Origin of the sequence: Chlorobaculum thiosulfatiphilum (assembly GCF_006265165.1) — a bacterium.
In the GTDB taxonomy this organism is placed as follows: domain Bacteria; phylum Bacteroidota; class Chlorobiia; order Chlorobiales; family Chlorobiaceae; genus Chlorobaculum; species Chlorobaculum thiosulfatiphilum.
Window position 1 is genome coordinate 57672 of sequence record NZ_VDCH01000001.1, and the last position, 113382, is coordinate 171053.

Genomic DNA, 113382 nt, shown 5'->3' on the forward strand with positions numbered 1-113382 from the left:
TGCGGTTGACCGCCTCGGTCAGCTCCTCGATCGAGGCCGCGTACGAAAGGCGCAGGTTCTCCGGCGCGCCGAAAGCGTCGCCCGGCACGGTGGCCACGTAGTGATCTTTCAGCAGATACTCGGCGATGTCCGCAGAATCCTTCATCACCTTGCCGCCAAAGGTTTTACCGAGCAATCCCTTGATCGACGGGAAGATGTAGAACGCCCCCTCCGGCAGTGTGCATTCGATGCCGGGAATGGTGTTCAGCTCGCGGAACATGAAGTCGCGGCGCTTCTCGAACTCCGCGCGACGTTCTTCGACAATCGACTGGTCGCCATCGAGCGCAGCCACGGCGGCCTTCTGCGCGATGGAGTTGGCGTTGGAGGTGGTCTGCGACTGGATTTTGTCGCAGGCGTCAATGATCCACTTCGGCGCGGCCAGGTAGCCGATCCGCCAGCCGGTCATCGAGTAGCTCTTCGAGGTGCCGTTCGAGACGATCACCCACGGCTTCATCTCCAGAATCCGCGCGGGCGAGAAGGGGCGGACGCCGCCGTAGCAGATCATGTCGTACATCTCGTCGGAGAGCACGAAAATCTCCTTGCCTTCGAGCACCTTCATGAGCGCCCGAACCTCGGCCTTGTTATAGACCGCGCCGGAGGGATTCGACGGCGAGTTGAGCACGAGAATCCGCGTCTTCGGCGTGATGGCGGCGGCGAGCTGCTCCGGCGTCATCTTGTAGCCGGTCTCGATCGAGGTCTCGACAATTACCGGCGTGGCTCCGGCCAGGCGCGCCATCTCGGGGAAGCTCACCCAGTAGGGCGCGGGCACGATCACCTCGTCGCCTTCGTCGCAGAGCGCGAGGAAGGTGTTGGCGAGCGTCTGCTTGCCACCGTTGCTGACGATAATTTCGTTCTCGACGTATTCGAGGCCGTTGTCGCGCGAAAGCTTGCGGATGATCGCTTTTTTCAGCTCCGGAATTCCGCCGTTTGCCGTATAACGGGTAAAGCCGGAACGAATCGCCTCGATGCCCGCCTCGCACACATTTTCCGGCGTCGGAAAGTCCGGCTCGCCCGCCGAAAGGCTCACGATATCCTTGCCTTCCGCCTGCATCTTCTTGGCCAGTCCGGAGATCTTCATCGTCTGCGACTCCTGCATGTTCCGCACCCGGCGGCTCAGGAATCGTTCATGGCTCTCTGCGCTCATCTCTGTAGAATTGGTTGTGTTGGTTTGAAAAAATCAGTGCGCCCGCCGCTCCGCCCTTTTTTGCAAAAGCTGGTCGAGCACGTAGGGATGAACGAACTTGCTGACGTCGCCGCCAAGCATCGACACCTCGCGGATGATCGTCGAGGCGACGTAGGTGTACTTGACGTTCGGCATGAGAAACACCGTCGTCACTTCGGGGTAAAGATGGCGGTTCAACAACGACATCTGGAATTCGTACTCGAAATCCTTCACCTGCCGCACTCCCCGGACGATGGCGTTGGCCCCGGCCTGACGGGCGTAGTCGGCCAAAAGCCCGTCATGCAGCACATCGACGTTCACGTTCGGAAGGTCGCGCACCACCTCCGTGACCATTTCGAGCCGTTCATCGACCGAAAAAAGCGTCTGCTTCTGGCTGTTCTCGGCAAGCACCACATCGACCTGTTCGAAGATGTTCAGGGCGCGTTCAAGCACGTCGAGATGGCCGTTGGTGAAGGGATCGAAGGTTCCCGGATAGATGGCTTTCCTACTCATGCGCTCCTGGTTCGGGTGTAAAAAAAGAGACGCGCGTGGTGCCGTAATCCTTGTGGAAAAGGTAGCCACGCGACGGCGAAAAATCGTGGCTCGCGTGATGCTCCATGAGAAGCAGCCCTCCCGGGGCGAGCAGGCCGGTATCGAGAATCGAGCGGATCAGGTGCTCGTAATCCTCCCAGCGGTAGGGCGGATCGCAGAAAACCAGGTCGAACGGACCCTCCTGCCGCTTGAGAAACGCCGTGACGTCCGCCATGACGAAACGCGCCGATGCGCCTGCGCCAATATCCGCCGCCGTCTGTTTCATTGTTTCGAGCGCCTGGCGGTTTTGCTCGACGAAGCAGGCGCTCCGCGCACCCCGGCTCAGGGCCTCGAAGCCGAGGTTGCCAAAACCGGCGAAGAGATCGAGCACGTCAATGCCGTCGAAATCGATCCGCGCCGCAAGCGCGTCGAAGAGCGATTTCTTGACCCTGCTGCTGCACGGCCGAATGTCACGCGAGGGCAGATGCCTGATCTTGCGCCCCCGGTATCTGCCCGCCTGAACCTGCACTTCGGACGAAACCCTTAAAAGTCACCGAAAACGGTGATGCCAAGAATTTCGAGCGCTTTTACCTCATCCTCTTTCGACGGCGCCTTGCCGTGCCAGTTGGACTTGTCGGGCATCGTGCCTTCGAAGAACGGTACGCCCTTGCCCATCACCGTCGTGGCGAGCACCACCACCGGTTTGGTGCGGCTCTTGTCCTTGCGGAGATATTCGAGCGTATCGATGAAGTGCTCGATGTCGTTGCCATCGCAGGTGAGCACATCCCAGCCGAAAGCGCGCCACTTGTCGGCGAACGGCTCGACGTCCATCACGTCCGACACCTCGCCGTCGATCTGCTGGTTGTTGTAATCGACGATGCCGATGAGGTTGCCGAGCTGGTAGTGAGCGGCGCTCATGGCGGCCTCCCAGATTTGCCCCTCCTGGCACTCGCCGTCACCCATCAGGCAGAAGACCTCGCCCTTCTTGCCATCCATGCGCAGGCCGAGCGCCGCGCCGACCGCCACCGACAAGCCCTGGCCGAGCGAACCCGACGCGATGTGGATGCCCGGAAGCCCCGACTCGCAGGTCGGATGGCCCTGGAGGTAGGAATCGACTTCGCGCAGGTAGTTCAGCTCGTCGAGCGAGAAGTAGCCCGAACGGGCCAGCACGCTGTACCAGACCGGCGCGATGTGACCGTTCGAGAGGAACAACATGTCGTGATCGGCTCCCTGACGGAACTGGTGCGGATGATGCTGCAAAATCCTGAAGTAGAGCGCCGTAAAAATATCGGCCATGCCAAGCGAACCGCCGGTATGTCCCGAATTGGACTTCGCCAGCATGCGGATCACATCCCTGCGCACCTGGCGGGCCATGTCCTTGAGTTCATCGATGGTTGAAAGTTGCAGATGCTTGCCCCTCTTCTCTTGCGGATAAGGCTTCAGATGTTTTCCCATGATGGATGCGATGAATGAATGATGGCTGATGAACAATAAAAACGGAATCCGCCGCGCAGGCAATCGCCCTTCGGCGGAAAAGCTCAAAGTTACACGCGGAGGCCTAATTTACCAAGTCAAGCCCCGGCGTTACCCTGTTTTCTTTTTTTGAGATACTTCACGACGGCCCAAACCATAAGGCCCGCGAACAGCGCTGTAAACGGAATGCTGTAAAAAACGGCGTACTGGCCGATCTTGTCCCAGTTGCTGCCAAGCAGATAGCCGCCGGAGAGCAAGAGAATGTTCCAGAGAAGCGAGCTGACCAGAGAGGCCAAGAGCACCAGCGAAACTTTCAGGTGCAACATTCCGGCCACGATGCAGATAACCGCCCGCGACCCGAAAAGGAAGCGGTTCACCACGACGGCCAGATAGCCGTGGCCCGAAAACTTCTGGCGCACGACCTCCATTTCGGAAGGCGGAAACAGCTTGTGAACGCTTTGGGCGAACTTGTGGCGCGCCTCGCTCTGGCCCGCGGCGTAGAGCTTCAGCCCGAGAAAACGGCTGAGCAGAAACACCGTCATGAATCCGGCCACCGAACCTGTCGTTGACCAGAACAGGGCCGAAACAAAGGTGATGTGGTTGAAGACGAGCAGGTATCCGACAAGCGCAATGGGAACATCCCCCGGAATCGGGGGAATGACGTTCTCGAAATAGGCCGACAGGAACAGCACCGCATAGACCGACGAAGGGTCGGCCTGTTGCAGGTAAGCGACAACGGCGTCAAGCATTGAAGAGATTTCCGGCATCGATGGTTTACTGTTCCAGTACGCGCCGCTTGACCTCGGAGTAGGCGTCCTCGACGCCGCCGAGATCGAGACGGAAGCGATCCTTGTCGAGCTTCTCGCCAGACTCGGCATCCCAGAAGCGGCAGGTGTCGGGGCTGATTTCGTCGCCGAGCAGAATTTCGCCCTTGTGACGACCGAATTCGAGCTTGAAATCGACGAGCCTCAGATGCCTCTCGGCAAACCACGGCACGAGTAAAGCGTTGATCTTTTCGGCCATCTCCTTGAGCTGGGCCACCTCTTCGTAGGTGCCGAGACCAAGCGCGACGGCGTGATCCTCGTTCATGAGCGGATCGTCGAGATCGTCGTTCTTCAGGTAGAGTTCGACAATCGGTTTCGGCAGAACGGTTCCTTCGGCAAATCCGTAGCGCCTGACCAGCGAACCGGCGGCGACGTTGCGCGTGACCACCTCGATCAGGACGATGTCGAGCTTTTTGCACAGCATGTCGCGGTCGTTGAGCTTGCTGACGAAGTGGGTCGGAATGCCGTTCTCGCCGAGCATGGTAAAGAGGCGGCTGGCGATGGCGTTGTTGGTGACGCCCTTGTCGGCGATGGAGCCTTTCTTCTTGTTGTTGAAGGCGGTCGCGTCGTCCTTGAACTCTTGTATGATGAGGTCGGGGTCCTCGGTCTGCCAGACCTTCTTGGCCTTGCCCTCGTGAAGCAGTGTAATCTTGTTCATCGATGTAGAATTACTTCTGTATTGGTTTTGTATGGATAAGTACCGGTTCATACGCCCCGATACCGGTAAAAGTTTACTCCCCCGCCTGGCCGGTTGCCTGCTGCACCGCGCCGGTCAGGACGATATTGATCTGCTCTTCGGTCAGCCCGCGCTCTTTGAGGAACCACATGAAGCGGAACACGCCGAGATCGGAAAGAATCGCCTTCGGGCGCTCCGTCTCGTCGAGGCCGCGCGAGCGGGTATGCTCGTCGGCCGTACGGAGCCAGTCCTCGATGAACGCCGTCGGACGGCCATCGGTGGCGAAATAGTCGGTCACGATGCGCTGGACGTCGGCAAAAGAGGGAGTGGGATTGCTGCTGAAAATCAGCTCCATCTCCTCGGAAATCCTGCCAAGATAGATGACAGCCTCCATGTCGAGATTCTCTTCGAGGATGTCCCTCGCCTGCGCCTTAACATCGAACTTTTTGCTCATACTCCTGAAGACCGCCGGAGGCCCGGCTCAAGGTGATTGAAAATTCCCGATCAAGTTACGTATCGAACGGTGAAACCTAAAGAAAAAACTTCGCCCGGCAAGACTGCGTAGCGCTTGCGGACGATCTTGCGAGCATACGGGATCGACGAGGGACAGGAGCCGGAGTCGATTTCAATTCGGATTTAGACGAAACAACAACGCTCCGTTTACTCATGTTGCGCAACCTGCCCGGAACCTCCGTGTATCGCGCGGATCTTCTGCGCGGCCTCTGCGTTGCCTTTGGAGGCGGCCGACTGCAACCACTTCATCGCCTTGTTGAGATCGCGTTCAACGCCGAGACCATGCTGGTAAAAATTACCGATGTTCAGCTCGGCCTCCCCGTTGCCTTTGGCCGCCGATATGCGGTACCACCTCATCGCCTCGGCATAGTCCTGCTCGACCCCCTGACCGTGTTCGTAGAGAACCCCGATATTGTCTTCGGCGGCATAATTGCCTTTCGCGGCCGCCAACCGGTACCACTTCATCGCCTCGGCATAGTCGGTTTGCACTCCCCAGCCATGATGATACATGTAACCAATCTGGTTCTGGGCGTTGTCGTTGCCTTTTTCGGCGGCAAGCCGATACCAGCGCATCGCCTCGGCATAGTCCTGCGCAACTCCCTGTCCCTTCTGGTACATGAATCCTATGGCGTACGTGGCGTCAACATGACCTTTCTCGGCGGCAAGCCTAAACCATTTCAACGCCTCGGCATAGTCGCGATCCACATCGCGCCCGTAGTAATATTGCATCGCAATGACGTATTGCCGGGCGGAATCTCCGCTGTTGGCATCAACATTCATTCGGGCTGAAATTGCGGGGGACGCATCGGCCTTCTGAAAATTCTGGCAAAATCCTGGCGCGGGAACGGCAAATACAAGTACGGCAATAGTACAAAAAACTGATCGTTTCATGAATGATGTTGATTTTGAGTTCGACAAGCCCGCCCACTGAAAGACGGATAAGCTTTATATTGTGACAATAATAAATCTTACCTGTAATTCACAAGCCTTCACTCCGGGATAATGGCAAACCCTTCCCGAAAAATCACGCCCGTATTACTGCTTCTGATCTGTCTGATCGCTCCATCACATAACGGCATTTGCAAAGAGCATCCTCAGCAGATTGTCGCCATGTGGTGGAATGCAGAAAACCTGTTCGACACGCATGACGATCCGATGGTGGACGATGGAGAGTTCACTCCAGCGGGCAAGCGGCAGTGGACGGAAAAAAAGCTGCTCCTGAAACGGTTGCGCATCGCGCGCGTATTCCGGGCGATCAAGGCGGATCGCGAGTACGGGAAATATCCCGACATCGTGGCGCTGGCCGAAACCGAGAACCGGCAGGTGTTCGCCGGAACGCTGGCCTCTCTCGACGGCGCCGGTTACGCCATCGACTACCGCGAAAGTCCCGACCCACGCGGCATCGACATCGGCCTCGCGTGGAACCCCGCAACAGTGAAGTTCACCGGCTCGAAGCCCTACACGGTCAGGCTCGAAGATGGACGCGGCACCCGGTACGTCATCGCCGCCGGGTTCAGGGCTTCCGGCCATCAATTTACCGTTGTGCTGAACCACTGGCCGTCCCGGTCGTTCGACGCCCGGTGGAGCGAGCCGAACCGCATCGCCGCCGCAAGGGTCGCCCGACGCATCGCCGACAGCCTCAGAACCCGCGACCCGCGGGCGGAGATCATTGTCATGGGCGATTTCAACGACCATCCCGCAGACCGCTCGGTCTGGGAAACGCTCGGTTCATCGCTCGACAGAAAAGCGGTTCAGCGCTCCAGTGGGCGACTGCTTTACAACTGCTGGAACAGCACCGCCTCGCCCGGAAGTTACTTTTACAAGAATCATTGGGAGCGGATCGACCATATGCTGGTTTCAGCCGCTCTGCTCGATGGCAGAGGACTTTCGATCGACAACCGGGCTTTCCGGGTCTTCTCCATTCTCGAAATGTTCGACCGGCACGGAAAAGGACTCTACTCCACCTACAAACGAGGCAAATTCAAAGGCGGCTACTCCGACCACCTGCCGCTATTGCTGAAAATCAGTGCTGCTCCATAACGGAGATGCTTCTTCCCCGATTTCGATTCGGTCACGCCTGAATCAGATTCCATTCCGAATGCTTTCAAGGACGGCGCTCTCAGGGTTTGCCAGGCCCACAAAAACACCCGAAGCCGCATTGCTGCGGCTCCGGTGACGCCCTGCCGTTACCGGCGGGGGTGATGCTGTGAAACGAAGCTCAGTCCTTGTCCACGGCGATTCTCATGGAGAAGAAGGAGCGGTGTACGAAGACGAGCGAGAGCAGAAAGAAAACAACCGCCAGACCGATGGCGAGCTGGTGATCCAGCTTGATGGCCATTTCGATGGCAAGCAGACCGAACAGCGTGGTGAACTTGATGATCGGGTTGAGGGCGACCGAGGAGGTATCCTTGAAGGGATCGCCAACGGTGTCGCCGACAATCGAAGCGTCATGAAGCGGAGTGCCCTTGGCGTTCAACTCGGTTTCGACCACCTTCTTGGCGTTGTCCCATGCGCCGCCGGCGTTAGCCATGTAGATGGCCTGATAGAGACCGAAGATCGCGATGGAGATCAGGTAGCCAATAAAGAAGAACGAATCGAGGCAGGCAAAAGCGAGCGTACTGAAGAAAATGGTCAGGAAAAGGTTGATCATGCCTTTCTGCGCAAACTTGGTGCAGATTTCCACAACCTTCTTGCTGTCCTCGGTCGATGCTTTGGTCACACCATCAAGTTTGATGTTCTTCTTGATGAACTCGACGGCATAGTAGGCGCCGGTGGTCACGGCGTTCATCGACGCGCCGGTGAACCAGTAGATCACCGCGCCGCCCATCAGGAGGCCGAGCAGGAACGGAGGTGAAAGAATGGAGAGCTTGGCGATGGCCGCAGTATCGGTCAAACCACCGGTGAGAATCATAATGATCGAGAAGATCATGGTGGTCGAGCCGACCACGGCGGTACCGATCAGCACCGGTTTGGCGGTCGCCTTGAAGGTGTTGCCTGCGCCGTCGTTGGCTTCGAGATAACGCTTGGCATTGACAAAATCGGGCCGGAAGCCGAACTCGCTCTGGATGTTCTGGCTGATGTTCGGAATGTCCTCGATCAGCGAAAGCTCATAGACCGACTGCGCATTGTCCGTCACCGGGCCGTAAGAGTCAACGGCGATGGTGACCGGGCCCATGCTGAGGAAGCCGAAAGCCACGAGACCGAAAGCGAAGACCGAAGGCGCGAGCATCATCACATCAAAGCCCATCAGGCTGAATCCGTAAGCCGCTCCCATGAGAGCAATAATCGCAAGACCCATCCAGTAGGCGCTGAAGTTACCAGCAACCAGACCGGCCAGAATGTTCAGCGGCGCGCCGCCCTCTTTGGAGCACTGCACGACGTTACGCACATGGGCGCATTCGGTCGAGGTGAAGCGGTTGACCAGTTCGGGAATCAATGCTCCGGCAATCGTGCCGCAGGTGATGATCGAGGCGAGTTTCCACCACATGGTGCCGTCGCCCAGATTGGCGATAAGCAGGTAAGATGCGATATAGGTCAGGACGATCGAGACGATCGAAGTAAGCCAGACGAGGGTGATCAGCGGTTTTTCGAAGTTCATCTCGGCGGCTTTGCTGTACCTGGCTTTGGCGATAAAGTCGTTGGCCCAGTACGAAACGGCGCTGGCCAGAATCATCACAAGACGCATGGCAAATATCCAGACAAGCAGCATAACCTGAATGGTTGGATCCTTGATGGCCAGCAGGATAAAGGAGATCAGCGCCACACCGGTCACGCCGTAGGTCTCGAAGCCATCAGCCGTCGGGCCAACCGAGTCGCCAGCGTTGTCACCAGCACAGTCGGCGATGACGCCGGGGTTGCGGGCGTCGTCTTCCTTGATCTTGAAGACGATCTTCATGAGGTCGGAACCGATGTCGGCGATCTTGGTGAAGATACCACCAGCGATACGAAGCACCGAAGCGCCAAGGGATTCACCGATGGCGAAGCCGATGAAGCATGGCCCGGCATAGTCAACCGGAACAAGAAGAAGGATGCAGAGCATCACGAACAGCTCGATGCTGATGAGCAACATACCGATGCTCATACCGGCACGAAGCGGGATAGCGTAGGTCGGAAAAGGTTTGCCGCCAAGGCTGGCGAATGCGGTTCTGGAGTTGGCGAAGGTGTTGATCCTCATGCCGAACCAGGCGACGATGTAGCTGCCGCCGATACCAAGCAGGCTGCATGCAAGAATGAAGGCTACCTTGGTTGTTTCAAGTCCGCTGAGAACGCTGAAGTAATAGACGATAATGGCACCGACAAGCGCCCAGAGGACGAGAATGAATTTGCCCTGGGTGATGAGGTAGGTTTTACAGGTCTCGTAGATCAGCTCGCTGATCTCCTTCATGGCGCTGTGCACCGGAAGATTTTGAATCGCTTTGTACTGAATCAAGCCGAAAATCATGCCAAAAAGGCATACCACAAGACCATACATCAACAACGTGTGCCCCGGTATTCCCCCTAAAAAGGATACCGAGCTTAAATCCGGCAATACCAGATCGGCCTCGCTCGCATACGCTTGTGACGCTGGAAGCAAGACCCCGAGTCCCGCCAGAACCGATCCGGCCCTGACGTACCATTTAGCTTTGATTGGTTGTTTCATTGCTGCTTTTTTTTCTCTGTGTTACTTGTATTTACAGAAAGACTGCCGACAGCATAAGTATGCTGAACTGACAAAGAACAGTATTTGAGAAGGAACGGCCCTACCATAAAAAAGGCTAAGTCAAGGTAGCAACTTTTTCCGGTAAGTCAGTAAAAAAAAACGACAAGCGTTGCTTAAACCGTATGCAGAGCAACACATTTAGTACAAAACTATATATCGATTCAACTAAAAAGATATATCCTATTTCCAGATGAATGCGAATTGGAACCAGGACATCCAAAGCCCTCACCGCAACCGTACCGGGAGGGCTTTTTTTTGTGCGGGATGGGGGTAATTTTGGAGGTGACCGAGCGCCACATGCGAAGAAAAAAGCTGGCCGACCGGGATGATTTTCAGAAAATATCCGTAAGGCGGTATTGGATGGAAAGAACAGGTCTCGACTCCGGTTAGCGCACAGGCAACTTCTTCGGCTTGCAGAGATGCTTTTTCTTTTTCGACACCCTCGCGCACTTCTGGCAAATGTACTTTGGCTTTGAAACTGCCTCAGCAATAGCGGCAAGGTTTTCCTCGATCTCTTTCTTGCCAAGCTGGCAGAGTTTATGGTCTGGCTTCATGGTGGATTCAATTCACCTTTTTCTACGTTGGCCGTAAAAGACATATTTATAGTAAACCACGCAAACGTATAATGCGTACTTGTTGACAGCATTGTTATGTATTCTTCAGCTAAAACTCACGGAGCTTGATGTACTGCCGTAACACAGGGTTTACAAACTCGTAGGTTCCCTGCCGCTCAGTAATTCTTTCTAAAACCGGCCCATATTTTTTATCTACTAATCTTGGCATAAGCTGGTCTACATACTGGACGTTCAAGTCCTCAGCGTCTTGCCGCGCGGCTTTAAGAACGATCCGACCTACCTCATCGGAAAATTGAGACTGCTCGGTCGGTTGGTCCGCTAAAAAATGCAGCAACAACTGTCGATCCCTTGAATTTCCGATTGCTCGTTGATAAGCTGCTTCTAAGGTTGGAAATGCCTTACCAGATTTCAAGTCCATAATTACTTTATCAAAAACAGATTGATCAACAACTTTCGTGTTGCGCACATTTAGCTCATTGATACACTGTTTGCCTATTAACTGGACGAAATACGGGTAACCCTGCCCAAGCTCAGCGATTTGTGCGCTTATACCCGCTTCGAATTTGACCGCATCGTTAAATAGTTTTTCTGCACGTAAAATGATTTCTTCAGACTCAGGAATTGGCATGGGCTTTACAGGCAGCAAGCCTTGCTCGATTAGCCTCTCTATCGAAGCATGATCACTTACCAACTCTGTTAAATCTCTGCCGATACCACAAATTGCAAACTTTACTTCCGGTGTTGTAAGTGACTTTATAAGAGATCCAATACCATCCTTATTTGCAATGACATCGAATTCATCAAGCAGAATTAACAATCCATCACGTTTCATGCGTTTTTTAACTTGATGCGTAACTATCGCATCAACGAAGTTCCTAAATGTTTGAACGATATCCCCTGGGACAACTTTTGCATATTTTGTACTTTCAACTCCTTTCACTCCCCAATTGACAACTTTCAAATCTGCCCCGGCGGACACTCCCTTTGTACGGGTAAACTCAACGATCTCCTTTCCTTCGTCAGGAACAAGTCTGAGTAAACTATCTTCTGAACTTTGGTCGTTGCATAAACGAGAAAGAAGATCTTTTCCATCTGTAATTAGTGAATCACATGAATAATAAGCGGTTAAATAGGTGCGTGGAGTAGTTGGTATCGAATGGGAAAGACCAGCCCGTTTTGCTAAAGCATATTCCCCCAACGCCATCTGTTGTATTTGACGAAGTAACGATGACTTTCCAACCCCCCTTTTCCCATATACTGATATCAATCCGGTCGGAGCATTAATAGCCAAAATACAATCTCGAATGAGTTCAGTTCTCCCCACAAACCGGCTTGGGTCTCGGATCACATCCGCAGTAAAGCCCACTTCTGGATCAATTGGCATTATAACTTCCTAATTTGAATTATTTGATAGCATAACTTTGATTATATAGTTTCCGCATAAGATGCTTGCAAACATTTTATCCCCAGCCAAGAAAACAATCATATAAAATTGAATTTATGGATTATAACCATCCACTCCAAATCTTCTTCTCCCCCTCACCACGACAGCTCCGAAGGCGAAATCTTCTTTTCATTCCGCCGATCCTCGACCACTTCGCCGCTGCGCAACGTAATGACGCGGTCGGCCATGCCGGAGATCGAGACGTTGTGCGTGATGACGAGCGTCGTGGTGCCGAGTTCGCGGTTGACTTTTTCGATCACTTCGAGCACAAGCTTGCCCGTGCTGTAGTCGAGCGCGCCGGTCGGTTCGTCGCAAAGCAGCAACTCCGGGCGCTTGGCGACCGCGCGGGCGATGGCGACGCGCTGCTGCTCGCCGCCGGAGAGCTGGGAGGGGAAATGGTTCATCCGGTCGCCAAGACCGACCAATTCGAGCGCCTCGGCGGGCGACATCGGATTGTCAACCAGCTCCGTGACGAGCTGCACGTTCTCCAGCGCCGAGAGGCTGGAAATAAGATTGTAGAACTGGAACACGAAGCCGATCGAGCGGCGGCGGTAGTCGGTCAGGCCCGCCTCACCTTTGGCGTTGATGTTCAGCCCCTTGAACGATACCGTGCCTGAATCGGGCACATCGAGGCCGCCGACGATGTTCAGCAGCGTCGATTTTCCGCTGCCCGACGCGCCGAGCAGCACCACGAGCTGGCCCGCGCCGAAGTCGAGCGAAATGTCGTGCAGAGCCTTGACCGTCACCTCGCCCATGAGGTAGCTTTTCGACACCCCATCGACCGAGAGAACGGATTGACGCGCTTGATCGATCATCGGCACAAACCTTCAGACATGGTTAAGAAAAACCTCTCCGACTCGAACCACGCTGCCGGAGAAAACATTCCAGAACACTCCGGCATCCGCCCGATGGATTCAGCCGTGAGATTCGTATTTTCCGCTTTTCCATCGCCAGCCGGAATCACATGACACCAGCTCTCTTTTTTGCCGCGACCATCATCTTCGCCGCCGGTGTCGCCGCCGGAACTCTCGCCACCGTTTTCATGCGCAAAAAAACGCCAAAAGTCAGCCGTGGCGCGGTTCTTATCGACTCGTCAAAAGTTGCCGGACGCGGCGCTTTCGCGCTCAAGGCGATCAAGAAGGGCGACATCGTCGAACGCTGCCCGGCGCTCGAAGTGACCGACAAGGACATTGGCGGCGAACTGCTCAACTACGTCTTTTACGGCAGCGCCGAAGACCGCCGACTCATTGCGATGGGCTACGGCATGATGTTCAACCACTCCTCGACACCCAACGTCGCCTATTACCGCGAAGACGGCCCCACCGGCGCGGAACTGGTCATCTACGCCCTGCGCAACATCGCCGAAGGCGAGGAGATGTACTACAACTACGGCGACGACTGGTGGACGACAAGGGGAGAAACTGGCGAATGATGAATTATGAATGCTGAATTATGAATTGAAGAATCGTCTTCAACTCTTCCCTCCTATCCGACCTATAAGACCTATCCGACCTATTCTTCACATTCACACCCGCGCTACCAAAATCCGCCGCATCGCGGCTTCGTCGAGCGGAACGGCGTTGGTTTTGCTTCTTGTGGCGGGGATGATGGCGTCGAAATCGCTCTCGCTGACGCCGAACTCGCCGAGGCGGGGGAAGGCGTAGCGGGCTTGCCACTCTTCGAGCAGCTCGACGAGGCGGCCGCAATCATTCGCGACGTTGCCGGTCGAAGCACCGGTGAGAATGCGGCTGGCGTTGGCGAACTTGCGCAAGCCCGACTCGCCGCCCTCAGAGGCGAGGAGCTGGCGGATGTTCTCCCGCGTCGCCTCGGCCAGCAGCGTCGCGCAGAGGGTGCCGTGCGGAATGTCGAACAGCCCGCCGACCGACGAGGCGAAGCCGTGCACGATGCCGAGGCCCGCGTTGGAGAGCGCGATGCCCGACATGAGCGCCGCGTAGGCCATGTCGGCCCGGACGGCCACGTCGCCCGCGCCACTGCCGCAGGCCAGCTCGAACGAGCGGCTGAAGCGCACGAGGCCGCTGCATGAAATAGCGTCGGTAAACGGGCTGGCGAAGGGCGAGAGGTAAGCTTCGAGAAGCTGGGTGAAGGCGTCCATGCCCGACGAGGCGGTCAGCTCCGGCGGCGCGCTCGTCATGAGTTCGGGATCGATGATCGCCTCGTTCGGCACGAAGGCCGCGTGGCGCAGCGAGCGCTTGTAGCCGCCCGGCCCGACGCGGCTGATGACGGCGTTGCTCGTCGCCTCGGTGCCCGTGCCGGAGGTGGTCGGCACGGCGATAAACGGAATCTTGCGACCGTCGTGCGGCGTGAAGCCGGGCTGTCCCTCGATGAAGCGCTCGACCGGATCGCGCTGAAGCAGCATCGCCGAAATCGCCTTTCCGGCATCCACGGCGCTGCCGCCGCCGATGGCCACGACGACCTCGAACGGCGTTTCGCGACCCAGCGCCGCCGCCTCGTCGATCAGCTCCGGCGACGGCTCGCGATCGACCTCGAGGCAGGCGACCTCCATGCCGGCGCGGCTGAGTTCATCGAGCATTCCCGACGCAACCGGCGAACGCCGCAACGTCTGGCGCCCCGTGACGAGCAGCATCTTCCGCCCATACGCGGCGGCGATGGCGGGGAGCTTCGAGAGGGTTCCCGCGCCAAAGTGGATGCGCGGCGTCGGCAGCACCGTAAATTCCAATATCCGTTCAATCGACACGGCTGTGCCTCCCCTTGCGAATCAGCATTTTGCCGCAGTGCGGGCAGTTCGCCGTCCGGCAGGGTACGCCGGGCACGTGCGGCTGTTCGTAGCCGCAGTGCAGGCAGATGCAGACGGCAGGCTCCTCCGACTCGCCGGGCAAGCAGCTCCCCTCGATTTTACCCCCCTCGATGCAGATGGTCTTGCCGCCAACCAAAGCGTCGGCCACCTTTTTGCGGGCCGACTTGATGATGCGGCCAAAGGTCTGCCGCGAGACCTTCATTTTTTCGGCGGCATCGGCGTGGTACAGCCCGTCGAGATCGGCCAGGCGCAACGCCTCGACCTCATCGACCGAGAGCACGACGTTCCGGAGCCGGGAGGGCGGAACGCCTTCGGGCAAAAAGCAGGTAACGCCTGGAAGCTCTTCGACAGAACGGCTGTGAAGCGGTCTGCCGACGCGAGGATTTTTCATAACGGCGGTGTCGTTTGAGGCGAGAACCCGCTCCCGGCGGGAAAACCGGAAGCAGGTTCCAGCGGGAAAAAATCGATAAACGTCAGAACGATCAGGCCTCGACGGTTTCGGTTTTCACCTCGAAGGCCGGAGGCTCCATGAGGTGCTTCTTGACAGCGCAGAGATTGGCTGCGTTGATGACCGCATCCTTGTACTTTTCCGGGAAGCTCGGCGGCAGCTCGATGGTGATGGTGATTTTACCGATGCCTCGCCCGTCGGGTTTCGGCTCGTGGCTCTGCACAACCCGGATGCCGTCGGTCGGAATATCGCGGCTCTGGCAGAAAGAGAGGACGTAAATGCCCGCGCAAGTGCCTATGGATGCGAGGAAAAGAGTGAAGGGTTCAGGCGCGGAACCTTCGCCGCCAGCCATCACCGACTGGTCGGTCTTGATGGTGAATCCCCTGAAATCGGCATTGACCTTCTTGCCACCGCCAAACGTCACGATCAAATCGCTGCTCATAAAAATATCTTATTACGGATTGTGGGTATCTTAATTTTGTGCGCCCCAATAATAACCATCTGACGACTGAGAAGCAACGCCCGCCGGAGAGGAGAGTTCCGAAATCGAAATCACATCAGGCTCAGGAACGGAAACCGCAACGACATCACGGCGGCGAACCAGACGAACGTTTCGGTCAGCTCGCTGCATGCGCCGAGCACGTCGCCAGTGACGCCGCCGATCTTGCGGCGGCTCAACAGGCCGAGGGCGAGCGTTGACGCAGCGGCGCTCGCCATGAGGAAGAGCGCTCGCGGCCAGCCGAAGCCGACCGGATAGAGAAGAAAGACGAATACCGAAGCGACGGCGACAACGAAATGCGGCCACCCCGCGCCTTCGACGAAGGCGGTCGCCGTGCCGCCCTCGGCTCGCGCGTACGGCAACCGCGCGGCGAGCACCACCTGCCCCATGCGGGCGAGCATCACGCCGGCGATCATCGTGCCGAACGCGCCGTACCGCACGAGTTCGAGCAGGCAGACAAATTTGAAAAGCATCACGAGGATCAGCGCCAGCGAGCCGAACGAGCCGACGTTGGGATCTTTCATGATCCGTAGCGCCGCCTCGCGGTTGCGCCCGCCGAAAAAGCCGTCGGCGAGATCGGCGAGGCCATCGGCGTGAATCCCCCGCGTCAGCACGATGCCGCCGCCAAGCGCGAGGAGCGCGGCCATCTCGAACCATCCGGCAAACACGCCGACGCGAGCGAGCAGCACTTCGAGCGTACCGATGACGAGGCCGACGAGCGGAAACCAGTAGAGCGAGTCGCTGAAACGCTCGGCATCCCGGCCCGGCACCGGCAGCGCCGTCAGCGTACGAAGCGCCGTCACGAGGCCGCCCGCCATCAGGCGAGCCTCCCGACGAAAGCCCGGACGCCTTCGACGAACTCGCGCGGCTTCTCCTCCTGCGGCAGGTGGGCGCAATCGGGAATCACGAGCAGCTCCGACTTCGGCAGCTCTTTCGCCAAACGGAAACTCTCCTCCGTCTTGACGGTGAGGTCGTGCTCGCCCGTCACGACGAGCGAGGGCGTCGAGACCGATGACACGCGCTTGTCGAAATGGAGGCGATGCGTTTCGAGGAACAGCTCCCAGAATCCCCGCGACCAGTCCCCCACCATCAGGTCGCTCCTGAACGCGGCAAGCGTCTCGCCGGACAGGCGCGACTTGACATGCCAGAATCCCCGGATGTTCTTGTCGTAGAGCTTGGTGATAATCGCCTTCATGAGCCGCGAAAAAACCGGCGTCATCGCCCTCATGAAGGGCTTCATAACCGCCGGAACCTCGCTGTTGGCGTAGCCGCTGTAGATCATCGCGCCGACGAGCACGAGGCCCTGTACGCGCCGTGGATGGCGCAACGCCGTCAGGAGCGCCAGCGTACCGCCGGTGGAGTTGCCGACGAGCACGGCGCGATCCATGCCGAGCTTGCCCATCAGCGCCACAACGAGGTCACACTGCGCTTCGGGGCTGTAGCGCGCTTCGTTGGATCGGGACGGCACGGGGCGCGAGGTGAGGCCGAAGGCCGGGCGGTCGAACAAGAGAACGGTCGCGTTTTCGGACAACGGAACCGCCACGTCGCGCCACGAGCGGATGCTCAGGAAGCTGCCATGCAAGAGCACGATGAAGGGCGGCCTGCCGCTGCCGTAGAGTTTGTAGTGCACCCGGAAGCCGTTGCAATCGATGAACTTGCTGTCGCTGTCGGCCCGCTGGCGCTGTATGTCGAGAAAAGAGTCCATGTTGTTCAGTCGTGTTTGCCGGAAACTCCCGCCGAACTGAAGGTAGCCATTTCGTTGCAGATTTTCACCGACGCTTCGATCACCTGCATCGCCATCGCCGCGCCGGTGCCTTCGCCGAGCCGCAGGTCGAGGTCGAGGATCGGCCTTGCGCCGAGCTTTTGCATCACCGCGCGGTGCCCCTGCTCGTTGGAGAGGTGGCTGAAGAAAAGGTAGTCGCTCACCTTGCACGAGAGCTTGATGGCGCAAACAGCCGCCGAACTCGAGATGAAGCCATCCACCACCACCGGCACTCCGACCGACGCCGCGCCGAGAATCAGGCCGCAGATGCCCGCGATCTCAAAGCCGCCAAGCGCGGCGAGCACTTCGAGCGGGGTGGCGAGCCGGACGCGATTGACCTCGATTGACCGCTCGATCACCGCAATTTTGTGGCGCAGCCGCTCGTCGTCGATACCCGTGCCGCGCCCGGTGATCGACTCGACCGGCAGATCGAGCAAGGTGGCATAGAGCGCCGTGGCAGGCGTGGTGTTGGCGATGCCCATTTCGCCGGTAGCGAGGAGATCGTACCCCTGCGCGCGCGCCTCGATGGCAAGCTCCGCGCCCGCCATGATCGCATGCAAGGTCTCGTCGAGGCTCATCGCCGGGCCGTGCGCCATGTTCGCCGAGCCGTGCTTCACCTTGCAGCGGCGCAGCATTGGATGCTCCGCGAAATCGTGATTCACCCCCATATCGACCACTTCGAGATCGGCCCCGGCATGGCGCGACAAGACGTCGATGGCCGCGCCGCCACCGAGCATGTTATAGACCATCTGCGGCGTCACCTCGGCGGGATAGGCCGACACACCCTCGGCAGCCACGCCATGATCGCCCGCAAAGCAGAAGACTTTCTTTTTCGACAGCGACGGCTTGACGGTGCCGGTCGCGATGCAATATTTCATGGCGATCTCTTCGAGCCGCCCAAGGCTCCCCTGCGGTTTGGTCAGATCGTCAAGATGCGCCTGAACTGCACCCGTGAGGGACATATCGACAGGCTTGACGGAGGCAAGAAGCTGCTGGAATCGGTCGGTCATGGATGGTACTGATGTTAAATTCGGTGACGAAAAATATGGATAGTTGGATGCTGTACCGAGTGCATTTATAATTGATGATCCAAGCCCTCTCGCCTGTCATTCTGAACTGAGCAACGCGAAGTGAAGAATCCAGTTCTTTTCATATTGCAGGATAAGTGACTCAATCATAAAGCGTTACAAAAAACTCTTGATTCTTCACTTCGTTCAGAATGACAGTGGCGACGAACGGATCAACGCTATTTTTTAAGGACAAGCGGCAAGCCGCTGCACAGCAAATACGCCTGCGTGGCGCGTTCGGCGACTTTGCGGTTGAGCGTTCCGGCCAGGTCGCGGAACTCGCGGGCCATCGCGTTTTCCGGCACGATGCCCATGCCGACTTCGTTTGAGACGAGAATGATGTCGCAGGGCGGCGTTTCGAGCACGGCAAGCAGGGCGGCGATCCGTTCGGAGATCGCCGCTTCGGTGCCGAGATGGTGCATCAGGTTGCCCAGCCACACGGTCAGGCAATCGAGCAGCACCACTCCCGATCCTTCGGGAAGATTCCGCAAAGCCCGATCGATGAACACCGGCTCCTCGACGGTCACGAACTGCCCCTCGCGCTCCTCGCGATGCTTGTCGATGCGCCGCTGCATCTCGCCATCGAACGCCTCGGCGGTAGCGAGAAAGACCCGCTGATCGTAAGGTTCCGCAAGCCGAAGCGCGTAACTGCTCTTGCCGCTCCGCGCTCCGCCGGTTACATAGATTACTTCAGGCATGGTAATACAAATTGATAATCGATCTTACATTCAGAAGGGTTTTAACCCTTCTGACATTCAAAACTCTTACATTCAAATTGCCCCGGCTTTCAAGCCGGGGAACAGATTTCGCCGCCCCTGCTCTTCCCCTTCCCCCCAGAAAGAGATTGGGCTAAAGCCCATATTTATTGGGTGTTATCCCTTTACCCCGGACTAAAGTCCGGGGCAATTGGACAAGAATTATAATCTCCAAAATCATAACGAATCCTGTCATCCCCGAAACCGCTCCAGCGCCTCGCACGACGACAGAAAGTCGGCCTCCGAGAATATCTCCAGCGTGAACACCTTCGGCTCCCCTTCCGCTTTTCGCAATGCTTCGACCACCATGTCGAGCGCTTCGGGGCGCATGTAGGCGAGCGAGTTGTGGTCGCGCCCCTCGGTTGTGCCGTGCATGTGCAGTACTTTCGTGCGCGAGAGGTAGCGCTGAAGATACTCGGCGGTCGGGAAGCCGTAGTATTCGAGATGGCCCACGTCGAGCGTCACCGAAAAGCCGAACTTTTCGACCACCGGCCAGACGATCTCGAAGGGGTAGTTCAGGTTCTCGGCGCAGAACATCTCCGGCGGATGACCGCAGCCGTCGAGCAGCATCCGCGCCGAGTCACCGAGGCTCTCCACGAAGAGCTGCCGCTCCTCGTCGGAAAATGCGTTGATGTCCACGCCTTTGCCCGCCTCGAAGTGCATCACGAAGACCGATTTCGGCAGCGCCTCGGTAAGCTCGATGATCCTGCGGCACTTGCCGACCGAGCGCTCGCGCTCCTGCCGGTCGGGGCTGCCGAGATAGACGTCGAGCGGCAGGTGCACCGAGTAGGTGAGGCCGTGCTCTCCGGCCAGCGCGACCAGCTCCCGGATTACCTCCGGCGAGGGCAGGTTGCTGAACTCGTCGGACTCGAAGAGCACCAGCTCGATGTCTTCGACCTTGCCCGCGAGGTAGCGCACGTTGGGCAGAATGTCGTCCGGGATGATGTAGGAGGAGGTGCCGAGCCTGAAAGGATAACGGTTCATATCAATGCTGCGTCTCTGGTTGCGGCCAGGTCTGTTCGATCCGGGCCATGAGTTCATGAATGTTCGACCACTCCACGGCCCCGCCGTCGCAGAGTTCGCGAGCCTTTGCCGCCGCCGCTTTGCCGGGGGTGTAGTCGCGCGAGGCGATGCCCGCCGCCAGCCACACCGGCTTGCCCGCTTTCAGCGCCAGTTCGGCAAGATCGAGGTTGACGAGGTTGCCGGGGCCGAAGGGCACGAGTCCGGCGACGAGGCCGTCCGCCGCTTCGACCATGCGACGCGCCTGCGAGAGCGCCTCGCCGCCGACCGGCGAAAAGGGCTGTTCGAGCACGGCGGGAATGTCGAGGGCGCGAGCCGCCTCCGAATCGGAGTCGAGCCGGTTGAGCACCCCGGCGGTCAGGTCGAACCCCTCGATGAGCAGCCGCCGGAACAGCTCGATGCCCGATCCGCCGCCGCTGATGACGTGCAGCCGCTTCCGCGCAGGCGGTCGGCGCAGGGCCGCGTCGAGCACGCCGCTCACCACCGGATTGCCGCTGAAAGGATCGCGCCGTACGCGCAGATCGCAGTCATAGACGCGCCGCAGCAGCTCCTCCTCCATCACCTCGCCCGGCGAGCCGTTGCGCACGAGCCGCCCCTTGTCGATGAGCATCAGGCGGTCGGCGATCTGCGCGGCGAGGTTGAGGTCGTGGCTCACGAGCAGCACCGTGATCTTCTCTTCGCGGTTGATGTTCATCAGGATGCGCAGCACCTCTTGGCTGTGGTTGATGTCGAGGTGCGCAATCGACTCGTCGAGCATGATGATGCGCGGCTCCTGAGCGAGCGCCATCGCGAGCGCCGTGCGCTGCTGCTCGCCCGCGCTGAGCTGGTTGAAGAGGCGATCCTTCAGGTCGAGCACGTTGGTGTAGATCATCGCCCGCTCGGCGCTGTCGTGATCGGCGGCGTCCGGCCCGCCCCAGCGCCCGCGCACGCTGCGCCCGATCATGACGATCTCGGCAACCGTGAAGGCCATCGGCGATTCGAGCTTCTGCGGCACCACGCCGATGAGCGAGGCCCGCTCGCGCGGTTTCAGCGACGAAACCTCGCGCCCGAACAACTCCACCCGCCCTTCGAGCGGCTTCAAGAGGCCCGTCGCCGTCTTGAGCATGGTGCTCTTGCCGGAGCCGTTCGGGCCGATCACCGAGACGAACTCCCCCTCGGCGATCTCGAAGCCGACCTCGCGCAGCACCGTGCGCCCCTTGTATCCGGCGGTGACGCCCCGGAAGGCGAGGGCCGGTTTCAGGCGGTCAGTCGATCCAGGCATACTTCATTTTTTTGCGGAGCACGATGAGGAAAAAGGGGCCGCCCGCCAGCGCCGTGACGACGCCGACCGGAATTTCGACCGGGGCCATGAGCGTTCGGGCAAGCGCGTCGCAGAGCACGAGAAACGCGCCGCCGCCGATGGCCGAGGCGGGAATCAGCCAGCGGTGGTCGGGGCCAAAAATCGAGCGCATGACGTGCGGCACGATCAGGCCGACAAAGCCGATCATGCCGCCCATCGAGACCGCCGTAGCCGCGAGCAGCGTCGAGAGCAGCAGGCTCGAAATAGTGACAACCCCGGCGTCGAGGCCCTGGTAGTGCGCCATTTCGCGTCCGAGCGTCAGCACGTTCAGCGCCGGAGCGAAGAGCCACAGGCCAACAATCGCCGCCAGAATGAAGGCGAGCGACACGAACTGCTCCGCCCAGGAAGCTGGCTGAAGGTTGCCGAGCATCCACCAGACCACGGTGTGCATCCCCTCGATGTCGGCGGTCGAAACGAGGAACATGATGACGCTCGAACAGATGGCGCTGACGATCACGCCGCTGAGGATCAGGCTGTAAACCGACGGCACGCCCCCCTGATTGGCGATGGCGTAAACCAGCAGCAGCGTCAGCAAGGCGAAGGCGAACGCCGTCAGCGGCAGGCCAATCGCGCCGATGAACGCGCCGCCGATGAGAATGCTCAACGCCGCGCCGAGTCCCGCGCCGCCGCTCACGCCAAGCACGTAGGGTTCGGCGAGCGGATTGCGCAGGATAGCCTGGAACACCGTGCCGGAGGTCGAGAGGGCCGCGCCGACGAGCATTCCCATGAAGAAGCGCCCAAGCCGCAGGTCGAGAATGGCGCGGCCCGAAACGCTCGCCGTGTCGGGCAGGCCGACGCCCGACGGGCCGAGCATCGCCGACACCGCGAAGAGCACCGGCACGGCGGCGGCGAGCAGGAGCGCCCGGCGACGGTTCTTCGGCGAACCGTTGAACGGAGCGGGTCGGCAGCCGTCGCCGCATTTGGATGTGGAGCCTCCCTTCGCCAGACTCACTCCTCCACTCCGGCCTGCGAGAGCAAGCCCTGCTCGTAGCCATGCTTGACCATGCGCATCTCGGTCACAGTGTCGGCCAGATCGATGAGCGCATGCGGCGCGTTGCGCCCGGTGAGCACGATGATCTTGTCGCTGGCATCGACAAGCGCCTCGAGGAGCGGCTGGAGCGGAATGATATTTTTGGACAGGGCGAAGCACACCTCGTCGAGCAGCACGAAATCGTACTCGTCCGAAGCCAGCGCGTCGAGCGCCTCCTCGAAGCCGTACTCCGCCGCCTGTTTGTGCTTCTCCATCATCGGGCTGTCGGGACTGGTCGGCAGGAACCCCTTGCCGTAGTGATCCCACTCGACCTCCTCGAAGCGCGTGAAGAAGAGCACCTCGCCAACCCCCTCCTGCGCCTTGACGAACTGGATGACCCGAGTCTTCATGCCGTGGCCGAGGGCGCGGGCGAGCATTCCGAACGCCGCCGTGCTTTTGCCTTTGCCGTTGCCGGTAAAGAGGAGAACCCTTTTCTGCTGTTTCATAATATCGTGCTTATCGTGATGTAATGTATAAAGATAAGGATGATGACCCCCGCCGCGAGAAAAAGCGTCGTCGTGGCGTACATCAGACGCATGGCGCGGCTGATCGTGGCGGCCTCCATCGCGCCCTCGCGGATGCCGAGCGTCGGCACGGTTTTGGTGACGCCGCCGTAGCTCCGCTCTCCTCCGAGCGTCACGCCGAGCGCTCCGGCGAAGGCCGATTCGGGATAGCCCGCATTCGGACTCTCGTGCCGACGAGCGCCTTCCGTGACCGAGCGGAACATCGCCGCCGGATCGAGCCGTAAAATAAACGCCGCGCCCGCAACCGCCAAAACCGTCAGCCTCGCCGGAAGCCAGTTCATCAGATCGTCGAACCGCGCCGAGGCCCAGCCAAATTCGCGGTAACGCTCGTTGCGGTAGCCGAACATCGAGTCGAGCGTGTTCGAAGCCTTGTAGAGCCACGCCCCCGCCGGGCCGTAGAGTATGCCGTAAAAAAGCGGCGCTATCACGCCATCAGACGTATTTTCTGCCACGCTCTCCACGGCGGCCCGCGCCACCCCCTCCTCGTCGAGCAACGCCGTGTCGCGCCCGACCATCATCGCCACCCTCCGGCGGGCAAGTTCGAGATCGCCCGCGAGCAACGCATCGCGCACGGCAGCGGCGTGATCGGCGAGGTCACGCGGCGCAATCGCGAAATAGAGCAAGAGTATAGACACCGCGACGCCCGCGAGCGGATGCAGCCGCGACGCCTGCCAGACAAGCGACTGCACGACGGCGACAGTCGAGGCGATCACCGTCGCCGCCGTCAAAATGCCCGCCAGTCGAAGCGGCAGAAAGCGCATCGCACGGAACAACGCCTCCGCGCCGGTCGCAAGCTTGCCGACCAGCCGCACCGGATGCGGAAACCACTGCGGATCGCCGAGGAGGAGATCGAGCAGGAACGCCGCTGGCATGAGCAACAAGGTCACGACACCGCCTCCTCGACGGCGGCTTTCGCGATCCAGGACGCTTCGGCAAAGTCGTTCAACGCCGACACGAGGTGGCGGTTCTCGTCGGACGTGCGAATGCAGAAACGAAAAGACACCGGCGCAATTCCCTCGAAATTCCGGCAGTCCCGGACGAGAATCCCGCGCTCGGCGAAAAATCCGAGCAGCGCGTCGAGCATGTGGCCGTCGGCAACGGAGGCGAAAAAAAAGTTCGCCGCTCCGCCATGCAACGTAATCGCGGAGTTACCGGCCAGTCCGTCGGCAATCTGGCGGCGTCCCTCGCGGACGATGGAACGCACCTCCTCTTCGTACTCGCCGCATTGCAGCAGAAGCCCGGCGGTGTGCTCCGCGACGGTGTTGACCGTCCACGGCTCCTTGTGGCCGTAGAGCCGCTCGATCATCGCCGGATGCGCCACGATTGCGCCAAGCCGCAATCCGGCAATGGCGTAAAACTTGGTGAGCGAATGGATCACCACGATGTTCCGGAACGCGCGGATTTCTGTCATCAGCGAGTTCGACGGAAACGCCTCCGTGAACTGGATGAACGCCTCATCGACGATGAACTGCTTCTCCGGAAAGCGGCAAGCGAGCGCAAGCAGCAACTCCTTGGGAATCAGCGTACCGGTCGGGTTGTTCGGGCTTCCGGCGATCATCGCGTCGCATCCGGCGAGAGCTTCGGCGAGCTCGTCGATGCCGGGAAAGGCGAAGCTCTCCCGCTCGCTCAGTGAAAGCGGGACGACCTCCGCACCGGCGAGTCGGCAGGCGCGTCCGTAATCGAAAAACGATGGCTGCGGCACGAGCACGCGCTTCAGGCCAAGCGCTCTCGGCAGGAGATAGACGCCCTCGATGGCCCCGTTCGTGGCGAGTACGCACTCGGGATCGAGACCGAAACGGGCGACGTAAAAATCGCGGACGCCGCGCCCGTCCATCGAGGGATAGGCGGCAAGCTGAATTGACGGAGACAAGAGCGACTCCAGCGGCGGAGCAATGGGCGCGAGATTGACGCTGAAATCGAGCACAGCGCCGCCGCCCACCAGCTCACCCGTGCGGTCGCCGTGGCAATGTGCAAGAAGATGGTCGCCGCTCACGACGCGCTCCCCTTCGTGACGGAAATACCGGCAATCTCGAAAAGCGCGTCGAGATCGAGATTGGCCGCGAAGTGCGCGGCAAGCAGCTCGAACGGATCGGCGGTGAAGGCGGCAGATTGCTCATACTCGCTGTCGAGCAAACGCAGGAACCAGCTCCGAACGCCGGGTTCGTCGAAAAAGCCGTGGAAGTAGGTTCCCATCACCCGCCCATCCGCGCTGCGTACGCCGTCGAAATCTTCAGAGCGGACGCCGTTGCGCTCCTTCACCTCGATGAGCGGCGACGCACCCCCGGCGAGCGTCGTGCGGCCCATGTGAATCTCGTAACCGCTGACGGCGCATGACGTTCCGGCGAGTTTTCCGACGCTGTTAGAGAGCGCCTTTTCGCGTTCGAGCACCGTTTCGACCGGCAACATGCCGAGCGCCGCGCTCGCGCCCGGAACGCCCTCGACGCCGTGCGGATCGGCGATGCTCTCGCCGAGCATCTGGTAGCCGCCGCAGAGGCCGACGATCACGCCGCCCTGCGCCCGGAACGCCTCGATCTCTTTGCGCCACCCCATCCGTTCGAGCCATTCGAAGTCGCCGCGCACGTTTTTCGACCCCGGCAGCACCAGCGCCTTGTAAGCGTCAAGCGGCCTCGGATGGTGCAGGTAGTGCAGCTCGACTGCCGCGTCCGCTTCCAGCGGCGAGAGGTCGGTGAAGTTGGAGATGTGCGGGAAGTAGATCGCCGCAATGCCGATTTTTTCAGCGGACGGATCGCGCTTCGGATCGACCACCGAGGAGAGCGGCACGGCGTCCTCGGCGTCGATGGTGAAGCCCCGGAAATACGGAATCACGCCAAGCACCGGTACGCCGGTCATCGATTCGAGCATTTTTACGCCATCCTCGAACAGTGATTTGTCGCCCCGGAAACGGTTCACGATCACCCCTTTGACCAGCGCCCGGTCTTCGGGCGGAATCACCGCGAGCGTACCCGCCACCTGCGCAAAGACGCCGCCACGATCGATGTCGGCAACGAGAATCACCGCCGCCCCGGCCCGTCGGGCGCTGCGAAAGTTGACAAAATCGCGCTCATACAGATTCATCTCGGCGCACGATCCGGCCCCTTCGAGCACGATCATCTCGTGCCGCGCCATGAGCCTGTCGAGGCTCTCGAAGGCCGCCTCCGCCCAGCGCCGCGTGTCGCCAAAATATTCGCGGGCCGTCCTGTCCGTGCAGACGCGCCCTTGCAGCACGACCTGCGCCCCCGTGTCGGTGTTGGGCTTGAGCAGCACCGGATTCATGTCGGCGTGGGGCGCGACCCGTGCGGCCTGGGCCTGCACGATCTGCGCCCGCCCCATCTCGAAGCCGTCGGGCGTGACGCCGGAGTTGTTCGACATGTTCTGCGCCTTGTACGGAGCCACATCGACGCCCGCGTTGCGGAAGATGCGGCAGAGCGCGGTGGCCACGATGCTCTTGCCCGCGTCCGAGGCGGTGCCGAGTACGGCAATATTGATCATGGGCGTTGCCGTATTTTTCACCACTGCTCCTGATGGACGAGGTCGTCGAGCGCGAGGCGCGGCAACCAGCCCGCCTGCTCCAGCTCCGGCATGTCGTGGAAAAAGCTCACCTTGCCGATGCAGAGCCACGCCACCGGCACGATGTGCTCCGGAATGCCGAGCGCCTGGCGAACGCTGTCGTGATGGATGATGCTCACCCAGCCGACGCCGAGATTTTCCGCGCGGGCGGCGAGCCACAGATTCTGCACCGCGCAGACCGAACTGTACAAATCCATCTCGGGATTGGCCGTCCGCCCGATCACCACCTCGCCGCTGCGCGTCCGGTCGCAGGTGACACAGACGCCGACCGGCGCTTCGAGAATTCCTTCGAGCTTGAAGCCGCGATACTGCTCCCGTCGCTCCCCGTCGAACATCGCCGCCGCCTCGGCGTGGGCGACTTCGAAGCCCGCCTTGATCTGCTTGCGCACCTCGAAGTCGCGCACGACGACAAAGTCCCACGGCTGCATGAAGCCCACGCTCGGCGCGTGATGCGCCGCGTCGAGCACCCGGCGGAGCACCTCCTCCGGCACCGGGTCGGGCAGATACTGTCCGCGCACGTCGCGGCGGCTGTATATTACTTTATAGAGCGCGTCACGCTCGTCAGCATTGATGGTCATTTCGATTCATTTTTCTGATTACGGCTGCCGAACTGCCATTTCAAATCCGCAAGTCCTTCAAGAACTTTTGGCGATGGCGACACAAAATGCGGGCCATCGAGGCGCACGATCTGGTAGTTGCCTTCGGGAATCCGCACGGGGCATTCGTAGCCATCTTTCTGGAGCACAAAGACGATCTCCGGCTTTTTCTCCTCGACCAGCTCCCAGACGGTGCCGATCAGCTCCGTCGGCGCGACATGGCGGATGCCGGGATAGTCCTCGACAACCTGGAATCCCGCCGCCGTGAAAAGCTCGTGGAGATACGTATTGACGCCGAACGAGAACGGGTTGCCCTCGCAGCTCGAAAGAATCAGCGCCCGCCGTCCGCCGCCGTTGACCTGCGACGCGGCCTCGCGCCACTGCCGCTCGAAAGCCTCGGCCCTGCGCTCGCTCCCCTCGATGCCGAGCGCGTCGCAGATGGCGCGGATGTTTCCGCCGATTTCGCTCATGCTCCGGAAGCCGTGCAGCACGAAGCACTTCGCGCCTTCGGGCGTCACTCGCTTGCAGACATCCGGGCCACCCCAGTCCGAGACGAAGAGGTAATCGGGATGCAGCGCCGCGATGGCCGCCGGATCGGGATCGATCACGCCACCGGTCTTCGGCAGGTCGAGATCGTCGTAGCGGCTCACGCCCGCGATCCGGTTTTCGAGACCGAGAGAGCGCAAGGTATCGGTAATGTAGGGCGACTGGCTGACGATGCGCCCCTCCGCCCTCCCCGCCGCTCCCGCAAAAAGCAGGAGTAGCAGGGTCATGACTATTTTTTTCATGATCGGCATGAAATTACATGATTCAGATGTCTGCCTTCAGACCCAACACAAAGGTGCGGCCCGGCATGGGATAACCCGTGACATACTGATAATCCCGGTCAAAGAGGTTGTTGATCTCGGCCTTGACCGTGATTCCCGGCCCGGTTATGCCTTTGTCTCCAAATGGAAACTTCCTCGAAACGGACAAATTGGCCACGGCGAATCCGCCTTTCGGAACCACTTCGCCAGAGCCGGTTTCATAGTTCTGGACAAAGGTCTTGCCGCTGTAGGCGAGATTGAACGCGCCGTTGAAGCCGCGCCCGTCGCGCACTTTCAGCCCGGTGCTGGCGTTCCACTGCGGCGTGAAAAGCAGGTCGTCGCCGCTCGTGTTGTCACGATACTTCAAGAGATGCGTGTACCCGGCATACGGTTCGAGCGTCCACGAAGAGCCATCGAGCTTGAAAACCTTGGAGAGTTCGGCTTCGATTCCAGACACCGTGGCACTGCCAATGTTGCGATAGGTGTAAGTCGAGGCGGCAATCGCTTCGGTCTGGATCATATCCGTGTAATCGGTACTGAACCAAGTCAGCGAAGCATTGAACCCTTTCCAGGCGAGATCCATGCCGACCTCATAGGTATCGCTCGCCTCCGGCTTGAGATCGGGATTGCCGATGTAGGTTGTCCCCCAGCTCGTGATATTGGCGGCAAGCTCCCGCTCCGACGGCATCCTGAAGCCTTCGGCGAACGAACCCCTGAACTTGAGCGCATCGCTTGCCTGCCACGCGACTCCGGCCTGATGCGCGAAGTTGTCCTTGCTCCTCGACGTGCCTTCGCTTGCTTTCATTTTGACACGATAATCGTCATAACGCACGCCTGCGGTCAGAATCAGGCGCTCGTCGAACAGGCCATATTTGCCGAGAAGGAAACCGGCCGGATTTTCATACGTGGCCCAGCTCGGCGTCAAGGTGGAATCGACTTCGTATTTCAGCCAGTCAAATCCTGTCGTGAGTCTGAGCGCTCCCGGCTGCCAGGTAACCTGCGCCTGCGCCCCTTGCTGGTCAACATTTTTGGTGCTTTCGTACCCGCTGCTCGGATCGACATAGCGATACTTGTCCTCACCGGTGAAGTAGCGGGCCATCCACGAAACGTTGCGGCTGGAGGTTGCGCCGTCATACCTGAAATCGACCGAATGATTGTTCTGAACCGTATAGGCGTCCAGATCGGGCGAACTCAGATAGCTTGGCGAACCAGCCTTGTCCACATCGAAGGAGTGAACGATCATGCCTATCCGGTGGCCGTCGGCAATCTCGTATCCTACATTGAGACTCGCCATCTTCTGATCCTGATAGCCGGTATTCTGGTAGGTCTCTCCTTTGCCCGTCTTGTAGCTTCCGGAATCCGATTTCGAGATGCTGCCTGAATAGTCGAAGCGTCCGGATTTGCCCTGAATGGTGGCTTCGGTTTTCGAGAAGTCGTTGCTGCCGAGTTCCTGTTCGATCGAAGCCGAAGGCGCACCCGATCCCTTGACCGTAATCACGTTGATCACGCCGCCAATCGCCGCTGAACCATACTGCACGGCGGCTGGCCCCCTGACGATCTCGATGCGCTCGACGTTCGACGTCATGATCTTGGCGAGGTTGCCGGTTCCTGCGCGGCGGCCATCGAGCAGCACGAGCACCTTGCCCATCAGGTCGTTGCCGTGGGTTTCAGTCCTGAAGCCGCGGATGCCGACGGAGGTCGAAGTTCCGGGATATTTCTGGATGTGTCCGAGATTTTTCTCCGCGAGAAGTTCACTGAGATCGTTGGCCGACGACTCGCTGATCTCCTCTTTGGTGATGATGGTAACGTTCGAGGTCAGCTCTTTTTTCGGCTGCGGCACCCGGCTGGAGGTTACGACGATTTCGTTGCCGGCATACGCCAGCAAGGTCTCTTCGGCGTGGAGCGTGGGGCTGGCGAGCATGGCTGCCATGAGAGTGGCGAGCGTTCGTTTGTTCATGGTGTTGTCCTGTGTTGAATTGAAAAAAATCAACAGACAGGGGTTGAGGAAAAGGACTGACCCGGTTCCCGGCGGAACAGCTCGATGGTTTGACAATGCTTGAGATGCGTCAAAGCGAAATTCACGCCCTTGACGTACAAAAGAGAGTGCATTGAAAAACAGTGCTGAACAATCGGTGGTACCGGAAGCGCTTTGCCTGACTATTAACCCGTAGTCTTGTTTCTGAGCAAAGAGTAACTGGCAGGTCTCCTGACTTTAACGGCTGAACCGCTGCGGCCTTCCCGCCCCGTCCGTGGAGGACTTCGGGCAGTGACACACAGCGACTGCGAGCATCGAGGCATGTGGCCATGCCTGCTTGCGGCAGTTTTCCGTTGTACAGTTGCGGGTACAGTGTACGAATCTCACGTACTTCCCTATTCTCCGGCTTTGAAGCCGGCACCAGCTAATCATGTGAAAGAACAATCATCTTTGCGGGCGCAATTTACGATTTTCCCGCTCAATTGCAAGCGACTCACCCCTTGCCGTCGTCAGCCATGCGGATGATGGCGCGGGCCATCGACATGGCTTGATGATGCAGCGCATCGAGCGCCCGGAGCAGCTCCATGTGCAGGTCGTGCGTCCGTTCCGACTCCGGGCGGCTTTTGATGCGCCGCATGTGCGAAAAGCCGAGTTCGAGGAACATGCGGTCGAACGCCTTGCCCTCGTCGAGCACCGCCGACGCCCTGCGGAAGCTCATCTCCTCGATGGCCAGGCTCATGGCCGCAATCTCGCGGCACACCTGCTCGTGAAGCTGCGCGATCTCCCGCTTGCCCTCCCTGGTCAGTTCGTTGTCGAAACCGCCGGAGGGAAAGTCGGCAAGCAGCGTTTCGACCACATCCCCCGCCGCCTCGATCTCCTTCGCCAGCGCCATCAGGGCCGCCGCCTCCCGGATGAGCGGCTCGCCAACCGCCTCCTGCATGAGGCGAATCAGGTACGCCGTCACCTTCTTCTCCAGAAAATCGAGCTTCTCCTCGCGCATCAAAAGCCCGTCGAAAACCGGCAAGCGCGAATAGACGATGTCCCGCCCGCGCCCGTCGCCGAGAAACGGCTCCGGTAAAGCCCGCGACATGCGTCCGAGAATCTTGTTCATGCGCGAAACCTCCAGCCGGGCCAGCCCGATGGCCACCTCCGGAGTGGCGAGCGCGGAGTCGCGCAGATGCCACACGGCGGGAATCCGCCCGCTCTCTTCGGGATCGTCGGGCAGCAGCTTGACGAGCAGTCGCCCGAACTGCGGCAGGAACGGCAGAAACAGCAGCGCCATGAAAAGGTTGGAAAAAGTGTGCGCGTTGGCGATCTGCCGGGCAAGCCCTCCGGCGGCATCGGAGGGCGAAATGGCGCGGATCAGGTCGAGCCAGGGCGGCAGAAAGATGAGAAAGAGGATGACATAGGAGACATTGAAAACAAGCTGCGCCAGAAAGACCCGGCGGGCGGGCCGAACGCTTCCGGCGCTGCCGATGGCCGCCGTGATGCAGGTGCCGATGTTGGCCCCGAGCATGAGCGGCACGGCCACTTCGAGCGTGAGCGTACCTTGCTGCGCCATCGTGATCAGAATGGCGACGAAGGCTCCGCTGCTCTGGATGAGCGCCGTCATGACCGCACCGGCCAGTACGCAAAGCAGGGGATTTTCGAGCGTGGTGAGAATCGCCAGAAACTGCTCGCTCGACTGGAGCGGCGCGACCGCCACGCCCATGAGCTTGAGGCCAAAAAAAAGCAGGCCGAGGCCGGAGAGCACCTCGCCGAAGAGCGAAACAGCCCGGTTCCGGCGGAGAAGCGACAGGAAAAAGCCGAGCGCGAAGAGCGGCAAGCCGAACTCCCCCGGCGAAAAGGCGATGAGCTGCGCCATCGTGGTGGTGCCGATCTCCGCGCCAAGCACCACGCCGAGCGACTGCGAAAAGGTGAGAATCCGCGACTGCACCAGCCCGATGAGCGTGAGCATCACCATGCTGCTCGACTGCACGGCCACGGTAGCCACCGCGCCGGAGAGCAGCGCCGAGAGCGGGTTGCCGGTAATCGTGGCCAGCCACCCGGCAACTCGCCCGCTCGAAGCCTTGCGAAGCCCCGCGCTGAGCGACTTCATCCCCAGCAGAAACACCGCCAGCCCACCCGCGAAGAGCAGAAGGTTGGACAGTAACGATTGCGATTCCATGTTCTCCATGAGCAATTATTGCCGGCAATAAAAGATTCTCTTCGACAGCCTCTTCTCTTACATTCAGCAGGGTTTCAACCCTGCGGACATTCAGACCTCTTACATTCATGTTGCCCCGGCTTTCAAGCCGGGGACAGCCATTCCACAAATAACTCCGGGCTTCAGCCCAATCTCCTCTTGCCGATTCCGACAACAATCTCGATGCGGTGTCCCCCCAATTCAAAACGCTCCCAGAATCTCCGCCACCTTGCGCCGCCGGTACTCGAACACCTCGTCGAGCCGCCGCCCCACGATCAGCGCTTCGACCACCTCACCAAGCATGTCGAACGGCAGCGCGTACTCCACGATGTCGGTCATCTCCGTGCCGCCTTCGATAGCGAGGAAGCGGTGCGTGTGATGCCACAGCTCGTACGGCCCTTCAAGCTGGCGATCCTCGAAGAAGTCGGGCCGCGAGACCCGCATGATTTCGGTCGTCCACCGCACGGGAATCATCATGAAGGGATAGAGCGTGTAGCTCAGTTGCATCCCTTCGTAAATCGGTTTTCCGGAGCTGCCGCCATCGACCCGCAAAAACATCTCCGGCGGAGTGATCCGGGCCAGATTGTCCGGCTGCGAAAAAAAGTCCCAAGCTACTTCTATCGGCACAGGCAACCGCTGTACCCAGGTTTTTGTATGCAGATTCATTACTTCCAATAAAACTCAAGTTCCATTGCCGCCCTTACCTTTCCGGCCTCTTTGCTGTAACGAAACTCGCCCGTAAAAGTATCCCCTTGAGGCTTTTACCACAGATTTTTTGCCGTCGTGGTTCACCAAGCTCCGCCATCAACACGCCTGGATGCACGATGCGCTGTAGGGGCAGACCTGCGTGTCTCCCCAGGTTTTTTGTCGTGGTGAAATGCGGGATTTTGCTTATGATTTACTTGTGACGTAAACGTTTGTGGCGTCTGCTCCGAAGTCGCTCATGCGCGAGATAACCGTCTAACTATTGACAGAAAAACCGATAGGTTGTAAGCAGCGGGCTTATGCTGACGCTGATCAATAGTCAAGGGTTTTATACGGAAACTATCAACACTGTTAGAGCTAAGGAATCCTGATGAACTTGCCAAACCTATTTTTCACTCAACCTTTGTCTACGCAGATATCTATCGTCGCCGTGTGCATATCTCTGCTTGCGTTCTTTCACACAATAAAAACGTCGATTTCAAAAAGAGCATTGGAACGGGCAGCAAAAAAGACCGAAATCTATCTAAAATTGGTTGAAACCACGATAACATACAGGAATATGCTTAGCTCCCTAAGTACCATGCAGCCGTCAATGGAAAACTGTAAATCTTATGTTGAAGACCTTATAACAAACATTGAATCATCGATCGAAGCGTGCGAGAACGAAAAAAACACTATTAAGAAACTGCCATTTTTTGTTGGTGTTGTACAACTTGAGGAAATATCAAGAGATGTCCAAGAACTCTATTTAAGGGCTGAAGAACTTGTCCCTCGTACTGTGCATATCACCAAAGAATGTCACCATTATCACAATTTGTCTAAGAAGTATTGTGACAAGCTGCCAATTGCCGAACGACCGAACCAGATTACATGCACCCTATATAATAAAGAGGAGAAAACCCAATAAGCACTTAACAACAGATTGCAAGTGGATGGTCTCCAGCCTTCCGATACCGCACACTGTTAAGCTGGGAAGTTATGCGAGCATCCGCCTTTTGCAAACCTCTAACCCCCGGCGAAAAGCGCTTGCCGTGAAAAACCCTCTGCACTATCTTGCGGGTGATTTTTCGTGACTGTGCAAGATCGTCAACGACTCCACCATCCCCATGCCCAAAGCCACCGTCGCCGCAATCATTCACCCCGCCGGAGATCGCCTGAAGATCCTCTTGACACGGCGTAACGTCAATCCTTTCAATGGATTGTGGTGTCTGCCGGGCGGGCATGTCGAGGATTTTGAGCCTGCTGAAACCGCCGTGCGGCGTGAGGTGAAGGAGGAGACCGGCCTCGATTTCGCGCCGGAAAAGTTCGTCGGCTGGTTCGAGGAGATTTTCCCGGAGCACCGCTTTCACGCCGTGGCGCTTGCCTTCGCCGGAGCCGGATCGGGCGCGTTGCAACAGCAGCCTGACGAAGTGTCCGAAATGGCGTGGTTCGCGCTCGATGAAGCGCTCTCGATGCAACTTGCTTTCACCCATAACCTTGTCCTGCAACACTATGCCTGCTCGCTCGAAAAGTAACCGCCTGACTCCCCTCTTCATCCTGCTCGCGCTCTGCCTGCAAACGCTCGCCGGGTGCTCGCGCCAGCCCGCGCCTGTAGCGCCGCCCGCGACGACAGCCGCCGCCGAAGCGCCGAAGCGCATCGTCAGCCTCGCGCCGAGCCTCACCGAAATGCTCTACGCCATCGGCGCAGGTGACCAGCTCGTCGGCAGAACCAGCGCCTGCGACTGGCCCGCCGAAGCTGAAAAGGTGCCGGTGGTCGGCTCCTTCGGACGTCCTTCGCTCGAAGTGCTCGCCTCGATGAATCCCGACCTCGTGCTCGACGTCGATCTGGCCGATGAACAGGCGGCGAAAAAAATGGCCGAGATGCATCTGCGCCGCGAGCACATCCGCTGCCAGGATCCCGAAGAGCTGCCCGCCGCCCTCCGCAAGCTCGGCGCACTCACCGGCCACGCAAGGCAGGCCGACAGCCTCGCCTCGGTGATCGAGCAGGGGCTGGCGAAGTATCGCACAGAGGCCGCCGCGAAAACGCGCAAACCCTTGATTTATCTTGAGATATGGAACGATCCGCTCTGGACGGGCGGCAACAAAAGCTTCGTGTCGCGCCTGATTGGCTACGCGGGCGGGCGCAACATCGGCGACGCGGTCGAGAAGGAGTACTTCGAAGTCTCGCCCGAGTGGGTCATCCGCGAAAACCCGGAGATCATCGCCTGCATGTACATGGCCAACGAAACGCCCGCCGCCGACAACCTCAAGAAACGACCGGGATGGCAGGGCATCAGCGCCGTGCAGCGCAACCGGGTCTATGACAAGTTCGACAACCGCCTCTACCTGCGCCCCGGCCCGCGCATCCTCGAAGGGATCGCCGGAATGAAAAAGCTGATCGAGAGCAATGAACAGTAACGCGACGCACGAGAGCCGGGGATTCCTCATCGCCGCCCCGTCGAGCGGCTCCGGCAAAACGACGATCACCCTTGGCCTGTTGCGCCTGTTGGCGCGGCGCGGCATGAGCGTCCAGCCCTTCAAGTGCGGGCCGGACTACCTCGACACAATGCTCCACGCAATGGCCGCTTCGACGGGAGAGACGGCGCGACCGGGGCTGAATCTCGACACCTTCATGGCCTCGAAAGCGCACGTTCGCTCGCTTTTCGCCCGCCACGCCTCGACGGCGGAGATTTCGGTGGTCGAGGGGGTGATGGGTCTGTTCGACGGGGCTGAAAAATCGGACGGCAGCAGCGCCGAGATCGCCGCGCTGCTTGGGCTGCCGGTCATCATGGTGATCGACGGCTCGAAGATGGCCTACTCCGCCGCGCCGATGCTCTACGGCTACAAGAACTTCGACCCCTCGGTCAACGTCGCGGGGGTGATCTTCAACCGCGTCGGCAGCGCCTCGCACTACCGCTACCTCGAAGCCGCCGCGCATGACGTGGGCGTGGAGCCGCTCGGCTACCTGCCGCGCAACAGCGCTATTACGATCGACGAGCGCCACCTCGGCCTCAACACCTCGGCGGAGTACGACCGGCAGGGCATCATCGACGCGATGGCCGACCACATCGAAAAAACGGTGAACATCGAGCGCCTGCTCGAAGTGGCGGCAATCGAGCTGCCGGAAGCCGAACCAGCCCGGACAGCTATGCGACCATCGGACAAGGTGATCGCCGTGGCGCGGGACGAAGCCTTCAACTTCATCTACCACGCCAACATAGAAGCGCTGGCGCGGTACGGCGAGGTGCGCTATTTCAGCCCGCTGCACGATGAGACGCTTCCCGAAGCCGACCTCGTTTACCTCGCCGGAGGCTACCCGGAGCTTCACGCCGAAGCACTTGCGGAGAACACCGCGATGCGCCACGCCATCGCCGAATGGTGCCGCAACGGCGGGGCGACTTACGCCGAATGCGGTGGTCTGATGTATCTCGGTCAGACGCTCACCCTCGCCGACGGCACGACCCACCAGATGTGCGGCGCGCTCGACCTCGACACCTCCATGCAGGAGGCCCGCTTAACGCTTGGCTACCGCAAGGTGTATCCGGCGGGTGCGAACGGCGTCGAACTGCGCGGCCACGAGTTCCACTACTCCCGCATCTCGCGGCAAGGCGAAATCGACACCATCGCCGACGTGCGCAACACCCGCGACCAGCCGGTCGAAACGAAGCTCTTCCGCGTCGGCAATACCATCGCCTCGTACCTGCACCTCTACTGGGGCGAGCGCGACAACCTCGCCAACTGGTTCTTCTGAATGCACTTATGGGCGAATCATCATGACAGCCGCTCTCAACGGTTCGTTCGCCGGAAGGTGAACCAGGCGAACTCCTGCGTGAAACCTGCGGGGGTAAGATGTTGGGAATCGACGGTTGAGACAAGTTCGAAGCGCGGGACGAACACGCTCGAAATCAACTTTTCATCGTAGCGTTGCACGGAGAGACCGCTGCAACGTTCCGGGCCGTTCAGGGCAAAGACGCCGATGATCGCCACGCCATCGGCGTCGAGGCAGGCATCGAGGCTCTCCAGATAGCGGCGGCGGTCATCCTCGCTCGTCATGAAGTGAAACACCGCGCGGTCATGCCACAGGCTGAATTTTTTCGCCGACCGGAAGGTGCGAATGTCGCGTTGCACCCAGGAGACGGTCGAGGCTGACGCACCCATCCGGTTGCGAGCTTCGCCGAGCGCTGCCGGAGAGCAATCCACAACCGTGACGTCCGTATAACCGAGCTGCACCAGCGTTTCGGCAAGCATCGACGCGCCGCCGCCCGCGTCGATAACCGGCGCGTCGCGGGCGATGCCTGCCGCCTCGACGAGGCTCAGCGACTCCTGCGGGTGGCGCTGATACCAGCTCAGGCCCTCGAATGGCGTGGCGTGATATTTTGCGTCCCAGTGATGGCGTAGTTCATCCGGCTCTTGCGTGTTGTCTCTGGACATGGCGGTTACTGATTAACTGTTCAAACAGAACGATTTGCCGATTTCAACCGTATCGGGAATCGTCTCCTCGATCTCCTCTTTCGTGCCGATGACGTAATCGCTGACCGGCCAGCCGAGGGCTTCGCGCTTGCGGTCGAGCATCCGCAGAATGTCTTCGGCGGTCTGGTACGGGTCGGGATTCCAGTTCATCGCCGCGCCAACCATCGGGCGCAGCCGGTTGCTGACGTAGTCGATAAAGCGGTCGGAGGCGAGCGTGTTGTCCTGCACGCACGAGTAGGTTTCGATGCCGTTGAGGATGAAGGCGTACCGCGCGCCCATCGTCTTTTCGGCGGCGGGATCGGCGGCCACCATTGCGAAAGGCATCGCCGGATTGGGCTGGCCCGCCGCGTTGGCCGTGTAGGCCATCACCTGGCTGGCTCGTGTGCTGTCGGTACACGCGCCGACGTGCAGCACAGGAGGAATCTGCAAGGCTTCGACCACCTCGCGCAGTCCGGGGCCGCAGAGCTTCGAGGCGTCGGGATGCGCCAGACCGGCAAAGAGCAGCCCCATGCCCGAACAGCCGTGGGCGGTCACCAGCACGTCGTTCTTGATGAGCTGGCGGGCGATGACCACCTGGTTGCGCTCGAACACCGCGCCGCGAATATTTCCACAGGAGCCGAAGTTCGCGATGCCACGGATTTTGCCCTCCTCCAGCAGGCGGGCAAGGCCGTGAATCTTCTTGTCGGGCATCGAGCCGTCGAAAAGCCGGGCGATCTCCTCGACGCTGAAGCCCAGCTCCACCTTGGCGCGGATGTCGGGAATATGGATTTTTTCGCTGTCGCGGTTGCGGTAGTTTTCGATGGCGATGTCGAGAATCTGTTCGGCAAGCTCGTAAATGCGGTCGAGATTCTTGAGATAGTAGTCGAGTTCGAGCACAATCGCGCCTTCCTTGCGGCCCGAAGGCGAGGTGGTGATCACCTTGGTGTGGAAGCGCCGGGCGACCGGCATCATGCCGGGCAGCACGTCCTGCTGATCGACCACGATCGCCTCGAACGCGCCGGTGGCGACGGCCATTTCGGCGGAGGAGGCCATCGCGACGAGCGGAATGCCGAGGTCGCGCTCGACGAACTCGCCGCCGGTGCAGCACATGCCGTAGAGCCTGATGTCGTCCGCACCAACAGCTTTGACCTTCTCCATGATCTTCGGCGTACCGACAATGTCGCAGATGGCGAAAGCGACCATAGGCGCGTGGCCGTTGATGCCGATGTTGATGCAGTTGTCCTTGCGGATGCTGCCGAGGTTGACGTTGAGCTTCGAGCGCCGGGGCAGGCCGTAAACGATGTCGGTGGCGAGCGACGTCGAGACCACGGTGGTGTAGGCGTAGGCGAGCACCGTGCGCAGGAAGGCCTGCATGTGGCTCTCGAAATCGGAGTCGGTGCCGTGGCTGGTGAGGTTGTTCGACTCGAAACACTCGTGGTAAGCGCTGATCGGAATGATGCCGAGCCTCTCCCAGAGTCCGGAGCGCTCTTTCGGCGCGAGCGCAAAAAGCGTGTCGTGATGCTTCGGCAGCGCTCGCTGCAAGTCGTCGATGAAGCGGTCGGCGATCTCGACGCAAATCTGTTCGACGCTCTTGCCCTCGGCGTCGAGGCCGAGCGCCCCAGCGACCGCCCACGCCTTTTCGGGGCACTTGATCGGAATCGGCGCGGAGCCGTCGCCCGCCGCTTTCAGGGCGATGAAGACCTCGCGGGCGTGTGCGCCATGCGCCGACATGCCCGAAGCGAGCCGCCGCAGCGCGTTCCCGGCCACGATCAGATCGACATCTTTACCACAGATCGAATGGGGATGCTTTTCGTTCACCCGGCACGGGCCGTAGGAGCAGAAGGCGCAGCACGCGCCGGTCAGGCCGAAGCCGCACTGCGGATGCTGCTGCATGAAGCGGTCGAAGGTGTTGCCGATCCCCTCTTTTTCCATGTGACTGACCATCTCCGCCACCGCCTTGTTGGCCGTGTGGGCAATGACCTCATCCTTGCTGTAATTGAGCTTGTGAACAAGCTTTATCCGCTCGTTCAGCGACATTCCCGAACGATATTCCGGAGCCTGCCGCGAGCTGGTCAGCTCGTCCTGGTACTGGTACTTTTTTTTCTCGTCCATAACTTCTCCCTCACTGATTTGAGACCGCCCATTCTCCCCCGGAGGTCCCGCATTTCCTGATGTCATTATTGCTTCAGCCTTTAAAACTCTTAAACAATTGCCCTGGACTTTAGTCCGGGGTTTATGGATAAGACATAATTAATAAGGGCTTTAGCCCAATCTCTTTTTTAGCGAAGATTGCGTTTTTTGTCGCCAGAGCAAGAATGTCTCTGCTGTCCTTGCCGCCCTTCTCTTACTTCTTCAGCGACCGGACGTAGCGCACCAGCTCGTCGATCTGCTCGCCGGTGAGGCTCTCCTTCCAGCGAGGCATGTACCAGGCGTTGGGCCGGGCCGGATCGGCGATTCCTTCCGAGATGATCGTTCTGAGATCATCGTCGCTCATGGATTGCGCTTCGCTTCCGCCGAGCGGCCTGATGGCGATGCCGAGCTTACGGGCGACCTCTCCGTCACCTTCGCCCGACTTGCCGTGGCACATGATGCACGACATGCCGTAGATATCCGACGCAGTGTAGCCGCTCTTTTTTTCCAGCTCGACCGGTACGCCCCGGTTCAGCACCCGGATGTAGGCCACGATATCCTCGATCTGGCCGTAGCTGAGCTGCATCCCGAGCGGACGCATGTGGATCGACTTGCCGTGAGAAACGCCGCCCTTGCTGATGACGTCGTGAATCTCCTTGTCGGTTTTTCCGGCGAAATAGTCGCGATCGGCCAGATTCGCGGGCTTCACCGAGAGCGTCCGGGCATACGGCCCGTCGCCGCGCCCGCTCTGCCCGTGGCAGATGAAGCAGTAGCCGAGGTAGAGCTTGAGACCGTTGACCGCGCGTTCATTGGTCGTGGGGTCTTTTTCGCTTGCGGATTCCGGTTCCGCCACCGCTGCAACCGGCGCTTTTTCTTCGACTTTTCCCGGCTTTTCGCCCGGCTCGCTCTTGCACGCGCCAAGCAGTCCCGCCGTCAAGAGGAGGCATGTTGCGACTCCCGTATATCTCTTCGTTGCCATGATGCGAAAGGGTTATCTGTTATTGCTCAAGCCATGAAAATTCTATAACAATTGCCCCGGACTTTAGTCCGGGGTTTATCGATAACACAAAATAAATCAGGGCTTTAGCCCAATATCTTTTTTGGAAGCGATTGCGACGTTTATTACCGTGGAAATAATTGTTCACCGCTAAAAAACCAGGTCGAGTTCATCATCCTTCAACGACGAGTAGAGCTGGATGATCTGGTCGCGCAGTTCGCCGAACTCCACGTCCGTGCGGCACACCTTTTCGTGCCGTGGCCGGGGAAGGCGGTTCTCGATGATCTTTTTCACCCTGCCGGGATTGATGTCCATCACGCAGATTTTGTCGGAGAGGAAAATCGCCTCATCGACGTCGTGCGTCACGAAAAAGATGGTCGTCTTCGTTTTTTCCCAGGCCTTCAGAATCTGGATCTGCATCTCCTCCTTGGTGAGGGCGTCGAGCGCCTCGAATGGCTCGTCCATGAGCAGGATTTTCGGGTGGTTCGCCAACGCCCGCGCAATCGCCGCCCGCTGGCGCATACCGCCGGAAATTTCATGCACCATGCTCTCCTCCGACCCCTTCAGGCCGACGATGTCGAGGTACTCCTGAGCGATCCTGCGCCGCTCCTTTTTCGACACGCCCTTGAGTTCGAGGCCTATCTCGACGTTCTCGATCACGTTGCGCCACGGCAGAAGCGCGTACTCCTGGAACACCATTCCCTTGTGCGGGCCGGGACCGTACTCCTCCTTGCCGTCGAGAATCACGCTGCCCGAGGACTGCTCCAGCAGCCCGGCGACGATTTGCAGCGTGACCGATTTGCCGCACCCGGTCGGGCCGAGGATGCAGACGAACTCCCCTTCGTCGATCCTGAGGTTCACCCCTTCGAGCACCCTGAATTCAGCGCCATCCTTCACGAATGTCTTGCTGACCTCCTTGAGTTCGAGCAGGAGTTTTCCGCTTGTAGTCGTCTCGTTCATGCTTTTCAGATTTAATTCTTTGGGCGCCGGAGCCTCAGGCCACGCGGCAGGTTCGAAGACCGGCATCCTGCTTGATGACATTCATCACCGTCTCGCGGAATGCCACGAAGCGGTGGTGAAACTCCGGATCGCGGGCCGCGCTGCCAAGCCGCGGCCTCGGCAGTTCGTTACGGAGCACCGCGTCGATCTCGCCGTTCCGGCCAAGCACGATGATCCGGTCGGAGAGCTTGACCGCTTCGTCGAGGTCAGAGGTGACGAACACCACCGTGTTCTTTTCCGACGCCCATATGTTGGTGATCTCCTGATGCATGGTCATCTTCGTTTTTGAATCGAGCGCGTTGAATGCGCCGTCCATGAGCAGGATTTTCGGGCGGATGGCGAGGATCATCGCCAAGGACGCGCGGCGCTTCATGCCGCCGGAGAGTTCGACGGGGTGCTTGTTGGCGGCGTAACCAAGCCCGACCATGTCGAGGTAGCGCATCGCCTCGGCCTTGCGCTGCCCGGCATCCATCTCGCGGTTCTGGAACTCGAAGCCGAGCTCGACGTTCTTCAGCACGGTGCGCCAAGGCAGCAGCGCGTACTCCTGAAAAATCATCCCCCGGTCCGCGCCGGGGCCTGTAACCGGCTCGCCGTCGAGCAGGATCGAGCCGGAAGTGGGAAAATCGAGGCCCGCGATCAGGTTCAGCAACGTTGACTTGCCGCATCCGGTCGGGCCGACGATCACCAGAAATTCGTTTTTCATCACCTCGAAAGTGCAATCCCGAAGCACCTGAATCGCGCCCCGCTCTCTCTGATAGCTTTTCGAGACATGCTGCACGCTGATGAGAATCTGTTCTTGCTTCATCGGTTCTCCCGTCAAAGTTTCCACGCAAATTTTTTGATCAGCCACCGGTTGGCGGAATCGAGCAGATAGCCGATCGCGCCGATCACCATGATGGTGGCCATGAGCTGGTCGTAGCGGAAGCGGTCGCGGGTGTCGAGAATGAAGTAGCCGAGGCCGTCCGGCACACCCAGCATCTCCGCCGGAACGAGGATGATCCAGCTCACGCCCACGGCGAGCCGGAGGCCGGTGAGCATGTCCGGCACGGCGGCGGGAATGATCACCTTGCGCAGAATGCCGACGTCCTTTGCGCCCATCGTTCGGGACATGTTCACCCAGAGCGGACTGACCCGGCCCGCGCCATGCGAGGTGTTCAGGATCAGCGGCCAGATGGCGACCAGCCAGAGCAGAAAGGTCACCGAAACATCGCCCACGCCGAACATGATGATGGCGATGGGCATCCAGGCAAGCGGCGAAATCATGCGCATGAACTGGAACGCCACGTAGGTAAGTTGCTCGACCCGCTTGAAATAGCCCACGAGCACGCCGACGGGAAGCGCGACGACAACGGCGAGCGAAAGGCTGGTGAGCACCCGGCGGATGCTCGGAATCGCGTGATGAACCAGCTCCCCGCTTTGTATCATTTCCAACAGGGCGGAAAAGGCCGCGACCGGCGAGAACGATTCGCTGAAATCAGCGCCGAAAAGCTTGAAGCTGCTGGCCGCCTGCCAGACGGCGAGGAAGAGCAGCACACCGGTCACATAAAAGACCCGGTCGAGCAGCTTCCCCTGAAATCCTGCGGCATTGCCGCCATTCTGATTTGCCATAAGAGCTTGTACAATAGCTGGTTACCAAAATTCTCCGGCCACGCGCGACCCCACATCCGGCACGGCATGAGCCGGCCGGAAAAGGTCGAACAGCGATGGGGCGAAGGGAGTGAACGGTTCCGTGACGCTCTCAGATGCTGATGATCTCTTCGCGCACGGTGGGTTGCTTCGGATCGACTCCGGCGAACTGCGCCAGGCCGCCGAGGGCTGAGGCCGCCGCCTCGACACCCGCCGTGTACATCAGCTCGCTGTGTACGCGGCCAGGATCGAGTGTCTGGAGAAAGCTGGTGTCGCCATCCATTTTGGTGAGCTTCAACATTTCAACCATTTTTCTGGTCGCCGATTCAAACTGGTAGGGTTCGTAGGAGAGGCGTTGCGTGTGCCAATCCGGATGCTGGATCGCGCCCGTGCCGGAGGGGCCGTAGGTTTCGAGATCGTACTTCATCATCGCCCGCTTCACGATCTTTTCGGGCAGCGGCAGGTACTTCGCGCCGTCCTTGGAGAGGATATGCGCGGCCTGTTCGGGGTTGTTCAGCGACCAGAGTTCCGCCTTGACCAGCGCCTGGATCACCTTGTGCGACCACGCCTGATCGGCCAGATCCTTCTCGTTCATGACCGCCACGCAGCAGGGGTGGTTCTTCCACACGTCGCCCGTGAAGCGGACGATCCGCCCGCCCGCCAGCACCTCACCAGCGGCGTTGAACGGCTCTGCGACGATGTAGCCGTCGATGGCGTTCGAGGCGATGGCCGTCGGCATGTCGGGCGGCGCCATGACGAACAGATTCACCTGCTTGCTGCTGAGCGGCGCGCTCTTGCTCTGGATCACCGGCTCGATGCCGTGCTCGCGGGCGATCATCTGCAAAATGATGTTGTGCATCGAATACCAGTACGGAATGGCGATCTGCTTGCCGCCGAGGTCGGCGTAGGATTTGATGCCGCTCTCTTTGCCAACGGTGATGGCCGAGCCGTTGATGTGATCCCAGGCGACCACCTTGACCGGAAAGTTCTTGCCGTAGCGCATGTAGAGCGGAATGGGAGCGAGCAGATGAGTGAGGTTGAATCGGCCCGCCATGAAGGCCTCGGCCATTGGCGCCCAGCCGCGGATCAGCACCGGCCGTTCGGAGTCGATGCCCAGCTCCTTGTAAAAGCCCAGCTCGTGAGCGAGGATGATCGGCGTGGCGTCGGTAATCGGCAGGTAGCAGCTCGAAACCTTCTTGCCGCCCTTCACCGAAGCGGAACCGCCCTGCTCGGACTTCGGCCCGCACGCCGCCAGCAATGAACTGCCGCCAAGAACAGCGCCGAGACCGATGGCCGACTGCCTGAGAAAATCCCTGCGTGAGACGCCATTGTTTCCTTGACTCATGAGAGCCTCCTTTATGCTTGATGAATGGAGATTTGAAACGACTCTTTTCCGGAAATCCGCGAACCTTTCAGGCCTCGCGTTTTTACTGACGCATATTCCTCTGCCGCAAAGCAGAAAACAAAGCAATAACAATTGTTAATACCAATTACCAAAAAAGACTTCCGATTGCTGGAAGTGAACGAAAACCTGATGTGCTGCTTGCATTGAGCGCGTTCCCGATTTCAGGTAACGCTGAAGTCCGTACTCGACGGTGAGAGAATAGGTTACAGCTATATCGGCATCTGGATGAAAGTTAACAATTGTTTACAATATTCCAAGAAAGCGACCATCCTGTCAGATAATTTTCTCGCTTTCAGTCATGGATTCGAGGCGATCGACAAGGCTCCGGATTTTTGCGACGAGCTGCGGGCAAGCCTCATACGGCATCGCTCCGGAAAGATCGGCGCTGACCGCCTGCATGTCGAACGGCATCCGCTCGATGACCAGCTCCGCGCCGAGCTTTTCGGCAACGGCAAGAGCCTGCTCTTCGCCGTGCAGCTTATTGAGCACCAGCCGCGTCTCCGGAATGCCGGTGTGTTCAGCGAGTTCGATCAGCTTCCGGGCCGTGCCGATCGAGCGTTCGCCCGGCTCGACGACCACCAGCAAGAGATCGACCGACTGCGCGGTGCCGCGCGTCATGTGCTCGAAACCCGCTTCCATGTCGAGCACGACCCATTCGTCGCGTTCGACCATGAGGTGCCGCAGGAACGAGCGGAGCAGCGCATTTTCGGAACAGTAACAGCCCGACAGCGCCTCCTTCAGAGCGCCCATGACAATGGTCGGCACACCGTTCACATCGACGGAATAGCGGGAAACGAAATCGTCAACCTTCGGATTCAGCACGAAATAGCCGCCCGACTCGCCCGGCTTCGCGCCGGTACGCCCCTCGATCAGCGCCTTGCGTTCCACCAGCGGAACGATTGCGCCCATCCGCTGGCGATCGTAACCGAGCGCATCGGCAAGCCCGGCATTGGGATCGGCGTCGATGGCGAGCACATTCCGGCCCCTCGAGGCAAGCTCCCGGACGATCATCGAGCTGATCGTCGTTTTACCGACGCCCCCTTTGCCGCTGATAGCAATTTTCATAACTCCCTCCGTTTACTTGTACTTAACCATTATTAACGATTGTTACTTTAAAAAACAACAAAACGGTCATTTTTTTCGAGAATCCGGCACGGCGGCATCAAGCCGGTCACAAAATTTTTATGCGAAACGGGTGAATACTTTTTCCACAGAATCTGATATTTTGCGCCACGATGGCGTAATAGCTTTTTTCGATGAGTGCTGCCGTCCGGCTGACTGGCGTATTCGAGAATGATGCCACGCAACATGGAGAAAGAACTACAAGTATTTATCTTGAAGTCATTTATGCGGCTTTTCGATAACAGATTTGAGCGTAAGTGCTCAAGCGTAGAAAATGCAACAACCAGGCCAACTTGTATCCAAAGCTGACGCGGGCATGATCGCGACCGAAGCAAAAGCGACGCGCCGCTACATCATCACCGGCGGGCCGGGAAGCGGGAAGAGCACACTCATCGAAGCGCTCGAAACGCGCGGCTGCCGCTGCTACCCGGAGGTCTCACGCGAGCTGATCCGGCGCGAAGCGAGGCGACCCGGTGGCGTGATGCCCTGGAACGACCTCGAAGCCTTCGCCCGCCTCGCCTTCACGGAAATGCTGCTCCAGCACGACCACGCCGAAGAGGCTGGCGAACGCTGCTTTTTCGACCGCGCCCTCCCCGACATCTTCGGCTACCTGCACGAGCGCGGCCACGGCATCCCGGAAAGCTGGCTCGACGCTCATAGCCGATGCCGCTACGAGCGCACGGTCTTCATCCTCCCGCCGTGGCCCGAAATCTACGTCAACGACCCCGAACGCCCCCAAACCCTCGCCGAAGCCGAAGCGCTCCACGCCGCCATCCGCGAAGTGTACGAATCGCTCGGCTACGAGTTGATCGAAGTGCCGAAGCTGCCGGTCGAAGCGAGATGCGAGTTCGTGTTGGGGAGGTTGTGAGGGAGAAAGGAGGGTGGAATCGAGTATGCCCGCAGCTTTTGACTTCACTTCGGAAGAGCGAGCAAATTTTTGACCTGGGCTGTCCTTAAAAGAACTTCCTTGAGCGTTTCGTGCCGGATGCCGAAATTTTCGTTTTCGGCTGACGGATTCACGGCACGGCAAAACCCTGGTCAGACCTCGACCTCGCCATCAAACCCAAATCACCGCTCGACTGGAAACTGCTCGCCGAAATCAAAGAGGCTTTTCAGGAATCCGAACTGCCTTTCAGAGTCGATCTCCTCAACAGGAACGACATAACACCCGCATTTCGCAAAGCGATAGAAACAAACGGCTACGAGATATTGCCGCGAATTCGCCTCTATCTCCGATTCAAAACCATCAGCGAGCAATGAGCCTTATGCCAAAGACATGACAAATGTATTTTCAGCTAAGTATCAACGCCCCCTACCTACCTGGTGATTTTATTCACCGATACTTTGAAGCAAAGCTGCATATTGGTCAGGGTCTTTTTCTCGGATTTTCCTGAGAATAAAGCTTGCAACAGTTTTCATTTCCGGAACATCTATTGGTTGAATGCTCCGCTCAAATACCCCTGCTAAGTGTGAATACTCATTATTAACCCTATCTGTTAGCGATGCGGCTAATGCATCATCTCCGAAAAACCGCGTTAACTTGTTATCGTTCTCCACGGCATTTGGGTATTTGTAGTACAAGAATGCCTCAAGAAACTTACGGGCATTGTTCCCAAAGTTGTAGTAGCAATCATAATTTTCATCACTCCCTACTTGTGCATGTGCGCATCTGTAGATTTGATGGAACAGGAAATTGAATTCTGTGATATAATCTTTCATGTATCGAGGCATCAATGCTATATCACTGACTTGATCTGTTCGGGTAATGATGAAGAATTGAGACTTATTGTTGCTCCGAGCACCCGGTAGCTTCTTCAAGTACTTCAAAAAGTCCAAGTTGTGAGTCGAAATAAACAGCTGCTTAAAGCGGTCACGTTCTTTTAACTCCCCGCCATCTTCATATTTCTCAGGCGTTACAATTTCGGAATGGATGAGACTGTAAACAAAAAAGATATGGTTTGTATCTAAACTGGAAATAGGATCGTCAATCCAGATGATCGGCTTGTTGCCTTTGGTTTCTATATCTTCAAGCTTTGCCATGAAGTAACAAAAAGCTATCAGGCTGCATTCTCCCACACTAAGGTGAAATGCTTTTTTCCCCTTCCGAGTAACTTCAAACCGGTACCCAGATGATGCATCTCCCGGGGTATTTTCAATGGCTTTGAGTGAAAGAGACTGGTGACCGAAGAAATTATTCAAATAGTTGTTTACCCGGTCAGCACCCTTGCTTTCATCTTTTAGCTGGGCCTTTAGTTCAGCGATCTTTGCTCGTTTTGTATCAACCTTGCCCTTTGAAGTGTTTCTATCTTCCTTCGCTTTGCCCATTGTCTTACTCAAGGCATCAATGACTGCGCATTCATTTTCATATTTTATGTCGTTAATGAATGTATGAACTTCATAGAGACGGAGAGCAGCGCGAGCTATTGCTTGATCGGTACTCAGCGAAGCGGTCAACTGATTTGATTTTTTTCTGAGTTGTTCAAACGAATCCCTAACTGCATTCAAAGCATCCTCAATTGACTCAGATTCATCAAATATGAAAGGGGTGAAGATTTCTTTTTTTCGTTTTTCGACCTGTTCTTTAATAGAATCCAGACTTGCACAATATGAGGCTGATTGGGCTGATAACTGCTCTGCAAGCGAATCTAAATCCGTGGTATAGTTGGAATAGAAATCAGAATTCTTGACTTTAAGGGCATCTCTAAAAAGTCGAATACTCCTCTGAAAATCACCTAAAAAACTTTATTAATACATCTGTAAAATCGCTTACACACTGCAATTCTCACTAATTCAGCTACCTCATAAGACTTTTTAGAGATGCCCTTAAGTAGATTGGGAACTCGTGACCGCTCGCATTCAATCGATTCAAGCAGGTTATCCAGTTCTTTCCGAAGCTCTTCAGATTCCTGATTAAAATGCATGTCCAGCTTATCCCACAAACTTTGAGGAAGTTCACTGCCACAAAATGCACATTTTTCTCTTTTTCCTTTGTGATGTTCTCGACCATTCCACACCCACATAGACAACACCGCATCGTTTAGCAATTCCTGAATTGGGTCAGATGCCTGAATCTTTTTTTCAATTAGCTTTTTAGCCTTTGATGCAATCGCAGAGTATTGAAGATTGAAGGATAATGATTCTGGGATATCCGACTTGGGTTCTTCTCTGAGGAGGTCATAATACTTGCTTATCTGTTCATTAGTAAGCGGGGAATAACTATCTTTAACAACAGTAGCTATATCTGTTTTTATTTTTGCCAAATTGTAATTAGCATCTCCAAACGATTTATTGTGCTTAATTCCAGAGCCTGCCTTGTTAGCTTTATCACGTAACTTCCCTTCTAATTCTAAAAATTTACCGTCATGAGCTTTTTTGGTTTCTTTAAATTTACCACCAATCCTGAGAAGTTCCCCAAGCAGTCCTGACTCGTCCTCTTCGTTTCCGAGTTCAGCTTCATGCTTTTCGATCTCTTTCTCAAGCTTGGTATTATCTTCCCCCAAAATGGCAAACGAGTTGATAGCCTGCTCTTCATCAACAATGAAACGCAGATTATCCTTGACAAAATCTTCATTGAAAACACGAACCAATTGGCCATGGCTATTTAAGGAATTTTGCGTAGCACTGCTACCGCCCTCAAAGGAAATATGAAATTCAGGTGAGCTGTATTTTTCTGAAATAAAACCGGTTTCAAGAGCTCTATAAATTCGTGATAGAGTTGTTTTTCCTGAATAGTTGCGACCATAAATAATGTTGATCTTTTTAAACTCAGCGATGTTATTTTCTTTATCCTTTACGGATGAAGACCATCGAAAGTCCAGAAAGACCGCAATGTTTTTAATCGAATCAATTTTTTTTATCTCGCCGCTCATGTAAGCTCTTGTTTAATTACGCCCAACGCAGAAGTTTAAGACTGCTTGTTAGAGCAATTTCCTCTTGTAGTAATCAATATTGAGAAATTCCTCATAGAAATAGTTCGCGCTGAATTTTCCCACTAACGGCTCGAAATAGCTGTCCGGTATACCCGCAATTGCCTTGTGAAAGTTTATCAAGTGCCCGCCAAAATCTTTCCTTTGTGAATCTTCCATTTTTTCATACGTTCGAAGATACATAATAACTTTCTGAACCTTTTTCTTTCTGAAAATCAAAGGACTGGAACTTGGTAGCCATAAGTTCAGCTTTCGAAGTTCAGGCCTTATCATATCGGCGTATTTAGGTAATATTCCGTTTATTTCTGGGAAAAAATAGAAATAGCGTTCAAACTCATCCACCAAACCATATGCCCATGGAAGCACCTTATCTGACATCTTAAAGAATTCCATTTGTCTTGAGTCTTCAATCTTGCTTGGGTGAAATACTGAATTTCGGAATCTTTTCAGCAAATTTACGTTCTCCATAAACTCTTGACCAAGCATGAAATCGATTCGCTGATCAGAAAAACCAAAGTCTCTAAAAGTTTCCAATGACACATACAGAAGTCCAAGAAAAACTGTGGACATTTCATTCGGAAATATCTCACCATCAAGACGATATTTATACCCCAATTCCTTCTCGTAGATCTTCTCTATTCGACAGGCGCGATAAAGGTACCGACTCCACTGCATAAGCTTCTTGTACTCAGTCCCCGACCAAAATGGATCACTCTTCATTCTGCATTACCTCGTGCGATGCGTCGTCCTATCAATATTTAGACTGATTTGCCTGATACAGTAAAAGGCAAATAGCCTCTTCCTGCATCAAACAACCCCAAAATCATAATCACAGACCAGCCAATTGATTTCTCATTCGGCAATCCGTCTCGGGAGAGGGACTGCATAAGCTCGACGGCGAGGCTTACGACTTTTATGTACGAAGAATCGCGGTATTTATCAAGTCCCGGCCTTTTTGATTTATAGCGATCATGGACAAAGTCTCAACGCCTCTCCCGTCACCGTTCGCCTACCTGACGCTGCGGATCGGGTCGCGTCCAGCCTGAAAAACGCCTTTTCATTATGGATTCACAATTATGTCACATAGAATCAGCATATTTTTTCTATATTCGCTCGCAGTAAAAAGTTGATGTTTTGGCGGAATTTTACCATGCGGCAGACCATGCCGCCAGAAGCTCCGGCATAACAATAGATGAACACAATGCCTTTTCGATCCCGCTTTACATCCCTCGACTTCCGGTCGGGAACCATTTTTGGTTCGCCGGAGCCATCCCATCCGGAACTCCTAATTCACCTCACAACCATTCATGGAACCAAGAATCATTGATATTACTGAGCTTGCCCTGCGCGATGCCCATCAGAGCCTCATCGCGACGAGGCTCGGCATCGACGACATGACCGGAGCTTGTGCCGACCTCGACGAGGCGGGCTACTGGTCGATCGAGTGCTGGGGCGGGGCGACCTACGACGCCTGCATCCGCTACCTGAACGAAGACCCCTGGGAGCGGCTGCGCACCTTCAAAAAGCTTATGCCGAAAACCCCGCTGCAGATGCTCCTGCGCGGCCAGAACCTGCTTGGCTACCGCCACTACCAGGACGAGGTGGTCGAGCGCTTCTGCCAGAAATCCGCCGAGAACGGCATCGGCGTGTTCCGCATCTTCGACGCGCTCAACGACCTGCGCAACATCGAAACCTCGGTGCGGGCGGTCAAAAACGTTGGCGGTCACGCGCAGGGGACGATCTCCTACACGGTCAGCCCGATTCACACCACGGCGCTCTTCGTCGATCAGGCGCGGCGATTGCAGGAGATGGGGGTCGATTCCATCTGCATCAAGGACATGGCGGCGCTCATCAAGCCGCAGGCGGCATACGAGCTGGTACGCGGCATCAAGGAGGCGTGCGGCGCTGATCTGCGCGTTCACCTGCACGTGCACGCCACCACCGGCGTCACCCTCGTGAGCCTCATGAAGGCGGTCGAGGCGGGCGTGGATTGCGTCGATACCGCCGTCAGCTCGATGAGCCTCGGCCCCGGCCACAACCCGACGGAGAGCTTCATCGAGATGCTCGAAGGCACCGGCTTCGCGACCCGCGTCGATATGGAGCGGGTGCAGCGCGTCAAGCGCCACTTCATGAACGTGCTGGAGCGCTACAGCGAGTTCCAGTCGAAAGTTACCGGCGTGGAGACCGAACTGTTCAAGAGCCAGATTCCCGGCGGGATGCTCTCCAACATGGAGAACCAGCTTCGTCAGCAGGGGGCGGGCGACCGGATGCAGGAGGTGCTCGACGAAATTCCGCTCGTGCGCCGCGACACCGGTTACGTGCCGCTCGTCACGCCGAGCAGCCAGATCGTGGGCACCCAGGCGGTGCTGAACGTGCTGATGGGGCGGTACGCCGTCCTGACCGGCGAATTCGCCGATCTCATGCTTGGATATTACGGCAAAGGGCCGGGTGAAAAGAACCCGGAGGTGGTCGAGATGGCCCACCGTCACGCCGGAAAGCAGCCGGTCACCTGCCGTCCCGCCGATCTGCTCCAGCCCGAATGGCAGAAGCTGCGCTCCGAAGCGCTCGCGCTCGAAGGGTGCAACGGCTCCGACGAGGATGTGCTGACCTATGCGATGTTTCCGCAGATCGCGCCAAAATTTTTCGCCACCCGCCACGAAGGGCCGCGCAACCTTGGCTGCGACCCGCATACCGGCGTCTCCGAGACCCATCCAGCGGAGGGGCACCAGGGCGCCATTACCGGCCCAATCACCTATGCCGTGACCCTGAGCGGACGGCAGCACAAGGTGACTGTGGCCCCATATCAGTAATTATAATAATCGAGTGATGCAGGAACATATCAAGAGCATTGAAGAAAAAATAGAGGAACTGAACCAGAAGCGGGAGAGAATTCAGCTCGGCGGCGGGCAGGAGCGCATCGACAAGCAACATGCAGGCGGCAGCCTGACGGCTCGCGAGAGGATCACGGCGCTGGTCGATCAGGACAGCTTTCTGGAGAGCGGCCTCTTTGCCGAGCACCGCTGCACCAACTTCGGGATGCAGGGCAAGCCGATGCCCGCCGATGGCGTGGTGACGGGCGCGGGCAGCGTGGATGGCCGCCTCGTGCATCTGGCGTGTCAGGATTTCACCGTCGGCGGAGGCTCGGCGGGAGAGGTGCACTGCCGCAAGATCGTGCAGATGATGCAGGCTTCGCTGAAAACCGGCTCGCCCTTCATTGTCGTCAACGACTCCGGCGGCGCGCGCATTCAGGAGGGGATCGAAAGCCTCTCCGGCTACGGGCAGGTGTTTTACAACAACGTCATGCTGTCGGGCGTGGTACCGCAGATTTCGCTGATCTGCGGCCCGTGCGCGGGCGGCGCGGCCTACAGCCCGGCCTTGACGGACTTCATCATCCAGACCAGATCGGCCTGCATGTTCATCACCGGCCCCTCGGTCATCAAGGCCGTCACCGGCGAAGAGGTGACTGCCGAACAGATCGGCGGCCCGGCAGCGCAGATGAACATCTCCGGCGTGGTGCACTTCGTGGCCGAGGATGATCGCGACGCGATGGCCATCTGCCGCCGCCTGCTCTCCTTTTTGCCATCGAACAACCTCGAAGACCCGCCGCAGTGGGAAGCCGAGGAGGTGATCTTGCCGGACAAGTACCTGAACTCGATCATCCCGGTTGACTCTCGCCAGAGCTACGATGTGCGCGACGTCGTCTCGCGGCTTGTGGATCGGGCGGACTTCATGGAGGTTCAGGAGCACTTCGCCCGGAACATCGTGATCGGCTTCGCCCGCATTCAGGGGCGCTCGGTCGGCATAGTGGCCAACCAGCCGGCGGTGATGGCGGGCGTGCTCGACATCGACGCCTCCGACAAGGCGGCGCGATTCATCCGCTTCTGCAACGCCTTCAACATTCCGCTCGTGACGCTGGTGGACGTGCCCGGATTCCTGCCGGGCGTGGAACAGGAGTATGGCGGCATCATCCGCCACGGCGCGAAAATGCTCTTCGCCTACTCGGCGGCCACCGTGCCGAAAATCACCGTAGTGATGCGCAAGGCTTATGGCGGCGCGTACCTGGCCATGTGCAGCAAGGATCTCGACGCCGACCGCGTGATTTCGTGGCCCACCGCCGAGATCGCCGTCATGGGCGCCGAAGGTGCGGTCGATGTGATCTTCCGCAACGAAATTCGCAAGTCGGACGATCCGAAGGCCAAGCGGCAGGAGCTGATCGCGGAGTACAAGGAGTCATTCTCCACGCCCTACGCCGCCGCTTCCGCCATGAAGGTCGATGACGTGATCGAACCCGCCGAAACGCGGCGCTACCTGGCCATGTCGCTCGACATTCTGCATTCGAAACGGGAGTTCAGGCCACAGAAAAAGCACGGCCTGATTCCCCTCTGAACCCGAAACGAACCAGAAATCATGAACGAACAGGAAACAACAGAAACGATAGTCGAGGACGAACAGCAGGAGATCACGCCGGAGCTGCTCATGATCATGTCGGTCTCGATTGCGGCCTACCTCGGCAAGAACGTACGCATCCGGCGCGCCCGGTTCATCAGCGAACAGGGGCCGAGTTCGTGGTCGCAGATGGGAAGGGTTTCGATCCAGTCCTCCCACACTTTTAGCATAAAACAATAAGGAACCAAAGTCGTGCAGTTAAGTCTGACTATAGATGGGAAAAAATATGTGGTGGATGTCGAGGTGATCGAGGGCGAGGAGGCGCGTATGCCCGCCTCGTTCCCGCAGCCGGTCTCCACGATCCAGTCCCGCAACCCCGAACCGCCGCCCGCCGCCCGGCCTCAACCGGCAAAGCCGATGGCGGACAACCTGCCGGATGAAAAGGTGTGCCGCAGCCCGATAGCCGGTATCGTGAACCGAGTCAACGTGCAGGTAGGCCAGAAGTTACAGGTCAACGACCTGCTCGTGGTGCTCGAAGCGATGAAGATGGAAACCAACATCACCGCCCACACCGCCGGAACCGTCAAAGCCATCCTGGCCACCCCCGGTGAAGCCGTCAAAAGCGGCCAGGCGCTGATAGAGTTCGAGTAGGGAAAAGGACAAGCCCCGGCGCGGATGGAGCGCCGAGGCTGAAAGAGTGGCTTTTGTGAAAGCACTGAAAAGAAAACCTATACGACAGATCGATCCTTGCGGCGTTTTGCATATCCCATTCCGGCCGCACCAATACCCATAAGCAAAACAGCGGACGGCTCTGGCACAGGGCCCCCGCCTCCAAATGTTGTTGCATCATAATATTTCCATGAATATGTACCTGTCGGTGCAGCAGCAATGTCATACGTCAAATTATCCAATGTATACCATGCCAACGGAAAACCACTAAACAAAGCAGTTGTATTACCAGTTCTAACAATTTCGATACGATCAACAGCAGTCCCGGGTAAATCAACTGTTGTCAAAGAACCATATGAAACACCACCCGGCGCAGTCCAAACTACAACTCCACCATTGAGACCGATAACGTCTACGGAATGTGTTGGTGCATTTGATCCACTTGCATAACCAATATCAACACTGTAAACTGTTGTTGGACCATTGGTAAAATCGATTCCAAGTACATAATTGTTCCCTTTTCCTGTGCTGCCATAACCAGTGCCGTATCCATTGAAAAGGTAACCTGTTGAATTATCATCACAATAGGAAACCCCTGGCTCGCCATATAAAGGCTTAGGAAGAATAGTATTATTACCCCAGTAGAAATTTTCATCCCCACTTCCAATAACAGTAATTGGGTATCCTGCCAATCGGCTAAATGCTCTCGCATCATAAGTGTCATACACCAAGCCATTTGGGCTGCCCAATAATGCAGCGTAACCACTACCGCCGGGTGCTGTGTCATAATTCTCTGTATACTGTACCGCTTGGGATTTGGCTGCATACATTAATAGCAGTACAACTACGAGATTTATCGTTTTAATAAATTTTTTCATGATCCGACCTCCTTTTCATTTCGTTAGAATACCATTTAGCGCCAACGACTAACTGGGAAAAAACTCAACACCACACAACTCCACAATCCAAACCGCCTTCGAAAGCACTGCTTTTTACTACTTTACTACAACGGGTTCGCACGAGAGATGTATGAGTCGGACAAAAAGGAGTACAAATGGTAGCCCGTGCATCTGGGGGCGTAACCTGAAAACAACTGAACTTGCTTACAGAACTACAGAGATTAGTTAACAAATATTTTTCATTGAATCAAAATTTTTTTGTCCAATAATTAAACGTTCGCTGTAACATATCGAATCATAAACCGTTAATAAAACGCATATAAATCATATCAATCAACAGTCGCAGAGACAATATTTTCTTATATACCAGCAACACCCCGGCTCAATCGGATAATACCTATTTGACTTCAGAATAATAAGATAACTAATAGCACTCATCACCATCATTGTTTCATGGATGGATGATAGTAGAATCTGGATGATAGTAGAATCGCCCTATCAACTTATTATTACTCCGGCGACAATATATCGCAAAAGCACCACCAAGAAGAGATTGGGCTAAAGCCCAGATTTATTTTGCGTTATCCGCATACCCCGGACTGAAGTCCGGGGCAATTGTTTAAGCGTTTTAATGGGCGGAGCAATATTGTAAAATGTGAAGAAATTCCCACAAATCTGGATTGCCGCGTCGCTTTGCTCCTCGCAATGACCGGTAAATAAACGAGTTACCATTCGCTCTTTCTCCCCCATTTCAATAAAACGGATTCAGCAGTTTGAACAGGTCGCGGCGTTTGCGGTTGTGGGCTACGACGTCGGCGAGGAGGTCGGCTCGGTGCTGTTTTCTGGCGGTGTAGCGCATGAAGGTTTCCACGAACCACTCATTGTTCATGAAATGCTGAAATGCGTAGCCGGGGAAATAGATGCGGGTCGAAAATTCGCCTCTCCAAAGCTGCTCGTAGCGGCTCAGCGCCGCCGATTCGTCGTTGCGTTCCAGTGCGTGGGCGACCGCTTCGGCGGCGTAGCGTCCGGTTTTCAGCGCGTAGTAGATGCCTTCGCCGGTGATCGGGTCGATGAAGCTCCCCGCGTCGCCCGCGAGCAGCACGTTGCCGCGGCCACGCCGTCCCGCAAAGGAGCCGAACGGCAGCGGCCAGCTTTTGAGTGTGCCCGGCTCCATGACGGCGCGCTTCAGCCTCGACGCCGCAAAGGCGTTTTCCTTGACGAAGCTCTCGAACAAGCGCTTCGTGCTTCGCTGATCAGTGAAGCGAGGCAACAGAAACACCCCGACGTTGGCGCGACGCTCACCGGCGGGAAATATCCAGCCATAGCCCGGAAGCATCGCTTTGTCGTAACACAGCTCGATTGAATCCCCCAGCCCCTCGACCCCCGAAAACCAGGCCCGCATCGCGAAGCCCTGCTGACGCTTGTCGCGATTCCACAGATCGAGCTGTTTGGCTATCGGCGAATAGGCCCCGTCGGCGGCAATGACCACGCCGCCGGAAAACTCTCCTGCGGAGGTGCGGACGCCACGCGCCCGGTCGCCCTCCATGACGAGGCCGGTGACTTCGGTGTTGTCGAGAAAGGTGATCGAGGCGTGTTCCTTGACGCGAGTGACGAGACATTCGTCAAGATCGGTTCTCGCAATGACGTAAGAGCCGCCTTGCAGCGCACCGTTCTGCAAAATCCGGCCCTGCACCACCGCGCCGCCGGGAGAGACGAAGGTCGCGCCAGTGAAGGCGTTCAGGCTGCCGGGCCGCTGGCGGAGCAGCTCCAGCACGCCCATCTCTTCGAGCAGCTCGGTCGAAGCGGCGGTCACGCCGTCACCGCAAATCTTCTCTCTCGGAAAGCGCGCCTTGTCGAAAAGCAAGACGCGATACCCCTTCCGGGAAAGAGAGAGCGCCGCCGAACATCCCGCCGGCCCAGCTCCCGAAATCACTGCATCATACCATTTCATAGTCGATGTACTTCTTTTGCCGCCATTTAGCTGACGGTTTGACTGAGCAAAAACTGATCATCAGCGAACGGAAGTGTCCTTGGGAAGAATTCCCGTTGGCACACCCGGAAAACGGCGGACAAGCCTCCTGAAATAATCGGGACTTTCGATGCACTCAGGATTGTCCGGCTCGGTGCAGGGGATTTCGGCAATCCTCCACTCCCCTTTCACCTTGCGCAACAGCGCGTAAAAATCCTCGTAACGGGACAAGCCATCCGCCGAGCGCGGCAAGGTGTGCACCCATGCCCATCCGCCGCTGACGTTCATCGCCCTGACGACGAACACCACGTCGAGGCCGTGCAACTCCTTTATTTTCATGCGCATGGCGGCGAGAATCGCCCTGCGCTCCGCGCTGCCCAGCGGCGGCGTATGAGGAGTTTGCGCTATCGTCTGCGCCGCCCGAACCGGCGACGGGGCGAGCACGGCGAGTCCGGTCAGGAAAAGCGCCAGAAGCAGTGTGCGAAAAGCGAGCTTGATTGCCATGACAACAGTGATCGAGCATGATCGGTTTGACTGCAATATACCGCAAACGTAGCGCGATTTCACGCTTGCGGTTTATCGGACGGATCTGGCTGATCAGTCTCATCCGATTCATAATTCATCGTTCATAATTCATAATTCTCGCCGCGCGAAGCGGCGAGCAGCGCGGTGCTCGTGGAAAACATGTTTTTTTCGGCGGTTGTTTTTTCAGCTTGCGAAATTCGGTACTTTACGGCTCATTGGAAAGTGCGTCTTACGCCGCCGTTACCGTCACGAAACACCGAGAAATCAAAAGATTACATGCTCAAAATTTTTGCAAAGATTTTTGGATCGAAGCACGAAAAAGACATCAAGAAAATCCAGCCGATCGTCGATAGAATCAATGAGATTTATGGCCCGCTTGAGGCGCTGACGGATGAAGCGTTCCGCAACAAGGGCGTGGAGCTGCGTAAAAAGGTGCGTGACAGGCTCGTTCCGTTCGAGGTAAAGATAAAGGAGTGCGGCAACAGGCTCGACCGTCCGGACGTGAGCCACGAGGAGCACGAGAAGCTGAACGCTGAACTCGATCAGCTCCGCGACGAGTATGAAGAGGCCACGGCGGCCGTGCTCGAAGAGGTGCTCCCGGAGACCTTCGCGCTCGTCAAGGAGACCTGCCGACGCCTGAAAGGTCACACCTACACGGTGATGGGGCGCGAAATGGTGTGGGACATGGTTCCCTACGACGTGCAGCTCATCGGCGGCATCGTGCTGCATCAGGGCAAGATCGCCGAAATGGCCACCGGCGAGGGCAAAACGCTGGTCTCCACGCTACCGGTTTTCCTGAACGCTTTGACCGGGCGTGGCGTACACGTGGTGACGGTCAACGAGTACCTGGCCCAGCGCGACATGGAATGGATGCAGCCGGTCTATGCTTATCACGGCCTTTCGACCGGCGTCATTCTGGCGGGCCTCTTTTCCAACCAGCGGCGCAACGAGTATCTCTGCGACATCACCTGGGGCACCAACAGCGAGTTCGGCTTCGACTACCTGCGCGACAACATGGCCGGCTCCGAGGAGGAGATGGTGCAGCGCGACTTCTACTTCGGCATCGTTGACGAGGTCGATAGCGTCCTGATCGACGAGGCTCGCACACCGCTGATTATCTCCGGCCCCGTGCCCAATTCGGACACCGACACCAAATACCGGGAGATCAAGCCCTGGATCGAGCAGATCGTCCGGTCGCAGCAGAATCTGATAGCCTCGCTTCTCGGTCAGGCCGAAAAAATTCTGAAGGAGAAGCCGACCGATTTCGACGCCGGTCTGGCGCTGTTGCGCGTCAAACGCGGCCAGCCGAAGAACAACCGCTTCACCAAGATGCTCTCGCAGTCCGGCGTGGGCAAGCTTATCCAGTCGGTGGAGAACGAGTACCTCAAGGACAACTCCGCCCGGATGCACGAGGTGGACGACGAACTGTTCTACGCGGTGGACGAAAAGGCCAACACCATCGACCTCACCGAAAAGGGACGCGAGTTTTTGAGCAAGCTGAGCAATCAGGACCAGGATCTCTTCCTCCTGCCCGACGTGGGCAGCGAAATCGCGATCATCGAAGCCGACAAAAACCTTCAGCCGACCGACAAAATCCGCAAAAAGGACGAGGTCTATCGCCTCTACTCCGAACGCTCCGACAGCCTGCACACCATCGGCCAGCTCCTCAAGGCCTACACGCTTTTCGCCAAGGATGACGAATACGTCGTGCAGGAAGGGCAGGTGATGATCGTGGACGAGTTCACAGGCCGTGTGCTTGCCGGACGCCGTTACAGCGACGGCTTGCATCAGGCGATCGAGGCCAAGGAGAACGTCAAGATCGAGGGCGAAACCCAGACGATGGCGACGATCACCATCCAGAACTACTTCCGCCTCTACAAAAAGCTGGCCGGCATGACCGGTACAGCCGAAACCGAAGCGTCGGAGTTCTTTGAGATTTACAAGCTCGACGTGGTGGTGATTCCGACCAACCGACCTATCGACCGTCGCGATTTCGACGATCTGGTCTATAAAACGCGCCGCGAAAAGTACAACGCCATCGTCGGCAAGGTGCAGGAGCTGATCGACAAAGGCCAGCCGGTGCTGGTCGGCACGGCGAACGTCGAGGTGTCAGAGACGCTCTCGAGGATGCTGCGGGCCAAGCGCATCCAGCACAACGTGCTCAACGCCAAGCAGCACGCCCGCGAGGCGGATATCGTCGCGATGGCCGGGCAGAAGGGGGCGGTGACTATCGCCACCAACATGGCCGGACGCGGCACCGACATCAAGCTCGGCGCCGGTGTGCGTGAAATCGGCGGCCTCTTCATCCTCGGCTCGGAGCGCCACGAGTCGCGCCGCATCGACCGGCAGCTTCGCGGACGCGCCGGACGGCAGGGCGATCCCGGCGAGTCGATCTTCTACGTTTCGCTCGAAGACGAGCTGATGCGCCTGTTTGGCTCGGATCGCGTCATCGCGGTCATGGATCGCCTCGGCCACGAGGAGGGCGACGTCATCGAGCACTCGATGATCACCAAATCGATCGAGCGCGCCCAGAAGAAGGTCGAAGAGCAGAACTTCTCGATCCGCAAGCGCCTGCTCGAATATGACGACGTCATGAACCAGCAGCGCGAGGTGATCTATACCCGCCGCCGCAAGGCGCTCAAGATGGAGCGCCTGAAGACGGATATCATGGACTTGTTGCAAGACTACAGCCAGACCGTAGTCAAGAAGTTCCACGACGCCAACGATCCTGCGGGGCTGGAGGAGCAGGTGATGCGCGAGCTTTCGGTCGAGTTCCGGCCCGACGCCTCGGCCTTCGAGCGCGAACCGTTCGAGCAGACCGCCGAAGCGCTCTACAAGAGCGCCAGCGAGTTTTATCGCCGCAAGGAGAATTCGCTGCCGGACGAGATCATGCAGCAGATCGAAAAATACGCCGTGCTGTCGGTGATCGACCAGAAGTGGCGCGAGCACCTGCGCGAGATCGACGGATTGCGCGAGGGCATCAACCTCCGCGCCTACGGCCAGAAGGATCCGCTGCTCGAATACAAGCAGGAGGCCTACAAGCTCTTCGTCGAGCTGTTGCGCGACATCGAGCACGAAACCCTGTCGGTAGCCTTCAGGCTCTTCCCGATCACGCAGGAGGAGACTGAGGAGATCGAAGCCCGCCAGCGCCGTCAGGCCGTGCGCCAGGAGCGGCTCGTGGCGCAACACGCCGAAGCGGAGAGCGCCTACGAAATCGCCGCCGATGGCGGACTCAGCGCCACGCTCTCGATGCCCGGAGACGAAATCGTCATCCAGCAACCGGTGCGCGTCGAGAAAAAACCAGGCCGCAACGACGACTGCCCCTGCGGCAGCGGCAAGAAATACAAAAACTGCTGCGGCGCGGGAGAATGACGAATTATGAATTGTGAATGTTGAATTATGAATTCTTGTAGGGGCGGGTCTTGTGCCCGCCCTGTTTTGTGGACAATGTGGACGACGTGGATAAAAAAACGCGGCCCTGTTTTTCATCTTTTAATCTTATAAGGACCTATAAGTCCTATAAGACCTGTACGACCTATAAATTTTTCACCCTACCATGAACACCGAACCTGAAGTGAACCTGAAGCTGGCCCAGGAGCATGGCCTGAACGAAGAGGAATACGCCAAAATATGTGACGTACTGGGCCGGACGCCCTCATTTACCGAGCTTGGCATCTACTCGGTGATGTGGTCCGAGCATTGCAGCTACAAGAACTCCATCGCCGTGCTCAAAACCCTGCCGCGCGACGGCGCTTCGCTGCTCACGCAGGCGGGCGAGGAGAACGCCGGGCTGGTCGATATTGGCGACAACCTGGCCGTGGCATTCAAGATCGAGTCGCACAACCACCCGTCGGCGGTCGAGCCGTACCAAGGCGCGGCGACCGGCGTCGGTGGCATTCACCGCGACATCTTCACGATGGGCGCGCGCCCGGTGGCGTCGCTCGACTCGCTGCGCTTCGGCTCGCCGCGTGACCCGCGAGTGCGCTACCTCGTGGACGGCGTGGTGCGAGGCATCGGCGACTACGGCAACTCGTTTGGCGTACCGACCGTGGCGGGCGAAATCTACTTCGAGGAGTGCTACACCGGCAACCCGCTGGTCAACGCCATGTCGGTCGGCCTGGTGGAGCACCACAAAACCGTCAGCGCCACGGCGCTCGGCAAGGGCAATCCGGTGCTGATCGTCGGCTCCTCGACCGGACGCGATGGCATCCACGGCGCAACCTTCGCGTCGGAAGAGCTGAGCGAGGCGTCGGAGGACAAGCGCCCGAGCGTACAAGTGGGCGACCCGTTCGCCGAAAAGCTGCTGCTCGAAGCGACACTCGAAGCGATCGCCACCGGCGCAGTCTCCGGTTTGCAGGACATGGGCGCGGCGGGGCTGACCAGCTCCACCTCGGAGATGAGCGCGCGCGGCATCGAGAAGACTGGCAGCGGCGGCATCGAGATCGACCTCGACTTGACGCCCGCCCGCGAAAAGGGAATGACCGCCTACGAGCTGATGCTCTCCGAATCGCAGGAGCGGATGCTGATCGTGGCCGAAAAAGGGCGCGAACAGGAGATCATCGACGTCTATAAAAAATGGGATGTGAACGCCGTGGTGATCGGCCAGGTGACGGATGACAACATGCTGCGCGTACGCCAGCACGGCGAGGTGGTGGCCGAGATTCCCGCCATGTCGCTGGTGCTCGGCGGCGGCGCTCCGGTCTATATCCGCGAGGCGGTCGAGAAAAAGCCCGACACTCCGGCGGCTGACCTCGTGACGGACAGTTCGCTCGACTTCAAGGCGCTCTCGCTGCAACTGCTCTCGCGCCCCAACATCGCCAGCAAGGCGTGGGTCTATCAGCAGTACGACTCGATGGTGCAGACCAACACCGTCACTCCGGCGGGCCAGACCGACGCGGCGGTCATCCGCATCAAGGGCACCAAAAAGGGCCTCGCGATGAAGACCGACTGCAACTCGCGCTACGTCTATCTCAACCCGAAAGCGGGCGGCGCGATTGCCGTGGCCGAGTGCGCGCGCAACATCGCCTGCACGGGAGCGAAGCCGCTCGCCGTCACCAACTGCCTCAACTTCGGCAATCCATACAAGCCGGAGGTTTACTTCCAGTTCAAGACTGCCGTCGAAGGCATGGGCGACGCCTGCCGCATGTTCGACACGCCCGTAACCGGCGGGAACGTCAGCTTTTACAACGAGACCTCGCTCGGCGGCGAACGCACGGCGATCTACCCGACGCCGACCATCGGCATGATCGGCCTGCTCGACGACATCGGCAATCTGGTGGAATCGACCTTCCGCGAGGCGGGCGACGCCATCGTGCTGCTGGGCGATCCGGAACTCGCGCTCGACGGCTCGGAGTACCTCGTGATGCAGTACGGCACACCCGGAGCGGACTCCCCTGCGGTCGATCTGAAGCACGAGAAAAACCTTCAGGAGTTGCTCGTTACGCTCGCTGCGAAAAAGCTGGTCAACTCGGCGCACGACGTTTCGGATGGCGGCCTTGCCGTCACGCTTGCCGAAAAATCGATCATGAACCACGACCGGATGCTCGGCTTCGAGGTCGATCTCGAATGCGCGAATTCGGACAGTGCGGCGCGCCAGAAGCTGCTCTTCTCCGAAGCGCAGGGGCGCGTGGTGATTTCGGTCGATCCCGGCAAGGCAGGCGCGGTGATCGAGGAGGCCGACCGCCTGAACGTGCCGGTGCGCGTCATCGGCAAGGTGCTGCCCGTCGGCGCGAGCATCGCCGTGAATGGCAAGCCGGTAGCGGAGTTTTCGATTGACGAACTGCTGCACGCCTACAACCATGCGCTGGAGTCGGCGCTGCACCTTGAGGAATTGTAAGAAAGGGACATGAAGGAGTTCTGGGACGAAAAGGACGAAGAAGAAAGGAGACGACGATGAATGCGGTATTGACGGCCAGGGAGATGAGTCTGGCGGATCGGGCGGCCATCGAGGAGCTGCGCACCGGCGAGACCCGGCTGATGGAGCTTGCCGGGCGCGAAACCGTGCGGATGATCGCCGGGCGGTTCAAGAGCGGGCGGAGTCTCGACGGGCTTTCGGCGCTCATCGTCTGCGGCAAGGGCAACAACGGCGGCGACGGCTTTGTCGTCACGCGGCACCTGCTGAATCGGGGGGCGAAGGTCGATGTGCTGCTCGCGTGGCCTGAGGAGGAGCTGGCCGGGGTGAACCTCGAAGGGCTGCACATCCTCAAGGCGTACCGGCGCTACAACGAGGGCCTCAGAATTTTCACCGGAATCGACGAAGCGCGAACCTCCGTTGGCGCGACGGAATATCAGGTCGTCGTGGACGCCATTTTCGGCACCGGCCTGCGGATAGATGCGGACGATCCGAAGCTCCGCGAACCGGCCAAATCGGCCGTCGAACTCATCAACTTCGTCAACGACCACTCCGAAGCCGTGACGGTAGCCGTCGATCTTCCGTCGGGTTTGGATGCGACCAGCGGTCGCGCTTCAGAACCGTGCGTCAAGGCGGACATGACCGTCACGATGGCCTTCCTCAAGACCGGATTTTTCCAGAACGCCGGGCCATCGCACTGCGGAGAGATTCAGACTGCTGAAATTTCGATACCGGAGTTTCTGGTCGAACCAACCTCCTGCCTGCTGGTGGACGAAACTTTCGCAGCGGAGAGCTACCTGTTGCGCGATCCGTCGAGCGCCAAGCACCTGAACGGCAAGGTGCTGCTCGTCACCGGCTCGACAGACGGCGGCGGCTCGATGCTTGGCGCGGCCCTGCTCGCCGCCCGCGCCGCCGTCAAGACCGGCGCGGGCTACGTCTGCGCGTCGCTGCCCGACGGCCACGCCTCGGTGATGCACAGCTTCGCGCCGGAAGTGGTGGTGATCGGGCGCGACATGGTTTCGATCATCGAAAAGGCGAAATGGGCCGACTCCATCGTGATCGGCTGCGGCATCGGGCGGAGCGATGAGGCGCAGGAGCTGGTCGAAACGCTCCTCTGTACGCCTGAAATTGTCGGGAAAAAGCTGGTGCTCGACGCCGACGCCCTCTACGCCATCGCCGAACGGAACCTGTTCGACCGGGTCACCGGCCTCGAAGACGCGGTGCTGACGCCACACGCAGGCGAATGCAGCCGGTTGAGCGGCCTGTCGGTCGAGGATATCATGGTCTCGCCAATCGACACGGCGCGGATGCTCGCCGAGGAGTGGAACGTCAACCTGCTGCTCAAGGGGACGCCGACCTTCGTGGCTTCGCCGTCGGGCATGGTGCTCATCTCGAACAGCGGCACCGAAGCGCTCGCCTCGGCGGGCACGGGCGACGTGCTCTCCGGCATGATCGGCGCTCTTGCCGCCAAGGGCCTCGACACCCACGAAGCCGCCGCCGCCGCCGCCTGGCTGCACGGCCGGGCCGGAGACCTCGCCTCGAACGTCTCGAGCCTGGTCTCCTCGGTGGATGTTTTGCAAGCCATTCCGCAGGCCGTGCTGGAATTGTTCGAAAGCGAGGAGTGAAATTAATCCTATAGGACTTATAAGTCGTATAAGTCTTATCGGTCCTATAGGATTTGAACCCGGAATTACACCACGACCCTCACGCCACGCTGTTATTCTTTAAAAACCGCTTGATATTCCTCGCGGCTTGGCGGATTCGCTCTTCGTTCTCGATCATCGCCACCCTCACAAACTCGTCGCCGTACGCGCCGAAGCCGATTCCGGGGCTGACGGCAACCTTGCCCTCCATCAGCAGCTTCTTGCTGAATTCGAGGCTGCCCATGCCGCGCAACGGTTCGGGAATCCTCGCCCACACGAACATCGAGGCGCGGGGCGTCACAATGTCCCAACCGGCATTGGCGAAGCTTGAAATGAGCACATCGCGGCGCTTGCGATAGACCTCGCTGATCTCGCGGACGCAGCTCTGGTCGCCGGTCAGCGCGATGGTCGAGGCGACCTGAATCGGCGTGAACGTACCGTAATCAAGCCAACTCTTGATCTTCTCCAGCGCCCCGATCAGCTTGGCGTTACCAACCATGAAGCCCATGCGCCAGCCCGCCATGTTGTAGGTTTTCGAGAGCGTGTAGCTTTCGACGGCCACATCCTTCGCTCCCGGCACTTGCAGGATCGACGGAGTCACGTAGCCGTCGAAGGTAATTTCGGCATAGGCGATGTCGCTGATGATGTAAAAACGCTCACGCCGCGCCAGCTCGACCAGTCGCTCGTAAAACGGCAGCTCGACGGTGGCCGTCGTGGGATTGTTCGGAAAGTTGACCACGAGGTACTTCGGTTTGGGCGACGACTCGCGGAAGACGGTCTCGATGTTGTGGAAAAAGGCCTCCTCGTCGAGCGTGTAGTCCTCGTTCATTTCGAGCTTCATGCGGTGCACGTTCCCGCCCGCGAGGATGAACGCCTGCGAGTGAATCGGGTAGCACGGGTCGGGCACAATCGCCAGGTCACCGGGATTGGTGATCGCCTGGACGAGATGGACGTAGCCCTCTTTCGACCCCATCGTCACCACGACCTCGCGGTCGAGATCAAGATCGACATTGTACTTGTCGCGATACCAGCCGCCGATTGCGCCGCGCAGCTTGTAAATACCTTTCGAAACTGAATAGCCGTGGGTTTTGGGTTTGCCAACGCTCTCGACAAGCTTGTCGATGATGTGCTGTGGCGTCGGCCCATCGGGATTGCCCATCGAAAAATCGATCACATCCTCCCCCGCCCGGCGCTCGGCCATCTTCAGCTCGTTGACTGCGGCAAACACATATTTAGGCAGTCTCTTGATTTTATCGAATTCTATCTCGTCGAACATGGTTTCTGGTTTCGGAATATCGTTGAAACGGTGCACTGAATTTTTGTCAAAGCAAACTTAATCATAAACAAAAAGCCGTTGATCTCCATAGGGGAACTGCCAAAAAACCGGCCCTTCGTTCTCCGGAAGTTCGCGTTCGCTCTTTTTTTACAACTGCGACGTACAATTCGGGCAACGAACGGCTTTCGACGGTATGGTCGAGAGGCAGAACGGGCACTCTTTGGTCTGCGGAGCGGCGGCTGGAGCGGCCTGTTTTTCTGACTGGTTGCGAAGCCGGTTGATCGACCGGACAAGGAGAAACACGGCAAAAGCCATGATCAGAAAACCGATGAGCGCATTGACGAACAGGCCGTAATTGAGCGTGACCGCCCCGGCGCTTTTGGCTGCGACCAAGGCGGCATATGGCCCCGGTTGAGCGCCATCTCTGAGCACCAGAAACAGATTTGAAAAATCGGCCCCCTTCAGCAACAGACCGAGAGGCGGCATCAACAGGTCGTTGACCAGCGAATTGACCAGCGCCCCAAAGGCCCCGCCAATGATGATGCCAACCGCCATATCGACCACATTGCCCTTGAGGGCGAACTCCCTGAACTCTTTCAGCATAGCTTTCGTTGTTTACTTTTTCATGGATTGCACACGTAACAAGAATACAGATTTCTGGAGGAGTAAAGAAAATAAACGCCCTTAATTGGACATTAGTGTATTTTTTGTTACAATAAAAGCTCATGTCTTTGTAGAACCCGCACGAATTCATCCAGAAATAGCAGGCATTCCTGAAACCTTAACGTAGAATTTTACGCATCATCGCAGCCGAACGGCTCAAGGGCGCTTTAAACGCCAGAGGGTTTCAGGAATACCATAACATCAGCAGTCATCAATCGATGGAGCATACTATCCGTACAGATTCATTGAAGCGGCAGCTTGAACAGACTACAGGCAACAACTACGCCTGCTGCTATCAATGCGGCAAATGCACCGCCGGATGTCCCGCCGGGGGCTTCATGGACAACCCTCCCGCGAGAATCATGCGCCTCGTGCAGGCCGGTTACGTCGAAGAGGCGATGCAGAGCGACTCGCTCTGGTACTGCATCGGTTGCATGACCTGCACGGCCCGCTGCCCGCAGAACATGGAGATCGCAGGCACGATGGACGCCGTCAGGGAAATGGGACTCAAAAGCGGCATCGTCTCCACCGACAAGGCAAAAAAGCTGGTCACGGCCTTCCACACCTCGTTCCTCAACACGGTTCGCAAGAGCGGACGCTTGCAGGAGCTGGCGCTGGTCAACAGCTACAAGCTGCGCACCCGCACCTTCCTGCAGGACGCTGGCGCGGGCCTCAAGATGATGAAGCAGGGCAAGATCAATCCGGTGACGGCCTTCACCTCCAAAGAGACCGTCGAGCACAAGGAAGAGATCGAGAAAATTTTCCAGATCGCCGAAGGAAGCGGTCACGCCGCCGCGCCCAGGCGCAAGCCCGTCAAGCGCACCTTCAAGGCGGACGAGCCGCTTAGAATCACCTCCGGCATGACCATCGGCTACTATCCCGGCTGCTCGCTCTCCGGCACGGCGAAAGATTACGACATCTCCATCCGCAAGATGTGCGACCGGCTCGGCATCAGGCTCCACGAAATCGAGGACTGGAACTGCTGCGGCGCGAGTTCGGCTCACGCCACCAACCACAAACTCTCCGTGCTCCTTCCGGCAAGGAATCAGGCGCTGGCCGACCAGCAAGGCCTCGACTACGTGCTCGCCCCCTGCGCCGCCTGCCTGAACCGCCAGGTGACCGCCCGCAAGGCGCTCATGGAGTCCGAGGAGCTTCGCGCCGAACTGAAGAGCGTGATGGGACGCGAGACCGAGCTCAAGGCGCGCTTCATCGGAGTCATGCAACTGCTCGAAGGCATGGGCGCCGAAGAGATCAAAAAGCGCGTCACCCACCCGCTCAAGGAGCTTCCGCTGGCCTGCTACTACGGCTGCCTCCTGGTGCGTCCTTTCGACGCGATGGGCTACGACGATCCGGAAAATCCGACCAAGATGGAGGCGATCGTCGAGGCGCTGGGCGCCAAGCCGGTTGACTGGGCCTACAAGGTCGAGTGCTGCGGCGCGGGTCTGACAATGGCCCAGCAGGAGATGATCGAGGACTTGACGCACAAAATCGCCAAGAACGCCACCGTCAACGGCGCGGGCGCTTTTGTGGTCGCCTGCCCGCTCTGCCACACCAACCTCGACATGCGTCAGGAGGGTATGCGCAAACGGTACAACGACATAAGCTCGATGCCGGTATACTACATTTCCGATCTGGTCGCAATGGCTTGCGGCGCGAGTCCCGAAGAGGTGGCGCTCGACAAGCACTTCGTTCCGGCGACCGGCATGGTCAGAAACCTTTAATGTGCTCGCGGTGTATGAGAAAAAGGCATTTGAATCGTACATTGAAAGCTTTCATCAGGTAGCTTGTCCGACCGGTGCCGACAACTTCCCGTCACCCGGCGGGATGCAGCCCTGACGGGCCGATACCTGCTTCAGCATCCTGTTCGCTCAGGATGAACATCTGAACAAACAGGAGAGAGGCAGAGAAGGGAATCTCAATACGCAAAGCTTGAACTGCACTGCTGAAAACAGCGGTACAAGGGACTGACTGTCCCTATAGTCTGGCGGCACATGGCGCTTTTCGCTCCGGTGCCGGAAACATTATCAACTCAGGGCTTCAGGATGGCAAAAATAGGAGTCTTCGTTTGTCACTGCGGAGAAAATATCGCCTCGAAGGTCGATACGGGCAACCTTGTCAAGGCATTGTCCGACCATCCCGGCGTGGAAATCTGCAACGAGTATAAATATTTCTGCTCCGATCCGGGACAGGAAACCGTCAAACGCGCGATCAGGGAGAACAACCTGACGGGCGTCGTGGTGGCTGCCTGTTCGCCGAGGATGCACGAAACCACCTTCCGCAAGGCGTGCGCCGAGGCCGGACTCAACCCGTACATGCTCGAACTGGCCAACATCCGCGAGCAGTGTTCCTGGGTGCATTCCGACAAGGATCAGGCCACCGAAAAGGCGATCGAGATCACCCGTTCGCTGGTCGAAAAGGTCAAGCGCAACAACGAGCTGAAGCCGATCTCCGTGCCGGTCACGCGCCGCGCTCTGGTCATCGGCGGCGGCATCGCGGGCATCCAGGCAGCACTCGACATCGCCGGCGCGGGGCGCGAAGTGATTCTCGTCGAACGCGAACCCTCGATTGGCGGCCACATGTCGCAGCTCTCCGAGACCTTCCCGACGCTCGACTGCTCGCAGTGCATCCTGACGCCGCGCATGGTCGAGGCGATACAGCATCCCAACATCACGGTGCTGACGTACTCCGAAGTCGAAGAGGTGGACGGCTACATTGGCAACTTCAAGGTCAAGGTGCGCAAGAAGGCGCGCTACGTCGATATGAGCAAGTGCACCGGCTGCGGCGACTGCATCCAGAAGTGCCCGGTCAAGAAGATTCCGAGCGAATTCGAATGCGGACTCGGCAACCGCACGGCGATCTACACGCCATTCGCGCAGGCCGTGCCGAACGTGCCGGTAATCGACAAGAACCGCTGCACCTACTTCAAGAACGGCAAGTGCAAAATCTGCCAGAAAACCTGCCAGATCGAGAACTGCATCGATTTCGAGATGCAGGACACCTTCGAGGAGTTCGAGATTGGCGCAATCGTGGTGGCCACCGGCTTCCAGATTCAGGACACGAGCGTCTATGGCGAGTACGGTTACGGCAAGTACAAAGACGTGATTACCGGCCTGCACTTCGAGCGGCTCGCCTCGGCCAGCGGCCCGACCGCCGGAAAGATTCTGCGCCCATCGGACGGCAAGGAGCCGGAGACCGTGGTCTTCATCCAGTGCGCCGGATCGCGCGACCCTTCGAAAGGCGTCAAATACTGCTCCAAGATTTGCTGCATGTACACGGCAAAACACGCCATGCTCTTCGCGCACAAGCATCACGACGGCAACAGCAAGATTTTCTACATGGACATCCGCGCCGCCGGCAAGGGGTATGACGAGTTCACCCGCCGCGCCATCGAGGAGGATGAGGCCGAGTACCTGCGGGGCCGTGTCAGCAAGGTGTTCGAGGAGAACGGCAAGCTGATCGTGCGCGGCGTCGATACGCTGCTCGGCAAGCCGGTGGAGGTTGCCGCCGACATGGTGGTGCTCGCCACGGCCATCGTGCCACAGCCCGACGCAAAGGAGTTCGCCAAGAAGATCGGCATCGGCTACGACGAGTACGGCTTCTACAACGAGGCGCACCTGAAGCTGCGCCCGGTCGAAACGGCCACCGCGGGCATCTACCTCTGCGGCGCGTGCCAGTCGCCGAAGGACATTCCCGACTCGGTCGCCCAGGCATCGGCCACGGCAGCCAAGGTGCTCGGCCTCTTCAGCCGCGAGCAACTCGAACGCGAGCCGGTGGTGGCCGCCGTCGGCGAGGCGACCTGCGCCGGATGCTGGGGCTGCGTGTCGGCCTGTCCGTACAACGCGATCGAGCAAAAGGAGATCCGCGACCGCAACGGCAACCTCGTCAAAGAGGTGGCCAGCGTCAATCCCGGCCTTTGCCAGGGGTGCGGCACCTGCGTGACCTTCTGCCGCTCCAACAGCATCGATCTGGCGGGATTCACCGAAAAGCAGATATTCGCCGAAGTGATGGCGCTTTGACAATACGTCGAGCGCCGTAACAGCAACCTGAACTCAACCAAGCGACCGAATCAGCCGATGAGCGAACCATTCGAACCGAAAATCGTGGCTTTTGTCTGCACCTACTGCACCTACGCGGGCGCGGACCTTGCAGGCACCAGCCGTCTGAAATACGCGCCGAACGTCAGGATCGTGCGACTCCCCTGCACGGGACGCATCAGCCCGATGTTCATCCTCAAGGCATTGCAGAAAGGAGCCGACTCCGTGCTCGTGAGCGGTTGCCATCCGGGCGACTGCCACTTCACTTCGGGCAACTACCATGCCCGTCGCCGCTGGACGGTATTCCGCGCGCTGCTCTCCTTCACGGGCATCCCGGAGGAGCGCATCCGCTTCTCGTGGATCAGCGCAGCCGAGGGGGCCAAGTTCGCCGAGCTTATCAACGAAATCACCGACGACACCCGCAAGCTCGGTCCGTTCACGCAGTACCAGGAGCTGCAAAAAGTCATCGAAACCCAGTCTTCGTACTAATCAATGGGAATACAGGAACAATACAGAAGTGAAGCCGCCGCGCTGCTCTCGTCGGGCGAGGTGAAGCTGGTCATCGGCTTCGGCGCGGGTTCGACCGCCGACCGCCGCCGTCCGCTCTTCGCCCGTACGCCGGAAGAGGCCCAAAAGTTCGTGCTCGACGCGGCCTGCATCGCGAACCTCTCGACCTACCTGCTCGCCGAGGGCTTGCTTTCGGACGGCAAGAAGGTGGGGGTTTTCCTCAAGCCGGACGGCATCCGCAGCGTCAATATTCTCATTTCGGAGGCGCAGCTCAAGCCGGAGCAGGTGGTGATTCTCGGATACGCCATCGAGAACGGCAAGGATGTCGCAGCACTCGAAGGACGAAACATTTCGGATTTCAGCATTGGCGAAAAAATCAGGAACCTGACGCCGCCGCCCCACGTCATCGAGGCCGCCGAAAAGATCGAGGCGATGAGCGCGGAGGAGCGGTTCGAGTACTGGAAAGAGGAGTTCTCGAAGTGCATCAAGTGCTACGCCTGCCGCCAGGTCTGCCCGATGTGCTACTGCCGTCGCTGCATCGTTGACGTCAACCAGCCGCAGTGGGTCAGCACCTCGTCGCACACCCTCGGCAACTTCGAGTGGAACCTCGTCCGCGCCTTCCACCTGGCCGGACGCTGCGCCTCCTGCGGCGCTTGCGACCGAGCCTGCCCGGTGAACATTCCGCTCCGGCTCGTCAACTACCGCATGGGCAAGGAGGTGCGCAGCGCCTTCGATTACGTCGCCGGCGAAAACAGCGACCAGAAACCGGTGCTCGCGAGCTTCAAGCAGGACGACCCCGAGACCTTCATTCTTTAAGCATCCGGACAAGCATGACCAGAATACTTCTCAGGAACAAACTCGACGACTGTATCGCCGCCTGGCGCTCCGCCGGATTCAGCGTGCTCGCGCCAGTGAAACGGCACGAGATGAGCAGCTTCGGCGAGGTGCAGAAGTCGAGCGATATGGCCCTCGACCTCGTTCTGACCGAGCGCACCATCAAGGATCAGTTCTTCCCGCAAACCGAGCCGCTCATCAAATACAAGATCGGCAAGCACCAGATCGACAGCGAAACCATGACGCCGCCTGAGCAAAAGCGCGTCTTCTTCGGTGTGCGCCCCTGCGACGCTTCGGGGCTGGCCATCGACGACCCGCTCTTCGGCTGGGACTACAAGGACGACTACTGGTTCCGTCGCCGCGACAACTCGGTGATCGTCACCATCGCCTGCGCCCAGGCGGACGACTTCTGCATGTGCACCTCGGTGAAGCTCTCGCCCGACAGCGCGAAAGGCGCGGACGTGCTGCTCCGTCCTTTGCTGGAGGGCAGCGGATGGCAGATCGAAGTTCTTTCCGAACGCGGCAAGGCTCTGTTGGAGATTGTATCGTCTCTCCTGCTGGAAGGGAATGGCCACACGTTCCCTTTGCCGCAGGTGGCCGAGAAGTTCGATGTCGAAAAGGTGATGGAGTGGTTGGCCGATCCGGCGAGCTTTGAGAGCCAGTTCTGGAAGGATATCGCCCTGCGCTGCGTCGGCTGCGGAAGCTGCACCTTCCTCTGCCCCACCTGCCACTGCTTCGACATCCAGGACGAGGGCGACACCTATCAGGGCATCCGTCGCAAGAACTGGGACAGTTGCTCCTTCGCGAACTTCACGATGCACACCTCCGGCCACAATCCGAGGAACACGCAATCGACCCGCTGGCGTCAGCGCATCATGCACAAATTCAACTACTACCAGGGCAAGTTCGGCGTCAACAGTTGCACCGGCTGCGGCCGCTGCACCCGCCAGTGCCCGGTGGACATGGGTATTACCGAAACTCTGCAAGCGATTACAAATTTACCGAGGTGACACAAGACCGATACCATACCCACGACATGATCTACAGCCCGTTCCCGATGCGGGTTGTGTCGAAACGCGCCGAGGCCCCCGGCGTCAATACGCTCAAGCTCGAATTCGTCCGCGAGGAGGATCACGAGTTTTTCAAGCAGAACTACAAGACCGGCATGTTCGGCCTGTACGGCATCTTCGGCGAGGGCGAAAGCACCTTCTGCGTCGCCAGCCCGGAGACCCGCAAGGAGTACATCGAATGCACCTTCCGCCAGTCGGGGCGCGTGACTTCGACGCTCGCCAATGTGGATGCGGGGGACATCGTGACCTTTCGCGGCCCCTACGGCAACCGCTTCCCCATCGAAGAGTTCGAGGGCAAGAACCTCCTCTTCATCGCAGGCGGCATCGCGCTTCCCCCGACGCGCAGCGTCATCTGGTCGTGCCTCGACCAGCGGGAGAAGTACCGCGACGTGACCATCGTTTACGGCGCAAGAACCGTGGCCGATCTGGTGTACAAAAACGAACTGGACGAATGGAAAAAGCGCGACGACGTGCGGCTCGTGCTGACGGTCGATCCGGGAGGCGAAACGCCGGACTGGCAGGATCACGTCGGCTTCGTGCCGACCGTGCTCGAACAGGCCGCCCCGTCGCCGGAGAACACCATCGCCGTGCTCTGCGGCCCGCCGATCATGATCAAGTTCACCCTCGCGGCACTCCAGAAGCTCGGCTTCACGGCGGAGAACGTCTATACGACGCTCGAAAACCGCATGAAATGCGGTGTCGGCAAATGCGGCCGCTGCAACGTCGGCTCTGTGTACATCTGCAAAGAAGGCCCGGTCTTCACCGCCGCCGAAGTGCAGGCCATGCCGCAAGCGGATTTGTAAGAACACGGACGGCGTGGACTTTGTGGACCTGGTGGACAAAAAAAGGGAGCCTCACCGCTCCCTTTTCTGTTTTTACTCTTCGACAGCATTTTCCACATTGTCCACGCCGTCCAAGAAATGCCACGCCACACCCAGCCAGGCGGGCATTAAACCCGCCCCTACAGAACCCCCACCCGAACAATCACCCCTTGCTCATATCCTTCCACAATACCGCCAGATTTTCCTTTGCTGTAATTGTGTTGGGATGCGATTCCCCTAAGACATTCTCACAAATCTGCACAGCACGCTCGAAAAGCGCCTCTGCTTCGGCATACTTGCCCTGTTCTTTAAGCAATCCCCCCAGATTGTTCAGGCTGGCTGCAACATTGGGATGTTCACCGCCAAGTTGCTCTTCCCATATCTTCATCGAACGCCGGTAAAGCGGTTCGGCTTCAGTGTATTTGCCCTGCGCATAAAGCAATAGCGCAAAATTGTTGAGGCTGATCGCAACAACGGGATGCTCGCTGCCAAGCTGATCTTCCCATATCGTCAGCGATCGCCGATAAAGCGGCTCAGCTTCGGCATACATGCCCTGAGCTCGAAGCAACCCTGCCAGATTGTTGAGGCCGCCCGCAACATCGGGATGTTCATTGCCAAAATGCCCTTCCCTGATCTTCAGCGACCGCCGATAGAGCGGTTCTGCCTCACCGTACTTGCCTTGATCTTGAAGCAATGATGCCAGATTGTTGAGGCTCTGAGCAACATCGGGATGCCCGCCGCCAAGCTGCTCTTCCCTGATCTTCAGCGCTCGACGGTGAAGTGGCTCGGCTTCACCGTACTTGCCTTGATCTTTAAGCAATGATGCCAGATTATTGAGATTTGTAGCAACATCGGGATTACCACTACCAAGAAAATCTTCCCTGATCTGCAGCGACCGCCGGTAAAGCGGCTCGGCTTTTGCATAGAAAGTTCGACCATGATAATACGAACCCATGCTGTTGAGCAGAGTCGCCGTTTCCACCATAGGCTTGCCCTCCTCAGCAATCTTTTCCGCATGAGCCAACAATTGTTCACATTCCGGCCAGAAAGCAGGATTATTGTAGCCTTCTCGAGGAAACTGCTTGTTCAGAACCTTGAGCATAATCGCTCGATAGCGCGCAATCTCATCCTCACCCGTCCGGTCTTGCGCTACCGTCTGCACGAGACGGTGGATGGAAAAGCTGTCTGTATCGGCGGTGAGCAGTGAATAGGAGCACAGCGCTCCACGGGCATCGTCGAGTGTGAAATTGCTGATGGCGGCTGGCTCGCCATCTTGTCCGGCGGTATATTCCAGCGCACTTTTCACAAGGCTTTTCGGAATATTATCCGGCGCAACGACGCTGCAAAAGAGCAACAACTCCTTCGCCAACGGAACATCCTCAATAGCTTTGAACGCCATGAGCCACGTCGTCGCGACGGTATCGGGATAATCCGAAGGCTTTTTCTCCCGCTTCCAAAGTTCGGTTCGGAATTGCTGAAAATCGGCGAGGTACTCGGCAAGACTTTTCTGCTTTGCGCAGATATACGCGCCAGCCTGTTCGAGGGCGAGCGGCAGGTCGCCCAGCTCGTTCGCTATTCCGTCCGCCGCCGCAGGATCATCTTTCCCAGTTCGTTTCTGTAAAAAGGCAACCGAATCTGGCCTCAGCCATTTGACGATTTCATGCGGTTTTCCGACGTGCCGCCAATCGGGATTGCGTGACGTAATCAGCGCATGACCGCTCGCGCCTTGCGGCAGGTAGCCGCGGAGGCTCTCCACATTTCGGGCGTTGTCGAAAATCAGCAACCAGCCATCGTGACGATCCAGCCACTGCCGCACTGCACGGATCACCACCTCCTGCTCTTCCGCATCCTTTTCCGGCAAATTCAGCGCCGTAGCCAGAGCCGTAAAATCAGCAATCAGGCTCGGCTCCTCTTCAGCTCGCAGCCACCAGACCACATCGTAATCACCGGCATTTCGATAGCAATATTCATTGGCAATCTGCGACTTCCCGACGCCACCCATCCCGTGAATAATCTGTTTTGCTGACGCGCCGAACTGCTCGTGAAGCCAGGTCAGTATCGCCTCCCTGCCGGTAAAGTTCGGATTACGCTGCAACGGCACATTCCAGACCGCCGGAAGCATTCCGGGAAAGCGGGGCGGCTGTGAAATAGCGGATGGCGTAGTTCCGGTATGTCCCGGAAAATTCGGCGCGGTTTTTGGGCGAACCGGCTCGTCGCTCATCGTTGCTCGAATATCGGCGAGCAGTTTTTCCTTCGCTGGCTCTTCCGCCAACCCTGCAAGATCGATGTAAATCAAAGGAGCAAATAACCCTTCTGGCTTTACGTCTTCAATCCTGACCGGAACAACAAGCCTTTTCTTGCCAGTTGGATCATGAACCAGTGCCGCCGCCCACTCGGGTTGCGTATAGAGCGCCTGCTGATAACGTTCCGACAGCACCGCAATCGTTCTGCCGGTGTCAATTACCGCATGGTGCATTTCAAGAATGAAATTCCCGCCCGCGCGGAAATCCCACGCCTGAATGACGGTGGAATATCCCGCATCTTCGAGATGCCAGGCGATCCACTCCGCCCACTGCCGGTCGGCGCTGGTGTAGCTGATGAAAAAATCCTTTTTGTCCTGGGGCATACCGTAAAAGGTGGAATGAACGTTTGTTCAGGAAAGATAGCGGGTTTTTGCGGTAGCGCAAAGCGGGGATGGCGTGGACGCGGTGGACGTTGTGGACGAAACGGATGGCGTTTTGAGGCATTCCCAATTCATAATTCAACATTCATAATTCATAATTCTTATTTTCCGGCACCATTACAGAAACTGAACACTTCCGATACGCGCATGAAACTTATCGTAGGCCTTGGCAATCCGGAACTTCGGCACGCGGCAACGAGGCACAATATCGGCTTCGATGTCATCGACCACCTTGCGGGAAGCTCGTTGTTTTCGTCGGGCAAGGGTAATTACCGCTACGCAAAAATCACCGCGCCGGGCGGGCCGCTGATTCTCGTCAAGCCGATGACCTACATGAATCTGTCGGGCCACGCCGTGGTGGCGGCGATGAATTTCTGGAAGATCGAGAGGGAGGATTTGCTCGTGATTTGCGACGATGTCAACATTCCGCTGGGTACGATCCGGATGCGGGCGAAAGGTTCGGCGGGCGGACAGAACGGGCTGAAGCACATCATCCAGTGCCTCGGCAGCGAGGAGTTCGCGCGGCTGCGCGTCGGGGTTGGCGGGGAAAACATGCCTGCGTCGCTCTCGTCGTTCGTGCTGTCGAAATTCAGCGCGGAGGAGCGGAAATGTATCGACAAGGTGATTCCGGAGTGCGCCGATGCGGTGCTCGACTTCGCCTCGCTGGGCGTCGAACATGCGATGACGAGATTTAACGGAACGGTCTGTTAAACGGTGGCGAGCTGCGGCATGGCGTCAACGCTTTCGGGCAGCGCCTGGGGGCTGATGTTGCACAGAAACCTGATCGCGCGGGCGTTGAACTCCTGGGGCTGGTCGATGTTGCAGACGTGGCCCGAATTGCCGATGACCTGAAGATAGGAGTTGCTGTGATGGTTGACGATATACTCGACCGCCGGCAGGAACATGTAATCTTCTTCGCCCATGAGGTAGAGCGTCGGAATACCAGTATCCTTCTCCTCGAAATACTTGAGCAGCGGATTGAGTTCGTAGGTGAGCGTGAACCAGCGCATGAACTCCTTCTGCGCCACCTTCTTGGCTTCGTTCACGAACATGACGCGGGACTTGCGGTGGCGGGCCTTCGGCATGATGATCCAGGCGAAAAAGGTGTAGAGCCACATGTAGGGCACCATGCGCTTGAAGAAATTGCCAACCGCCACCAGCACCTTTGCCCGCACGTTGAGGCGGATGATCGCCCCACCCATGATCATCGACTGCACCCGCTCCGGGGCCAGTTCGCTGAGATTGCGGATGAGAATGGTACCGAGCGAGATGCCGATGAAGTGCGCCCGCTGGATTTGCAGAACGTCGAGCACCTCGATGACGTCGCGGGTAATGACTTCAAAGTTGTAATGGCGCTCCTCTTTCGAGGTCGTTATGTGCTTCGAGCGGCCATGCCCACGGAGATCGACCAGAAGCACATTGAAGTGTTTGACGAACTCCTTGATCTGCAGGAACCATATGGAAGAACTTCCTCCGGCGCCATGCACGAACACTACCCAGGGAGCATCTTCGGCAATCACATGTGTTTTGTAGTGTAGCATGGCAAGATTACAGATAAGGAACAGTGATGAGGGCACAACCGGCAAAATGATCGAAGGAACAAGAAACCGCCCTGAATATACAACAATTAGAGAGAACATACCCGGGGTGCGGTCGTAAAAGTTCACCCGTTCTGCCGGAACGCCCTGACGCACTCGAAAAGCGCCACCCCCGCCGCCACGGCCACGTTCAGCGAATGCTTCACGCCATATTGCGGAATCTCGATTACGCCGTCGCAATGGCCGAGAAGCGCGTCGCCGATTCCCTCGACCTCGTTGCCCACGATCAGCGCGAGCGGAAAATCGTCCTCCGTCAGTGAAGTATAGCTTCGGCTGTTCTCGGCGATTTCGAGTCCGAAAACCTTTTTGCCTTCGCTTTTCAGCGCCGCGATGGCCTCGACCGGATCGTCGAAGTAGCGCCACGGCACCACCTCCTGCGCGCCGAGCGCGGTCTTGTCGATCTCCTTGCGGGGCGGCGTGGCGGTGTAGCCGGTAATGACGATTTCGTCGATGCCCGCCGCGTCGGCTGTCCGGAACATCGCGCCGACATTCCACATGCTCCGGATGTTATACAGCACGAGCGTCACCGGATGGCGAGCCGAAGCCGCGCAAGACTCGGGCGTCAGCCGCCCCATCTCCGTGCCCGCCAACTGCCTGAAACTCGCCATCTCAGAGACTTTTCAGCAACTCAAGCAAACGGTCGTTCTCCTCGCGAAGGCCGACGTTGAAGCGCAGACAGTTCTCCATGAGCGGATAGCCCGACACGTTGCGCACCAGCACACCGGCCTCTTTCAGCTTTTTAAACACCCCGGAGGCGTTGGCAACGCGAATGATGATGAAGTTGGTGTCGCTCTCAAAGGCATGGATGCCGGGAATTCCGGCCAGTTCCGCCTCGATGCGCTCGCGCTCGCCGAGAATGTACTTCACGGCGTCGGTCACGAGCGAGTAATTTTCCAGCACTTCGAGCAGGGTGATTTCAGCCAGGCGGCTGGAGGCGAAGGGAATTTTCGGCTTGGAGATTTCAGCCAGCAGCGCGGGATTGGCGATCGCGAAGCCGATGCGCATACCGGCAAGCGCCAGCGCCTTGGACATGGTGCGCAGGACGACGAGGTTCGGGTAGCGGTCGATCAGGTCGAGCGCCGATTGCTCTCGCGAAAACTCGACGTAGGCTTCATCGACCAGCACGATGGCGTCGGCGGCCTCGACGATGCGCTCGATTTCGCTGTGCGAGAGCGACTTGCTGGTCGGGTTGTTCGGCGTCGAAAGCACGATGAAATCGACCTGCTCGCGCCCGGCGACCTCGATGATCGCCTCGACGTCGAACGAGAGATCATCACGCATCGGCGCATCCACCACCTCGGCCTGCTGGAGACGCGCGAGCTTGTCGTAAAGCGAGAACGAGGGTTCGGGAATGAGCACCTTGCGGCCAGCGCCGAGGCACGCCATGAAGATGGTGTAGAGCATCTCGTTCGAGCCATTGCTCATGATCACCGACTCCGGCTGTACGCCGAGAAACGACGCATACGCAGCCATGCCGCGATACGGCAGAATGTCCGGGTAACGGTTCCAGGGCTCCTGGCGGAACTGGTCGAGAATTTTCTCCTTGAGCCATCCGGGCAGGTCGAACGGGTTCTCGTTCTGGTTCAGCTTGACCTCGGCCTCCTGGCCGCCCTCGACCTTGTAGGTCTCGATATGCTCCAGGGCGGGATTGAGCATGGCTCTGAGATCTCTTTTCATAGTGATTGATTTTCCGGTTTTCGACGTCGAAAAGTTGTGTGCGATTATAAACATTGAGCGCGGCACCATCCAAGAAACGATTTTTTGCATTTTTCGTAAAAAAAAACTGGCCAGGGAATTTTTTTTCACTACATTAAAACAGGACAAAAATTATCCTCTTTATCCAAACAAACAAGGAGCTACCATGATAGAGATCAAGAAAACACCGATGGACCTGATCGATGACATATACAGCCTTGCCTACTGGATGACAGGCAATGAGAAAGCATCGAACGAACTGGTGAGCACCACCTGCCTTAACGCCGATCTGAAAGCGCCTGAAACCGAAGTGCTGAAAACTTTTCGAGAATGTTACCTGGATGCTTACGGACAGAGTGCTGATCTCGACATCCACGAAACGACTGAAAACAATGGCGGCCTGATCGAATCGCTCAGGCAGTGGGCCGCAGACATCAAGCTCTCTGTTCTACTGTCCGAGCTGACCGGAATGAGGCACGCGCAGATTTCCGACATTATCGGAAAGCCTGTCGATACGGTGAGGCTCTGGCTCTTCTGGGGCCGCAAGTTTTTCGCGCACGACAATCTCATGAGAGCTTCCGCCTGACATTACTCCACATACTCCTCGGCAAAGGGCCAGTCCAGAGAAGGGCTGGCCTTTTGCTTTTCCCGCGAGGCGGAGGTATATTTTTTGGTCTGTCAACCATTTGACTTTTTTGCATGATCATCATTACCGGCGGCGCGGGGTTCATCGGCAGCGCCATGCTCTGGGAGCTCAACCGCAACGGCGCCGAACAGGTGCTGATCGTCGATGACCTCGGCAAGGCGTCCGAGGGAAAATGGCTCAATCTCCGGGGCCTCCGCTACGCCGACTTCATCCACAAAGACGACCTGCCCGCCCTGCTCGAACATGACCGGCTTCCGCAGATCGATGCCGTGATTCACATGGGAGCCATCAGCTCCACCACCGAACAGGACGCCAACCTCCTTCTGCGCAACAACTACGAATACTCGAAGATGCTCGCCATGTGGTGCGCCAGAAAAGATGCGCGTTTCATCTACGCTTCCAGCGCGGCCACCTTCGGCGACGGCGCGGAAGGGTACAGCGACGGCATCGAAGCGCTCGACCGGCTCAGGCCGCTGAACATGTACGGCTACTCGAAGCACCTGTTCGACTGCTGGGCGCTCGGCAACGGCATCCTCGAAAAAGCGGCGGGCCTCAAGTTCTTCAACGTTTACGGCCCGAACGAATACCACAAGGAGGACATGACCAGCGTCGTCTTCAAGGCGTTTCACCAGATCGGCGACACCGGCGCGGTGCGTCTGTTCAGATCGCACAATCCAAGCTACGCCGACGGCGAGCAAATGCGCGATTTCGTCTATGTGAAGGACTGCACGAAGATCATGCAGTGGCTGCTCGAAACGCCGTCGGCGACGGGCCTCTTCAACATCGGCACCGCCGAGGCGCGGAGTTTCAGGGATCTGGTGACGGCGACTTTCGTAGCGATGAAGCGGCCTGTAAGTATAGAGTTTATCGATATGCCTGAAACGATTCGGGACAAATACCAGTACTATACCTGTGCGGACTCCGGCCATCTCAGGCAGGCGGGCTACACCGGACGGATGACGCCGCTCGAAGAGGGAGTGAAAGACTACGTGCAAAATTACCTCAGTAAATCGGCCCCGCATCTGGATACATCAGCGCTTGGACAGTAATATCAAACCAGGAAAACCTTTGACTGAAAAAACGATCGAATTCGAAGGGATCGAACCCGTCATCATTTTCGGGCCTTACGACAGCTATCTGAAAAAAGTTCGTGAAGCCTTCCCCGACATTCGCATCAATGCGCGCGGCGCGAAAATCACGATCGGCGGCGATGAACCCGACGTGACCGCCATCGAAAAGATTTTCAGGGAGCTGATTTTCCTGGCCGACCAGCACGGCGAAGTGCTGGAAAACGACGTCAACGCGCTTGTCAGCCTGGCGCTCTCGCCGGTCTCCCGCCCCTCGGCGGCACTTGCGGGTGACAAGGACGTGATCGTCGAAACGAAGGATTACGTCGTCAAGGCCAAAACCGACGGCCAGCGCCGGATGGTGGCCGAAGCCGCCAGCAACGACATCCTCTTCGCTATCGGCCCGGCTGGCACGGGCAAGACCTACACGGCGGTCGCCATCGCGGTGGCAGCGTGGAAGGCGAAAAAAATCAAGCGCATCGTGCTCGCCCGTCCGGCGGTCGAAGCTGGCGAGAGCCTCGGCTTCCTGCCCGGCGACCTCGCCCAGAAAATCGACCCGTACCTGCGGCCGCTCTACGACGCGCTTCAGGACATGCTCACCGCCGAAAAGCTCAAGTTCCTCACCGAGCGCCGCGTCATCGAAATCGTGCCACTGGCCTACATGCGCGGACGGACGCTGAACAACTCGTTCATCATTTTGGACGAAGCCCAGAACGCTTCGAGCAAGCAGATGATGATGTGCCTCACCCGGCTCGGCGTCAACTCCAAGGCGATCATCACGGGCGACGTGACGCAGGTTGACCTGCCGAAGGAGATGGAGTCGGGGCTGATGAACGCTCAAAAAATCCTCAAGGGGATCAAAGGCATCAGCTTCGTCTTTCTCGACAAGTCCGACGTGGTTCGCCACCAGCTCGTCAAGGATATCATCAACGCCTACGAACACCACGAAGAGGGACACCGGCGCGGGGCGTCGAAAGAAGAGGAACTTTGATCTTCACGCTCAGGTTTTTTAACAGGTAGAGCCAAGCCACAACGAGGATCGATCTCTTCATTGCGATAACGCCCCGATGAGACGGCCCGCCCTGACTCGTTACGGAAAGCGCTTTTCATCCACTTAAATCTGAGATACCATGGCACACCGTATTACCGATGAATGCACCTACTGCGGAGCCTGCGAGCCTGAATGTCCGGTTAACGCAATCTCCGCGGGTGACTCCATTTACGTTATCGACGAGAATGTATGCGTGGATTGCGTCGGCTACCATGACGAAGCTGCTTGCGTGGCTGTCTGTCCTGTTGACTGCATTTTCAAGGTGTAGTTGCCCGTCATCAAGCCCACCGCCCTGTAAAAAAACTTTTCTGAACGGTGGGCTTGATCTGTAATGTCTTTTTCCCCGCCTCTTTCTTTCAAATAATCATCACATTTTTGTTTTCAGGCCTGAAAAAATCATATATTGGATAGATTTATCAAAATTGTTCTTTTTTTCTCATAACTATCAAAGCACGTCGTCAATATGGCACTGTATATCACTGAAGAATGCACCTACTGCGGTGCTTGCGAACCCGAATGCCCGACCAACGCTATCTCCGCAGGCAGCGAGATCTACGTTATCGATGCAGCTGGCTGCACCGAGTGCGTAGGATTTGCTGATGCTCCGGCATGCGCCGCAGTCTGCCCGGCAGAGTGCATCGTTCAGGGCTGATTCACACTCCCTGTTTTCCAGATAAAAAAAGAGGTCTTTTCAAAGGCCTCTTTTTTTGTTAATGCCCGAAATGCCGTGCGCTTTTTCGGAAATTCGGCTTATAAGTCTTATAGGGCCTATAGGTTGATGAAATAAAGACGACTCTTCCCCGCCCCTGCCTGGCAGATTCCCCCGGCTTCCTTCTTCAATTCATAACTCATCATTCATAATTCAGCATTCATAATCCACCAGCCGCCGTTCGCTTGTCGCTCCTCCGATAAAGGGCTTCAGAGCTTCGTGTTCGGGGTGGCGCTGGTAGGCTTCGAGAGCCGCTTTATCGGCGAATTCCGAATAGAGCACCACCTCCGCAGAGCTGTCGGTACGGCTGAAATCGACTCCGACTTCTATTGAAAGCACTCCGGGAATCCTGCCCGAAAGCGCTTCGAGCTTCTCCTTGATGAGACGTGCATTGACTTCGGCAGTGTTACCGTGCGCCTCTTCCTTGAGACGCCACATCACAATATGCTTGACCATGAAACGATGCGATTGGAGGTTGAAAAAATTCCGGCAGGAAAAGGGATCAGTTGGCTGACCGGGGCGTTTTACCAACGATGCGGAGCGCTTCGGCATCGCCACCGGAAACCAGGTCGAAGGCCTGAATAAAATCTTCCAGCACCCTTTTCGGACGGCCCGACTCAGGATCGACGCACACCCAGAGCGTTTCGGCTCTGACGAGAGCGCGGTGCTCTCCTGCTCTCGTCAGCAGATAGCGGCGAACCGACTGGCAATCTTTCACCCATTCGATCCAGGTGTGCAGGTCGAGGCGTTCACCGGCATATGCCGGGCTGAGATAATCGATGGTATGACGGCGCACGACCCAGATGGCGCAGCTTTGCCGGTAACGGTCGAGCGTCCACCCTTCAGAGGCGGTATGCGCGGTGGCAACCTCCTGCATCCAGCGGAGATATTCGATATTGTTGACATGCCCATAGCCGTCGATCGACGAGGCAGACACTTCAAAAATATGGGTATAAACGCTTCTCAACAGCCTCGCCCTTCACCCATTTGGAGAGCGTTCAGACTTCTTCGACAGAGAGAGTTCTTCTTTCCTGCTGCGTTTTTTTCCCGATTTTGCATCGGCAGTCGAACGCTTTGCAGCTCCCTTCCTCGCTGTCCTGATCGCTTGACGCTCCTTGTTTCGTGACTTGTGCGCCACTTTGGCAGAGCCGCTCTTTTTTGCGGATTTTAAAGCGACCTTGCTCTTGATTTTGCGCTGCTGCGCTTTGGCAAGCTGTCGCTTGCGGGCGGATTCTTTTTTGGCGGCCTTGAGAGCAACCTTGCTGGTGCGGCTTGCCTTGACGCGTGATTTCGCAGCCACGGCAGATTTCGGCTGTTCCAGATTTTTGATCTTGATAGAAGATTTCGCCTCTGACTGGCCATTCATGCTCATCCCGTGAATCTCTGCTACGGCGGATTGGCCACGGTGGCTTTCAACCTTTCGCCTCAGCGCCTCCAAAGCCCTGGTTCGCTCGGCGAGCACCATCGATGCTGGCAACGCCGGAGTTGACGTCGCAATCCTGAGCGGAGCATCCGCGCCAATTCCTGCCACCTGAACCGTTCTGCCCGTTTCAGCCCCGAACCCCCGATCGAACATCGTGGATGCCAGCGACCAGCGATCCGTCCGGGCATTGAGCATGACGATGAGCATATCCTTGCCATCCTTCAGCGCCCTTGCGATCAGGCACGGGCCAGCCATCGAGGTATAGCCGGTCTTGATACCCACGGTATATGGATAACGATCCATGAGCTTGTTGTGGGTTCTGAGGCTGTAGCGCTTTCCTGTTGCAAGCTCACTGAACACCACCCTGTCAAGCTTTGCGATGGCATTGAATTCGGGATACCTGATGGCGCGTTCCGTGAGCATCATCAGGTCTCTTGCTGTCGTTCGGTTCCCGGCATAGAATCCGCGGTCATAGCCGGCAGGATTGGTAAACACGGTATGCCCCATGCCGAGGGCGCGGGCGCGCACGTTCATCGACGAAACAAATGCTTCGACGCTGCCGCCAAGATGGATGGCGATGGCAAAAGCAGCGTCGTTGCTCGAATTGACCATGGCCGCCTTGACCAGGTCGCGCAATCTGATCTGCTCGCCCGGCAGGAAACCGGCCCTGGTCGGCTCGACCTGCGTCGCTTCGAGAGGAATCGACACCACGTCATCCATGCGGCCACTCTCGATGGCGATCATGCAGGTCATGATCTTGGTCAGGCTGGCGGGAGAGAGGAGTTTGTCGATCTCTTTCGATCTGAGGAGTTCAGGGCGACCTGTCTCCTTGACGATAAAGGCCGAGACGGCATCCTCGCCTTCCGGAGCCGGTGCTCGTCTGGCCGAAGCAGTGAGCGGCGTTAGCGTGTAAACGAAAAAAGCGAGAAGTGCAAAAAGCGCTCGCAGTGTGGAGGGAAAACGGTTATACGGCCTGCCCATTTCACCGCCTGCGTCCCGCCGTTTGCGCGGGTCAGAGGTATCGAGGATATGTGCTGACATGGCTGAACGTTTCTTCTGTTGGCAGTCACTCCAGCCTTTGATGGCTGGCATTATACATACGGTACTAAGTGCTCATTATACAAAGAGCATACGACAATTCACGAGAAAAAACGACTTCAAAATGCATAAATGAAGTATTGAAAATACCTCACGCGAAATTCATGACTCCTTCCCGCCACTCATGACCGAAGCTTCAGCGCTGGACTGAAATCCCTGCGTCTGCTCGAATGCCGACAGCATCGACTGGTAATGGCGTACGTCGAGCAATACTACGGCGCTCTTCCCGTGCTGGGTAAGAACAAGAGGACGGCCAGTTTTCCTGACCTGCGCAACAAGCGCCGCCGTATTGGCCCTGAACTCCGAAAGTGGTCTGATATCGCTGACAAGATCGATTCCGTTCATTCAAACTACAGCCCGGTGACTTGATTTTTGTCTCTAATTAAATACTATAGATTGTACACTATTCCGTACTAATTAACAAAAAGAAAATGCACCGCCGTCAAGTCACGACAGGTAGCGTGCTGCTTGCCGACGACATCGCGCAAACTCTTGTGAAAGATGAGTAAACGTAGCCTACCGCAAAAGTTCAGCGCTCGGCGACAGCCAGTCTGACGGCAAGCCCCACGAACACTGCGGCGGCGGCCCGGTTGACGAGCCGGAGCGCGGCGGGTGAACGGCGGAAGCGCTCGCCAAGTCCTCCGGCAACCATGCTCAATCCGCCGAACACAATCAGCGTAGCCAGAATGAAGAGCGCGCCAAGTTCGAGGAACTGCGTACTCATCGAGCCGTGGCGAGGATCGGCGAACTGCGGAAGAAAGGCGAGAAAAAAGATCGAGACCTTCGGATTGGTGAGATTCATCACGATGCCTCGCCGGTAAAGCTCGATACCGCCGAGAGATGGCGTCTGCGACTCGCCGACCGCAGCTCCGGCCCGCCATGCCTGCCAGGCGAGCCAGAGCAGATAGAGCGCGCCGGCGATCTTCAGCGCCGTAAACGCGACTGCCGACGCTTTGACGATGGCGGCAAGCCCGAACGCCACGGCGAGCGTGTGACCGATAAGGCCGGTACAGAGACCGAGGGTCACGGCGAGACCGGCGGAACGGCCATGCTGCGCGGACTGCGCGAGCACGAACAGGTTGTCCGGCCCCGGCGAAAGCGCAAGCAGCAAAGCCGCCGGAAAAAAGAGAAGAAGCGTCTGAAGATCGATCATCGCGATACGTTTGTGTTCCTTTTAACGAATACTCACAGCATTTTCTGGAGATAGACGACATCGAAACGTCGCCCATTCCTCGATCCGATGCCGACGAGCCGCCCCTGTTCGACAAAGCCTCGGGCGCGGTGGAAACGGAGGCTCCCCTCGTTGAGCGACGAAACCGTCGCCACGATGGACTTGATGCCCAGCTCCACTGCGCCGGACTCAAGCGCTTGCAGGATCATGCTGCCGATCCCCCGGCCCGTGTATCCTTTTGCGAGAAAGCAGGTCAGCTCGGCGGCGCGATCGAACGCCGGAATCGGGCTGTAAGGCCGCAAGAGTCCGAAGCCCGCCAGCGAGCCACCGGAATCACGCGCGACGAAGGCGGGATAACCGGGCGTAAAATTCATCAGCCCCTCGAAACGCGCCATGCTGACCGGCGTTTCGGTGTAGGTCGCGAAACTGTGCTCGACATAGTGATTAAAGATTCCGGCCATCTCCTCCATGTCGTCCAGAGAGAGCGGCAGCAATTCGACCTCCATCAGCGGAACCTCTCGGAACGCTGTCCGGCGGCAAGCTTGCCACCGTGATGGCCGAGCAAAACGACCGTGGGCAGCATCGCGAACAGCGCGGCTGCATAAATCCAGGCGAGAAAACCGCCCTCCTGCATCACGCCGGGCACGGCGACGCGGATCGAAACCGCGATTACGCACAGCACCGAAAGCAGGATCGAAAGCCTGATCTTCTTCTGGAACACCGGAGCCTTCGCGCCCTTGTACTTGCGTTTCCAGTCGCGAATGCCGGAATAAAAGGAGACCGGCACGGCGAGCAATACGATAACGAGCAGATGAATCACCGTGCGCTCGTAAAACGGATCGCCGGTTGGCAGAAAAAGCAGCAGATAGAGGACGGCCACAGGAATCACTCCGTTGCTGAAGTGAGCCGCCACGGGGTGCAGCATGAAGCTCTGCTTCATCTCTTTGATAAACTTGAGGGGCATGGGCAAAAAAAGTAATGCGGGTTTACAGATTGTCCGTAACGTCTCTGTAAAAATGTACACGCCAACCGGCTACCTTGCAAGCGCGGCGCGGGAAATGACGGGCTGATTGCAAGGCTCATGGGGAGGAGAGCAATGGAGAGCGCGGCGTTTCAGCGTTCACAAGCCACCTGCGTGATAGGTGTCGAGCTTCACCATGCCGAACCCCTGCGAGTTCCTTTCGCCAAAGCCGCAATCGTAGCCGATTTCCATCAACGCAGGCGGCGCTTCGATTCGGAAAGGGGCGAGTGTGCCTTTCACCATTGTTTCATCGGGCGTCCCCTCTTTGACGGCGATAAGCTTCTGCACTCTCCCCTGCCGTCGTTCGAGGTATTCGCTGTCGAGCGTGAAGCGACAACAGGTTTCAGTCGCGGGATATGGCTTGCCATGTAACGCTTCATACTTTCGAGCAAGATTCGCAATAAGTTTTTGCTCGAACTCCTCGTCGCCTGGAAAAAGAAACTGCGTATATCGATCGTTATCGTTTTTCGTGCTGCACACAAGCGGCGATAGCGTAACAAAACGCATGTCAGCCGTGAATTGAGGGGGATCGAGCCGCCTCACCGTTTCAACACGAAACTGCTCATGCCCAACACGCACTATCGGTTGATGCAACAGCCCGATCACAAGATGTTCTATGAATTCACTTTTCGGTGAGGAGATAGTCAACTGCAACAGACGTTCACGAGTACTCATGGTACCATCATCCCGATAATGCCATTTGCGGCCTTTCCCGACCACAGAGAGCGGAGAGAACGTAAAAAGCTTGAAGGCCCGGTTTCGCAAGACATAACCCTGCTCATGCAACCGCTCGGCATATTCACTGGAACTTTGATCGACGATATTGTAGATAAGGGAGGAGAGCAGATGAAAACAGTTTACCGGCAGGGTGATTGACGGTTTTCTATGGGAGAGCGTGAGGTTTATGCGCATGGGGGGAGATTATGTAATCATCGGTTTTCAAAACTCACCAGACAATGGACACTCATTATTTTTTGCTTTAAAGTCAGGTCAAACCTTCTGCCTCCGAAGACAAATCTTTGTATATCCTCAAATCGGAATATTTGTACAATTAGATAGCAACCAGCATCACGCTTTATGAATTTAAAATGAGGAGTAAACATACTCATTTGTTCTTGGACAGTGTGAGCTTGACCCAGCCGGTGGGAGCAATTGGTTCGTTGTTTTTGACGATAGCCGATCTGGTAGAGGGGAAGGGAAGGTTTTCGATGTTCATCAGTAACTGAAGGTATTGTTTGAACAATATCTCCGGTCCAAACTCCTCGTTATCAATAGACAGGCCAATCGAATTGTCGTGCCAAGTCTTGCCGCCACCCAGGCGAAGAATCGCTTCGTCAGGTTTGATCGAGAGGAGTTGTTGTTCGAGATTTTCATAGAATCCGGTAAAATCCCGGAATTTTCCGAAACCTTCGAGTTCATCGAGTTCACGCTGACATGATTCAAGCGATATCCGGTTGACAATCGAAAAGAGTTTGGAAACTGACTGGTGATCGAGAAAATCGAAGCCTGTCGGCTCAAGCGGCGTGATCATGGAGATAGAACAGACGGTCTCGACTGACCAATCAATCATTTCACTCCACTGCGGAATGTCCGATTGTTGCTGTTTTTTCTTTTTCGATGGCAAGGCGACCCGCTTCATTTCACCGACCATCAGATGGGAGACGTCGATCGGCACGGAATCGCTGATCCTCAGGTGACGGAATACGTCATGACTAATCGAGCCAAAACAGGCTTGTTCAGGGTTCATTGCTTCCAGGGCCTCTTGATTACCTTTTTTGACCGCAACCCTGATTTTGTCAAGTGCTGGCTCACCATCTTTTCTGTTCAGCAGCCAATCGACTAGCACCGCCGTTCTGATCGCGCCTTTCAGGGAGCTGCCGGGGATGAAGGGCTTGCCGGCGGTAGCGACGAAGCGGCGGATTTGGGCCTTTTTGCAATCGCCTTCGATACGCACGAGACGAACGGCGAAATCTTCGACCCGCCTGCCCAGGGTTTCGGTAATGAAATCTTCAAGCTCAAAAGGCGCCTGGTTGTTGTCGAATTGCCGCATCCCTTTCACGAAGGCATCGATGAGCGCCGCGTCGCCCTGCATCGCTTCCTGAAGCTTGCCAGTATCGATGTACGTGAGCCAGTCACCGCGCTTCACGTAATCGCTGTACGGCGAAAGCGTGTGCTCGTCTCCCGCGCCGATAAAGAGCGGCGAGAGCACTGCCAGGCGCACCTTGTGAGACTTCAGGGTTTGCTTCATGTTGCCCGTTCAGATTGGAATAGCAAAGTTTCTGCCGTTGCGCTTTATCGAATTTGGCTCGGTGTCAGGCGACAGATCGACGATTCTTCCGCTGACATGCCGACGCATGATAGCTCCCTCCCGGACAAATCGCGCCTGCTTGCGGTGTTTTTCGCCCTCGCCTCGCCAGCCAAGCGAACCGCCTCCTCGAACGAAGAGTTCATAGCGTTCCAGCGCCCTGAATTCATCGCAATCGGCAGGCGAAAGCGCCGAAAGGCCGAGATATGCGGCCGCATTTTCCGTACTTGGAATATCGATCTGCACTTCACGCACCGCCCTGAACTGCCCCTTGCCGGAAGAACGCTGCCCGCCAACGCCCTCGTCAGCCAGGAGTCGCACAGCCGCGAGAAACTCCTGCCGTTCTTCGGTACTCAGGCGGTCGGCATCGAACAGTACGCAGTACGCCCCCTCGTAGCGTGCCCCGGCAACGGAACAGGAGTGGAACTGTACCGTAGTCTCGTAGTAGAGCCGGTCAAGGTCATCAGGCGTTGTGTGCACCTTCACTTTCGGGCTGGTAGTAAAACGGCGAAAGGAGCGATTGACGAAATCGCCCGGTGCGCCATCAAGCTCACCCTTGACGTAAACGAACTCGTTGCCAATCGTGGGCAGACTCGCAAGGTCAAGGTCAGAGGTGAGCTTATGCGCATCGAAGTGTTTGAAAAACTCTGCGAGTACGCCGAGAGAGAAGTACTTCAGGTTCTTGTAACGCTTACGATCATCAGTGACGCTCCAGGTCACGACAGGCTTAGGCACAAACAACAGCGGGGGTTTATCAGAGTTCTTTTTCAGTAGGGCGTAAAAGCCCGAAGAAAACGAAAGCCTCTCTGACCCAACCAGTTCGATCAATCGCTCCGCGCCGCCGAGGGCGTATTCATAGATGTTCGCCAACGCCGAAAACAGGGTATCGGAGTGCAACAGATCACTGCTGTCATCCAGCCCGCTTTCGCCAAAGTGAAACTGCCCGCCATCACCGGGAATCAACAAGAGTGCCTGCATGGTACGGGGGTTGTTATAATTCAAATCCTTTCAGTTCTTGCCAGTCGTTTCCGTTCTTGTAGTGTTTGATGGTTTTGTAGCTGAATTCAACATCTTTAAAACTGATTTTTCCGTAACCGCGAGACCCTTGCCCACCGAGGTAATCGTCTTCGAGGATACGCAGCGCCTTGGTGATCTCGTTCAGATGTTCGAGCCTCTTTTTTTTGCCTTCACTGAACACATTGTAGATGATCTCGAAATCGAATTGTGCACCTGCCGGAACCCGCTCGACAGGGCGAGGATTTATCGCCGTTCCTGTCTTTCGCACAATGGTATTTTCCCACTTGCTCTCCGTATAATCCATTTCGAGTTCACTGAACACTCCATTTAGCTTCTGGGCATCGAACAAGGACTTGTCGAGAGAGGCATCTCTCACCATAATTCTCGATGGACACCCGTCTTTTTTGTCTCCGGCAGTGCCAAACAGCTCTTTGATGACAGGAATCTCATCGTCATAAACTTTTTGTTTATCCTCATCACCTTTAGGCCTGCTTATTGCTTCTGAACCATGCTCACGAGCAAGAATCGAACGGAGCTTGCCTTTCAGAGAGCTGCCGGGAATGAAGGGCACCCCTTCAGCCGTTTTGATGACGTTCAGGTCAATGCCTCCAATATCCAAAGCGGTTTTTGAACCACCGATATGCAAACCGGTTTCAGCCTTTATCTTGCCGGACAGACGAACTTTTCCGATGAGCCTCATTATTCTTTCCCTCCATAATATTTATGATAAGCTATGACCGCTTCGAAAAATGACTGAAACTGTTTCATTTTTTCCTTGTTATCATCAAGATTTTCTATCAGTCGATCAAGAAGAAAAACAAATGTTTTCATGTCATACGAATCTGAACGGCCTCCGACATAAGCTATTTTAGGTCGTAGCAATAATAATTCCTCGCAATTTCCGGCTTTTTTTACCCTTAAATAAACGTTTCGTAGTTGTGATGACGTGATATTATTACGTATTCCCGAAACATATTCTTTTATTTTGGTAATATAATCATTATACGCCGACCTATCCGTTTTCAGGAGATAATCAACATATTCATCGCAAAAGGCTTTCTTTAGCTTGTGGTCAGCAAAGTCCTCATTCCATTTCTGGTTAGGTTTATTTTGCATCGGATTGACTCCTTTCAATTATAAGAGCATTGTTCTTTTCATTTTTTTCACGAGATGCCATTTCAGCCCAGCGTGCTCCGACCGCTATATACATCGGGTTTACCGTTTCGCCTTTCATGGCGTCAAAGACAACCTTTTCATATTCAGCGATAATCTCATCGGCAACAGCTTTCGAATGTTCCCGTTCGAGGTCTCTGAAGAAATAGGCCATTTGCCACACCTTGATGGCATAAGATTGCTGCTTTCCCGGTGTTCCGCCGGAGAGCGTTTCAAGCCCTCTGCACCCCTGAAGCACCTTTTGAATGATCGCTTTCGGCTCATCAAGCTCCTTGACCATCCTGACGAGTTTCTCTTTGATTTTCTCGGCGTCCCGGAACTCTTGCCAGTTAAGAATCTCGCCGAATACGTTGATCGAGTTTTTATTGGTGCGACCGTACTTTGCTTCGTGCAAACGCTCTTCGGCGAGCACGGCAAAGCGGGAGACCGGATAGTGCTCATCGACGACAAGCAAACTTGCCGAGAGTGTCAGTGACGGGTTGTTGCAGACGAACTTCTGAAACTCCTCCCGGATTTTCAGGGCTATGTCGAACACCTTGTGCCAGGCTCCGACCATGAACAGATCGTCGCCACCCGAAAAGATCGGATAGATATAATCGCGGAACTCTTCATCGCGAAGGATCGTGTTCATGTACCCCTCGAAGAACCACTGCAATGAACGCGACAGGGACATCACCCGCGAAGGGGTTCTGAGGTCTTTGGGAAAGCCTTCGGCAAAAATCTTTCCGAGATCATCGACATCCATTTTCAGAATGCCGAGCTTTTCGGTTCCGGTTTCATAAAATGACTTGAAGGCAAGCTGCGAATAGGTGATGATATTGTCCGTTTTTATCTCTAGTTTGCCGCCCTCGCCGTCATCATCCTGATACTCCTCGATGGAGCGCCCACGCTCCTCGACCTCCTTCCTGAAACGGCTGATCGTCTCAGGCCTCCAACGCGGTAAATCCTTGACGGCAAACCGGAAGCCGGAATATTTTCCCTCGAAATCTGTTGTATTGAAAACGGTTGTGTTGCCCGTTGCGCCGCCGGAAGTAAAATCCACCTCATAGCCCATCGACCTGAACAGACTCCTCCAGCCATCACGCTTCGATGTACCGCTCTCCGATGCGTCGGAAATCCGGTAGCCCTCTTTTTTCAGGCTTTCTGTAATCTCCGTATAGAGATCACCTTTTGCCGGTTCTTCAGTTGCCCGGCGCTGCTCTTTCGGCTCGAACACATCGTCATAATCCAAGCCTCTGAACTTCTGCATTTTGGCGACATCGAGCTTCCGGTTCACTTCTCCCCATTTTTCTCCGAAATGCTCCATAAAATCGCCTGGAGCTACATCCACGCAAGCAAGGGAGATGCTCAACTCGTCGTCGATGAACTCGCGACGGAGCAGGTTTTGCATGATCTCGTTCCGGCACTGGTCGAGCTGACCTTCTTTCGATTTCGGGGCGAGAATGTAGAACCGGCCTCCGCCGTTATAGAGCAGATTGGCCTGTTTCAAATCAAGAGCATCAAGAACCTTTTGCGCGCAAAGATCGGCAAAAAACTGTACGTAGAACGAACGCGCCTTGAGGGTTTTGGCGGCCATTTTCGACGGAACGTTGAAAATGAACTTCTGGATTCCCGAAATGCTTCCGCCAACCAGAATGCAGGGGGCCGGAAGCGCGTCCTGCTTTTCGCTGCCGGGATGATATTTGAGAATGGTCTTGTCTTTACCATTCCATTCACCAAGCATCCATTCATCATACAGGCAGAGGGCGATAGCCGCCGTGACCCTTGAGTGGTCAAAGAGATTGATGTCTGGCCTGTCGAGAAACTCCGCCTGCTTTCTGTACGGCGTTTGGGCTGGGACGGCGTTGAAATACTTCCAGAGAAGCGGCAACAACTCGTCCTCCCTGTCTGTTCGTATCTTGCCGAATGAGGTCTTGAACTCCTCGACAATCGAGTGGTATGGCTGTGGGGGCAATCTGGGAGATTGGCCTGCCGGAAATAGTGATTCCGGTAAGGTGGAGAGTGGCGTCAGTTCATGATATTCGAGGCCGGGCTTGTAGTCATCTCCGGCTTTTTCGGTAAGCCTAATATCTGAAAAGATCGATTGAAGTCGCGCTCTTGTATAATAGACCCGCTCAAGAAAGGTGACCTTTTCCCGTTCCTTCGAGGCCCAGATATCGGCGATCTGAAGAAGCTTGTAGTGAATGTTTTTGCTGTTGGAGTCAACAAAGCCTGTTTCGAAGCTCGGATGATGATGCAGAGCTAACTCTTCGATCTTTGGATCCGACAGGAACTCTTTATCTCGAAACAGTTTGATAAACGCGGCAGAATAGCGCTTATGAGCATGGGACTTGCCGCTTGTCTGCTTTTTCTCCACATACCATCTTGCCGAGGTGCTCCAGAATCTGAGCTTTCCTCGTTCGACAAACTTGCCGACATCGTGCAGCAAAGCGCCAAGATAAAACGAATTCCGCTCAGGCATAGGAGGACAGAAGGGTTAGCGTTATCAAGTTTTGATAAATCAAGCGCTTAGAGTCAGGCAAGAAGCTGAATGCCACATTCGATGACTGGATACCTACTTGACATAACGGTACGAAATATGCGCTTCAAAAAGGAAAAAGCCGTACTACTGAAAAATCAAATCAGGACCGGGGATAATCATGGTGGCATAACCAAAAGGCAGAGCGGGGATTGCGCGTATTTGTAATCATCTCATCAAAGGCCGAACATCAGCACGAATGCTATTTTACGCATTTTTCTTGGCTAAATCAACGAATCATGTCTAAAAACACTGACCGTTATCTTTTTCCCCTCGATTCGTGTCGCAATTGTAGCAGGTGCATGATTTCCGCTACTTCGTACTTTTCACTTGCGCCCGGCTGGGTTGGGCGGAGGCGGACGACGTCGGGGAAGTGGCCGAGCCGTCCGTGCAGTTCGGCGAGGATGACCGACCAGACTGCCGGATAACCGGCGGGCACGGCCACGCATGGAATCGTTTGCCACTCCTCGCGCGAGAGTCCGGCGCGTTCGATGGCTTTGGTGATTGCGGCTGCAAAGTTGTTGTCTTCGGGCACATTCCCCAATCGCACATCCACCACGCTGGATGAGGTCCAGTGCATGTGCTTTTCGATTGCCTGCTGCTGACCGGACGAGACAGGATGGCCTGAAAAGTTTAGAATATGGCGCTGAACATAACCGTCATCCCCTTTTTTGCCAATACTCCGCCTGATTTTTCTCCAGAGCTGCCGAACAATCCGCCATAGCCAAGGAATGTTCTTTGTAACCAGGTATTCAAGAAGCTGAATAATAGAAACCATTCCTGCTGTAAATGCAAACAGAAACATCAGATTATTCTGTGTCAGCAATTCAGGCATAGCAAGTTTTCGTCAAAATTGTAATAAGAAATACAACCTTACTGTTAAAAAACATCCTCTGCGAGTGCAATAAGCTATAAAGCATGAGGTGATCTTTGGTGACTGGCTGAACATGGCCATGACGTTTCAATCCTCTGCGAGTGCAATTAGCTATAAAGCCGGCACGATGTGGCCGCGATGTGGAGCCTGTCGGCAGACAGTTTCAATCCTCTGCGAGTGCAATTAGCTATAAAGGTTGTAGTCTTAATAACCCAAGATCCATTCAATCATGCGTTTCAATCCTCTGCGAGTGCAATTAGCTATAAAGTCTTGTTATAACGGCACTACGACCGAATCGCTAAAAGTTTCAATCCTCTGCGAGTGCAATTAGCTATAAAGGGAAATGGTTCCTTGACCTCTGGGCCGACATGTGCTTTGGTTTCAATCCTCTGCGAGTGCAATTAGCTATAAAGATGGCGGCATCTCTGCAGGGGTAGGCGCTTACCTGAAAAGTTTCAATCCTCTGCGAGTGCAATTAGCTATAAAGTGAAGTAATGCGGGTTATGAGTCCGATCGAACAGGTATTGTTTCAATCCTCTGCGAGTGCAATTAGCTATAAAGAGTACCCCCGGAAACGCTTGACTGGCAAGGGCTGCGGGCGCGAAAACCGCAGCTCATGGAAAAATCAGCGATGACAAGGGACAATGGTCTGATTGTACTACTGAACTGCCTCTGTAGGTTATGCAATTTCAATGACTTATGCAAGCACCGCAGCTCAATGATTCCGACTTTTTCCCATTACCCATTATTCCAAAAGCAGTTAATGCCTTTTTCCGGCATTTTTCACCATCCGAAAATCTGAGCTGCGGTTTTACCATTTTAACCGGTACGGACGGTACTCCGTGCAGGTTCCGGCGATCACGTCGCGCTGATTTTTTGCGGGCAAGTGTGCTGTTGTTTCGTTTTATGGTGTTATTTTTGACGCCGTAACTCTTTTCATCACCATTTAGTACAAACAAGCGTGGCCGGAGCGGAATCTCAAGAGCGTCAGGTATCGGGCAAAGCTGCTAACGGCGAAAAGGGCGCGCTGAACGTTCGCAAGATGGTTCCTCCGCAGAACCGTTCCTCCGAACCACTCTCCAGCCTCCGTCTGTTCGTGCGCTTCCTCAAGCCCGTCACCTGGATTCCGGTGGTCTGGAGCTTCATCTGCGGCGCGGTGGCGAGCGGGGCTTTCGGCTGGCGGGAGGTCGGCGAAACGAAGTTCTGGCTCGCCGTGCTGCTCACCGGGCCGCTGGCAACCGGCACCTGCCAGATGCTCAACGACTACTTCGACCGCGACCTCGACGAGATCAACGAACCCAACCGCCCAATTCCCGGCGGCGCGATTTCACTCCGTAGCGCCACAATGCTCATCGCCCTCTGGTCGGTGCTCTCGGTCATCGTCGGCTGGCTGGTGCATCCGCTCATCGCGCTCTACGTCGTCATCGGCATCATCAACGCGCACCTCTACAGCGCCAACCCGATCAAGCTGAAAAAACGGCTCTGGGCGGGCAATATCATCGTCGCGGTTTCGTACCTCATCATTCCGTGGGTGGCGGGCGAAATCGCCTACCGGCCCGACTTCTCGCTCCGCGCCATCACGCCGTCGCTCATCGTGGCCGCGCTCTACACCATCGCGAGCACCGGCACCATGACCATCAACGACTTCAAGTCCATCGAGGGCGACCGGCAGGTGGGCATTCACACCCTTCCGGCGGTCTTCGGCGAGCGCAAGGCGGCGCTCATCGCGGCGGTGATGATCGACCTCGGCCAGCTCATGGCGGCGGGCTACATGTTCATGATCGGAGAGCCGACCTACGGATGGGTGACGGCGGCGCTCGTCGTACCGCAGTTCCTGCTGCAATTCAGCCTCGTGCGCTCGCCGCGAACGATGGACGTGCGCTACAACGCCATCGCCCAGAACTTCCTCGTCGCCGGAATGCTGGTGTGCGCCTTCGCCATCAAATCGATTGAGCCGTGACCTTCAGCGACAATCGCCCGCGCAGCCACGAAATTTTCGTGCAGCTTGTCGGCGAACCTTGAAAAGCAAGTGACGACGAGCATGAACGCACCGCGATTCGACATCCGCCCGGCCATTTCGATCATCCTGCCGACCTTCGACCGCGCCCCGCTGCTCGCGCCCGCCATCGAGAGCGTCGTCGCCCAGAGCTTCGCGGAGTGGGAGCTGATCGTCGTCGATGACGGCAGTTCGGACGAGACCTTTGCGATTGTCGATGCGTTCCTTCGCCAGCACCAGAACATCCGCTACATGAAGCACCGGAACCGCAAGGCCGCCCTGTCGCGCAACGCGGGCATCCAGGCCTCGTTCGGGCGCTACGTCACCTTTCTCGACAGCGACGACCTCTACCTGCCGGAGCACCTCGAATCGCGCTACCGGATGATGGAGGCGACGCCGGAGCTGCGGCTCATTTGCGGCGGATTCGCCATCGAGGGCGACCCGTGGGTGCGGGATCGCGACGATCCGGAGCAATGGATTCACGTCAGGGAGTGCATCGCGGGCGCGACGATGTTCGGGCGGCGTGAGCTGTTCCTCGACATCGGCGGATTCCGGGCGCTCGACTACGCCGAGGACACCGACCTCTGGGAGCGAGCATCCGGGCAATTCCGCGTCCTGAAAATCGACCAGCCGGAGAGCTACCTCTACCGCCGCTCGCCCGGCAGCATCACCAGAACCTGTAAACCAGCCAAGCCATGATCCGCTCAGTCACTGTCTATTGCAGCTCAAGCAACCGCGCGCCCGACGCCTATTTCAACGAAGCGGAGGCGCTGGGCCGAGGGCTGGCCGAACGCAAGATCAGCATGGTCTTTGGCGGCGGGCACGTCGGGCTCATGGGGTGCGCCGCCGACGCCGTCATGCGCTGCGGCGGGCAGGTTCGGGGCGTCATTCCGCGCTTTCTCGAAGAGCGCGAGGTCGCCCACTACGGGCTGACCGAACTGCGCGTGGTCGAAACAATGCACGAGCGCAAAATGCTGCTCACCGGCTGGGCGGACGCCTTCGTGATCCTGCCGGGCGGCTTCGGCACCCTCGACGAGTTTCTGGAGATTCTCACCTGGAAGCACCTCGGCCACCACGAAAAGCCGATCATTCTCTTGAACACCGATGGCTTCTGGGATCAGCTCCTGCACTTCTTCGAGCGCATCGCCGCCGAAAAAATGGTCGGCGAGAGCTACCGTTCATTCTACGATGTGTGCAACTCCGCCGAAGAAACGCTCGCCCTCATCGACAAGCACAACGCCAACGGCTGAGACGATTCGAGGGGATAAACAAAAAGGCCGGAACGCCAGCCTATTCTGCATGGTTGCTGTGAGCACCATCAAGAAAAAGAGATGTCCATGAGCAAGATTTTCGTCTGCATAACGCAACGGAACGAAATCCTGATACTCGCCGCATGAGCAACTACTACCCCGCGCTTCTGCTGACGCTGCTCGCCGGGCTTTCGACCGGCATCGGCAGCGCCTTGGCCATCATGGTCAAACACACCAACCGCCGGTTCCTCACCTTTTCGCTGGGATTTTCCGCCGGGGTGATGCTTTACGTTTCGTTCATGGAGATCATGCCGCAATCCCGCCAGATGCTTGACGGACTCGCGCAGGAATCTCACGGCGCGCTCTTCTCGACGCTGGCGTTCTTCGGAGGCATCATTTTCATCTGGCTGATCGACCGGCTCGTGCCGGACTTCGAAAACCCGCACGAAATGAACATGATCGGCGGCATCGAAACCGGCGCATCCGAAGAAGCGCGGCTGCACCGCATGGGCCTGATGACCGCCGGAGCCATCGCCATTCACAACTTTCCGGAAGGTCTCGCGGTCTTTTTCAGCGCCCTGTCCAACCAGAACCTCGGCATCGCGATCGCGGCCACCGTGGCCCTGCACAACATTCCCGAAGGCATGGCTGTCGCGGTGCCGATCTATTTCGCGACTCGCAGCCGGGCGCGCGCATTCGGCTACTCGTTCCTGTCGGGGCTGGCCGAACCGCTGGGCGCCATCATCGGCTACGCGCTTCTGAAACCCTTCCTCAGCCCCTACGTTTTCGGCATTGTGCTGGGCGGCGTGGCGGGCATCATGGTGTACATTTCGCTCGACGAGCTGTTGCCGGCCGCGCAGCAGAACGGCGAGCACCACGTCGGTATCGCCGGTCTGATTCTCGGCATGGCAATCATGGCGGCAAGCCTGCTCCTGCTCACGTAGGAATCAGCACCGCCGCGCCTCTCGCCCGTCCGTGGCGCAGGTCGAGGAGCACACGATTTGCCTCTTCGAGCGGGAAGGATTGCGATTCAGGCTTCAGCCCCATTTTGGCGGCGATGTCGAGGAACGCCGACACGTCGGCCCGCGTGATGTTGGCCACGCTTTTGATCTCCTTCTCCATCCAGAGATGGCGCTCGTAAGAAATATCCGCGAGCAGATTGCTGTCGCGCGACTCCTTGCGGATGGCGTTGATAACGAGCCGTCCGCCGGGCCGCAGCCGTTCGAGCGCCGAGAGCACCGGGAGCCAGGCGGGCGTCGTATCGATGATCGAAGCACAGGGTAACGGCGGTTCGGCGGTGGTTTCGCCAGCCCAGTCAGCGCCGAGCGAGCGGGCGAAGTCGCGGTCTTTTTCGCTTCGGGCGAAAACGAAGACCGGCGATGAGGGATAGAGAAATCTGGCTAGTTTGAGCACCTGATGGCCCGACGCGCCGAAACCGGTCAGGCCGAGCGTGTGACCGTCCCTGAGGTTAGCGAGCTTGAGCGAGCGATAGCCGATCGCGCCTCCGCAGAGGAGCGGCGCGGCTTCGGCGTCGGTGAAACAATCGGGAATGGGATAGGTGAAAGCCGCCGGAGCCGCCATGTACTCCGCGTAGCCGCCGTCGGCATCACGGCCCGTCGCACGGAATTCCGGGCAAAGATTCTCGTGGCCGGAAAGGCAGAGGTCGCAGTGGCCGCAGGCGGAGTAGATCCACGCCACGCCTCGGCGGCTGCCGGTTTCGATGCCCGCGACGCCATCGCCGCAGGCCACGACCCGCCCGACGACCTGATGGCCCGGAATCACCGGAAATCGCGGCGGCGGCGTACGTCCTTCGATTTCGTCAAGCTCCGTGTGGCAGACGCCGCAAGCACCGACCCGCAGCAGAATCTCCCCAACCCCCGGCTCAGGCACGGGCAACTCCCGCAAAACCAGCGGAGCCGTTTCCCGCGAAAGATCGACAGCCCGCTCCAGCACCATAGATTTCATTGCTTCTCCTTTTTTGGGAGGAAAAGTGGACGTTGTGGACTTGATGGACAACGGACGGACACAAAGGCCCGCCCGATTCAACTCTTCAATTCATCATTCAACATTCATAATTCATAATTCTCCTCAGTGGCATCCGTGCCCCTGGCAGGTTTGCTGGGCGTCGAGTTTGTTGAGAATACCGCTGCCGAAGCCTTCGATCACTTCGACCAGCGTCCGGGCCGGTCCGGCCATGTACACCTCCATGCCAAGGCTCTGCATTTTTGCCGCCGCCCTGGCGCCGATTCCCTTGACCACGATGGCGCTTGCGCCTATCCCCGCGAAATTGTCCGCCGGGGTGCACTGCCCGTGGTCGTGGTGCGCGTTCTGGTTGTCAATGATACTGACCTCGCCCGCAGCCATATCGACGGTCGCGAAAAAGGGCGCGCTGCCGAAATGGTCGCACACTTGCGAATCCGGGCCGCTGTACTCGTCGAGTGGAATGATGATTTTCATGCCGCGCCTCCCTCTTCGCTGTTGCCGCGCATCCGCCCATGCCCGTTGCCGTGGCCCTCGCCCTGGCAGCGGCCTTCGCCATTGCCAGGCCCCCGGTCAAGCCCGGTGCGAAAGCCCCGGCACTTTCCCCCGCCACGCCGTCCGCCGCCAAAGCCGCCGCCGGGCGACATGCGATGGATGTTCTGGCTCGAACACGTCGGGCACTCCGCCGGTCGCGCGATGCCGAATGGCAGCGACCACCGGTGGCCGCAGGCGGCGCATCCGAACGCTCTCTGTTCTTGTGAAACCATGATGTTTCCTCCTTTTACGTTTAACATTCTGCCAAGCACGAGCATCTCGCCCAACTTTTTCCGCGCCGAAGCGAGGATATTGCCGAAGGTCTGGCGCGAAACCTGCATCTGCCCGGCAGCCTCCTCCTGATACAGCCCCTCCACGTCGGCCAGCCGGATCGCCTCGAACTCGTCGAAGCTCATCACCAGCGCCTCATCCTCGCGTTTTCCGGCGCAAAACGGCCCGAAAACTCGATGCTCCGGATCCTGGGCGATAGCCCGGCATTTCTGTGGTCTGGGCATTTTTTTCAGTCAACAATTATTAGCATATGCCAATAACATAAAACAAAAAACGCGGGATGTCAAGCACACCCCGCAAAAACTGGAAATGGGAAGTCCACAAAAAAAACAGGGCGACCACAAGAGCCGCCCCTACAATCTACGCCCATTAAAACCGCTTCTGATAGATGTGGCAGTACGGGCGGTGGCCGGTTTTTTCGTAGTAGTCCTGATGGTACAGCTCGGCGGGCCAAAACTCATCGCCCTTCTCGACGGTGGTCACAACATCGTATCCGTGGCTTTTGAGCTGCTGGATCAGCGCCTCGGCTATTTTCTTCTGCTCCTCGTTCTGGTAGAATACTGCCGACCGGTATTGAGTACCGATATCGGGACCTTGCCGGTCAACCTCCGTCGGATCGTGAATCTCGAAAAAGAGCTTCGCCAGCTCCTCGTAGCTGACCACGGAGGGATCGAACTCCACCTCGATCGCTTCGGCGTGGCCGGTGCGTCCGGTGCACACCTGCTCGTAGGTCGGATGCGCGGTTTTGCCTCCCGTGTAACCGACCGTGGTCGATAGCACCCCCTTCGTCCTTTTGAAATGGTACTCCACGCCCCAGAAGCATCCGCCCGCGAACACCGCTTTCTCGGTCGTCGTGGCGGGCTTGTCGGCGGGATCGAAGGAGAGCGAAATCGAGTTGACGCAGTAGCGGGCGTTTTTTGAGGTAAACCCTTCATTGTAAAACACATGGCCCAGGTGCCCGCCGCAGTTGGCGCACAGAATCTCGATGCGAAGCCCGTCGCGGTCGGTATCCTGCCTCACCGCGCCAGGAATCGCGTCATCGAAGCTCGGCCAGCCGGTACCCGAATCGAACTTGGCGTCCGACCGGAACAGCGCCGAGCCGCACTGCTTGCACTGGTAAACCCCCTTCTCCTTGTTCAAGTAATACTGACCGCTGAACGGCCTTTCAGTGCCCTTGTCGATGATCACCCATCGCTCTTCAGGGGTAAGCGTGTTGTACGTCATTGAAACCTCCTTCTGAATTGCCGCTTCTGGCGCCGGGACAGATTTGTCCACAGACCTGGCTCCACAACCTGCCAGAAGCAAAACGAAAATGATGGATAAAATTCTGAACAACATCGTTTTTCACGAAATAATCACAATGGACAAACCAACGACGCAAACAAATCCTCAACCCGCGTCTTCCAATTCATAATTCAACATTCTCTTCAACCTCGCTGCATTGCTGATTGTTTCCGGCTCGTGAACGCTCAGCGGGACGACGCGGGTTATTCAAACAACGAACGCAACCAAATCCGCCGGTCATGGAAAAACAACCCAACATGCTCATCCACGAGAAAAGCCCCTACCTTTTGCAGCACGCTTGGAACCCCGTCGATTGGCATCCGTGGGGCGAGGAGGCGTTCCGGAAAGCGCGGGAAACCGGACGCCCCATCTTTCTCTCGTCGGGCTACTCCACCTGCCACTGGTGCCATGTGATGGAGCACGAGTCGTTCGAGGACGCCGAGACCGCCGCGTTCCTCAACCGCCATTTCGTGCCGGTCAAGCTCGACCGCGAGGAGCATCCCGACGTCGATCATCTCTACATGCTCTTCGTGCAGGCGACCACTGGCAGGGGCGGCTGGCCGATGTCGGTGTGGATGACGCCCGACCTCAAACCCTTTTTTGGCGGCAGCTACTTCCCCGACACGGAGCGCTGGGGAGTGCCGTCGTTCCGCTCGGTGCTCGAACATCTCGCCGATCTGTGGGAGCGCGACCGCCCGCGACTGCTCGCCTCCGCCGGATCAATCATGGATCAGCTCGCCGGGTTCGCCCGTCCAGAAACGGCTGCTGGAGAGGTGACAGACCGCCACGCGAACGCCTGCCTCGCGGCGCTGGAACGAGGCTTCGACGCCGAGTGGGGCGGCTTCGGCGGAGCGCCGAAATTCCCACGCCCGGCGGTGCTCTCCTTTCTCTTCAGCCACGCCGCCGCAACCGGCAACCGCCACGCGCTCGACATGGCGCTCTTCACGCTCCGCAAAATGGCGGCGGGCGGCATCCACGACCAGCTCGGCATCGCGGGACTCGGCAGCGGCGGTTTCGCTCGCTACTCGACCGACCGCTTCTGGCGCGTACCCCATTTCGAAAAGATGCTCTACGACAACGCCCAGCTCGCCGCCTCGTACCTCCAAGCGTACCAGGCAAGCGGCGAAGAGCTGTTTGCCGACACCGCCCGCGACATCTTCAACTACGTACTCTGCGACATGACCTCGCCCGAAGGGGCGTTCTGGTCGGCGGAGGATGCCGACAGCCTCGATCCCGCCGGAACTGGCGAAAAGCGGGAGGGGGCATTTTATCTCTGGACGGAACGGGAGATCGCCGGATTGCTCGACGACGAAGAGACGGCGCTCTTCGGCGCGGCCTGCGGAATCCGGCGCGAAGGCAACGCGCCAGCCGATCCGCACGGCGAATTCACCGGCAAAAACATCCTCTTCCGCGCCGCGCCGGACGACGAGCTTGCCGAAGCATTCGGGATTCCGGTTGAGACGATCAGGCAACGACTCGACAACGCCCGAAAGAAGCTGTTTGAAGCGAGGGAAAAACGACCAAGGCCGGGCCTCGACGACAAAATTCTGACCTCATGGAACGGCCTCATGATCTCCGCGCTGGCCAAAGGTTCGCTCCTTCTCGGCGACCAAAAACTGCTCGAAGCCGCCAAACGCGCGGCGCGATTCATTCTCGACACGCTCTACGACTCCGAATCCGGCCATCTGCTCCGCCGGTACCGCGACGGAGAAGCCGCCATCAAGGGCAAGGCCGCCGATTACGCCTGCCTGATTCTTGGGCTGCTCGACCTCTACTCAGCGTCGTTCGAGGCCGAATGGCTCCGCACCGCCATCCGGCTGGCCGAAACGCAGATCGAGCGGTTTTTCGACGAGGAAGCGGGCGTTTTTTACAGCACGGCGGCTGACGACCACAGTGTGCCATTGCGCATGATCGAGGACAATGACAGCGCCGAGCCGTCGGCAAATTCGGTCAGCGCACTCAACTACCTGCGGCTCGCCGCCATCACCGGGCGGGAGGAGTGGCGGACGGTCGCCCAGCGCACCATACGCCACTTCAGCCACGCGCTCGACGCGAACCCGTCAGCGCTCCCGCTGCTGCTCGTCGCCAGGCAAATCGCCAGCGCTCCACCCGCGCAGATCATCTTCGCGGGCAAGCGCGGCGACCCGGCGTTGGCGAAGCTCGTCGCAACGGCGTTCCGCCACAACAGGCCGGAACTGACGGTGATCTATGCTGATGAAACGTGTGAAGAGCTGCTGCCTGAAGCCGCAGCAATCGGAAGAATGCACAAAGAAGAACCGGCGGCATATCTCTGCGCCGGTGGAAGCTGCCAGCCCGCCATCCGTGATCAGGAATCACTTGACGCCGCGCTGGGCAGCCTCAAATAGAATCGCCCGCGCGGAAAATCAGAGGAAAGGCGAATCCTCTTCCCGTGGCGGCTTGGATTGACCGATCCCGCCTGAGATCATCTCGCCGACCTTCATCGCTGCCGTTCCGGCGGCAAACAGGCCAACGCCAACGAAGGCGATCCCCGCAAGCCCCTGCAAAATCGGCAGACCCACCGGCGACAACAACGCCCCGGCCCCCGCGACCGTCGCGGCGGTCTTGAGCACATTACCCTGAATTGGTTCCTGTTCCATATCTGAATGATTTTGTTATTGATGTTGAATAGTGAAATTTTCGCCATGCACTCCTGAACCTGCCTGCCGCTTCCCGATCCGGGAAAAACCGGCGTGGGTCACCTCAAAAAATCAAGCAACCCTTTGCAAATATGGCTGGCATATCCTACATTACCTCTCCATTTTTGAGGACAATTAGCTCAGTTGGTTAGAGCGTTCGCTTCACACGCGAGAGGTCGTAGGTTCGAATCCTACATTGTCCACCACATCTGCCCGACTTTTCATCCGATCTCAACGCTCAGCACCTCCATTTGTCATTCATATCCGCTCGCGTCAGGCGTTTCGTAATTTTTTCAAATATAACGAAAAAACCCTCCGCCAAGGGAAAATACAGTTTGAGCCTCTGATGGATCGCCACTGAGGTTCTTCGGCTCAGGCAATCTGGCCTCGACACCGCCTTGCTTCATCCGAAATACCATGCAGAACAGTCAGGAAACGGGTCGCCACGATTCGAAAAATCAGGCTCTTCGCAGAGTATCGTGGGAAGATGGCGATGTAATGGGTAGCGTAATCGTGATTTTCTCATCCAGGATACCCGCTTTATCCGCCCATGCAGAACCTGACACACCAGTACCACCAACTTCTGGGGCTTCCCTCAAACTGGACTGTCGAAAACATTAATCGAAAAGCAACAGGTCGAATTGAGCGAGCTGATGGCCGGTGAGCTTAAAACCGGACAGGCCTGGGCATTGAAAAATATGTTCCGGGTCTTCTGGCAGCTTGGTTGCGCCGATGCCGGGAGCTTTTTTTTCGAGTACAGTTGACTCCGTTGACGAAGGTCAAAGAGCGACTCCGGCGGTATTTCGTCAACGTGCTGACCTGGTTCAAACACGCAATCACCAACGCGGTTTCCGAAGACTTGAACAGCAAAATTCAGATCGTCAAGGGAGCCGCAAGAGGGTTTCGCTGTTTCGAGAGTTCCCGGATCATGACGTAACGGGCTCTCGCCCTTACGCACGATATTCTGCGAAGAGCCTCTTTCACATGAAGTCAATCCATCTTTCTCCCCCCATACACCACAAACCGGTACCTCGCGTACGCGCAGCGCACGTCGCTGAACCCGGCTTCTTCGAGCCAGCGCAACTGGTCGGCGAGCAATCCCATTCACCGGCTGAAAAAGAAGAGCGTCATCACATAGACCGAGTACATGAGCACCAGCACCACTCCCTGGCGGCGGCGCACCCAGCCGGTGCCGCGCCGGGGAAGGGCAATGAGGAGCGACAGGATGCCGAAAAGGATCGCGGGAAATACCTCCGTGAGCGGCGCGCGGATGGGGCGGATGATGGCCGCCACGGCGACGATGAAAAGGCTGTTGAAGATGTTGCTGCCCAGCACCGTGCCGACGCCGATTTCTTCGTGACCCTTGATTTTGGCAAGCACCGTCGAGGCCAGCTCGGGCACCGAGGTGCCGAACGCCACGAGCGTCGCGCCAATGATAAAATCGTCGATGCCGAAATCCCGCGCGATGCCGGTTGTGGAAAGGACGATCAGCCGTCCGGCGGCAACCAGCAGAAGCAACCCGGCGACAACCTGAACCCAGGGTATGACGCGATCCGTCGTCGGCACCCCGCCATTCGATGGCATACGGTTTTTCAGGGCCTGCGTGACCGTCGTGGCCATCCATGCCGCGAAAATCGCGAACATGAACAACCCTTCGAGGCGGTCGATCATGCCGTCGATCAGAAGTATCCCGGTCAGGAGCGGCGCGAGAATGGCGACCGGAATATCCCGTTTCAGCACCTCGGCGCTGACCGGAATGCCGGAGATGAGCAGCGTGATGCCGAGGACAAGCGAGATGTTGACGATGTTGCTACCAAGCGCGTCGCCGAGGGAGAGCTGGGATTTTCCGGCCAGGCCGGAGTTGATCGCCACGGAAAGTTCGGGACTCGATGTCGCGAACGCGGCAACCGTCACCCCGATGATCGACGGCGCGACGCGCAGCACCGAGGCGACGCCCGCCGAGCCTCTGACGAACAGCTCGCCGCCAAGCGCGGCAAACACAATGCCAAGCAGCAAAAAAAGATAGTCACTCATCACCATTCATAATTCGTCATTCACCATTTTCATCACGCATCACTCATAATCACCATTCATCACTCATAATTCATAATTCACAATTCGACCGCCCCGCCCCCGATCATTTCACGCCAAACCGGCGTCAATCCGGAATTTCATTCATCATGCATCGCTCCTCGTTTAATGGTAAGAAACTGAATGCGGAAAACCGCGAGAGTCGCGGGATGAAACGAAGGGAGGTGTGGCTTGGCAAGCTCGCGGGAGCGCATGATCCCGCGAGGAAAAAGCCGCCGGAATGCCTTCAAATGCGGCCCCCGGCGGTCAGTTGGAACCGGCGGCGACCGTTATATCGACCGGCTGGCCGAACTGCACCATCGCGTTTGCCGATGGGTTCTGGGAGATAACCGTGTCGGGCACCAGAAGGTCGGAGTATTCATAACTGATTTTCCCGACCGCGAGGCCGTTTCTGACGATCATGCCTCTTGCCTGATCGACCGACATGCCAAGCACGTCGGGCACAATGACGCGCCTCATGCCCAGAGGCTCCTGTTCGAGCTTGCCGGTGATGAACGACACCGCGCTGCCGGACTTGAGCACCACGGCGGGCGGCACGGACTGACTAAGCACCCGCCCATCCTGATCGGAATCGGAGACCGCCTGCGTCTGCACTTCGGCGACCACCATGCCGAGCCGTTCGAGTTCCCGCAGCGCCTCGGCTTCGGTTCGGCCAACGAGATCGGGCATGGGGTAGCTCGGCTTGTCGAGCCGGTTAAGCACCAGGGCGATGCTGCGCCCCGGCTTGACTATCGCGCCTGCCTCGGGCACCTGATCGATAACCCGGTCTGGCGGAACATCGGGCAGATAGCGCACATTGTAACTCTTCATCGCATTCAGACCCGCCTGGCGCAACTCTCTGGCTGCCATATCATAGCTCATGTTCCTGACATCCGGCACGGTAGTCTGCGCGCCGCTTTCGGTATAAAGCGGCAACAGAAATCGGTCAACGGCAACGATGGCGGCTATGAACAAGAGCAGGAGTAGCAATACTTTTTTCATCTTGACTGAAAGGTCTGAAAATGCTGGGTTTGCGCTGGGTGATTCAATGCTGACGCTTCATGACGAAATCGACGAGAAGCTGAAGGGAGCGTTTGGCTTCGCTTTCGGGAAACCGGGCGATCGAAGAGAGCGCCTTGTCGGCAAAGCCTTCGGCCACGGTGGCCGAGTATTCGAGTCCGCCTTTGCGTGTGACGAAATCGATCACTTCGGCGGTTCTGACCGAGCGTTTGCGGGAGCTTTTCAGGATGGTCTTGATCCTGTTCTGCTCCGACTTGTCCGATTGACGAAGGGCGTGGATGAGCGGCAGGGTGATCTTGCGATCCTTGATGTCGATGCCGAGCTGCTTGCCGGTTTTTTTGGAGTCTCCGGTGTAGTCAAGCAGGTCGTCCCTGATCTGAAAGGCGAGACCGAGAAATTCGCCATAGCTCTTCAGGCTGGCGATCTCGGCTTCGGAGTCGGTGGCGGTGGCCGCGCCGATGGCGCACGAGGTGGCGATGAGCGAGCCGGTCTTGTCGGCGATCACGCTCAGGTAATCCTCCTCGGTGATGTCGAGGCTGCGGGTCTTCTGAATCTGGAGAATCTCCCCCTCGCTCATGCGCCGAACCGCCTCGGAGACCAGGTGCAGCGAGCGGTAATCCTTGTTTTCGAGCGAGTAGAGCAGGCCCTTGGAGAGCAGATAGTCGCCGATCAGCACCGATATCTTGTTTTTCCACAATGCGTTGATCGACGGAATGCCACGGCGCATCTCGGCGCCGTCCACCACGTCGTCGTGGATCAGCGTGGCCGAGTGCAACAGCTCCACCATGATCGCCCCGCGATAGGTGACGTCGTGAACGCCGCCGCACGCCTTGGCGGCAAGGATCACCAGCGTCGGACGAATCTGCTTGCCCTGCTGCCGGAGCACGTAGCGCGTGACCTTGTCAACCAGACTGTTGCTCGAATGAAGCACCGTTTTGTAGCGCTCCTGGAACTGTTTCAGCTCTTCCGTGACGGAAGAGGTCACCAGATTGATATCCACCTGATCCTCTATGCTTGTGTGTGCACCGTCGATTGCCCGGCGCGATTGCGCTTACGTTCAAAACCGTGAGAAGTTATCGATATTTCCATGATTGAGCAAATCACCATCCCGAGACCCCTCTTTACAGCTCTTTGCGGCGGAGCCTGGCGTCTAAAAAACCATTTGCGCACAAGAACGATCTTTGTTACTATGAAGCGGATCAAAGGCTCTCCGGGCGTCCGCCGCCAGGCATTGCCCGTCATCCTACCGAATTTTTCCGAAACTCTGGACGGGTCTCTCAAGGCGACCCGGCTCCGTACTTCGCGACATGAGCAACGACAACGAACCAACCATACCGCCACCAGACGGCAACGGGGCCTCTGCGGACTCCGGAAACAATAGTGAAACGGCTCCTCCGGCGCTGCCCGAAAAGGAAGGACAAGAAGAACAAAAAAGCGAGGAAAACCTCGATTTTCCCGACGAGGAGTTCATGGCGCTGGAAAAGAGTTCCAGCGAAATAGCTGGCACCATCGCGCCCGTCACGGAAACAAAGGCCAGCGAGCCGGAACAGGAGGCCGAGCCTGAAGGCATGGGCTTTCTCGACCATCTCGAAGAGCTGCGCTGGAGGTTCATCCGGGCCGGTATCGCATTTGTGGTGGCAGCCATCGTCACCGCATTCTTTTCCGACTTTCTGGTCAACCAGATACTTATCAAACCACTCAAGGAGAGTGGCCCCAACATTCATTTGCAGAACCTGGTGCCTTACGGCCAGATTTCACTCTACCTCCAGGTGATCGTTTTTGCGGCCTTCGTGCTCACGTTCCCCGTTCTGGTGTGGCAGATATGGGAATTCGTCGAACCCGGCCTGCATGAAACAGAAAAAGCGGCAAGCCGTTTTATCATTTTCTTTATTTCGATCTGCTTCTTCTCCGGCATCGCTTTCGGCTACTTCGTGTTCCTGCCGATTTCGCTGAAATTCTTCGCGGGATTCGGCTCCGACCTCATCGTCAACAACATCGCCGTTCAGGACTATATCAGCTTCTTCATGGGCACCCTCTTGACGACCGGTCTGGTCTTCGAGCTGCCGTTCGTTTCTTACGTGCTGTCGAAAATCGGCCTGCTGACCCCAGCCTTCATGCGCTTCTACCGGCGTCATGCGGTCGTGACGCTGATTGTCATCGCCGCCCTCGTCACTCCTTCGACCGACATGGTCACTCAGGCGGTCATCGCCATTCCGATGATTTTGCTGTACGAAATCAGCATCTACATTTCAGCCGGCGTACAGAAAAAGCGTAACAAGAAATTGATGCAGGAGTCGGCGGCATGAGCCGCGAGAGCGACACTCGCCCGAACGTGGTGTTCGAGGTTGTCGAAAGTTCACTGCTGAAAGGCAACCCGCTCGGCGATCCCGCCACGCGCCACGTGCCGGTTTATCTGCCACCATCGTACCGCGAGAGCGAAACGACGCGCTACCCGGTGATTTATCTGCTCGCAGGATTCGCCTCCACCGGCATGAGCTTTCTGAACTTCAGCTTTGGCCGCCCGACCCTGCCGGAGATGCTTGACTCGATGATCCGGAAGGGCGAAATGCCGGAAGCGATCGTCGTCATGCCGGAGTGCATGACCCGCTACGGCGGCTCGCAGTACGTCGATTCCGCCGCCACCGGCCCGTACGAAAGCCACCTGACCGGCGAACTGATTCCGCACATCGACCGGCAGTTCCGCACACTTGCGGCGGCGCGGCATCGGGCTATCGTCGGCAAATCGTCGGGGGGATTCGGTGCGCTCCGGCTCGGCATGAACCACCCGGAACTCTTCGCGGCGGTGGGCTGCCACAGCGGCGACATGGATTTCGAACTCTGCTACCGCCCGAACTTTCCCGTGGCGGCGCGGATTCTCGAAAAGTACGACAGCAATGTCGCAACCTTTTTCACCCGCTGGGAGTCGCTCGACAAAAAGCCGCGTGGCGAGTTCGCCCTGCTCGACCTGATGGCGATGGCCGCCTGCTACTCGCCAGACGCCTCGATGCCGCCGCCCGGCAACATGCGGCTTCCCTTCGAGCCGCGCACCTGCCAGCTCGTTCCGGAAGTCTGGGAGCAATGGAAACGCTTCGACCCGCTGACAATGCTCGAAGAGGCGCAATGCCAGGAGGCGCTCGGCTCGCTCCGCGTGCTCTACCTCGACTGCGGCTCGCAGGACGAGTACAACCTCCAGTTCGGCCACCGCCGCTTTTCGGCGAGAGCCACCGAACTCTGCATCGCGCACCGCTACGAAGAGTTCCCCGACACCCACGCCGACACCTCCTACCGCTACCGCGTTTCGTTGCCACTGCTGGCCGAAGCGATTGCGGGGTGAAGGGCGACCAAAATACATTGCGATGATTCCGGCAAGTCGGAACGGGCGGGAGTCGAATAAACCTGATAGCTGATTCAGGAGGGTTTTAACCCGACGGACATTCAGTCTTGCATTGCTGTTCAATTGCCCCGGCTTTCAAGCCGGGGG

108 protein-coding genes, 1 tRNA gene, 2 pseudogenes, 1 CRISPR repeat array and 1 riboswitch (1 of these 113 cut by a window edge) are annotated in these 113382 nt (G+C 57.5%); of the genes and pseudogenes, 37 read left to right on the forward strand and 74 right to left on the reverse strand.

Annotated features, from left to right (window positions below):
- The 8 genes and pseudogenes from FGF66_RS00260 to FGF66_RS00295 form a co-directional block, all read right to left on the reverse strand.
- Positions 1-1183: the 5' portion of a pyridoxal phosphate-dependent aminotransferase gene (locus tag FGF66_RS00260; RefSeq protein WP_139455710.1), read on the reverse strand. 20 nt of this gene lie to the left of the window's left edge; 1183 of the gene's 1203 nt are visible here — the first part of the coding sequence; it begins with the start codon at positions 1181-1183; its stop codon lies beyond the left edge, outside the window.
- Between the two features lie 33 nt (positions 1184-1216).
- A complete protein-coding gene (gene coaD, locus FGF66_RS00265) occupies positions 1217-1714 on the reverse strand; it encodes a pantetheine-phosphate adenylyltransferase (RefSeq protein WP_139455711.1) in 498 nt (165 codons plus the stop codon).
- Positions 1707-2264: pseudogene (gene rsmD, locus FGF66_RS00270) on the reverse strand (16S rRNA (guanine(966)-N(2))-methyltransferase RsmD); the annotation flags it as partial. The gene coaD and the pseudogene rsmD, both read right to left, overlap by 8 nt.
- An 11-nt stretch (positions 2265-2275) precedes the next feature.
- Positions 2276-3187: a transketolase gene (locus FGF66_RS00275; RefSeq protein ID WP_139455713.1), complete on the reverse strand. Its 912-nt coding sequence runs from the start codon at positions 3185-3187 to the stop codon at positions 2276-2278.
- 116 nt (positions 3188-3303) lie between these two features.
- Positions 3304-3954, reverse strand: a complete 651-nt coding sequence (locus FGF66_RS00280) for a DedA family protein (RefSeq protein ID WP_246046429.1) — start codon at positions 3952-3954, stop codon at positions 3304-3306.
- Positions 3955-3979: 25 nt separating this feature from the next.
- Complete coding sequence (purC, locus tag FGF66_RS00285) at positions 3980-4687, reverse strand: phosphoribosylaminoimidazolesuccinocarboxamide synthase (RefSeq protein ID WP_139455715.1); 708 nt, start codon at positions 4685-4687, stop codon at positions 3980-3982.
- 73 nt (positions 4688-4760) lie between these two features.
- On the reverse strand, positions 4761-5159 hold the full coding sequence (locus FGF66_RS00290) for a RidA family protein (RefSeq protein WP_139455716.1): 399 nt from the start codon (positions 5157-5159) through the stop codon (positions 4761-4763).
- Positions 5160-5365: 206 nt separating this feature from the next.
- A complete protein-coding gene (locus FGF66_RS00295; protein ID WP_246046430.1) occupies positions 5366-5998 on the reverse strand; it encodes a tetratricopeptide repeat protein in 633 nt (210 codons plus the stop codon).
- A gap of 330 nt (positions 5999-6328) precedes the next feature.
- Between FGF66_RS00295 and FGF66_RS00300 the strand changes: the two genes are divergently transcribed.
- Positions 6329-7258 carry an endonuclease/exonuclease/phosphatase family protein gene (locus FGF66_RS00300; RefSeq protein ID WP_246046431.1) on the forward strand — a complete coding sequence of 310 codons (930 nt, stop codon included), beginning with the start codon at positions 6329-6331 and terminating at the stop codon, positions 7256-7258.
- Between the two features lie 178 nt (positions 7259-7436).
- On the opposite strand, the gene FGF66_RS00305 is transcribed toward FGF66_RS00300, so the two are convergent.
- The 4 genes from FGF66_RS00305 to FGF66_RS00315 form a co-directional block, all read right to left on the reverse strand.
- Positions 7437-9857 (reverse strand): sodium-translocating pyrophosphatase, encoded by a 2421-nt coding sequence (locus FGF66_RS00305; RefSeq protein ID WP_139455719.1) that lies wholly within the window; start codon positions 9855-9857, stop codon positions 7437-7439.
- A 446-nt stretch (positions 9858-10303) separates the two neighbouring features.
- Complete coding sequence (locus tag FGF66_RS12470) at positions 10304-10471, reverse strand: hypothetical protein (protein WP_170181115.1); 168 nt, start codon at positions 10469-10471, stop codon at positions 10304-10306.
- A gap of 109 nt (positions 10472-10580) precedes the next feature.
- Entirely contained in the window at positions 10581-11876 is a 1296-nt protein-coding gene (locus tag FGF66_RS00310) for an AAA family ATPase (RefSeq protein ID WP_139455720.1), read from the reverse strand.
- 155 nt (positions 11877-12031) lie between these two features.
- Entirely contained in the window at positions 12032-12751 is a 720-nt protein-coding gene (locus FGF66_RS00315) for an ABC transporter ATP-binding protein (protein WP_170181144.1), read from the reverse strand.
- A 149-nt stretch (positions 12752-12900) separates the two neighbouring features.
- On the opposite strand from FGF66_RS00315, the gene FGF66_RS00320 reads away from it, so the two are divergent.
- Positions 12901-13368: an SET domain-containing protein gene (locus FGF66_RS00320; protein WP_139455722.1), complete on the forward strand. Its 468-nt coding sequence runs from the start codon at positions 12901-12903 to the stop codon at positions 13366-13368.
- Between the two features lie 93 nt (positions 13369-13461).
- Here the strand turns inward: FGF66_RS00320 and FGF66_RS00325 are convergent, their stop codons facing one another.
- From FGF66_RS00325 to FGF66_RS00415, 19 genes are all read right to left on the reverse strand, one after another.
- A complete protein-coding gene (locus FGF66_RS00325; protein WP_170181116.1) occupies positions 13462-14652 on the reverse strand; it encodes an iron-containing alcohol dehydrogenase in 1191 nt (396 codons plus the stop codon).
- Positions 14642-15103 (reverse strand): DUF134 domain-containing protein, encoded by a 462-nt coding sequence (locus FGF66_RS00330; protein ID WP_139455723.1) that lies wholly within the window; start codon positions 15101-15103, stop codon positions 14642-14644. The genes FGF66_RS00325 and FGF66_RS00330 overlap by 11 nt, the downstream gene beginning before the upstream one ends.
- A gap of 91 nt (positions 15104-15194) precedes the next feature.
- Positions 15195-15602: an OsmC family protein gene (locus FGF66_RS00335; RefSeq protein ID WP_139455724.1), complete on the reverse strand. Its 408-nt coding sequence runs from the start codon at positions 15600-15602 to the stop codon at positions 15195-15197.
- Between the two features lie 110 nt (positions 15603-15712).
- Positions 15713-16477, reverse strand: coding sequence for an adenosylcobinamide-GDP ribazoletransferase (gene cobS, locus FGF66_RS00340; RefSeq protein WP_139455725.1), 765 nt, complete (start codon positions 16475-16477; stop codon positions 15713-15715).
- A complete protein-coding gene (locus FGF66_RS00345) occupies positions 16477-17364 on the reverse strand; it encodes an alpha/beta fold hydrolase (RefSeq protein WP_139455726.1) in 888 nt (295 codons plus the stop codon). The genes cobS and FGF66_RS00345 overlap by 1 nt, the downstream gene beginning before the upstream one ends.
- 5 nt (positions 17365-17369) lie before the next feature.
- Positions 17370-18431 carry a nicotinate-nucleotide--dimethylbenzimidazole phosphoribosyltransferase gene (cobT, locus tag FGF66_RS00350; protein ID WP_139455727.1) on the reverse strand — a complete coding sequence of 354 codons (1062 nt, stop codon included), beginning with the start codon at positions 18429-18431 and terminating at the stop codon, positions 17370-17372.
- A 236-nt stretch (positions 18432-18667) separates the two neighbouring features.
- Positions 18668-19186, reverse strand: coding sequence for a bifunctional adenosylcobinamide kinase/adenosylcobinamide-phosphate guanylyltransferase (gene cobU / locus FGF66_RS00355; protein WP_139455728.1), 519 nt, complete (start codon positions 19184-19186; stop codon positions 18668-18670).
- Between the two features lie 249 nt (positions 19187-19435).
- Positions 19436-20227, reverse strand: a complete 792-nt coding sequence (cbiR, locus tag FGF66_RS00360; RefSeq protein ID WP_139455729.1) for a cobamide remodeling phosphodiesterase CbiR — start codon at positions 20225-20227, stop codon at positions 19436-19438.
- Between the two features lies 1 nt (position 20228).
- Complete coding sequence (locus FGF66_RS00365; protein WP_139455730.1) at positions 20229-21524, reverse strand: ABC transporter ATP-binding protein; 1296 nt, start codon at positions 21522-21524, stop codon at positions 20229-20231.
- A complete protein-coding gene (locus FGF66_RS00370) occupies positions 21508-22554 on the reverse strand; it encodes a FecCD family ABC transporter permease (protein ID WP_139455731.1) in 1047 nt (348 codons plus the stop codon). Before FGF66_RS00370 ends, FGF66_RS00365 begins: the two co-directional genes overlap by 17 nt.
- The gene (locus FGF66_RS00375) at positions 22551-23078 is read right to left on the reverse strand and encodes a cob(I)yrinic acid a,c-diamide adenosyltransferase (protein WP_139455732.1); all 528 of its coding nucleotides are present in this window, start codon (positions 23076-23078) and stop codon (positions 22551-22553) included. The genes FGF66_RS00370 and FGF66_RS00375 overlap by 4 nt, the downstream gene beginning before the upstream one ends.
- Positions 23075-24043, reverse strand: a complete 969-nt coding sequence (cbiB, locus tag FGF66_RS00380; protein WP_139455733.1) for an adenosylcobinamide-phosphate synthase CbiB — start codon at positions 24041-24043, stop codon at positions 23075-23077. The genes FGF66_RS00375 and cbiB overlap by 4 nt, the downstream gene beginning before the upstream one ends.
- On the reverse strand, positions 24040-25149 hold the full coding sequence (gene cobD, locus FGF66_RS00385; RefSeq protein WP_139455734.1) for a threonine-phosphate decarboxylase CobD: 1110 nt from the start codon (positions 25147-25149) through the stop codon (positions 24040-24042). The genes cbiB and cobD overlap by 4 nt, the downstream gene beginning before the upstream one ends.
- On the reverse strand, positions 25146-26645 hold the full coding sequence (locus FGF66_RS00390; protein ID WP_139455735.1) for a cobyric acid synthase: 1500 nt from the start codon (positions 26643-26645) through the stop codon (positions 25146-25148). The genes cobD and FGF66_RS00390 overlap by 4 nt, the downstream gene beginning before the upstream one ends.
- Positions 26646-26662: 17 nt before the next feature.
- Positions 26663-27301 carry a 5,6-dimethylbenzimidazole synthase gene (bluB, locus tag FGF66_RS00395; RefSeq protein WP_139455736.1) on the reverse strand — a complete coding sequence of 213 codons (639 nt, stop codon included), beginning with the start codon at positions 27299-27301 and terminating at the stop codon, positions 26663-26665.
- Complete coding sequence (locus FGF66_RS00400; RefSeq protein ID WP_139455910.1) at positions 27298-28107, reverse strand: ABC transporter substrate-binding protein; 810 nt, start codon at positions 28105-28107, stop codon at positions 27298-27300. The genes bluB and FGF66_RS00400 overlap by 4 nt, the downstream gene beginning before the upstream one ends.
- A 22-nt stretch (positions 28108-28129) precedes the next feature.
- Positions 28130-30082, reverse strand: a complete 1953-nt coding sequence (locus tag FGF66_RS00405; protein WP_139455737.1) for a TonB-dependent receptor plug domain-containing protein — start codon at positions 30080-30082, stop codon at positions 28130-28132.
- A 222-nt stretch (positions 30083-30304) separates the two neighbouring features.
- Positions 30305-30540: riboswitch (cobalamin riboswitch) on the reverse strand.
- A gap of 53 nt (positions 30541-30593) precedes the next feature.
- Positions 30594-32276, reverse strand: a complete 1683-nt coding sequence (locus FGF66_RS00410) for a Na/Pi cotransporter family protein (RefSeq protein WP_246046432.1) — start codon at positions 32274-32276, stop codon at positions 30594-30596.
- A gap of 210 nt (positions 32277-32486) precedes the next feature.
- Complete coding sequence (locus FGF66_RS00415; protein WP_342779621.1) at positions 32487-32912, reverse strand: SRPBCC family protein; 426 nt, start codon at positions 32910-32912, stop codon at positions 32487-32489.
- Positions 32913-33570: 658 nt separating this feature from the next.
- Here FGF66_RS00415 and FGF66_RS12475 point away from each other — a divergent pair.
- The 4 genes from FGF66_RS12475 (at position 33571) to FGF66_RS00430 (ending at position 36720) form a co-directional block, all read left to right on the forward strand.
- Entirely contained in the window at positions 33571-33897 is a 327-nt protein-coding gene (locus tag FGF66_RS12475; protein WP_170181117.1) for a hypothetical protein, read from the forward strand.
- 199 nt (positions 33898-34096) lie between these two features.
- Positions 34097-34504: an NUDIX hydrolase gene (locus FGF66_RS00420; RefSeq protein ID WP_170181118.1), complete on the forward strand. Its 408-nt coding sequence runs from the start codon at positions 34097-34099 to the stop codon at positions 34502-34504.
- Complete coding sequence (locus FGF66_RS00425) at positions 34482-35387, forward strand: cobalamin-binding protein (protein ID WP_139455740.1); 906 nt, start codon at positions 34482-34484, stop codon at positions 35385-35387. Before FGF66_RS00420 ends, FGF66_RS00425 begins: the two co-directional genes overlap by 23 nt.
- On the forward strand, positions 35377-36720 hold the full coding sequence (locus FGF66_RS00430) for a cobyrinate a,c-diamide synthase (protein ID WP_139455741.1): 1344 nt from the start codon (positions 35377-35379) through the stop codon (positions 36718-36720). The genes FGF66_RS00425 and FGF66_RS00430 overlap by 11 nt, the downstream gene beginning before the upstream one ends.
- A gap of 35 nt (positions 36721-36755) precedes the next feature.
- On the opposite strand, the gene FGF66_RS00435 is transcribed toward FGF66_RS00430, so the two are convergent.
- From FGF66_RS00435 to FGF66_RS00475, 9 genes are all read right to left on the reverse strand, one after another.
- Positions 36756-37400, reverse strand: a complete 645-nt coding sequence (locus FGF66_RS00435) for a class I SAM-dependent methyltransferase (protein WP_139455742.1) — start codon at positions 37398-37400, stop codon at positions 36756-36758.
- A gap of 12 nt (positions 37401-37412) precedes the next feature.
- Positions 37413-39530 carry an anaerobic carbon-monoxide dehydrogenase catalytic subunit gene (locus FGF66_RS00440; RefSeq protein WP_139455743.1) on the reverse strand — a complete coding sequence of 706 codons (2118 nt, stop codon included), beginning with the start codon at positions 39528-39530 and terminating at the stop codon, positions 37413-37415.
- Positions 39531-39762: 232 nt separating this feature from the next.
- The gene (locus FGF66_RS00445) at positions 39763-40527 is read right to left on the reverse strand and encodes a c-type cytochrome (protein WP_139455744.1); all 765 of its coding nucleotides are present in this window, start codon (positions 40525-40527) and stop codon (positions 39763-39765) included.
- Between the two features lie 168 nt (positions 40528-40695).
- A complete protein-coding gene (locus tag FGF66_RS00450) occupies positions 40696-41505 on the reverse strand; it encodes an ABC transporter ATP-binding protein (RefSeq protein WP_139455745.1) in 810 nt (269 codons plus the stop codon).
- Positions 41506-41539: 34 nt separating this feature from the next.
- Entirely contained in the window at positions 41540-42349 is an 810-nt protein-coding gene (locus FGF66_RS00455) for an ABC transporter ATP-binding protein (RefSeq protein ID WP_246046433.1), read from the reverse strand.
- 11 nt (positions 42350-42360) lie between these two features.
- Positions 42361-43152 (reverse strand): ABC transporter permease, encoded by a 792-nt coding sequence (locus tag FGF66_RS00460; RefSeq protein WP_139455746.1) that lies wholly within the window; start codon positions 43150-43152, stop codon positions 42361-42363.
- A gap of 130 nt (positions 43153-43282) precedes the next feature.
- Positions 43283-44515, reverse strand: a complete 1233-nt coding sequence (locus tag FGF66_RS00465) for an ABC transporter substrate-binding protein (protein WP_139455747.1) — start codon at positions 44513-44515, stop codon at positions 43283-43285.
- A 333-nt stretch (positions 44516-44848) separates the two neighbouring features.
- Positions 44849-45640, reverse strand: a complete 792-nt coding sequence (locus FGF66_RS00470; RefSeq protein ID WP_139455748.1) for an ATP-binding protein — start codon at positions 45638-45640, stop codon at positions 44849-44851.
- 47 nt (positions 45641-45687) lie between these two features.
- Positions 45688-45885: a hypothetical protein gene (locus FGF66_RS00475; protein WP_139455749.1), complete on the reverse strand. Its 198-nt coding sequence runs from the start codon at positions 45883-45885 to the stop codon at positions 45688-45690.
- 128 nt (positions 45886-46013) lie between these two features.
- Between FGF66_RS00475 and FGF66_RS00480 the strand changes: the two genes are divergently transcribed.
- The gene (locus FGF66_RS00480; RefSeq protein WP_139455750.1) at positions 46014-46565 is read left to right on the forward strand and encodes an AAA family ATPase; all 552 of its coding nucleotides are present in this window, start codon (positions 46014-46016) and stop codon (positions 46563-46565) included.
- A 146-nt stretch (positions 46566-46711) separates the two neighbouring features.
- A complete protein-coding gene (locus FGF66_RS13060; protein ID WP_211341962.1) occupies positions 46712-46957 on the forward strand; it encodes a nucleotidyltransferase family protein in 246 nt (81 codons plus the stop codon).
- A 69-nt stretch (positions 46958-47026) separates the two neighbouring features.
- Here the strand turns inward: FGF66_RS13060 and FGF66_RS13010 are convergent, their stop codons facing one another.
- From FGF66_RS13010 to FGF66_RS00500, 3 genes are read right to left on the reverse strand one after another with little or no spacing between them, the layout of a single operon-like run.
- Complete coding sequence (locus FGF66_RS13010; protein WP_139455751.1) at positions 47027-48412, reverse strand: AAA family ATPase; 1386 nt, start codon at positions 48410-48412, stop codon at positions 47027-47029.
- Positions 48413-48429: 17 nt separating this feature from the next.
- Positions 48430-49566: an AAA family ATPase gene (locus FGF66_RS13015; protein WP_139455752.1), complete on the reverse strand. Its 1137-nt coding sequence runs from the start codon at positions 49564-49566 to the stop codon at positions 48430-48432.
- A 48-nt stretch (positions 49567-49614) separates the two neighbouring features.
- On the reverse strand, positions 49615-50343 hold the full coding sequence (locus FGF66_RS00500; protein ID WP_139455753.1) for a hypothetical protein: 729 nt from the start codon (positions 50341-50343) through the stop codon (positions 49615-49617).
- A 587-nt stretch (positions 50344-50930) separates the two neighbouring features.
- Here FGF66_RS00500 and FGF66_RS00505 point away from each other — a divergent pair.
- The 4 genes from FGF66_RS00505 to FGF66_RS00520 are packed head-to-tail and all read left to right on the forward strand — an operon-like array spanning position 50931 to position 54660.
- Positions 50931-52433 (forward strand): methylmalonyl-CoA carboxytransferase subunit 5S, encoded by a 1503-nt coding sequence (locus FGF66_RS00505; RefSeq protein ID WP_139455754.1) that lies wholly within the window; start codon positions 50931-50933, stop codon positions 52431-52433.
- Positions 52434-52449: 16 nt separating this feature from the next.
- The gene (locus FGF66_RS00510; RefSeq protein WP_139455755.1) at positions 52450-54009 is read left to right on the forward strand and encodes an acyl-CoA carboxylase subunit beta; all 1560 of its coding nucleotides are present in this window, start codon (positions 52450-52452) and stop codon (positions 54007-54009) included.
- A gap of 21 nt (positions 54010-54030) precedes the next feature.
- Positions 54031-54249, forward strand: coding sequence for a hypothetical protein (locus tag FGF66_RS12480; protein ID WP_170181119.1), 219 nt, complete (start codon positions 54031-54033; stop codon positions 54247-54249).
- Positions 54250-54261: 12 nt separating this feature from the next.
- Complete coding sequence (locus FGF66_RS00520; RefSeq protein ID WP_139455756.1) at positions 54262-54660, forward strand: biotin/lipoyl-containing protein; 399 nt, start codon at positions 54262-54264, stop codon at positions 54658-54660.
- Positions 54661-54737: 77 nt separating this feature from the next.
- Here FGF66_RS00520 and FGF66_RS00525 read toward each other — a convergent pair whose 3' ends face one another.
- The 3 genes from FGF66_RS00525 to FGF66_RS00535 all read right to left on the reverse strand — a co-directional run bounded on the left by FGF66_RS00525 (position 54738) and on the right by FGF66_RS00535 (position 58050).
- Complete coding sequence (locus FGF66_RS00525) at positions 54738-55556, reverse strand: PEP-CTERM sorting domain-containing protein (RefSeq protein ID WP_139455757.1); 819 nt, start codon at positions 55554-55556, stop codon at positions 54738-54740.
- Between the two features lie 772 nt (positions 55557-56328).
- Positions 56329-57528, reverse strand: a complete 1200-nt coding sequence (locus FGF66_RS00530) for a geranylgeranyl reductase family protein (RefSeq protein ID WP_139455758.1) — start codon at positions 57526-57528, stop codon at positions 56329-56331.
- Positions 57529-57588: 60 nt separating this feature from the next.
- The gene (locus FGF66_RS00535; RefSeq protein WP_246046434.1) at positions 57589-58050 is read right to left on the reverse strand and encodes a hypothetical protein; all 462 of its coding nucleotides are present in this window, start codon (positions 58048-58050) and stop codon (positions 57589-57591) included.
- Positions 58051-58347: 297 nt separating this feature from the next.
- On the opposite strand from FGF66_RS00535, the gene secA reads away from it, so the two are divergent.
- The 3 genes from secA (at position 58348) to FGF66_RS00550 (ending at position 65547) form a co-directional block, all read left to right on the forward strand.
- Positions 58348-61443: a preprotein translocase subunit SecA gene (secA, locus tag FGF66_RS00540; RefSeq protein ID WP_139455759.1), complete on the forward strand. Its 3096-nt coding sequence runs from the start codon at positions 58348-58350 to the stop codon at positions 61441-61443.
- Positions 61444-61627: 184 nt separating this feature from the next.
- Positions 61628-63907, forward strand: a complete 2280-nt coding sequence (gene purL / locus FGF66_RS00545) for a phosphoribosylformylglycinamidine synthase subunit PurL (protein WP_139455760.1) — start codon at positions 61628-61630, stop codon at positions 63905-63907.
- Positions 63908-63963: 56 nt separating this feature from the next.
- Complete coding sequence (locus FGF66_RS00550; RefSeq protein ID WP_139455761.1) at positions 63964-65547, forward strand: NAD(P)H-hydrate dehydratase; 1584 nt, start codon at positions 63964-63966, stop codon at positions 65545-65547.
- A 79-nt stretch (positions 65548-65626) separates the two neighbouring features.
- Here the strand turns inward: FGF66_RS00550 and FGF66_RS00555 are convergent, their stop codons facing one another.
- Positions 65627-66841: an LL-diaminopimelate aminotransferase gene (locus tag FGF66_RS00555; protein ID WP_139455762.1), complete on the reverse strand. Its 1215-nt coding sequence runs from the start codon at positions 66839-66841 to the stop codon at positions 65627-65629.
- A gap of 147 nt (positions 66842-66988) precedes the next feature.
- A complete protein-coding gene (gene mscL, locus FGF66_RS00560) occupies positions 66989-67444 on the reverse strand; it encodes a large-conductance mechanosensitive channel protein MscL (protein ID WP_139455763.1) in 456 nt (151 codons plus the stop codon).
- Positions 67445-67722: 278 nt separating this feature from the next.
- On the opposite strand from mscL, the gene FGF66_RS00565 reads away from it, so the two are divergent.
- The 6 genes from FGF66_RS00565 to FGF66_RS00590 all read left to right on the forward strand — a co-directional run bounded on the left by FGF66_RS00565 (position 67723) and on the right by FGF66_RS00590 (position 74752).
- Positions 67723-69225, forward strand: coding sequence for a heterodisulfide reductase-related iron-sulfur binding cluster (locus FGF66_RS00565; RefSeq protein ID WP_139455764.1), 1503 nt, complete (start codon positions 67723-67725; stop codon positions 69223-69225).
- Positions 69226-69546: 321 nt separating this feature from the next.
- A complete protein-coding gene (locus FGF66_RS00570; protein WP_170181120.1) occupies positions 69547-71520 on the forward strand; it encodes a CoB--CoM heterodisulfide reductase iron-sulfur subunit A family protein in 1974 nt (657 codons plus the stop codon).
- 57 nt (positions 71521-71577) lie between these two features.
- Positions 71578-72027: a hydrogenase iron-sulfur subunit gene (locus FGF66_RS00575; protein WP_139455765.1), complete on the forward strand. Its 450-nt coding sequence runs from the start codon at positions 71578-71580 to the stop codon at positions 72025-72027.
- Between the two features lie 3 nt (positions 72028-72030).
- Entirely contained in the window at positions 72031-72861 is an 831-nt protein-coding gene (locus FGF66_RS00580) for a 4Fe-4S dicluster domain-containing protein (RefSeq protein ID WP_139455766.1), read from the forward strand.
- A gap of 14 nt (positions 72862-72875) precedes the next feature.
- Entirely contained in the window at positions 72876-73889 is a 1014-nt protein-coding gene (locus FGF66_RS00585) for a 4Fe-4S dicluster domain-containing protein (protein WP_139455767.1), read from the forward strand.
- Between the two features lie 26 nt (positions 73890-73915).
- Positions 73916-74752: an FAD/NAD(P)-binding protein gene (locus tag FGF66_RS00590; protein ID WP_139455915.1), complete on the forward strand. Its 837-nt coding sequence runs from the start codon at positions 73916-73918 to the stop codon at positions 74750-74752.
- 181 nt (positions 74753-74933) lie between these two features.
- Here FGF66_RS00590 and fxsT read toward each other — a convergent pair whose 3' ends face one another.
- On the reverse strand, positions 74934-77396 hold the full coding sequence (gene fxsT / locus FGF66_RS00595) for an FxSxx-COOH system tetratricopeptide repeat protein (RefSeq protein ID WP_139455768.1): 2463 nt from the start codon (positions 77394-77396) through the stop codon (positions 74934-74936).
- 204 nt (positions 77397-77600) lie between these two features.
- Here fxsT and pth point away from each other — a divergent pair, with 204 nt between their 5' ends.
- Positions 77601-78164, forward strand: a complete 564-nt coding sequence (pth, locus tag FGF66_RS00600) for an aminoacyl-tRNA hydrolase (RefSeq protein WP_139455769.1) — start codon at positions 77601-77603, stop codon at positions 78162-78164.
- On the opposite strand, the gene FGF66_RS00605 is transcribed toward pth, so the two are convergent.
- The 3 genes from FGF66_RS00605 to hisC form a co-directional block, all read right to left on the reverse strand.
- Positions 78161-78994 carry an alpha/beta fold hydrolase gene (locus FGF66_RS00605; protein ID WP_139455770.1) on the reverse strand — a complete coding sequence of 278 codons (834 nt, stop codon included), beginning with the start codon at positions 78992-78994 and terminating at the stop codon, positions 78161-78163. The two genes, pth and FGF66_RS00605, sit on opposite strands and share 4 nt — an antisense overlap.
- Before the next feature lie 122 nt (positions 78995-79116).
- Positions 79117-79659, reverse strand: a complete 543-nt coding sequence (locus FGF66_RS00610) for an RNA methyltransferase (protein WP_170181121.1) — start codon at positions 79657-79659, stop codon at positions 79117-79119.
- 1 nt (position 79660) lies between these two features.
- Positions 79661-80728, reverse strand: a complete 1068-nt coding sequence (hisC, locus tag FGF66_RS00615; protein WP_170181122.1) for a histidinol-phosphate transaminase — start codon at positions 80726-80728, stop codon at positions 79661-79663.
- A gap of 1 nt (position 80729) precedes the next feature.
- Between hisC and FGF66_RS00620 the strand changes: the two genes are divergently transcribed.
- The 5 genes from FGF66_RS00620 to FGF66_RS00640 all read left to right on the forward strand — a co-directional run bounded on the left by FGF66_RS00620 (position 80730) and on the right by FGF66_RS00640 (position 84162).
- The gene (locus FGF66_RS00620) at positions 80730-81332 is read left to right on the forward strand and encodes a hypothetical protein (protein ID WP_342779622.1); all 603 of its coding nucleotides are present in this window, start codon (positions 80730-80732) and stop codon (positions 81330-81332) included.
- Between the two features lie 113 nt (positions 81333-81445).
- Positions 81446-82441, forward strand: coding sequence for an ADP-glyceromanno-heptose 6-epimerase (gene rfaD, locus FGF66_RS00625; protein ID WP_139455771.1), 996 nt, complete (start codon positions 81446-81448; stop codon positions 82439-82441).
- A gap of 19 nt (positions 82442-82460) precedes the next feature.
- Positions 82461-83450, forward strand: coding sequence for a PhoH family protein (locus FGF66_RS00630; protein ID WP_139455772.1), 990 nt, complete (start codon positions 82461-82463; stop codon positions 83448-83450).
- A gap of 139 nt (positions 83451-83589) precedes the next feature.
- Positions 83590-83778: a 4Fe-4S binding protein gene (locus tag FGF66_RS00635; RefSeq protein ID WP_139455773.1), complete on the forward strand. Its 189-nt coding sequence runs from the start codon at positions 83590-83592 to the stop codon at positions 83776-83778.
- 195 nt (positions 83779-83973) lie between these two features.
- Positions 83974-84162 (forward strand): 4Fe-4S binding protein, encoded by a 189-nt coding sequence (locus FGF66_RS00640; protein ID WP_139455774.1) that lies wholly within the window; start codon positions 83974-83976, stop codon positions 84160-84162.
- Positions 84163-84372: 210 nt separating this feature from the next.
- Here the strand turns inward: FGF66_RS00640 and FGF66_RS00645 are convergent, their stop codons facing one another.
- The 14 genes from FGF66_RS00645 to csx15 all read right to left on the reverse strand — a co-directional run bounded on the left by FGF66_RS00645 (position 84373) and on the right by csx15 (position 96780).
- Entirely contained in the window at positions 84373-84675 is a 303-nt protein-coding gene (locus FGF66_RS00645) for a Dabb family protein (protein ID WP_139455775.1), read from the reverse strand.
- Between the two features lie 46 nt (positions 84676-84721).
- Positions 84722-85186: an acyl-CoA thioesterase gene (locus FGF66_RS00650; RefSeq protein WP_139455776.1), complete on the reverse strand. Its 465-nt coding sequence runs from the start codon at positions 85184-85186 to the stop codon at positions 84722-84724.
- Between the two features lie 12 nt (positions 85187-85198).
- Entirely contained in the window at positions 85199-86683 is a 1485-nt protein-coding gene (locus FGF66_RS00655) for a D-alanyl-D-alanine carboxypeptidase family protein (protein ID WP_246046435.1), read from the reverse strand.
- Positions 86684-86842: 159 nt separating this feature from the next.
- The gene (locus tag FGF66_RS00660) at positions 86843-87085 is read right to left on the reverse strand and encodes a type II toxin-antitoxin system Phd/YefM family antitoxin (protein WP_139455777.1); all 243 of its coding nucleotides are present in this window, start codon (positions 87083-87085) and stop codon (positions 86843-86845) included.
- Between the two features lie 184 nt (positions 87086-87269).
- Entirely contained in the window at positions 87270-87893 is a 624-nt protein-coding gene (locus FGF66_RS00665; protein ID WP_139455778.1) for a LysE family translocator, read from the reverse strand.
- Between the two features lie 32 nt (positions 87894-87925).
- Positions 87926-88417, reverse strand: a complete 492-nt coding sequence (locus FGF66_RS00670; RefSeq protein ID WP_170181124.1) for a GNAT family N-acetyltransferase — start codon at positions 88415-88417, stop codon at positions 87926-87928.
- The gene (locus FGF66_RS00675) at positions 88417-88875 is read right to left on the reverse strand and encodes a hypothetical protein (protein WP_139455779.1); all 459 of its coding nucleotides are present in this window, start codon (positions 88873-88875) and stop codon (positions 88417-88419) included. Before FGF66_RS00675 ends, FGF66_RS00670 begins: the two co-directional genes overlap by 1 nt.
- Positions 88876-89031: 156 nt before the next feature.
- A complete protein-coding gene (cas6, locus tag FGF66_RS00680; protein WP_139455780.1) occupies positions 89032-89844 on the reverse strand; it encodes a CRISPR-associated endoribonuclease Cas6 in 813 nt (270 codons plus the stop codon).
- Between the two features lie 193 nt (positions 89845-90037).
- Positions 90038-91180 (reverse strand): type III-A CRISPR-associated RAMP protein Csm5, encoded by a 1143-nt coding sequence (gene csm5 / locus FGF66_RS00685; protein ID WP_139455781.1) that lies wholly within the window; start codon positions 91178-91180, stop codon positions 90038-90040.
- 9 nt (positions 91181-91189) lie between these two features.
- The gene (gene csm4, locus FGF66_RS00690; protein WP_139455782.1) at positions 91190-92215 is read right to left on the reverse strand and encodes a type III-A CRISPR-associated RAMP protein Csm4; all 1026 of its coding nucleotides are present in this window, start codon (positions 92213-92215) and stop codon (positions 91190-91192) included.
- Positions 92216-92228: 13 nt separating this feature from the next.
- Positions 92229-92954: a type III-A CRISPR-associated RAMP protein Csm3 gene (gene csm3 / locus FGF66_RS00695; protein WP_139455783.1), complete on the reverse strand. Its 726-nt coding sequence runs from the start codon at positions 92952-92954 to the stop codon at positions 92229-92231.
- Complete coding sequence (gene csm2, locus FGF66_RS00700; RefSeq protein WP_139455784.1) at positions 92954-93370, reverse strand: type III-A CRISPR-associated protein Csm2; 417 nt, start codon at positions 93368-93370, stop codon at positions 92954-92956. Before csm2 ends, csm3 begins: the two co-directional genes overlap by 1 nt.
- Positions 93360-95888, reverse strand: coding sequence for a type III-A CRISPR-associated protein Cas10/Csm1 (cas10, locus tag FGF66_RS00705; RefSeq protein ID WP_139455785.1), 2529 nt, complete (start codon positions 95886-95888; stop codon positions 93360-93362). Before cas10 ends, csm2 begins: the two co-directional genes overlap by 11 nt.
- A gap of 316 nt (positions 95889-96204) precedes the next feature.
- Positions 96205-96780, reverse strand: a complete 576-nt coding sequence (gene csx15, locus FGF66_RS13020) for a CRISPR-associated protein Csx15 (protein WP_139455786.1) — start codon at positions 96778-96780, stop codon at positions 96205-96207.
- Between the two features lie 47 nt (positions 96781-96827).
- Positions 96828-97380: direct repeats of the CRISPR family, unit length 35 nt; unit sequence GTTTCAATCCTCTGCGAGTGCAATTAGCTATAAAG.
- Between the two features lie 138 nt (positions 97381-97518).
- Here csx15 and FGF66_RS00715 point away from each other — a divergent pair.
- The 5 genes from FGF66_RS00715 to zupT all read left to right on the forward strand — a co-directional run bounded on the left by FGF66_RS00715 (position 97519) and on the right by zupT (position 101009).
- Positions 97519-97749: a hypothetical protein gene (locus FGF66_RS00715; RefSeq protein ID WP_129051671.1), complete on the forward strand. Its 231-nt coding sequence runs from the start codon at positions 97519-97521 to the stop codon at positions 97747-97749.
- 31 nt (positions 97750-97780) lie between these two features.
- On the forward strand, positions 97781-98779 hold the full coding sequence (chlG, locus tag FGF66_RS00720) for a chlorophyll synthase ChlG (protein WP_139455787.1): 999 nt from the start codon (positions 97781-97783) through the stop codon (positions 98777-98779).
- Between the two features lie 81 nt (positions 98780-98860).
- Positions 98861-99514, forward strand: coding sequence for a glycosyltransferase family 2 protein (locus FGF66_RS00725; protein ID WP_139455788.1), 654 nt, complete (start codon positions 98861-98863; stop codon positions 99512-99514).
- Positions 99511-100065 (forward strand): LOG family protein, encoded by a 555-nt coding sequence (locus FGF66_RS00730; RefSeq protein ID WP_139455789.1) that lies wholly within the window; start codon positions 99511-99513, stop codon positions 100063-100065. Before FGF66_RS00725 ends, FGF66_RS00730 begins: the two co-directional genes overlap by 4 nt.
- Positions 100066-100208: 143 nt before the next feature.
- A complete protein-coding gene (gene zupT, locus FGF66_RS00735) occupies positions 100209-101009 on the forward strand; it encodes a zinc transporter ZupT (RefSeq protein WP_139455790.1) in 801 nt (266 codons plus the stop codon).
- On the opposite strand, the gene FGF66_RS00740 is transcribed toward zupT, so the two are convergent.
- From FGF66_RS00740 to FGF66_RS00755, 4 genes are all read right to left on the reverse strand, one after another.
- Positions 101002-102030, reverse strand: a complete 1029-nt coding sequence (locus FGF66_RS00740) for a zinc-dependent alcohol dehydrogenase family protein (protein ID WP_170181125.1) — start codon at positions 102028-102030, stop codon at positions 101002-101004. The two genes, zupT and FGF66_RS00740, sit on opposite strands and share 8 nt — an antisense overlap.
- Positions 102031-102153: 123 nt before the next feature.
- Entirely contained in the window at positions 102154-102522 is a 369-nt protein-coding gene (locus tag FGF66_RS00745; RefSeq protein ID WP_139455791.1) for a NifB/NifX family molybdenum-iron cluster-binding protein, read from the reverse strand.
- Positions 102519-103094 (reverse strand): DUF134 domain-containing protein, encoded by a 576-nt coding sequence (locus FGF66_RS00750; protein WP_139455792.1) that lies wholly within the window; start codon positions 103092-103094, stop codon positions 102519-102521. Before FGF66_RS00750 ends, FGF66_RS00745 begins: the two co-directional genes overlap by 4 nt.
- A gap of 145 nt (positions 103095-103239) precedes the next feature.
- On the reverse strand, positions 103240-104094 hold the full coding sequence (locus FGF66_RS00755; protein WP_139455793.1) for a bifunctional methionine sulfoxide reductase B/A protein: 855 nt from the start codon (positions 104092-104094) through the stop codon (positions 103240-103242).
- Positions 104095-104393: 299 nt separating this feature from the next.
- Between FGF66_RS00755 and FGF66_RS00760 the strand changes: the two genes are divergently transcribed.
- Positions 104394-106520 (forward strand): thioredoxin domain-containing protein, encoded by a 2127-nt coding sequence (locus tag FGF66_RS00760; RefSeq protein WP_139455794.1) that lies wholly within the window; start codon positions 104394-104396, stop codon positions 106518-106520.
- Positions 106521-106538: 18 nt separating this feature from the next.
- Here the strand turns inward: FGF66_RS00760 and FGF66_RS00765 are convergent, their stop codons facing one another.
- The gene (locus tag FGF66_RS00765; protein ID WP_139455795.1) at positions 106539-106772 is read right to left on the reverse strand and encodes a hypothetical protein; all 234 of its coding nucleotides are present in this window, start codon (positions 106770-106772) and stop codon (positions 106539-106541) included.
- A gap of 168 nt (positions 106773-106940) precedes the next feature.
- On the opposite strand from FGF66_RS00765, the gene FGF66_RS00770 reads away from it, so the two are divergent.
- Both FGF66_RS00770 and FGF66_RS13170 read left to right on the forward strand, forming a co-directional pair.
- Positions 106941-107017: transfer RNA gene (locus FGF66_RS00770), tRNA-Val, on the forward strand.
- Positions 107018-107434: 417 nt separating this feature from the next.
- Positions 107435-107748 (forward strand): annotated as a pseudogene (locus FGF66_RS13170) (transposase); the annotation flags it as partial.
- A 167-nt stretch (positions 107749-107915) separates the two neighbouring features.
- On the opposite strand, the gene FGF66_RS00785 reads toward FGF66_RS13170, so the two are convergent.
- From FGF66_RS00785 to FGF66_RS00795, 3 genes are all read right to left on the reverse strand, one after another.
- The gene (locus tag FGF66_RS00785; RefSeq protein ID WP_139455796.1) at positions 107916-108845 is read right to left on the reverse strand and encodes a sodium:calcium antiporter; all 930 of its coding nucleotides are present in this window, start codon (positions 108843-108845) and stop codon (positions 107916-107918) included.
- 303 nt (positions 108846-109148) lie between these two features.
- A complete protein-coding gene (locus tag FGF66_RS00790; protein WP_139455797.1) occupies positions 109149-109883 on the reverse strand; it encodes a PASTA domain-containing protein in 735 nt (244 codons plus the stop codon).
- A 43-nt stretch (positions 109884-109926) separates the two neighbouring features.
- Positions 109927-110901, reverse strand: coding sequence for a polyprenyl synthetase family protein (locus tag FGF66_RS00795; RefSeq protein WP_139455798.1), 975 nt, complete (start codon positions 110899-110901; stop codon positions 109927-109929).
- Between the two features lie 307 nt (positions 110902-111208).
- On the opposite strand from FGF66_RS00795, the gene tatC reads away from it, so the two are divergent.
- Positions 111209-112207: a twin-arginine translocase subunit TatC gene (gene tatC, locus FGF66_RS00800; protein ID WP_246046441.1), complete on the forward strand. Its 999-nt coding sequence runs from the start codon at positions 111209-111211 to the stop codon at positions 112205-112207.
- Positions 112204-113235 carry an alpha/beta hydrolase-fold protein gene (locus tag FGF66_RS00805; RefSeq protein ID WP_139455799.1) on the forward strand — a complete coding sequence of 344 codons (1032 nt, stop codon included), beginning with the start codon at positions 112204-112206 and terminating at the stop codon, positions 113233-113235. Before tatC ends, FGF66_RS00805 begins: the two co-directional genes overlap by 4 nt.
- Positions 113236-113382: the final 147 nt, after the last annotated feature.

Bases quoted from the DNA above. Each gene is read 5' to 3' on its own strand.
- FGF66_RS00525 (WP_139455757.1), bottom strand. From the start codon at position 55,556: ATGAAAAAATTTATTAAAACGATAAATCTCGTAGTTGTACTGCTATTA.
- csm4 (WP_139455782.1), bottom strand. From the start codon at position 92,215: ATGCAGGCACTCTTGTTGATTCCCGGTGATGGCGGGCAGTTTCACTTT.
- FGF66_RS00640 (WP_139455774.1), top strand. From the start codon at position 83,974: ATGGCACTGTATATCACTGAAGAATGCACCTACTGCGGTGCTTGCGAA.
- FGF66_RS00470 (WP_139455748.1), bottom strand. From the start codon at position 45,640: ATGAAAATTGCTATCAGCGGCAAAGGGGGCGTCGGTAAAACGACGATC.
- FGF66_RS00440 (WP_139455743.1), bottom strand. From the start codon at position 39,530: ATGGACGAGAAAAAAAAGTACCAGTACCAGGACGAGCTGACCAGCTCG.
- FGF66_RS00675 (WP_139455779.1), bottom strand. From the start codon at position 88,875: ATGCCCCTCAAGTTTATCAAAGAGATGAAGCAGAGCTTCATGCTGCAC.
- FGF66_RS00510 (WP_139455755.1), top strand. From the start codon at position 52,450: ATGCAGGAACATATCAAGAGCATTGAAGAAAAAATAGAGGAACTGAAC.
- FGF66_RS00460 (WP_139455746.1), bottom strand. From the start codon at position 43,152: ATGGCAAATCAGAATGGCGGCAATGCCGCAGGATTTCAGGGGAAGCTG.
- coaD (WP_139455711.1), bottom strand. From the start codon at position 1,714: ATGAGTAGGAAAGCCATCTATCCGGGAACCTTCGATCCCTTCACCAAC.
- FGF66_RS00730 (WP_139455789.1), top strand. From the start codon at position 99,511: ATGATCCGCTCAGTCACTGTCTATTGCAGCTCAAGCAACCGCGCGCCC.
- FGF66_RS00405 (WP_139455737.1), bottom strand. From the start codon at position 30,082: ATGAACAAACGAACGCTCGCCACTCTCATGGCAGCCATGCTCGCCAGC.
- FGF66_RS12475 (WP_170181117.1), top strand. From the start codon at position 33,571: ATGCAGCCGTCAATGGAAAACTGTAAATCTTATGTTGAAGACCTTATA.
- FGF66_RS00610 (WP_170181121.1), bottom strand. From the start codon at position 79,659: ATGGCGAGTTTCAGGCAGTTGGCGGGCACGGAGATGGGGCGGCTGACG.
- cbiR (WP_139455729.1), bottom strand. From the start codon at position 20,227: ATGAACCGTTATCCTTTCAGGCTCGGCACCTCCTCCTACATCATCCCG.
- FGF66_RS00535 (WP_246046434.1), bottom strand. From the start codon at position 58,050: ATGGCAATCAAGCTCGCTTTTCGCACACTGCTTCTGGCGCTTTTCCTG.
- FGF66_RS12470 (WP_170181115.1), bottom strand. From the start codon at position 10,471: ATGAAGCCAGACCATAAACTCTGCCAGCTTGGCAAGAAAGAGATCGAG.
- FGF66_RS00445 (WP_139455744.1), bottom strand. From the start codon at position 40,527: ATGGCAACGAAGAGATATACGGGAGTCGCAACATGCCTCCTCTTGACG.
- FGF66_RS00605 (WP_139455770.1), bottom strand. From the start codon at position 78,994: ATGCTACACTACAAAACACATGTGATTGCCGAAGATGCTCCCTGGGTA.
- FGF66_RS00290 (WP_139455716.1), bottom strand. From the start codon at position 5,159: ATGAGCAAAAAGTTCGATGTTAAGGCGCAGGCGAGGGACATCCTCGAA.
- bluB (WP_139455736.1), bottom strand. From the start codon at position 27,301: ATGACCATCAATGCTGACGAGCGTGACGCGCTCTATAAAGTAATATAC.
- mscL (WP_139455763.1), bottom strand. From the start codon at position 67,444: ATGCTGAAAGAGTTCAGGGAGTTCGCCCTCAAGGGCAATGTGGTCGAT.
- FGF66_RS00295 (WP_246046430.1), bottom strand. From the start codon at position 5,998: ATGAATGTTGATGCCAACAGCGGAGATTCCGCCCGGCAATACGTCATT.
- FGF66_RS00590 (WP_139455915.1), top strand. From the start codon at position 73,916: ATGATCTACAGCCCGTTCCCGATGCGGGTTGTGTCGAAACGCGCCGAG.
- FGF66_RS00550 (WP_139455761.1), top strand. From the start codon at position 63,964: ATGAATGCGGTATTGACGGCCAGGGAGATGAGTCTGGCGGATCGGGCG.
- FGF66_RS00790 (WP_139455797.1), bottom strand. From the start codon at position 109,883: ATGAAAAAAGTATTGCTACTCCTGCTCTTGTTCATAGCCGCCATCGTT.
- FGF66_RS00315 (WP_170181144.1), bottom strand. From the start codon at position 12,751: ATGATCGATCAAGCGCGTCAATCCGTTCTCTCGGTCGATGGGGTGTCG.
- FGF66_RS00715 (WP_129051671.1), top strand. From the start codon at position 97,519: ATGCAAGCACCGCAGCTCAATGATTCCGACTTTTTCCCATTACCCATT.
- FGF66_RS00450 (WP_139455745.1), bottom strand. From the start codon at position 41,505: ATGAACGAGACGACTACAAGCGGAAAACTCCTGCTCGAACTCAAGGAG.
- FGF66_RS00365 (WP_139455730.1), bottom strand. From the start codon at position 21,524: ATGCCTGGATCGACTGACCGCCTGAAACCGGCCCTCGCCTTCCGGGGC.
- cas6 (WP_139455780.1), bottom strand. From the start codon at position 89,844: ATGCGCATAAACCTCACGCTCTCCCATAGAAAACCGTCAATCACCCTG.
- FGF66_RS00765 (WP_139455795.1), bottom strand. From the start codon at position 106,772: ATGGAACAGGAACCAATTCAGGGTAATGTGCTCAAGACCGCCGCGACG.
- FGF66_RS00785 (WP_139455796.1), bottom strand. From the start codon at position 108,845: ATGAGTGACTATCTTTTTTTGCTGCTTGGCATTGTGTTTGCCGCGCTT.
- csm2 (WP_139455784.1), bottom strand. From the start codon at position 93,370: ATGCAAAATAAACCTAACCAGAAATGGAATGAGGACTTTGCTGACCAC.
- pth (WP_139455769.1), top strand. From the start codon at position 77,601: ATGAAACTTATCGTAGGCCTTGGCAATCCGGAACTTCGGCACGCGGCA.
- FGF66_RS00420 (WP_170181118.1), top strand. From the start codon at position 34,097: ATGCCCAAAGCCACCGTCGCCGCAATCATTCACCCCGCCGGAGATCGC.
- fxsT (WP_139455768.1), bottom strand. From the start codon at position 77,396: ATGCCCCAGGACAAAAAGGATTTTTTCATCAGCTACACCAGCGCCGAC.
- FGF66_RS00455 (WP_246046433.1), bottom strand. From the start codon at position 42,349: ATGAAGCAAGAACAGATTCTCATCAGCGTGCAGCATGTCTCGAAAAGC.
- rfaD (WP_139455771.1), top strand. From the start codon at position 81,446: ATGATCATCATTACCGGCGGCGCGGGGTTCATCGGCAGCGCCATGCTC.
- FGF66_RS00305 (WP_139455719.1), bottom strand. From the start codon at position 9,857: ATGAAACAACCAATCAAAGCTAAATGGTACGTCAGGGCCGGATCGGTT.
- FGF66_RS00665 (WP_139455778.1), bottom strand. From the start codon at position 87,893: ATGATCGATCTTCAGACGCTTCTTCTCTTTTTTCCGGCGGCTTTGCTG.
- FGF66_RS00585 (WP_139455767.1), top strand. From the start codon at position 72,876: ATGACCAGAATACTTCTCAGGAACAAACTCGACGACTGTATCGCCGCC.
- FGF66_RS00480 (WP_139455750.1), top strand. From the start codon at position 46,014: ATGATCGCGACCGAAGCAAAAGCGACGCGCCGCTACATCATCACCGGC.
- FGF66_RS00425 (WP_139455740.1), top strand. From the start codon at position 34,482: ATGCCTGCTCGCTCGAAAAGTAACCGCCTGACTCCCCTCTTCATCCTG.
- FGF66_RS00330 (WP_139455723.1), bottom strand. From the start codon at position 15,103: ATGAAAAATCCTCGCGTCGGCAGACCGCTTCACAGCCGTTCTGTCGAA.
- FGF66_RS00280 (WP_246046429.1), bottom strand. From the start codon at position 3,954: ATGCTTGACGCCGTTGTCGCTTACCTGCAACAGGCCGACCCTTCGTCG.
- FGF66_RS00400 (WP_139455910.1), bottom strand. From the start codon at position 28,107: ATGAAAAAAATAGTCATGACCCTGCTACTCCTGCTTTTTGCGGGAGCG.
- FGF66_RS00500 (WP_139455753.1), bottom strand. From the start codon at position 50,343: ATGAAGAGTGATCCATTTTGGTCGGGGACTGAGTACAAGAAGCTTATG.
- FGF66_RS00435 (WP_139455742.1), bottom strand. From the start codon at position 37,400: ATGTCCAGAGACAACACGCAAGAGCCGGATGAACTACGCCATCACTGG.
- FGF66_RS00570 (WP_170181120.1), top strand. From the start codon at position 69,547: ATGGCAAAAATAGGAGTCTTCGTTTGTCACTGCGGAGAAAATATCGCC.
- FGF66_RS00755 (WP_139455793.1), bottom strand. From the start codon at position 104,094: ATGACGTACAACACGCTTACCCCTGAAGAGCGATGGGTGATCATCGAC.
- csm5 (WP_139455781.1), bottom strand. From the start codon at position 91,180: ATGAAGCAAACCCTGAAGTCTCACAAGGTGCGCCTGGCAGTGCTCTCG.
- FGF66_RS00635 (WP_139455773.1), top strand. From the start codon at position 83,590: ATGGCACACCGTATTACCGATGAATGCACCTACTGCGGAGCCTGCGAG.
- FGF66_RS00275 (WP_139455713.1), bottom strand. From the start codon at position 3,187: ATGGGAAAACATCTGAAGCCTTATCCGCAAGAGAAGAGGGGCAAGCAT.
- FGF66_RS00660 (WP_139455777.1), bottom strand. From the start codon at position 87,085: ATGAACGGAATCGATCTTGTCAGCGATATCAGACCACTTTCGGAGTTC.
- FGF66_RS00670 (WP_170181124.1), bottom strand. From the start codon at position 88,417: ATGGAGGTCGAATTGCTGCCGCTCTCTCTGGACGACATGGAGGAGATG.
- FGF66_RS00475 (WP_139455749.1), bottom strand. From the start codon at position 45,885: ATGTTGCGTGGCATCATTCTCGAATACGCCAGTCAGCCGGACGGCAGC.
- cas10 (WP_139455785.1), bottom strand. From the start codon at position 95,888: ATGCCTGAGCGGAATTCGTTTTATCTTGGCGCTTTGCTGCACGATGTC.
- FGF66_RS13015 (WP_139455752.1), bottom strand. From the start codon at position 49,566: ATGAGCGGCGAGATAAAAAAAATTGATTCGATTAAAAACATTGCGGTC.
- FGF66_RS00555 (WP_139455762.1), bottom strand. From the start codon at position 66,841: ATGTTCGACGAGATAGAATTCGATAAAATCAAGAGACTGCCTAAATAT.
- zupT (WP_139455790.1), top strand. From the start codon at position 100,209: ATGAGCAACTACTACCCCGCGCTTCTGCTGACGCTGCTCGCCGGGCTT.
- FGF66_RS00565 (WP_139455764.1), top strand. From the start codon at position 67,723: ATGGAGCATACTATCCGTACAGATTCATTGAAGCGGCAGCTTGAACAG.
- tatC (WP_246046441.1), top strand. From the start codon at position 111,209: ATGAGCAACGACAACGAACCAACCATACCGCCACCAGACGGCAACGGG.
- cobS (WP_139455725.1), bottom strand. From the start codon at position 16,477: ATGGCGGGCGGCCTCGTGACGGCGCTTCGTACGCTGACGGCGCTGCCG.
- purL (WP_139455760.1), top strand. From the start codon at position 61,628: ATGAACACCGAACCTGAAGTGAACCTGAAGCTGGCCCAGGAGCATGGC.
- FGF66_RS00740 (WP_170181125.1), bottom strand. From the start codon at position 102,030: ATGAAATCTATGGTGCTGGAGCGGGCTGTCGATCTTTCGCGGGAAACG.
- FGF66_RS00390 (WP_139455735.1), bottom strand. From the start codon at position 26,645: ATGATCAATATTGCCGTACTCGGCACCGCCTCGGACGCGGGCAAGAGC.
- FGF66_RS00580 (WP_139455766.1), top strand. From the start codon at position 72,031: ATGGGAATACAGGAACAATACAGAAGTGAAGCCGCCGCGCTGCTCTCG.
- FGF66_RS00505 (WP_139455754.1), top strand. From the start codon at position 50,931: ATGGAACCAAGAATCATTGATATTACTGAGCTTGCCCTGCGCGATGCC.
- FGF66_RS00320 (WP_139455722.1), top strand. From the start codon at position 12,901: ATGACACCAGCTCTCTTTTTTGCCGCGACCATCATCTTCGCCGCCGGT.
- FGF66_RS00760 (WP_139455794.1), top strand. From the start codon at position 104,394: ATGGAAAAACAACCCAACATGCTCATCCACGAGAAAAGCCCCTACCTT.
- hisC (WP_170181122.1), bottom strand. From the start codon at position 80,728: ATGAAAAGAGATCTCAGAGCCATGCTCAATCCCGCCCTGGAGCATATC.
- csm3 (WP_139455783.1), bottom strand. From the start codon at position 92,954: ATGAGGCTCATCGGAAAAGTTCGTCTGTCCGGCAAGATAAAGGCTGAA.
- FGF66_RS00575 (WP_139455765.1), top strand. From the start codon at position 71,578: ATGAGCGAACCATTCGAACCGAAAATCGTGGCTTTTGTCTGCACCTAC.
- FGF66_RS00430 (WP_139455741.1), top strand. From the start codon at position 35,377: ATGAACAGTAACGCGACGCACGAGAGCCGGGGATTCCTCATCGCCGCC.
- cobT (WP_139455727.1), bottom strand. From the start codon at position 18,431: ATGACCGACCGATTCCAGCAGCTTCTTGCCTCCGTCAAGCCTGTCGAT.
- FGF66_RS00725 (WP_139455788.1), top strand. From the start codon at position 98,861: ATGAACGCACCGCGATTCGACATCCGCCCGGCCATTTCGATCATCCTG.
- secA (WP_139455759.1), top strand. From the start codon at position 58,348: ATGCTCAAAATTTTTGCAAAGATTTTTGGATCGAAGCACGAAAAAGAC.
- FGF66_RS00805 (WP_139455799.1), top strand. From the start codon at position 112,204: ATGAGCCGCGAGAGCGACACTCGCCCGAACGTGGTGTTCGAGGTTGTC.
- FGF66_RS00335 (WP_139455724.1), bottom strand. From the start codon at position 15,602: ATGAGCAGCGATTTGATCGTGACGTTTGGCGGTGGCAAGAAGGTCAAT.
- FGF66_RS00345 (WP_139455726.1), bottom strand. From the start codon at position 17,364: ATGGACTCTTTTCTCGACATACAGCGCCAGCGGGCCGACAGCGACAGC.
- FGF66_RS00375 (WP_139455732.1), bottom strand. From the start codon at position 23,078: ATGAAACAGCAGAAAAGGGTTCTCCTCTTTACCGGCAACGGCAAAGGC.
- csx15 (WP_139455786.1), bottom strand. From the start codon at position 96,780: ATGCCTGAATTGCTGACACAGAATAATCTGATGTTTCTGTTTGCATTT.
- FGF66_RS00310 (WP_139455720.1), bottom strand. From the start codon at position 11,876: ATGCCAATTGATCCAGAAGTGGGCTTTACTGCGGATGTGATCCGAGAC.
- FGF66_RS00530 (WP_139455758.1), bottom strand. From the start codon at position 57,528: ATGAAATGGTATGATGCAGTGATTTCGGGAGCTGGGCCGGCGGGATGT.
- FGF66_RS12480 (WP_170181119.1), top strand. From the start codon at position 54,031: ATGAACGAACAGGAAACAACAGAAACGATAGTCGAGGACGAACAGCAG.
- FGF66_RS00750 (WP_139455792.1), bottom strand. From the start codon at position 103,094: ATGCCCAGACCACAGAAATGCCGGGCTATCGCCCAGGATCCGGAGCAT.
- FGF66_RS00745 (WP_139455791.1), bottom strand. From the start codon at position 102,522: ATGAAAATCATCATTCCACTCGACGAGTACAGCGGCCCGGATTCGCAA.
- FGF66_RS00300 (WP_246046431.1), top strand. From the start codon at position 6,329: ATGTGGTGGAATGCAGAAAACCTGTTCGACACGCATGACGATCCGATG.
- purC (WP_139455715.1), bottom strand. From the start codon at position 4,687: ATGAACAAGATTACACTGCTTCACGAGGGCAAGGCCAAGAAGGTCTGG.
- FGF66_RS00410 (WP_246046432.1), bottom strand. From the start codon at position 32,276: ATGGAGAACATGGAATCGCAATCGTTACTGTCCAACCTTCTGCTCTTC.
- FGF66_RS00645 (WP_139455775.1), bottom strand. From the start codon at position 84,675: ATGGTCAAGCATATTGTGATGTGGCGTCTCAAGGAAGAGGCGCACGGT.
- FGF66_RS00465 (WP_139455747.1), bottom strand. From the start codon at position 44,515: ATGAGTCAAGGAAACAATGGCGTCTCACGCAGGGATTTTCTCAGGCAG.
- FGF66_RS00655 (WP_246046435.1), bottom strand. From the start codon at position 86,683: ATGTCAGCACATATCCTCGATACCTCTGACCCGCGCAAACGGCGGGAC.
- cobU (WP_139455728.1), bottom strand. From the start codon at position 19,186: ATGCCTGAAGTAATCTATGTAACCGGCGGAGCGCGGAGCGGCAAGAGC.